Origin of the sequence: Aeromonas sp. S18(2024), from assembly GCF_041402525.1 — a bacterium.
GTDB lineage: Bacteria > Pseudomonadota > Gammaproteobacteria > Enterobacterales > Aeromonadaceae > Aeromonas > Aeromonas enteropelogenes.
The window spans coordinates 1-113,505 of the sequence record NZ_JBGLQV010000012.1 but is presented as its reverse complement, the minus strand read 5'-3'; the positions used below and the strand labels follow the sequence as shown (position 1 = coordinate 113,505).

Annotated in this window: 107 protein-coding genes and 4 tRNA genes; 40 read left to right on the top strand and 71 right to left on the bottom strand. The window is 61.0% G+C overall.

Translation table 11 applies throughout. The features are described 5' to 3' along the window. Positions 1-153 precede the first annotated feature (153 nt). Positions 154-1,245: an AI-2E family transporter YdiK gene (gene ydiK / locus ACB034_RS17865; protein ID WP_371173378.1), complete on the bottom strand. Its 1,092-nt coding sequence runs from the start codon at positions 1,243-1,245 to the stop codon at positions 154-156. Next, positions 1,242-2,639: a phosphatase PAP2 family protein gene (locus ACB034_RS17860; protein ID WP_371173377.1), complete on the bottom strand. Its 1,398-nt coding sequence runs from the start codon at positions 2,637-2,639 to the stop codon at positions 1,242-1,244. The genes ydiK and ACB034_RS17860 overlap by 4 nt, the downstream gene beginning before the upstream one ends. A gap of 192 nt (positions 2,640-2,831) precedes the next feature. Between ACB034_RS17860 and ACB034_RS17855 the strand changes: the two genes are divergently transcribed. From ACB034_RS17855 to ACB034_RS17815, 9 genes are all read left to right on the top strand, one after another. After that, positions 2,832-3,209, top strand: coding sequence for a hypothetical protein (locus ACB034_RS17855; RefSeq protein ID WP_026455849.1), 378 nt, complete (start codon positions 2,832-2,834; stop codon positions 3,207-3,209). A 244-nt stretch (positions 3,210-3,453) separates the two neighbouring features. Further along, positions 3,454-3,852: a ribosome-associated heat shock protein Hsp15 gene (hslR, locus tag ACB034_RS17850; RefSeq protein WP_371173376.1), complete on the top strand. Its 399-nt coding sequence runs from the start codon at positions 3,454-3,456 to the stop codon at positions 3,850-3,852. A gap of 86 nt (positions 3,853-3,938) precedes the next feature. Continuing rightward, on the top strand, positions 3,939-4,823 hold the full coding sequence (gene hslO, locus ACB034_RS17845; protein ID WP_042029062.1) for an Hsp33 family molecular chaperone HslO: 885 nt from the start codon (positions 3,939-3,941) through the stop codon (positions 4,821-4,823). A 148-nt stretch (positions 4,824-4,971) separates the two neighbouring features. Then, positions 4,972-6,597, top strand: coding sequence for a phosphoenolpyruvate carboxykinase (ATP) (pckA, locus tag ACB034_RS17840; protein ID WP_124239487.1), 1,626 nt, complete (start codon positions 4,972-4,974; stop codon positions 6,595-6,597). A 190-nt stretch (positions 6,598-6,787) separates the two neighbouring features. After that, the gene (locus ACB034_RS17835) at positions 6,788-7,453 is read left to right on the top strand and encodes a GntR family transcriptional regulator (protein ID WP_026455845.1); all 666 of its coding nucleotides are present in this window, start codon (positions 6,788-6,790) and stop codon (positions 7,451-7,453) included. Between the two features lie 32 nt (positions 7,454-7,485). Beyond that, on the top strand, positions 7,486-9,288 hold the full coding sequence (locus tag ACB034_RS17830; protein ID WP_371173375.1) for an aminopeptidase P family protein: 1,803 nt from the start codon (positions 7,486-7,488) through the stop codon (positions 9,286-9,288). Positions 9,289-9,376: 88 nt separating this feature from the next. Continuing rightward, positions 9,377-9,781, top strand: a complete 405-nt coding sequence (locus tag ACB034_RS17825; protein WP_042070333.1) for a nitrous oxide-stimulated promoter family protein — start codon at positions 9,377-9,379, stop codon at positions 9,779-9,781. A 101-nt stretch (positions 9,782-9,882) separates the two neighbouring features. Continuing rightward, positions 9,883-10,380 carry a GNAT family N-acetyltransferase gene (locus ACB034_RS17820; protein ID WP_225633485.1) on the top strand — a complete coding sequence of 166 codons (498 nt, stop codon included), beginning with the start codon at positions 9,883-9,885 and terminating at the stop codon, positions 10,378-10,380. Positions 10,381-10,478: 98 nt separating this feature from the next. Further along, positions 10,479-10,946, top strand: a complete 468-nt coding sequence (locus tag ACB034_RS17815; protein WP_026455841.1) for a glycine zipper 2TM domain-containing protein — start codon at positions 10,479-10,481, stop codon at positions 10,944-10,946. Positions 10,947-11,023: 77 nt separating this feature from the next. Here the strand turns inward: ACB034_RS17815 and amt are convergent, their stop codons facing one another. After that, positions 11,024-12,439: an ammonium transporter gene (gene amt, locus ACB034_RS17810; protein ID WP_371173374.1), complete on the bottom strand. Its 1,416-nt coding sequence runs from the start codon at positions 12,437-12,439 to the stop codon at positions 11,024-11,026. Positions 12,440-13,069: 630 nt separating this feature from the next. After that, complete coding sequence (locus ACB034_RS17805; protein ID WP_371173373.1) at positions 13,070-13,402, bottom strand: winged helix-turn-helix transcriptional regulator; 333 nt, start codon at positions 13,400-13,402, stop codon at positions 13,070-13,072. Positions 13,403-13,521: 119 nt separating this feature from the next. Here ACB034_RS17805 and ACB034_RS17800 point away from each other — a divergent pair, with 119 nt between their 5' ends. Together ACB034_RS17800 and ACB034_RS17795 are read left to right on the top strand one after the other, a co-directional pair. Further along, positions 13,522-13,827, top strand: coding sequence for a monooxygenase (locus ACB034_RS17800; protein WP_026455839.1), 306 nt, complete (start codon positions 13,522-13,524; stop codon positions 13,825-13,827). Between the two features lie 138 nt (positions 13,828-13,965). After that, a complete protein-coding gene (locus tag ACB034_RS17795) occupies positions 13,966-14,604 on the top strand; it encodes an exopolysaccharide biosynthesis protein (RefSeq protein ID WP_026455838.1) in 639 nt (212 codons plus the stop codon). A gap of 64 nt (positions 14,605-14,668) precedes the next feature. Here the strand turns inward: ACB034_RS17795 and ACB034_RS17790 are convergent, their stop codons facing one another. Both ACB034_RS17790 and ACB034_RS17785 read right to left on the bottom strand, forming a co-directional pair. Next, the gene (locus tag ACB034_RS17790) at positions 14,669-15,724 is read right to left on the bottom strand and encodes an HAAAP family serine/threonine permease (protein ID WP_342013796.1); all 1,056 of its coding nucleotides are present in this window, start codon (positions 15,722-15,724) and stop codon (positions 14,669-14,671) included. A 670-nt stretch (positions 15,725-16,394) separates the two neighbouring features. After that, positions 16,395-17,282: a diguanylate cyclase gene (locus ACB034_RS17785; protein WP_371173372.1), complete on the bottom strand. Its 888-nt coding sequence runs from the start codon at positions 17,280-17,282 to the stop codon at positions 16,395-16,397. 325 nt (positions 17,283-17,607) lie between these two features. Here ACB034_RS17785 and ACB034_RS17780 point away from each other — a divergent pair, with 325 nt between their 5' ends. Beyond that, the gene (locus tag ACB034_RS17780) at positions 17,608-17,925 is read left to right on the top strand and encodes a hypothetical protein (RefSeq protein ID WP_216993173.1); all 318 of its coding nucleotides are present in this window, start codon (positions 17,608-17,610) and stop codon (positions 17,923-17,925) included. A gap of 229 nt (positions 17,926-18,154) precedes the next feature. On the opposite strand, the gene ACB034_RS17775 is transcribed toward ACB034_RS17780, so the two are convergent. The 7 genes from ACB034_RS17775 to plsY form a co-directional block, all read right to left on the bottom strand. Then, a complete protein-coding gene (locus ACB034_RS17775; protein ID WP_042029055.1) occupies positions 18,155-18,733 on the bottom strand; it encodes a hypothetical protein in 579 nt (192 codons plus the stop codon). A 160-nt stretch (positions 18,734-18,893) separates the two neighbouring features. Further along, a complete protein-coding gene (locus ACB034_RS17770; protein ID WP_026455834.1) occupies positions 18,894-19,931 on the bottom strand; it encodes a sensor domain-containing diguanylate cyclase in 1,038 nt (345 codons plus the stop codon). Positions 19,932-20,326: 395 nt separating this feature from the next. Continuing rightward, a tRNA-Asn gene (locus tag ACB034_RS17765) sits at positions 20,327-20,402 on the bottom strand. 8 nt (positions 20,403-20,410) lie between these two features. After that, positions 20,411-20,486: transfer RNA gene (locus ACB034_RS17760), tRNA-Phe, on the bottom strand. A 3-nt stretch (positions 20,487-20,489) separates the two neighbouring features. Beyond that, a tRNA-Thr gene (locus ACB034_RS17755) sits at positions 20,490-20,565 on the bottom strand. Positions 20,566-20,617: 52 nt separating this feature from the next. Next, a tRNA-Phe gene (locus ACB034_RS17750) sits at positions 20,618-20,693 on the bottom strand. A gap of 47 nt (positions 20,694-20,740) precedes the next feature. After that, positions 20,741-21,403, bottom strand: a complete 663-nt coding sequence (gene plsY / locus ACB034_RS17745) for a glycerol-3-phosphate 1-O-acyltransferase PlsY (protein ID WP_026455833.1) — start codon at positions 21,401-21,403, stop codon at positions 20,741-20,743. A gap of 158 nt (positions 21,404-21,561) precedes the next feature. On the opposite strand from plsY, the gene folB reads away from it, so the two are divergent. The 4 genes from folB (at position 21,562) to ACB034_RS17725 (ending at position 25,179) form a co-directional block, all read left to right on the top strand. Next, complete coding sequence (folB, locus tag ACB034_RS17740; protein ID WP_371144878.1) at positions 21,562-21,933, top strand: dihydroneopterin aldolase; 372 nt, start codon at positions 21,562-21,564, stop codon at positions 21,931-21,933. After that, positions 21,933-22,442, top strand: a complete 510-nt coding sequence (folK, locus tag ACB034_RS17735; RefSeq protein WP_371173371.1) for a 2-amino-4-hydroxy-6-hydroxymethyldihydropteridine diphosphokinase — start codon at positions 21,933-21,935, stop codon at positions 22,440-22,442. Before folB ends, folK begins: the two co-directional genes overlap by 1 nt. A 107-nt stretch (positions 22,443-22,549) precedes the next feature. Then, a complete protein-coding gene (locus ACB034_RS17730) occupies positions 22,550-23,038 on the top strand; it encodes a YbaK/EbsC family protein (RefSeq protein WP_201982874.1) in 489 nt (162 codons plus the stop codon). 305 nt (positions 23,039-23,343) lie between these two features. After that, entirely contained in the window at positions 23,344-25,179 is a 1,836-nt protein-coding gene (locus tag ACB034_RS17725; protein ID WP_201942584.1) for a methyl-accepting chemotaxis protein, read from the top strand. Here ACB034_RS17725 and mdtD read toward each other — a convergent pair. From mdtD to ACB034_RS17710, 3 genes are all read right to left on the bottom strand, one after another. Continuing rightward, the gene (mdtD, locus tag ACB034_RS17720) at positions 25,164-26,558 is read right to left on the bottom strand and encodes a multidrug transporter subunit MdtD (protein ID WP_371173370.1); all 1,395 of its coding nucleotides are present in this window, start codon (positions 26,556-26,558) and stop codon (positions 25,164-25,166) included. The genes ACB034_RS17725 and mdtD overlap by 16 nt on opposite strands. A gap of 61 nt (positions 26,559-26,619) precedes the next feature. Next, a complete protein-coding gene (locus tag ACB034_RS17715) occupies positions 26,620-27,747 on the bottom strand; it encodes a GTP-binding protein (protein WP_371173369.1) in 1,128 nt (375 codons plus the stop codon). 43 nt (positions 27,748-27,790) lie between these two features. Further along, entirely contained in the window at positions 27,791-29,185 is a 1,395-nt protein-coding gene (locus tag ACB034_RS17710) for a D-arabinono-1,4-lactone oxidase (protein WP_371173368.1), read from the bottom strand. Positions 29,186-29,741: 556 nt separating this feature from the next. Between ACB034_RS17710 and ACB034_RS17705 the strand changes: the two genes are divergently transcribed. Next, the gene (locus tag ACB034_RS17705; RefSeq protein WP_124239471.1) at positions 29,742-29,918 is read left to right on the top strand and encodes a hypothetical protein; all 177 of its coding nucleotides are present in this window, start codon (positions 29,742-29,744) and stop codon (positions 29,916-29,918) included. Positions 29,919-30,035: 117 nt separating this feature from the next. Here ACB034_RS17705 and ACB034_RS17700 read toward each other — a convergent pair whose 3' ends face one another. Both ACB034_RS17700 and ACB034_RS17695 read right to left on the bottom strand, forming a co-directional pair. After that, positions 30,036-30,557: a GNAT family N-acetyltransferase gene (locus ACB034_RS17700; RefSeq protein ID WP_342013801.1), complete on the bottom strand. Its 522-nt coding sequence runs from the start codon at positions 30,555-30,557 to the stop codon at positions 30,036-30,038. A 126-nt stretch (positions 30,558-30,683) separates the two neighbouring features. After that, entirely contained in the window at positions 30,684-31,505 is an 822-nt protein-coding gene (locus tag ACB034_RS17695; RefSeq protein ID WP_042070309.1) for an HDOD domain-containing protein, read from the bottom strand. A gap of 169 nt (positions 31,506-31,674) precedes the next feature. Here ACB034_RS17695 and ACB034_RS17690 point away from each other — a divergent pair, with 169 nt between their 5' ends. Beyond that, entirely contained in the window at positions 31,675-31,941 is a 267-nt protein-coding gene (locus ACB034_RS17690) for a hypothetical protein (RefSeq protein WP_061476904.1), read from the top strand. Between the two features lie 81 nt (positions 31,942-32,022). Here ACB034_RS17690 and aphA read toward each other — a convergent pair whose 3' ends face one another. Further along, positions 32,023-32,742: an acid phosphatase AphA gene (gene aphA, locus ACB034_RS17685; protein WP_371173367.1), complete on the bottom strand. Its 720-nt coding sequence runs from the start codon at positions 32,740-32,742 to the stop codon at positions 32,023-32,025. Between the two features lie 103 nt (positions 32,743-32,845). Next, positions 32,846-33,520, bottom strand: a complete 675-nt coding sequence (locus ACB034_RS17680; protein WP_201942603.1) for an adenine nucleotide alpha hydrolase — start codon at positions 33,518-33,520, stop codon at positions 32,846-32,848. 166 nt (positions 33,521-33,686) lie between these two features. Here ACB034_RS17680 and ACB034_RS17675 point away from each other — a divergent pair, with 166 nt between their 5' ends. The 3 genes from ACB034_RS17675 (at position 33,687) to ACB034_RS17665 (ending at position 36,228) form a co-directional block, all read left to right on the top strand. Next, positions 33,687-35,003, top strand: a complete 1,317-nt coding sequence (locus ACB034_RS17675) for an MFS transporter (protein WP_371173366.1) — start codon at positions 33,687-33,689, stop codon at positions 35,001-35,003. A gap of 142 nt (positions 35,004-35,145) precedes the next feature. Continuing rightward, positions 35,146-35,862: a MarC family NAAT transporter gene (locus ACB034_RS17670; protein WP_201942609.1), complete on the top strand. Its 717-nt coding sequence runs from the start codon at positions 35,146-35,148 to the stop codon at positions 35,860-35,862. Between the two features lie 162 nt (positions 35,863-36,024). Next, a complete protein-coding gene (locus ACB034_RS17665) occupies positions 36,025-36,228 on the top strand; it encodes a hypothetical protein (RefSeq protein ID WP_026457710.1) in 204 nt (67 codons plus the stop codon). A gap of 146 nt (positions 36,229-36,374) precedes the next feature. Here ACB034_RS17665 and tldD read toward each other — a convergent pair whose 3' ends face one another. From tldD to ACB034_RS17540, 25 genes are all read right to left on the bottom strand, one after another. Next, complete coding sequence (gene tldD, locus ACB034_RS17660) at positions 36,375-37,823, bottom strand: metalloprotease TldD (RefSeq protein WP_371173365.1); 1,449 nt, start codon at positions 37,821-37,823, stop codon at positions 36,375-36,377. A gap of 346 nt (positions 37,824-38,169) precedes the next feature. Beyond that, a complete protein-coding gene (locus ACB034_RS17655; RefSeq protein WP_201942615.1) occupies positions 38,170-38,991 on the bottom strand; it encodes a carbon-nitrogen hydrolase family protein in 822 nt (273 codons plus the stop codon). 28 nt (positions 38,992-39,019) lie between these two features. Further along, positions 39,020-42,916 carry a YhdP family protein gene (locus ACB034_RS17650; protein WP_371173364.1) on the bottom strand — a complete coding sequence of 1,299 codons (3,897 nt, stop codon included), beginning with the start codon at positions 42,914-42,916 and terminating at the stop codon, positions 39,020-39,022. Further along, positions 42,917-44,386, bottom strand: a complete 1,470-nt coding sequence (gene rng, locus ACB034_RS17645) for a ribonuclease G (protein WP_042029033.1) — start codon at positions 44,384-44,386, stop codon at positions 42,917-42,919. Between the two features lie 93 nt (positions 44,387-44,479). Next, positions 44,480-45,067, bottom strand: coding sequence for a nucleoside triphosphate pyrophosphatase (locus ACB034_RS17640; protein WP_042070296.1), 588 nt, complete (start codon positions 45,065-45,067; stop codon positions 44,480-44,482). A 2-nt stretch (positions 45,068-45,069) separates the two neighbouring features. Beyond that, on the bottom strand, positions 45,070-45,555 hold the full coding sequence (gene mreD, locus ACB034_RS17635; protein WP_026458460.1) for a rod shape-determining protein MreD: 486 nt from the start codon (positions 45,553-45,555) through the stop codon (positions 45,070-45,072). Further along, positions 45,555-46,448 (bottom strand): rod shape-determining protein MreC, encoded by an 894-nt coding sequence (mreC, locus tag ACB034_RS17630; protein WP_061476914.1) that lies wholly within the window; start codon positions 46,446-46,448, stop codon positions 45,555-45,557. The genes mreD and mreC overlap by 1 nt, the downstream gene beginning before the upstream one ends. 42 nt (positions 46,449-46,490) lie before the next feature. Then, complete coding sequence (locus ACB034_RS17625; RefSeq protein ID WP_005340051.1) at positions 46,491-47,531, bottom strand: rod shape-determining protein; 1,041 nt, start codon at positions 47,529-47,531, stop codon at positions 46,491-46,493. Positions 47,532-47,735: 204 nt separating this feature from the next. Next, complete coding sequence (locus tag ACB034_RS17620) at positions 47,736-50,582, bottom strand: DUF6701 domain-containing protein (RefSeq protein WP_371173363.1); 2,847 nt, start codon at positions 50,580-50,582, stop codon at positions 47,736-47,738. Further along, the gene (locus ACB034_RS17615; protein WP_371173362.1) at positions 50,579-51,046 is read right to left on the bottom strand and encodes an MSHA biogenesis protein MshP; all 468 of its coding nucleotides are present in this window, start codon (positions 51,044-51,046) and stop codon (positions 50,579-50,581) included. The genes ACB034_RS17620 and ACB034_RS17615 overlap by 4 nt, the downstream gene beginning before the upstream one ends. Next, complete coding sequence (locus tag ACB034_RS17610) at positions 51,036-51,920, bottom strand: PilW family protein (protein ID WP_371173361.1); 885 nt, start codon at positions 51,918-51,920, stop codon at positions 51,036-51,038. The genes ACB034_RS17615 and ACB034_RS17610 overlap by 11 nt, the downstream gene beginning before the upstream one ends. Further along, positions 51,920-52,480 carry a prepilin-type N-terminal cleavage/methylation domain-containing protein gene (locus tag ACB034_RS17605; RefSeq protein WP_201942623.1) on the bottom strand — a complete coding sequence of 187 codons (561 nt, stop codon included), beginning with the start codon at positions 52,478-52,480 and terminating at the stop codon, positions 51,920-51,922. Before ACB034_RS17605 ends, ACB034_RS17610 begins: the two co-directional genes overlap by 1 nt. Beyond that, a complete protein-coding gene (locus tag ACB034_RS17600; RefSeq protein ID WP_201942625.1) occupies positions 52,467-52,964 on the bottom strand; it encodes a type II secretion system protein in 498 nt (165 codons plus the stop codon). Before ACB034_RS17600 ends, ACB034_RS17605 begins: the two co-directional genes overlap by 14 nt. Before the next feature lie 54 nt (positions 52,965-53,018). Further along, positions 53,019-53,492, bottom strand: coding sequence for a prepilin-type N-terminal cleavage/methylation domain-containing protein (locus ACB034_RS17595; RefSeq protein WP_328706096.1), 474 nt, complete (start codon positions 53,490-53,492; stop codon positions 53,019-53,021). Between the two features lie 14 nt (positions 53,493-53,506). After that, positions 53,507-54,178: an MSHA fimbrial major subunit MshB gene (gene mshB / locus ACB034_RS17590; RefSeq protein WP_225633509.1), complete on the bottom strand. Its 672-nt coding sequence runs from the start codon at positions 54,176-54,178 to the stop codon at positions 53,507-53,509. A 73-nt stretch (positions 54,179-54,251) separates the two neighbouring features. Next, positions 54,252-54,716: a hypothetical protein gene (locus ACB034_RS17585; RefSeq protein ID WP_223379762.1), complete on the bottom strand. Its 465-nt coding sequence runs from the start codon at positions 54,714-54,716 to the stop codon at positions 54,252-54,254. A gap of 145 nt (positions 54,717-54,861) precedes the next feature. After that, the gene (locus tag ACB034_RS17580; protein WP_342013809.1) at positions 54,862-56,082 is read right to left on the bottom strand and encodes a type II secretion system F family protein; all 1,221 of its coding nucleotides are present in this window, start codon (positions 56,080-56,082) and stop codon (positions 54,862-54,864) included. 3 nt (positions 56,083-56,085) lie between these two features. Next, positions 56,086-57,795 (bottom strand): MSHA fimbrial ATPase MshE, encoded by a 1,710-nt coding sequence (gene mshE / locus ACB034_RS17575; RefSeq protein WP_026455896.1) that lies wholly within the window; start codon positions 57,793-57,795, stop codon positions 56,086-56,088. A gap of 33 nt (positions 57,796-57,828) precedes the next feature. After that, a complete protein-coding gene (locus ACB034_RS17570) occupies positions 57,829-58,914 on the bottom strand; it encodes a tetratricopeptide repeat protein (protein ID WP_371173360.1) in 1,086 nt (361 codons plus the stop codon). Beyond that, the gene (locus tag ACB034_RS17565; RefSeq protein WP_225633514.1) at positions 58,911-59,801 is read right to left on the bottom strand and encodes an ExeA family protein; all 891 of its coding nucleotides are present in this window, start codon (positions 59,799-59,801) and stop codon (positions 58,911-58,913) included. The genes ACB034_RS17570 and ACB034_RS17565 overlap by 4 nt, the downstream gene beginning before the upstream one ends. A gap of 92 nt (positions 59,802-59,893) precedes the next feature. Continuing rightward, positions 59,894-61,627, bottom strand: a complete 1,734-nt coding sequence (gene mshL, locus ACB034_RS17560; protein ID WP_338611650.1) for a pilus (MSHA type) biogenesis protein MshL — start codon at positions 61,625-61,627, stop codon at positions 59,894-59,896. Positions 61,628-61,694: 67 nt separating this feature from the next. Beyond that, positions 61,695-62,024 carry an MSHA biogenesis protein MshK gene (locus ACB034_RS17555; RefSeq protein WP_371173359.1) on the bottom strand — a complete coding sequence of 110 codons (330 nt, stop codon included), beginning with the start codon at positions 62,022-62,024 and terminating at the stop codon, positions 61,695-61,697. Then, positions 62,017-62,664, bottom strand: a complete 648-nt coding sequence (gene pilO / locus ACB034_RS17550) for a type 4a pilus biogenesis protein PilO (RefSeq protein ID WP_342013813.1) — start codon at positions 62,662-62,664, stop codon at positions 62,017-62,019. Before pilO ends, ACB034_RS17555 begins: the two co-directional genes overlap by 8 nt. Continuing rightward, positions 62,664-63,257 (bottom strand): PilN domain-containing protein, encoded by a 594-nt coding sequence (locus tag ACB034_RS17545; protein WP_371173358.1) that lies wholly within the window; start codon positions 63,255-63,257, stop codon positions 62,664-62,666. Before ACB034_RS17545 ends, pilO begins: the two co-directional genes overlap by 1 nt. Continuing rightward, on the bottom strand, positions 63,257-64,123 hold the full coding sequence (locus tag ACB034_RS17540; RefSeq protein ID WP_371173357.1) for an MSHA biogenesis protein MshI: 867 nt from the start codon (positions 64,121-64,123) through the stop codon (positions 63,257-63,259). Before ACB034_RS17540 ends, ACB034_RS17545 begins: the two co-directional genes overlap by 1 nt. 86 nt (positions 64,124-64,209) lie before the next feature. Here ACB034_RS17540 and ACB034_RS17535 point away from each other — a divergent pair, with 86 nt between their 5' ends. After that, positions 64,210-65,136 carry a 1-aminocyclopropane-1-carboxylate deaminase/D-cysteine desulfhydrase gene (locus ACB034_RS17535; protein WP_371173356.1) on the top strand — a complete coding sequence of 309 codons (927 nt, stop codon included), beginning with the start codon at positions 64,210-64,212 and terminating at the stop codon, positions 65,134-65,136. 21 nt (positions 65,137-65,157) lie between these two features. Here the strand turns inward: ACB034_RS17535 and ACB034_RS17530 are convergent, their stop codons facing one another. After that, positions 65,158-67,086 (bottom strand): EAL domain-containing protein, encoded by a 1,929-nt coding sequence (locus tag ACB034_RS17530; protein WP_026455887.1) that lies wholly within the window; start codon positions 67,084-67,086, stop codon positions 65,158-65,160. Positions 67,087-67,152: 66 nt separating this feature from the next. Here ACB034_RS17530 and ACB034_RS17525 point away from each other — a divergent pair, with 66 nt between their 5' ends. The 3 genes from ACB034_RS17525 to ACB034_RS17515 all read left to right on the top strand — a co-directional run bounded on the left by ACB034_RS17525 (position 67,153) and on the right by ACB034_RS17515 (position 70,433). Next, a complete protein-coding gene (locus tag ACB034_RS17525; protein WP_156130737.1) occupies positions 67,153-67,323 on the top strand; it encodes a hypothetical protein in 171 nt (56 codons plus the stop codon). A gap of 329 nt (positions 67,324-67,652) precedes the next feature. Next, a complete protein-coding gene (locus tag ACB034_RS17520) occupies positions 67,653-69,140 on the top strand; it encodes an EAL domain-containing protein (RefSeq protein WP_371173392.1) in 1,488 nt (495 codons plus the stop codon). A 195-nt stretch (positions 69,141-69,335) separates the two neighbouring features. Then, entirely contained in the window at positions 69,336-70,433 is a 1,098-nt protein-coding gene (locus tag ACB034_RS17515) for a calcium:proton antiporter (protein ID WP_371173355.1), read from the top strand. A 66-nt stretch (positions 70,434-70,499) separates the two neighbouring features. Here ACB034_RS17515 and hutH read toward each other — a convergent pair whose 3' ends face one another. From hutH to ftsY, 11 genes are all read right to left on the bottom strand, one after another. Then, positions 70,500-72,032: a histidine ammonia-lyase gene (hutH, locus tag ACB034_RS17510; protein WP_371173354.1), complete on the bottom strand. Its 1,533-nt coding sequence runs from the start codon at positions 72,030-72,032 to the stop codon at positions 70,500-70,502. Continuing rightward, entirely contained in the window at positions 72,025-73,743 is a 1,719-nt protein-coding gene (gene hutU, locus ACB034_RS17505) for a urocanate hydratase (protein ID WP_371173353.1), read from the bottom strand. Before hutU ends, hutH begins: the two co-directional genes overlap by 8 nt. A 28-nt stretch (positions 73,744-73,771) precedes the next feature. Next, complete coding sequence (gene hutG / locus ACB034_RS17500) at positions 73,772-74,716, bottom strand: formimidoylglutamase (RefSeq protein ID WP_371173352.1); 945 nt, start codon at positions 74,714-74,716, stop codon at positions 73,772-73,774. Next, complete coding sequence (gene hutI, locus ACB034_RS17495; RefSeq protein ID WP_371144900.1) at positions 74,713-75,936, bottom strand: imidazolonepropionase; 1,224 nt, start codon at positions 75,934-75,936, stop codon at positions 74,713-74,715. The genes hutG and hutI overlap by 4 nt, the downstream gene beginning before the upstream one ends. 156 nt (positions 75,937-76,092) lie before the next feature. Beyond that, positions 76,093-77,415, bottom strand: a complete 1,323-nt coding sequence (locus ACB034_RS17490; RefSeq protein WP_371173351.1) for a YjiH family protein — start codon at positions 77,413-77,415, stop codon at positions 76,093-76,095. 107 nt (positions 77,416-77,522) lie between these two features. Continuing rightward, complete coding sequence (gene hutC, locus ACB034_RS17485; RefSeq protein WP_223379748.1) at positions 77,523-78,227, bottom strand: histidine utilization repressor; 705 nt, start codon at positions 78,225-78,227, stop codon at positions 77,523-77,525. Between the two features lie 10 nt (positions 78,228-78,237). Then, the gene (gene can, locus ACB034_RS17480; RefSeq protein ID WP_026457132.1) at positions 78,238-78,897 is read right to left on the bottom strand and encodes a carbonate dehydratase; all 660 of its coding nucleotides are present in this window, start codon (positions 78,895-78,897) and stop codon (positions 78,238-78,240) included. Between the two features lie 126 nt (positions 78,898-79,023). After that, complete coding sequence (rpoH, locus tag ACB034_RS17475) at positions 79,024-79,878, bottom strand: RNA polymerase sigma factor RpoH (protein WP_371173350.1); 855 nt, start codon at positions 79,876-79,878, stop codon at positions 79,024-79,026. Positions 79,879-80,328: 450 nt separating this feature from the next. Next, a complete protein-coding gene (gene ftsX / locus ACB034_RS17470) occupies positions 80,329-81,282 on the bottom strand; it encodes a permease-like cell division protein FtsX (RefSeq protein ID WP_026457130.1) in 954 nt (317 codons plus the stop codon). A gap of 197 nt (positions 81,283-81,479) precedes the next feature. After that, the gene (ftsE, locus tag ACB034_RS17465; RefSeq protein WP_026457129.1) at positions 81,480-82,148 is read right to left on the bottom strand and encodes a cell division ATP-binding protein FtsE; all 669 of its coding nucleotides are present in this window, start codon (positions 82,146-82,148) and stop codon (positions 81,480-81,482) included. Between the two features lie 51 nt (positions 82,149-82,199). Then, positions 82,200-83,963, bottom strand: coding sequence for a signal recognition particle-docking protein FtsY (ftsY, locus tag ACB034_RS17460; protein WP_371173349.1), 1,764 nt, complete (start codon positions 83,961-83,963; stop codon positions 82,200-82,202). Positions 83,964-84,073: 110 nt separating this feature from the next. Here ftsY and rsmD point away from each other — a divergent pair, with 110 nt between their 5' ends. Continuing rightward, positions 84,074-84,703: a 16S rRNA (guanine(966)-N(2))-methyltransferase RsmD gene (gene rsmD, locus ACB034_RS17455; RefSeq protein ID WP_042028999.1), complete on the top strand. Its 630-nt coding sequence runs from the start codon at positions 84,074-84,076 to the stop codon at positions 84,701-84,703. Next, a complete protein-coding gene (locus ACB034_RS17450; protein WP_042028997.1) occupies positions 84,687-84,998 on the top strand; it encodes a DUF1145 domain-containing protein in 312 nt (103 codons plus the stop codon). The genes rsmD and ACB034_RS17450 overlap by 17 nt, the downstream gene beginning before the upstream one ends. Positions 84,999-85,869: 871 nt before the next feature. On the opposite strand, the gene ACB034_RS17445 is transcribed toward ACB034_RS17450, so the two are convergent. From ACB034_RS17445 to ACB034_RS17425, 5 genes are all read right to left on the bottom strand, one after another. Continuing rightward, positions 85,870-86,856 carry a YafY family protein gene (locus tag ACB034_RS17445; RefSeq protein ID WP_026456656.1) on the bottom strand — a complete coding sequence of 329 codons (987 nt, stop codon included), beginning with the start codon at positions 86,854-86,856 and terminating at the stop codon, positions 85,870-85,872. 292 nt (positions 86,857-87,148) lie between these two features. Next, a complete protein-coding gene (locus ACB034_RS17440; RefSeq protein ID WP_042028995.1) occupies positions 87,149-87,535 on the bottom strand; it encodes a SirB2 family protein in 387 nt (128 codons plus the stop codon). After that, positions 87,532-89,388 (bottom strand): monovalent cation:proton antiporter-2 (CPA2) family protein, encoded by a 1,857-nt coding sequence (locus ACB034_RS17435; RefSeq protein WP_371173348.1) that lies wholly within the window; start codon positions 89,386-89,388, stop codon positions 87,532-87,534. The genes ACB034_RS17440 and ACB034_RS17435 overlap by 4 nt, the downstream gene beginning before the upstream one ends. 70 nt (positions 89,389-89,458) lie before the next feature. Then, on the bottom strand, positions 89,459-90,058 hold the full coding sequence (locus ACB034_RS17430) for an NAD(P)H-dependent oxidoreductase (RefSeq protein WP_371144903.1): 600 nt from the start codon (positions 90,056-90,058) through the stop codon (positions 89,459-89,461). Between the two features lie 102 nt (positions 90,059-90,160). After that, positions 90,161-91,003, bottom strand: coding sequence for a LysR family transcriptional regulator (locus ACB034_RS17425; RefSeq protein WP_042028992.1), 843 nt, complete (start codon positions 91,001-91,003; stop codon positions 90,161-90,163). Between the two features lie 142 nt (positions 91,004-91,145). Here ACB034_RS17425 and ACB034_RS17420 point away from each other — a divergent pair, with 142 nt between their 5' ends. The 6 genes from ACB034_RS17420 (at position 91,146) to ACB034_RS17395 (ending at position 99,186) form a co-directional block, all read left to right on the top strand. After that, complete coding sequence (locus ACB034_RS17420) at positions 91,146-91,868, top strand: SDR family oxidoreductase (protein ID WP_371173347.1); 723 nt, start codon at positions 91,146-91,148, stop codon at positions 91,866-91,868. An 88-nt stretch (positions 91,869-91,956) separates the two neighbouring features. After that, on the top strand, positions 91,957-92,280 hold the full coding sequence (locus ACB034_RS17415; RefSeq protein WP_042028987.1) for a hypothetical protein: 324 nt from the start codon (positions 91,957-91,959) through the stop codon (positions 92,278-92,280). A 48-nt stretch (positions 92,281-92,328) separates the two neighbouring features. Next, a complete protein-coding gene (locus tag ACB034_RS17410; protein ID WP_042028986.1) occupies positions 92,329-92,760 on the top strand; it encodes a DUF411 domain-containing protein in 432 nt (143 codons plus the stop codon). A gap of 235 nt (positions 92,761-92,995) precedes the next feature. Next, positions 92,996-95,137: a S9 family peptidase gene (locus ACB034_RS17405; RefSeq protein WP_342017972.1), complete on the top strand. Its 2,142-nt coding sequence runs from the start codon at positions 92,996-92,998 to the stop codon at positions 95,135-95,137. 415 nt (positions 95,138-95,552) lie between these two features. Further along, complete coding sequence (locus ACB034_RS17400; RefSeq protein ID WP_026457441.1) at positions 95,553-96,524, top strand: TAXI family TRAP transporter solute-binding subunit; 972 nt, start codon at positions 95,553-95,555, stop codon at positions 96,522-96,524. A gap of 103 nt (positions 96,525-96,627) precedes the next feature. Then, positions 96,628-99,186 (top strand): TRAP transporter permease, encoded by a 2,559-nt coding sequence (locus ACB034_RS17395; protein WP_201942666.1) that lies wholly within the window; start codon positions 96,628-96,630, stop codon positions 99,184-99,186. Positions 99,187-99,679: 493 nt separating this feature from the next. Here the strand turns inward: ACB034_RS17395 and ACB034_RS17390 are convergent, their stop codons facing one another. From ACB034_RS17390 to ACB034_RS17375, 4 genes are all read right to left on the bottom strand, one after another. Beyond that, a complete protein-coding gene (locus ACB034_RS17390; protein WP_042028982.1) occupies positions 99,680-100,933 on the bottom strand; it encodes a phosphatidylserine/phosphatidylglycerophosphate/cardiolipin synthase family protein in 1,254 nt (417 codons plus the stop codon). A gap of 228 nt (positions 100,934-101,161) precedes the next feature. After that, positions 101,162-102,580 carry a transglycosylase SLT domain-containing protein gene (locus ACB034_RS17385; RefSeq protein WP_371173346.1) on the bottom strand — a complete coding sequence of 473 codons (1,419 nt, stop codon included), beginning with the start codon at positions 102,578-102,580 and terminating at the stop codon, positions 101,162-101,164. A gap of 123 nt (positions 102,581-102,703) precedes the next feature. Further along, positions 102,704-103,006 carry a YfcZ/YiiS family protein gene (locus ACB034_RS17380; RefSeq protein ID WP_371173345.1) on the bottom strand — a complete coding sequence of 101 codons (303 nt, stop codon included), beginning with the start codon at positions 103,004-103,006 and terminating at the stop codon, positions 102,704-102,706. Positions 103,007-103,020: 14 nt separating this feature from the next. Beyond that, positions 103,021-103,170, bottom strand: coding sequence for a twin-arginine translocase TatA/TatE family subunit (locus tag ACB034_RS17375; protein WP_223379737.1), 150 nt, complete (start codon positions 103,168-103,170; stop codon positions 103,021-103,023). Between the two features lie 273 nt (positions 103,171-103,443). On the opposite strand from ACB034_RS17375, the gene ACB034_RS17370 reads away from it, so the two are divergent. Beyond that, positions 103,444-104,436: a LysR substrate-binding domain-containing protein gene (locus tag ACB034_RS17370; RefSeq protein WP_026455978.1), complete on the top strand. Its 993-nt coding sequence runs from the start codon at positions 103,444-103,446 to the stop codon at positions 104,434-104,436. Here ACB034_RS17370 and ACB034_RS17365 read toward each other — a convergent pair. Further along, positions 104,409-105,008, bottom strand: a complete 600-nt coding sequence (locus ACB034_RS17365) for a YhgN family NAAT transporter (protein WP_026455977.1) — start codon at positions 105,006-105,008, stop codon at positions 104,409-104,411. The two genes, ACB034_RS17370 and ACB034_RS17365, sit on opposite strands and share 28 nt — an antisense overlap. A gap of 98 nt (positions 105,009-105,106) precedes the next feature. Beyond that, complete coding sequence (locus tag ACB034_RS17360; RefSeq protein WP_371173344.1) at positions 105,107-105,352, bottom strand: YecH family metal-binding protein; 246 nt, start codon at positions 105,350-105,352, stop codon at positions 105,107-105,109. 208 nt (positions 105,353-105,560) lie between these two features. Here ACB034_RS17360 and ACB034_RS17355 point away from each other — a divergent pair, with 208 nt between their 5' ends. Next, positions 105,561-106,844: a dicarboxylate/amino acid:cation symporter gene (locus ACB034_RS17355; protein ID WP_371173343.1), complete on the top strand. Its 1,284-nt coding sequence runs from the start codon at positions 105,561-105,563 to the stop codon at positions 106,842-106,844. Between the two features lie 5 nt (positions 106,845-106,849). On the opposite strand, the gene ACB034_RS17350 is transcribed toward ACB034_RS17355, so the two are convergent. Then, positions 106,850-107,164 (bottom strand): DUF2007 domain-containing protein, encoded by a 315-nt coding sequence (locus ACB034_RS17350; RefSeq protein ID WP_201983002.1) that lies wholly within the window; start codon positions 107,162-107,164, stop codon positions 106,850-106,852. Between the two features lie 9 nt (positions 107,165-107,173). Next, entirely contained in the window at positions 107,174-108,076 is a 903-nt protein-coding gene (locus ACB034_RS17345) for a LysR family transcriptional regulator (protein ID WP_342013833.1), read from the bottom strand. A gap of 96 nt (positions 108,077-108,172) precedes the next feature. On the opposite strand from ACB034_RS17345, the gene ACB034_RS17340 reads away from it, so the two are divergent. Both ACB034_RS17340 and ACB034_RS17335 read left to right on the top strand, forming a co-directional pair. After that, on the top strand, positions 108,173-109,225 hold the full coding sequence (locus ACB034_RS17340; RefSeq protein ID WP_371173342.1) for an HlyD family secretion protein: 1,053 nt from the start codon (positions 108,173-108,175) through the stop codon (positions 109,223-109,225). Further along, positions 109,225-110,778, top strand: a complete 1,554-nt coding sequence (locus ACB034_RS17335) for a DHA2 family efflux MFS transporter permease subunit (protein ID WP_371173341.1) — start codon at positions 109,225-109,227, stop codon at positions 110,776-110,778. The genes ACB034_RS17340 and ACB034_RS17335 overlap by 1 nt, the downstream gene beginning before the upstream one ends. Before the next feature lie 51 nt (positions 110,779-110,829). Here the strand turns inward: ACB034_RS17335 and ACB034_RS17330 are convergent, their stop codons facing one another. Continuing rightward, a complete protein-coding gene (locus ACB034_RS17330; protein ID WP_371173340.1) occupies positions 110,830-111,456 on the bottom strand; it encodes a lysoplasmalogenase in 627 nt (208 codons plus the stop codon). Positions 111,457-111,642: 186 nt separating this feature from the next. Here ACB034_RS17330 and ACB034_RS17325 point away from each other — a divergent pair, with 186 nt between their 5' ends. The 3 genes from ACB034_RS17325 (at position 111,643) to ACB034_RS17315 (ending at position 113,088) form a co-directional block, all read left to right on the top strand. After that, positions 111,643-111,783 (top strand): hypothetical protein, encoded by a 141-nt coding sequence (locus ACB034_RS17325; RefSeq protein ID WP_185378105.1) that lies wholly within the window; start codon positions 111,643-111,645, stop codon positions 111,781-111,783. A 299-nt stretch (positions 111,784-112,082) separates the two neighbouring features. Then, on the top strand, positions 112,083-112,703 hold the full coding sequence (fabR, locus tag ACB034_RS17320) for an HTH-type transcriptional repressor FabR (RefSeq protein ID WP_026455969.1): 621 nt from the start codon (positions 112,083-112,085) through the stop codon (positions 112,701-112,703). A gap of 19 nt (positions 112,704-112,722) precedes the next feature. Further along, positions 112,723-113,088: a YijD family membrane protein gene (locus ACB034_RS17315; protein ID WP_042028966.1), complete on the top strand. Its 366-nt coding sequence runs from the start codon at positions 112,723-112,725 to the stop codon at positions 113,086-113,088. Positions 113,089-113,505: the final 417 nt, after the last annotated feature.

Here is a 113,505-nt window from a genome sequence, read left to right as displayed (position 1 = left end):
CTCTGACAGATGCCGTTGACTCACGGAAACACCGGGGCAACGGCATCTCGATCATCCGATTACGCTTCGCTAATCGAACCTGCATGGGACGGTAATAAACAAAATAGCCGCCCATTGGGCGGCTCTATGCATCAGCTATTTATGGCTGAATCGTCACTCAGCCTTGGGCGGTGCAGCGACGGCGGTCGACTCTGGCAGGTGATCTCCTTCCTTTATCCAGGCATCCAGCAGGGTGTAACCCACCGCCAACACCACGGGGCCGATAAAGAGACCGATGATCCCCATGGTCAGCAAGCCGCCGATAACCCCCACCAGAATGAGGATGAGGGGCAGGTCGGCACCGCGCTTGATAAGGAAGGGGCGCAGGAAGTTGTCCATGGTCCCCGCAATCAGCGACCACACCAGCAGGAAGGTGCCCCAGGTGGTATCACCGCTCCAGTAGAGATAGCCGATACAGGCCAACAACACGGGGAAGGGGCCGATCTGGGCGACGATCAGGATGAACATCACCACCACCAGCACCATGGTGTAGGGAATGCCGGCAATCCACAGACCCAGACCTGCCACCGAGGATTGTACGATGGCGGTCACCACCACCCCCATGGCCACGGCGCGGATCGCCTGGGAGGCCAGCACGGTGGCATTGTCGCCGCGCTCCCCCGCCAGACGATGGGCAAAGCGGCGGATGCCGGTCGCAACCATTTCCCCCGAGTGATAGAGCACACCGCAGATCCCCACGGTCAGCAGGAAGTGGACAAACAGCAGGCCCAGATTGCCGGCCTGGGAGGCGAGCCAACGGGCGGTCTGGCCAAAATAGGGGGCCAGCTTGGCAAACAGCACCTGACCACCGCTAGCCAGGATCTGCTGCCAGAAGTCATAGAGTTTGGCGCCTACCAACGGGATCTGCTGCAGCCAGAGCAACTCGGGCGGCGGCGAGTGGCTGATACTGGTACCCAGCTCGATCAGCATGGGCGCCTTCTCCGCCACGTTCGCCAGGGTCATGAACAGCGGGATGACGAACATCAGCAACAATCCCAGCGTCATGGTCAGCGCCGCCAGCGTGCGCTTGCCCCACAGCAGGCGCTGCACCATCAGCATCAGCGGCCAGGTCGCGATGGTGATCATGGTGGCCCACACCAGCGCGGGCAGAAAGGGGCGCAGCACCATGAAACAGGAGATGATGAGGATGCTGATAAACAGCACCCCCAGGGTTATCTTGGCCAGATCCACTTTTTTCATATTCATAGCGTTCCCTTATCGGGGCCCATTCCCCGGGGTAGAGAGTCAGTATTCAGGAGAGACAGTATCCACCAGAGACCGGCGCTCAACCAGAGCCCCAATCCGAAAAAGAGCGACAGCTGGCCGAGCAGGATCCCCAGCGAACTGCTGGTAAGCAGCGGCAGGGCCCACAGGCCGGTTCCCAAAAGCGCGCCACCTGCCAGCGTGACGACACCGGTCAGCACGGGAGGATGGCCACCTCGCGCCAGCGAAGCGGTTCCCCCCAGCCAAAGCCCGAGGGCAACCACGCCAATCCCGGCCAAATGAGTCGACTGGGCCCAACCAGCGCTGACCAAGGCAAACGTGGTCAGCACCAGCCAGCCAGTGGCTCGGGCATCATGGCGCCAGGCGCTTCGCATCGCCAGCACCAGGGCGCCAAGCAGCAGCCCGACGGCCACGTCCGAGATAAAGTGCACACCGAGCCAGACTCGCGCCAACCCTGTGGTGAGAGCCAGCACCAGCGCCAGCAAGGTGGCCCGCCAGCGGTGCGCCGGCCACAACCAGCCGAGCAGCGCCCCCCAGAACACCATGGCCGAGGCGGTGTGGCCGCTCGGCATGCCGAATCCCTGGGCACTGCTGGCCGCAAGCTCCGGCAACAAATGGAAGGGACGTGGCCAGCCGATGCTCTCCTTGCCCACCTGCACCAGCAGGCCGAGCCAGAGCATGGCAAACAGCAGTTGGCGCAACCGTGGCCAGCCCAGCAGAGGCAGCAGCAAAGGTATCAGGGCAAGCTGAAAGCCTCCTGAACCAAACAGGTTGCTGACCGAGAGCCACCATACATCAGGCCCCAGCCACTGCTGCAACCGCACCATCAGGGGGATATCGGCCCGGTGCAGGCTACTTCCCTGCGCCACGAAGTCCGCTTGCCAGCTCACCTCGCTCTCGGGCACCTCGTCCAGCCGCCCCTGCAACCAGTCGAGCTGATCCGGAAAGCGGCGCTCTGCGGCGGGCAGCTTATCGATGGCAATCAGACGGGCGTTGAGGATCTCCCCCCCCAGATTCGGGGCCCGCAGGAGGGAGACAAACCCCGAGCCTTGTTGCGCCACTATCGGCTCCAGGGTGCGGCAGGCGAAGATCTCCGCCCGCTGCCAGCGCCCCAGTGGTTTAATCACCTCGCCCGAGAGTCCGGTCTCTTCATAAAGCTCTCGCAGCGCCGCCCGGGCCGGCGCTTCCCCTTCGTCGATATAACCGCCACTGAGGCTATAGCGGGAAGAGATGCGATCCTGCACCAGCAAGACGTCACTCTGGTGCCGAATCGCGCAAACGGCAGCACTTGGCGCCGTTTGCGGCGGCAATTCGGCCCCCTGAACCGGCAGGCCGGCCCCCAGGGCAATCAACAGTAACAACAGGATTTTCAACATGATCCGTCACTCAGACAAGCTGGGTGACAAGCCTCCCAGAAATCCGTCAAACGGGCAATGCCATCGCACCGGTCGCCCCTTGCCAGCCCGGGCTTGTCCCCACTCCTGCGCCGCCACGATTGCGGTCAGAGGAGTGACTCCCTACTATTGAGGGCTAACCTCAATGTCACACAGCAAATGCTGGAGCCCTTAATGAGACAGTTCGGCTTTTTCCTTGGCATCTCCCTCGGTGTCATCCTGATCCTGTTTGGCAGCATCGTCATCTTCCAGGCCCTGCCCGCCGCCCTCGACGTGCTGGAGATGCCGAGCCGCATCCCCTTCGTGCGCGAGGTCTACACCTGGCTGATGAGCAGCGCCAGCGGCCTGACCGCCAATCTGGAACAGAACTTCCTGGAGGCGTTCCAGACAGTGCTCAAGCTGATCCTGCTGATCGCCTTCATGTGGGTCTGCGTCAAGCTGGTCAACATGGGGGTGCTGATCATCCGCGCCGGGGTGGATCTCATCCGTACCGCCATCGAACACAGCGAAAAAGAGCAGGGCAGCAAGCCAGAGCAACAGGATCGTTTCTGATCCCGGCCCCGCCGCCCCTCGATGCCGCCCCACCAGGCGGCATTTTTATGCCTTCGACACCGTGTTGCGCCAAGCCCTGACGTTTATCCAGTCTGGCAATATTTCTCCTTTTCAATCAGCAGGCTGCCAACATGATGGTGACACGGATGCCCGCCGATGCCGGCTCCCCTGTCGCCCGGTTTCTATCCCGGCCATCGCCTCTGGTATAATCGACCGCCTCTTTTCCCCGTTATGGAGCCCGTTCATGTCCAAACATGCAGAAAGCACCCTCGAGGTTCGTCTCGACAAGTGGTTGTGGGCGGCACGCTTCTACAAGACCCGCTCGCTGGCGCGGGATCAGATTGACGGGGGCAAGGTGCACTACAATGGTCAGCGCAGCAAACCGGGCAAACATGTGGAAGTAGGGGCACTAATCCGCTTCTGGCAGGGCCAGGATGAACGGGAAGTGCGAGTGCTGGCCCTCTGCGAGCAGCGCAAGTCGGCACCGCTGGCCCAGCAACTCTATGAAGAGACGGCTGACAGCCTGAAGAAACGGGCCGAGAACAGCGAGGCCCGCCGTTTCAACAGCCAGTTTGCCCCGAGCCCGGAGCGTCGCCCCGACAAACAGGAGCGGCGCCAGTTGCTCAAGGTCAAGCAATACTGACCCGACCCATTTAACGACGGGCTGGCCACCGCAAGGCAGGAGCCAACCCGACCGATTTACCTCACCGAACAACCCAGGAATACATGATGAGCAACCAAGATCTGCTGTATCGCTATCTGTTTGAAGAGTACGAAGTACGTGGCGAGCTGGTCCAGCTGGATCACACCTATCGCCATGTGGTGGAAGCCCAGAACTACCCGGTGCAGGTACAAAAGCTGCTGGGTGAGCTGCTGGTGGCCACCAGCCTGCTGACCGCCACCCTCAAGTTCGAAGGCTCCATCACGGTGCAGCTGCAGGGGGACGGCCCGGTCCGTCTGGCCGTCATCAACGGCGACAACAACCAGCAGTTGCGTGGCGTGGCCCGCTACGAGGGCGAGCTGCCGAACGACGACAAGCTGCAGAGCCTGATCGGCAACGGCCAGCTGGTCATCACCATCACCCCGGAGCAGGGCGAGCGCTATCAGGGCATCATTGCGCTGGACGCCGACACCCTGGCCGGTTGCCTAGAGCACTACTTCGCCCAGTCCGAACAGCTGGCGACCAAGCTGTGGATCCGCACCGGTTACCATGAAGGAGCTCCGCGCGCGGCCGGCATCATGCTGCAGGAGCTGCCCGCCCAGAGCGAGGATCACAGCAATGACTTCGACCACCTGACCCAGCTCACCAGCACCATCAAGGATGAAGAGCTGTTTGGTCTGGAAGCGGAAGAGATCCTCTACCGCCTCTACCACCAGGACAAGGTACGGGTATTCGATCCGCAGGCGGTCGAGTTCCGATGCACCTGCTCCCGCGAGCGTTGCGAAGGGGCCCTGCTGCAGATCGAGAAGGAAGAGGTGATGGATATGGTGCAAGAGCTCGGCAAGATCGACATGCACTGTGATTACTGCGGCGCCCAGTACCAATTTAATGGGATCGACGTCGAAACCCTGTTCAGCAGGGCTCCCGGCAATGATGCAAACAAGTTACACTAATTAAAGGCGGGCAAAACCCGCCTTTAACTTTAATAACAAAAAAATACCCTATTTTATAAAGTTTGATGGCGATCGCTAAACTCTACCACCTAAGTGATAGGATGGACGCCAGATAGAACCCTACAACCTCTGACCCCAGGAGAATACAATGACAATCGTGGCAGAACCCACCCTGGCCCAACAATTAGGTCTGGACCAGTACGGCATCAAAAACAGCCAGGAAATTGTACGCAACCCCTCTTACGAGCAGCTGTTCGAGGAAGAGACTCGCCCCGACCTGGAAGGATTCGAGCGCGGCGTAGTGACCGAGCTGGGCGCCGTCAACGTCAACACCGGTATCTTCACCGGCCGCTCCCCGAAAGATAAATATATCGTCAAAGACGCAACCACCCAGGATACTGTGTGGTGGTCTGACCAAGGCAAGAACGATAACAAGGCCATCACCCCGGAAGTGTGGTCACATCTGAAATCCCTGGTAACCAAGCAGCTCTCCGGCAAGCGCCTGTTCGTGGTCGACGGCTTCTGCGGCGCCAACCCGGACACCCGCCTGGCCGTACGCATCATCACCGAGGTGGCCTGGCAGGCACACTTCGTGAAGAACATGTTCATCCGCCCGAGCGAAGAAGAGCTCAAGACCTTCAAGCCGGACTTCGTGGTGATGAACGGTGCCAAATGCACCAACCCGAACTGGAAAGAACAGGGCCTCAACTCCGAGAACTTCGTCGCCTTCAACATGACCGAGAAGATGCAACTCATCGGCGGCACCTGGTACGGTGGCGAGATGAAGAAGGGCATGTTCTCCATGATGAACTACTTCCTGCCCCTGCGCGGCATCGCCTCCATGCACTGCTCCGCCAACGTGGGTCAGGACGGCGATGTGGCCATCTTCTTCGGCCTCTCCGGCACCGGCAAGACCACCCTCTCCACCGATCCCAAGCGCCAGCTGATTGGTGACGACGAGCACGGCTGGGACGACCACGGTGTGTTCAACTTCGAAGGGGGCTGCTACGCCAAGACCATCAAGCTCTCCGAAGAGGCCGAGCCGGACATCTACCACGCCATCCGCCGCGATGCGCTGCTGGAGAATGTGACCGTGGCCGCCGACGGCACCATCGACTTCGACGATGGCTCCCGTACCGAGAACACCCGTGTCTCCTACCCCATCTATCACATCGAAAACATCGTCAAGCCGGTCTCCAAGGCGGGTCACGCTACCAAGGTGATCTTCCTGACCGCCGACGCCTTCGGTGTGCTGCCGCCGGTCGCCAAGCTGACCAAGGAGCAGACCAAGTACCACTTCCTGTCAGGCTTCACCGCCAAGCTGGCCGGTACCGAGCGCGGCATCACCGAGCCGACTCCGACCTTCTCCTCCTGCTTTGGCGCGGCCTTCCTCTCCCTGCACCCGACCAAGTACGGCCAGGAGCTGGTGAAGCGGATGGAAGCGGCGGGCGCCGAGGCCTACCTGGTCAACACCGGCTGGAACGGCACCGGCAAGCGCATCTCCATCAAGGACACCCGCGCCATCATCGACGCCATCCTGGATGGCTCCATCGAGAAGGCGCCGACCAAGGTTCTGCCGATCTTCAACCTGGAAGTGCCTACCGAGCTGCACGACGTGAACCCGGCGATCCTCGACCCGCGCGACACTTACGCCGACAAGGCCGAGTGGGATGCCAAGGCTCAGGATCTGGCCCAGCGCTTTATCAAGAACTTCGAGCGCTTCACCGACAACGACGAGGGCAAGCGCCTGGTGGCGGCTGGTCCGCAGCTGTAATAACTCCTCGCGACGAGTGAATCATGCCGGTCAGCCTTGCTGACCGGCATTTTTGTTTTTTACACAGGCTCCGAACGCTGCTGGCATTGGGCTGGACGCCCGTAAACCTTGCCTTGCTCGCCCCAACGGGGTAGATTCAGCCAAACTTTATACAATATACAATTTCGTAACGCGCTATCGTGACCCTGCCATGACCCCACCCTACAAAACCCGAACCCAGATGGTGATGGAAAACCTCCGTGGCCGGATCCTCCGTGGGGAAATTCCCGCCGGCGCCCCCTTGCGCCAGGATGCCATCGCCAAGGAGCTGGCGGTGAGCCGCATCCCGGTGCGGGAAGCCCTGATGCAGCTGGAGGCCCAGGGGCTGGTGAAGTTCGAAGCCCATCGCGGCGCCGTGGTCACCATGCTGGACGCCTCGGCCATCGAGGAACTGTTTTATTTGCGAGCGTTGCTGGAAGCCGATACCCTGTTTCATGCCGTCGACAAGATGACCGAAGCCACCTTCGCGCAAGCGGAGGCGATCCTCGCCCAGTTCGATCACGCCCTGGAGTCAGGCACCCAGATCGAACACTGGGCCGAGTTGAACCACAGCTTCCACGCCACCCTCTATCAGGCTGCCGGCCGCCCCCAGGCACTGGATCTCATCGCCCAGATCAATCTGAGCTGTGACCGTTATGTCCGCTTCGAGCTGCTGTTTGCCAGCGATGGCGTGGACAAGGCGGAGCGTGAACACGCCCAGCTGCTGGAGCTATGCCGCGCCCGGCGCAAGCACGAGGCGGTGGTGCTGCTCAAGCAGCATATCGAGGCCGCAGGCCAGTCGATCAAGCGGATCCTGGACAGCAGCCACAACAACTGAACACTCATATAGCAACCATCTGGCATAACGATATGAATAATTTCGAGTTGATTGAAACCCGCGTCGCCCAAGTCAGGGCCGAGCTGGCCATGCAGGAGCTGGACGCCTTTATCATCCCCCACGATGATGAGCACCTGGGTGAGTACATCCCCGCCTACGCCGAGCGACTGGACTGGATCACGGGTTTCAACGGTTCCGCCGGCGTCGCCATCATCATGGCTCAGCGCGCCGCCCTGTTTGTCGATGGCCGCTATACGGTGCAGGCCCGCATGCAGACCCCTGCCGAGCTGTTCGAGTTTCTTCACCTGAATGACAACCCCCACGTGCAGTGGTTGGCCGAACAGCTGCCGTCCGGCGCCCGGGTCGGTTTCGACGCCCGTCTGCACAGCCTGACCTGGTACAAGCAAGCCAAGGCGCTGCTGGCCGAGCGCGGCATCGAGCTGGTGCGCGTCGAGCAAAACCCCATCGATCTGCACTGGACCGATCGCCCCACGCCGACCAAGAGCCCGGTCATTCTCTACAGCGAGGAGCTGGCTGGCCAGTCCAGCCAGTCCAAGCGTGAGCTGCTGGCGGCGGATCTGCGCAAGCGCGGTCTGGATGCGGTGCTGCTGACCCAGGCCGAGCCCATCAACTGGCTGCTCAACCTGCGTGGCCGCGACATCGAGCGCCTGCCGGTGGTACTGGGCTTTGCGGTGCTGTACGCCAACACCACAGTGGATTTCTTCGTCGATACCGACAAGATCGACTGCTTCGCCTTCAGCCAGCACGTGGGTCAGGACGTCTCCGTCTACCCCATCGACAAGCTGGGTGATGTGCTGGTACGCATCGGTGAGGATCAGCAGAAGGTGCTGGCAGACCCGGACAGCGCCAACGCCTGGACCCAGCTGGTGATGGAAGAGGCGGGCGCCATCCTGGTCGCCGGCCAGGACCCCACCATGCTGCCGAAAGCCTGCAAGAACGAGGTGGAGCTGGCGGGCATGCGCGCCGCCCACCTGCGCGACGGCGTGGCCGTGACCCGCTTCCTCGCCTGGCTGGATCGGCAGATCGCCGCTGGCTCCTTCGAGGGCATGGACGAAGGCACCCTGGCCGACCAGCTGGAAGCCTTCCGCCGCGAGCAGGAACACTATATCGAGCCGAGCTTCGATACCATCTCGGCGCTGGGCCCCAACGCCGCCATGTGCCACTACCACCATGGCAACGGCACGCCGCGCCCCTTCGGTCAGGACAGCCTCTATCTGGTGGACTCCGGCGGTCAGTATCTGGACGGCACCACCGATATCACCCGCACCATCAAGGTGGGCGAGGTGACCGACGAACAGAAAGCCATGTTCACCCGGGTGCTGCAGGGCCACATCGCCCTGGATCAGGCCCGCTTCCCGCGCGGCACCGCCGGCATCCAGCTCGATGTGCTGGCCCGCATGCCGCTGTGGCAGGCCGGCTACAACTATGACCATGGTACCGGTCACGGGGTCGGCCACTTCCTCAGCGTGCACGAAGGTCCGCAGCGTATCTCTCCGAAAGGGAGCATGGTCCCCCTGCAACCGGGCATGGTGCTCTCCAACGAACCGGGTTACTACCGGGAAGATGCCTTTGGCATCCGCTGTGAGAATCTGGTGGTGGTGACCGAGCAGGAGCAGGTCGGCGAGCTGCCGATGCTGGGCTTCGAGCGCCTGACCTATGTGCCGTTCGATATCCGTCTCATCGATCGCAACCTGTTGAGTCCGGACGAGTTCCGCTGGATCAACGAATACCATGCCGAGGTGTTCCGCCGCCTGAGCCCGCTGCTCGACGGGGACGATCTCGCCTGGCTTGAGCAGGCAACCAGCCTCATCTGATGACACAGGGCCCACGGGCCCTGTTTTTTTGCCCCCCCTTTTGACCTGTATCAACACCCTCGGCGGGCGGGTCAGGAAAATGGCGCCCATGAAAAGTCATCATGCCAGCCCAGCCGGGGGCTCACACGCTGCTACTCACAGCGAGACGAGTGACCACCCCAGACTGATGCGCGAGCAAAAGACGGTCAGCGCCATGATCCGCCTCTACTGCCAGCATCATCACCAGGATCCCCATTGCCAACGCTGCCACCAGCTCAGGGATTTTGCCTACCAAAGGCTCAATCGCTGTCGCTATGGCCACGATCACAAACCAACCTGTGCCAACTGCAGCATCCACTGTTACGCCTCCGTGATGCGCAAGCAGATCCTCCAGGTCATGAAATGGAGCGGCCCGCGCATGTTGTGGCATCACCCCTGGCTAACCCTGCGCCACCTGCTCGACCGCTTGCGCAAGGCGCCCAAACTGCCCCACAGTCGCCCGCTGCCGCCCTGAATGCCCCCTTGCATCGGGCAAGGGATGGCCAGTACCCTATGGCTCCTTTGTTGCCGTTGACCTCCCGCTCAACGGCGAACTGCTGTAAACATGGAGTCCTGATGCACCACACCCCGCCCGTTTTGCGCACCGCCACCCATGCCGACATGCACGGGATCTGGCAGATCGATGCCAAGGTCTTTGGCGAGGATCTCTATCCGGCTTTTTTCTTCCGCCAGGCCATGGATCTGTGGCCACAACTGTTGCTGGTGGCTGAGCATGAAGGGCATCTGGTGGGCTATGTGCTGGGGGGATTTGGCCAAGATCGCGCGCAAGGCTGGGTGCTGTCGCTGGCGGTGCTGCCAGAGGCACGCGGATTCGGTCTGGCCGAGCGGATGATGCGCCAGATGGAGGTGAACCAGCGCGCCCTGAACGTCGACGAGCTACGCCTCACCGTCGATCCCGTCAACCCGGCCCAGCGTCTCTACTACCGCCTCGGCTACCAGCTGATGGAGGAAGTCGCAGGCTACTTCGGCCCGGGAGAAGATCGCCTGGTGCTGGCGAAAAAACTCTCTGGTACAGGCTGGATTCAAGGACAAAGCCACCCTCAGGACACATAATTGGTTACATTTTGCCAATTTCATGTGCAACCGGGTTGGAGTAAAGTGCGACTCACCAACCAGATTGTTCAAATTGCGTGCAGTGCAGGAGAACCACCATGTTTAAACGTATGACCATCATTGCCATGCTTGCCGCCACCACCATCACTGGCTGCGCCAATAGCGATGTCTACTCCGGCGACGTCTACACCAAGGATCGCGCCAAACAGGTACAAACCGTCAGCTACGGCACCATCATCTCGACCCGCCCGGTCAAGATCCAGGCCGAAGAAAACGCCCTGCTCGGCACCATAGGTGGCGCCGTGGTCGGCGGCCTGCTGGGCAGCACCATTGGCGGCGGTACTGGCCGTGACCTGGCTGCAGCCGGGGGCGCCATCGCCGGTGCAGCCGCAGGCAAGGCCGCCGGAGACAAGTTCAACCAGGTTGATGGCGTCGAGCTCGAGATCAAGAAAGAGACCGGGGAATCCATCGTGGTGGTCCAGAAAGCCAGCCCGACCTTCGTCCCGGGCGCCCGGGTTCGCATGACCCAGGGCAACGGCACCATCAACGTCGCCGTGGTCAACTAAGCAGCTCGCCCTCTCTCGATAACAATGAAAAACCGCCGGTCTCCCGGCGGTTTTTTTGTGCTCTGGCATAACCAGGATCACATGCTGTAGGCCTTCTCGCCGTGGGTGGTGACATCCAGACCCTCCCGCTCGGCATCGTCCTTCACCCGCAATCCAATCACCATGTCGATCACCTTGTAGGCCACCGCAGCCACGGCGCCGGACCAGAGGATGGTGACCCCTACCCCGATGGCCTGAACCTTCACCTGGACCAGGATGGAGTAACCGTCTGCCACCTGGTTGGAGACATAGTCCCACACCCCGGTACCGCCCAGATCCGGGCTGGCAAAGACACCGGTCAGCAGGGCACCCAGGATGCCGCACACCCCGTGCACCCCGAATACGTCCAGGCTGTCGTCAGCACCCAGCCAGCGCTTGAGACCGTGCACCCCCCACAGGCCGGCTACGCCGCTTATGAGGCCCATCACCAGACCGCCACCGACCCCGACGAAACCGGCCGCCGGAGTGATCACCACCAGACCGGAGACGGCACCGGAAGCGGCGCCCAGCAAGGAAGGACGTCCCTTCATCACCCACTCGGCCAGAGTCCAGGAGAGGGCTGCACCCGCCGGGGCCACCCAGGTGTTCACGAAGGCCAGCGCGGCCGTGCCATTGGCCTCCAGAGCCGACCCCGCGTTGAAACCGAACCAGCCAAACCAGAGCAGGGAGGCCCCGATCATGGTCATGGTGAGGCTGTGGGGAGTCATGGGATCGCGACCGTAACCCAGGCGTTTACCCACCAGATAGGCGCCAACCAGACCGGCCACCGCGGCGTTGATGTGCACCACTGTGCCGCCGGCAAAGTCGAGGGCCCCATGCTGGAACAGATAACCCGCGGTGGCGTTGGCGGCATCAGCCGCGGCGGCGTCCGTGTAGGCATCGGGGCCCGCCCAGTACCACACCATGTGGGCCAGCGGGATATAGGCGAAGGTGAACCAGATCACCGAGAACAGCAGCACGGCGGAGAACTTTATGCGCTCGGCGAAGGCTCCCACGATCAGGCCGCAGGTGATGGCGGCAAATGCCCCCTGGAACACCACGTAGATGAATTCGCTGATGCCGACCCCCTTGCTGAAGGTGGCGGCGATGGAATCAGGTGTGACCCCCGCGAGCAGCACCTTGCTGAAGGAGCCGTAGAAACTGCCTCCTTCGGTGAAGGCCAGCGAATAACCGTATATCACCCACAGCACGCAGATGAGGGCAAACAGAGTGAATACCTGCATCAACACGCTCAGCATGTTCTTGGCGCGAACCAGGCCGCCGTAGAAGAGCGCCAGACCGGGGATCGACATCAGGATCACCAGCGCTGCCGACAGCAGCATCCAGGTATTGTCCCCCTTGTTGATAGTGACAGTGGCCGCAGCCTGCACCTGAGCGACCTCTTCGGCCCAACTTGGGGTAACCAGCAAGGCAGACAGTATTGGCAAACCCGCCATCATCCATTTTTTGACCATAGAGCACTCTCCTTCCCTGTCGTGCCGGTTCATGACCGGCTCCGTTTCCTTGATTGAATCCGTGGCGGCCGCAGCACTGTTCACGGCTTGCCAAAATCACGCCCGTGCCCGGCACGGGGAGGAGTCTGCACAGGAGCGCCATCATGACTGCTGTCACCGATGGCCGCAGACACCACCTGACAGATAAAAAGCATAAAGTGAGCCAAAAATTAAAATTCAATAAAATCAAGTGATTAACTTATAACCAAGCACTTTGCGCACCAAGTTGGCGCACGAGATGCGCCATCCAGCCCTCGACCGCCCCGTGACAGGGCAGGTCATGGCGGGCGCACCAGAACGGCGCAGCCAAACCAGGGACGCCTCTTGGCCGCTGGCGAGCCAATATCGGGAAGATCCGTCATCACCAGGAATAATCTGGCTGCGATATGACAGGAAAACGGGCGTGACCCACGAACAGGACAGATCTGGCTGGATATGAGCGCAGGCATTCGGATACTGGCGCAAGGAAAGAGTGCAGCAAGAGCTCACTGACACCGGGCATAGGGTCAGGCTCATCCCCTGGCGAAGGGCATCCCTCCCCTGATCATCTGCGGATAAGAGACATTAGAGACATGGCTGGCACCAAGCGACCTAAGTCGCATCCTGCTTCTGTGCCAGCAACCCGGCGTTGGCAAGAGCAAAGTCATGCATCTGTTGCAACAGGGGCAGCAGAGCCGTACCCAATTGTGTCAGGGCATACTCCACGCGGGGAGGCACGCTGGGGTAGAGGGTCCGGCTGATGATACCGTCACTCTCCAGCTCCTTGAGCTGGGCGGTGAGCACCTTCTGGCTGACGGCGGGCAAACGGCGACGCAGATCGCCAAAACGCAGGGTCTGGCTTTGCAGATGAAACAGGATGGCCGGTTTCCATTTCCCGTTCAGCAGTCGCAACACCTCGTAGGCAGGACAGAGGGGCTGGTTCAAGGCGTACCTCGCTAATGGTTACTTCAGGGTAACTATGCCACGAAAATGTGCCTTCTTGCAGCCAAAATGCCGGCTTCCTATGATGCGACGAGTCGAATCATTCAAGAGGAGAAGCCGTCATGCCCAGTTTGCTGCAAATCCATTTCACCTTTCCCGCCGAGCAGATGGGGCCGGCACTGACCGAGGCCGCCGTACCGCTGGCCGAGTCCATCACCCGCGAGCCCGGTTTTATCTCCAAGATATGGACGGAGAACCCGCGCACCGGCGAAGCAGGCGGCATCTATCTGTTCGAGGATGAGGCGAGCGCACGGCAATACGTGCAGATGCACGAACAGCGAGTGCTTGCCATGGGCGCCAGCGACGTGCAATACAAGCTGTTCGACGTCAACGAGCCCCTCAGCCGCATCACATTCGGCATCAAGTGATCCGCTCGCCCCGCCGCCCGATCGGGGCGGCGCTTCGCTATCTGCTCCCCCTATTCATCCGCTATTAACCTTGCCCCCGTATTCTGACGCGCAACCGGGTCATGGTGACCCTCAGCACTCATCAGAAGGACATCAGGCATGGTTGCCGCGCAACTCAAAGATCCACAAAGCACGCTCTCGGATACCCTGCGATCCACGGCACACGCCATCGACGAGAGCCACATCAGCCTGCGCCAGATGCTGACCCTGGTGGGAGAACAGGGCATGCTGCTGTTTTGCGTGCTGCTCACCGTGCCCTTTCTGCTGCCGGTCTCCATTCCGGGCGTCAGCACTCCGTTTGGTCTGCTGATCCTGTTTATCGGCATCGGCATCACTCTCAACCGGGTGCCCTGGTTGCCTGCTTTTCTGATGGAACGTCGCTTCGCTGCGGATCAGCTCAAGCCGACCCTGCACAAGGGGGCGGATCTGCTGGCCCGCATCGATCGCTTCATCCGCCCGCGCCTGCTGTTGCTGACGGGCAGCACCACCATCAACCGCTGCAATGGCCTGCTGATCATGCTGGCGGCCCTGCTGCTGATGCTGCCTCTGGGTGCCATCCCCTTCACCAACGCCATGCCGGCCTGGGCCATTTTACTGCTAAGCACCGGCATGCTGCAGCGCGATGGCCTGTTCGTCGCTGGCGGTTATTTGCTGGTCACGGCGACCCTGGTCTGGTTCAGCGCCCTGGCCATCGGTCTGCTGATGGCGGGACAGAACATCTCGACCCTGTTTGGCTGACAGCCAGAAATATGAAAAGGGCGGCCATGGGCCGCCCTTTTTGCTTTGTGCCGGATCCGGTTCGTCAGAACAGATCGTAGATAAGGGCCGAGATGGCAAGCAGCCCCATCACCAGCACAAACAGGGTGCTCGCCCCGCGATAGCGCTTGAGCGCGGGCAAGCGATAGATGGAACAGGCAGGCAGCAGAAACAGGATCACGGCGATGAGCGGCCCGCTGATGCGCTCTATGATGTCGAGCACGTTGGGATTGAGGTAAGTGATGACCCCGGTCACGACGAACAGGATCAGGGAGGAGACCCGGGTAATGGTCGACTCCTTGAGGGAGAGCCCGAGCCCCTGACAGGCGCCACTCACCATGCTCACCGTTCCCTCGCTCACCCCCATGGAGGTGCCGAGGAAGGATTTCGACATGGCCAGGATGGCGATAAGCGGTCCCACATAGGCAATCAACGGGTTGGAGAACTTGTTCGCCAGCGCCGACAGCACGGAAATATTGTCGGTACGGGCCAGCGCCATCTCGGCCTGGCTCAGGCTCATCACGCAGCTCACGACAAAAAACATCACGCTGCCGCAGATCAGCAGGCTGCTGCACTTGATGATGCGTCTGCTGAGCTGGTCCGCATGCTGATGATCCCGCTTCTTCTGGGCGGCGCTGAATGAGGAGATGATGGGAGCATGGCTGAAAGAGAACACCATCACAGGCACGATAAGCCAGAGGGATTTCCAGAAGGCGGGATCATGCCAATCCACCGCCTGGCTCTCGGTAAAATAGGAGAGGCTCCACTGGGGCAGCAGATAGAAGGAGAGGCCAAGCAGAAACGCCACCATGGGCAGGGCCAGCACGCTGATGGCCGATACCACTATATGCTTGCCCGCCAGCAGGATCAGGTGCAGACCCAGCATGACCCCGAGTACCAGCCAGCCACGAGGGAGAGCTGCACTCCCCAGCTGGTTCACCAGGAAGCTCTGGATCGCATTGGTGATGGAGATGCTGTAGACCAGAATGATGGGGTAAAAGGCCATCAGGTAGACCAGCATCAGCAACTGGCCGGCTCTGGCGCCAAAGTGCTCCACCACCACATGGGTGATGTCTCCCTCCCGATGGGAACTGGAGAGCACAAACCGGCTCAGCGCACGGTGAGAATAATAAGAAAGTGGAAACGCCAGTAATAAAATAAACAGCAAGATAACCGGGGAGTTACTGCCTACGGTAATCGGGAGAAATAAAGTGCCGGCCCCCACAGCTGTGGCATATAGCCCCATGGTCCATACCGAATCACTTTTCTCCCATTTCAACTTTGAAACAGTATTACTCTTTTCTGCAATAGCAAGACTCATTGCGATACATACCTTATTGTTCTGTCATCATTATTTTTATTGGCCAGAAATAACTGGCAAGCGATATTCAATAAAATATCGAATACTTCGTACCATAATAAATCCACCGACATTCAATAATGCACGCCGGGGCAATACGAAAATGCCGTTTTACCATCATTGAAATCATCATCAAGGTCAAGGTTAATAATTCATGACCGTTTAAACCGAGATGTTTCAAAAAAAACAATAAAATGTATCATTCCAGTCTTGTCAGGGCTGTGCGACAGCGCCCTGATAACATAATGGTAAAGCCACGGCTTTTTTCTCAACAAGATTAATGAGAACTAGCCGACCTATTAATATTAACATGATGGCGTAAAAAACCTTCAATAAATAAAATGAGCTTAATTCCACCTCAATGAAATAATAGCGAAGGTGGACGATATTATTAATCGCTGATGGCCGGCCATCAGCGCGATGGGCAGTGAGCCACCCGGTTGCGCCCTGCCCGCTTGGCACGATAGAGCCACTCGTCGGCGCGCGCCAATGCCAGATTGATATCCTCACCCGGTCGCACCAGCGTCGTACCCAGACTGACGGTCAGCGTAACAGGGTCGGCGGCCAAGGCTGCCACAGCCGCACGGATCCGCTCCGCAATGCGCAATAACGTCAGTTCGTCCAGTCGCGGCAGCAGCACCAGAAACTCCTCGCCGCCGCTACGAACAAAGAGATCCTCGCTGCGCAACTGGGTCGCCACACACTCGCAGAAGCGTTGCAACGTCCGATCCCCTTCCTGATGGCCGAAACGATCGTTGACCTGCTTGAAGTGGTCGATGTCCAGCATGATGAGGCCATGACCCTCCCCCTGCTGCAACCGGGCCCAGTGATCGAAGAAGAATCGCCGGTTGTAGAGACCGGTGAGCTGATCGGTTTCGCTTTGCAATTTCAGTCGCTGTTGCAGCTCGTGCTGGCAGGTAATATTGCGGGTTACCCAGACGACCGCTCGCTTCCCCTCATACAGAGAGGGCAAGGGGGCAATCTTGCCCTCGAATCGCTGCATCCCTTGCGGCCCGACGGCTGCATCGATCCCCGCCACCTCAGTGGCCGCAAGATCATACTCCACCACCTGGATCTGGCCACTATCCAGCGCCAGCATCACCTGTTCCATCACCCATTGCGCCATCACCGCAGGCAGTACGTCGAACAGTCTCTTTCCCGTCAGGGGGTTGCCGTCCTGATAGGACTGCTCCTCCATCCCGCCCAGATATTCGATGTAGTAGCCATCTTCGCTCAGGATAAAGAGAGGATCCGGCAGTTGGGCCACTACTTCATAGAGTTGCTTGACCGAAAGCTCCATTCCGTCTCCTCCTGCGAGCCTCAGGCAGCGAAAGGCTGGCTGACTGTCAAAATATCGTACCGTGCCGGACCCGGAGCGAACATCAAATTCAATCAGTGATGAATCTTGATGCGCAAATAATGTTCAACCAGGTAATCAACCGCGCTCTTTGTCGGTATTCAGCAACACCAGCATGAGGGGCACTGATTCATTTTGGCATCTGCCATGAGCTGACAGCAGATTGTTTGAGTCTCCAGGTTCCATTAGGCTGATACCCCAGAGCTCCTTCTGGTCCCCGACCAGGGCTCCTCAAGCTTGAACCCACCAACGGAAAAGGAATATCCGGATGAAGAAGACCCTAGTCACCGCCAGGTTCGATGTCGTCAACCCAGAGGGTGAGCAACTTCGCCTGAAGATCGCCATCCACAGGCCCAGACCTGACACCAGATCCGCCAACGGTGACTATCGCTGCAAGGTGAAGCTCGCCGGCCTGCGTGACAAGACCTTTATCCATGGTATTGATGCCCTGCAGGCCATGAGCCTGGCGCTGACATTTGTCGAGAGCGAGCTGCGCGCCTTCTCGGACGCCGGCTGGCAGTTTTATCAACCGGGTTGCCCGGATCAGCCCGTCGATATCTCCGCCTGCTACTTCCCGATGCTCTGAGACAAGGTGGCGTGCTACCGACTGCCATGGCGGCGCTGGTGTGAGGAATTGTTGATGATGGCAAGCGAGCAATCACTATCGGCCTCGCTGGCCATAGCGTATGCGCAGGGGAAAGGGTAAAGGGTAAAGGAACGCGACAACCGGTATCTACTGAAGGGGGGCCATCCCCCCACCGGCCCGCAAGGGTCACCTCTGGCCTGGTGCCGTGGTGACCCCGACAAAGTCCAAACTATCGGCTGGCGAAGCGGCTCGCATTCCAGAGCAGTTCACCACTGCGCAGATCCATCAGGCTCATGGCAAGCCGATAGCGTCCCCCCTGTTGCACCAGATCCCCGTAGAGCATGTAACCCGCCCCGGTCTGGCGCCCCAAGCGGACCAAAGAGGCAGGATTGACTCCTCCTTGCTGATATTCGAGCTGGCTGGTGATGGCTGCGACCTGGCCCGGGTCGACGAAGCGAAACTCGCTTTTGGACTGGATCCGCTTGATCATGGCCGCCGCCATGGGGCGCGTGTCGAGAGATTCCCCCGTTCCATTCTGGGGTGGCGTGAGCAGCAGCACAGGGTTGCCATTGGCCAGCTCCCGCACCTCGGGGGCCTGGACGAAGGCATCCGCCATGGCCACAGCCAGCGCGGTCGGTGCCACCGGTTTTTGTACCGGCGGTTTCACTTCGGGTTGAGTCACGGGAGGCTGGGTGACTGGCTCGCTCGGGGCAGGCGTCTGGGGCTCACTGCCGGGCCAACGATAGGGATTGACGCTACACCCGCCCAGCAGCAGGACACTCAGCAACAACAGGGGACGCATTTTCATCTTGTGGATTCTCTCGACAGTAAAGTAGCGGCGGCATGTTTGGCTCGCCAAAGTTTCCATGCTAGGTAAATTTTCGTGGAAGATCGATGCCCGCAGCATTGCGGGCGACAGGGGCTGCCCCAGCGATCCGTCCGCCTTCGCAGGCCAGTACAGAAGTCAGTTACAACTCGAAGATTACCCTGTTCTTGCCGGCACTCTTGGCTTGATAGAGCGCCATGTCCGCTCTTCGCAGAAGATGTCCGATCTCGACATCCGCAGGGGTGGAGACTGACGCCCCTATGCTGGTCGTGACTTGAATGGTGTATTCGCCATATTCGATAAGCAACTCTTCAATCAAAGCCCTTATTTTTTCAAAAATATCATCGCTGTCATCATGGGAGCCCCCGGCAATAATCAATGCAAACTCTTCCCCGCCAATGCGGGCAAATACATCATGCTCCCGGACGACGGTGCAAACGGCAGCGGCCAACTGCCTGAGCACGAGATCTCCCGCCTCATGCCCATAACGATCATTCAACTCCTTGAAATTGTCGATATCAAGAATCGCCACGGTACAGGGAACCCCCGTCAATAACGAATGGGCGACCCGGCTCTGCCCTTCCGCCATGAATGCCCTGCGGTTGTATATGCCAGTAAGATAATCGGTAGAAGCCAGCACTTTCATTTCATCGACTTGCAGATAGAGCTGGATATTGAGGGCAAGCCAATGGGCCAGACACTGCAAAATGACAGCGTCTCTCGTTGAGTAAAAAAATTTATCCTGATGCGCCACATTCAGGGTGCCGATACAGTTGTCACCTTGCAGCATGGGGGCATCCATGCAACAGCCCATCCCCTTGTGATACAACATCTGGCAGTCCAGTTTGTCAGACATGCTCAAATCATCACAGATGGCCAAACGACCCGATGAAAATACACCACCGACAAATGTATCTTTAATAGGCATAAGAAAATCAAGAGGAATGGCCCGATTACCGGAAATGGAATAAAGCTTCAGGAAATGTTCATTTTCTTTAATTGTAATACTGACTCGTTCTGCTTTAAATAAATGGTGAATCCAGTTTGCCACTACATTCAATACATCTTGCAGTGATTTGGAACGAGATATATCAAGAATAAATGATACTGGCATGGTTATATCACCGCCGGAATTTAATTTATCCAGTTCGGCTGTATCAAGATAACGTTCATTATGCATAACATTCCCCATATATCTCATCAAATAGACTGCATTTAATTGTTCTATCAGCTATAAAATGAACTTCAACTGCATAACAAAACAACCATTCAAATAAATATAGAACAGATAAACCGCATTGTAAATGTCGATTATAAAGTAATTAACTTTATTATTTACTATAGCCAGTCATCTGCAGATTAATAATGAGGAAGCGATATTCTCCGGCCATCCAGGCCCCGGATCCCCATAATGGATCAAGGTGGAACCCTGTTTGCGGATGAGATGGCTTGACGCAACAAACAGTCAACGCCCGGCGACAGATGGTGACGGCCGACGACAGCAACAGGCGAGCCGCTCGTCACCATGACGAAACGGATAAAAAAAAGCCCAGCTTTTCAGCTGGGCTTTTGTGTTGGCTCCTCCTACTGGACTTGAACCAGTGACATACGGATTAACAGTCCGCCGTTCTACCGACTGAACTAAGGAGGAATTGTAAGTGGTGCCCAGAGACGGAATCGAACCGCCGACACGGGGATTTTCAATCCCCTGCTCTACCGACTGAGCTATCTGGGCAAATGGTGCCGGCTACCGGAATCGAACTGGTGACCTACTGATTACAAGTCAGTTGCTCTACCTACTGAGCTAAGCCGGCACACTTCAAACCATTGCGCATGAACAAATTTTTATTTCATGACACCAAAATTTGGTGCCCAGAGACGGAATCGAACCGCCGACACGGGGATTTTCAATCCCCTGCTCTACCGACTGAGCTATCTGGGCGTGGGCGCTATTAAACGGATTTTAGGGCTGGTGGTCAACGGGAAATTTCACTTTTTGTCTCGTTCGTCTCTTTTTTGCTCAACGCGCCCCATTTCCTCCACTTCCCCCTCACTGGCCCTGCGCTTGCGCCCCCACACCCTGGGTTCTTCCCCCTTGAGCAAACGGGCAATGTTCTCGTGATGGCGGATCAAGATGAGGCAGGAGAGCAGCGAAACCGGCAAGGTATATTCGGGTTTGAGCAGGTAGGTAAAGAGCGGCGTCAACAGTACGGTAATGATGGAAGCCAAAGAGGAGTAGCCACTCACCAGCAGTACCAGCAGCCAGGTACCTATCACGGCGCCTCCCATGCCATAACCGATGGGCAGCATGGTGCCCAGCGCCGTCGCTACCCCCTTGCCTCCCCGGAAATGGAAGAAGAGGGGATACATGTGGCCCAGGCAGGCCGCCACGCCGATAAAGCCGAGATAGACGGGTTTGATTTGCAAAAACCAGGCGAGATAGACGGGGGCCATTCCCTTGATCACATCGAGCAACAAGACCACCAGAGCCGCCATCCGGCCACCGAGGCGCAGCACATTGGTCGCCCCCGGATTGTGGGATCCGTGATCCCGCGGGTCAGGCAGACCGGTGAAGCGGGAGACCAGCACAGCACTGGATAGTGAACCACCCAGGTAGGCCAGAATAATCATCAAAATCGTCAGGGCCGTCATCTTGGTCGTTTTTACCACGATATGAATGGGGTATGATGCGGGCCACATACGCTGGCTTGGACCCTTTGCCCAACCAGACAGCCTCGGCAAGCATGTCGCCCGGCCAGCATCCCTGCGCTGTCATCACAGCCCATCAAGAGTAAAGAAGAAGTACAGTCATGGACAAGGTGTTTATTCGCGGACTCGAGGTTTTGACCACCATAGGTGTATATGAGTGGGAGAAGGGCATTCGCCAGAAACTCCGGTTTGACCTTGAGATGGGGTTCGACAACCGCCCCGCCGCCGCAACCGACGATATCAAGCTGGCACTGGATTATGCCGACCTCTCCAACCGGATCTGTGAACATGTCAGCGGCAAGGTAGTCGAACTGGTCGAAACTATGGCTGAGCAGGTCGCCACCCTGGTGCTTGCCGATGAGCGGGTACTGTGGGTCAAAGTGACTCTCACCAAGCCCGGTGCCGTACCCAATGCCGAAGGCGTCGGCGTCGAGATCCTGCGCCATCGCACACCGGTAGCGAGCGCCAACTGATGACCACCCTCTATATCAGCCTGGGCTCGAACATAGAGCGGGAGCGCCATATCCGCGCCGGTCTTGATGCCCTGTACGGCGAGTTTGGCGAGCTGCTGGTGTCACGGGTATTCGAGAGCGAGGCGGTGGGCTTCAATGGTCGCCCCTTCTACAACCTGGTGGTGGCGGCGCAGACCGATCTTCCACTGGCGACCGTCTGCCAGCGCCTGCGCGCCATGGAGTTTGCCCACGGCCGCGAACCGGATGCCAAGAAGTTCGCACCCCGCACCCTGGATCTCGACCTGCTGCTCTATGGCGATCTGGTTTGTGACACACCGATCACCTTGCCCCGCGGCGAGATCCTCACCAACGCCTTCGTGTTGTGGCCACTGGCCGAGCTGGCACCGGCCCTGCGTCATCCGCTCGATGGCCGCACCATGAACGAACTGTGGCACGCCTATGACAAGGCCTCCCAGCGGCTCTGCCCCATTCCCTTTCACTGGGAAGCACCGGCATTGCAGCACAGCTGATCGACAAGGGCACCTCGGTGTCCTTGTCGCTTATGACAGATTAGAAAGCATGATTGGCCCTTGCCCTGTACTGCTAGCAGGATAATTCCCATGAAAAGGAGGAGTAGATGCCACTCGATACCATCCATCACTTCAATTGCCAGCTGCTCGCCGATCTGCCCCATCAGCGTTATCAACACGAGCCCATCCTCGATTACGCCACCGACGAGCAGGTCAAGGCACGCCTTGGCTGGCAGGCGGAGTTCAGCAAGACCCTGTTTCTCAAGTTCAAGGATGGCCGTTTCGCCCTGTTGCTGACCCACAGGGACGGGCGGCTCGACAACAAGGCCGTCAAGGCCACCCTGGGAGCCAAACCCTCCATCTGCACGGCCGAGGAGATGCAGGCGCAGATCGGCTGCCTGCCGGGAGCCGTCTGCCCCTTTCTGCCGCGCGCCGACATCCCGCTGCTGATAGATCCGCTGCTGCTCGCCCATCACGCCTTTACCTGGACCCCGGGTCACCCGGAACAAACCTTTCTGCTGGAAACCGCCCACCTGCCCCGGGTGCTGGCACAGCTGCCCTGTGAGGTCAGCTATCTGCCCGTGGCAACGACCTGAATCCGTCCCACTCCTATGGGCCCAAGAGCCGTGTCACCGCTCCGGGATGCGGCCTTATGCCACGTTCACGACAACCATCACCATGAGGACTGTCTCCCCTCTGCCATGAGGAAGTACTTCCTCACTTTGTGGGCGGCTAGCCACCAACAAAACAACTGCCTGATCCCGAACGAGATTGTCTGGCCTCCTCACAAGTTGTCGAGTGGTAGACAAAGCGGCAACTTATTGACAATAAACATAATATTAAAGTTTTTGCTCGACTGAACGATAATGACGAGTACTTCCCCTGTTGCTGTGAGGCAGTAATGAGCGTCAAACAGAAGTTACTTTGGTCCGCCTTCCTCATCACCCTGATCCAGCTGCTGCTGGTCGGAGGCCTATCCTACTTCTCGGAGCGAAACGAGCAGCTTGCCATGGCACAGCGACTGACCCAGCAGCTTGACTCCGAACGCACCCAGCTGGCGCTCGACGAGAAGCTATACCTGCTGCGCAAGGATCCCTCCCTGATCACCGAGTTCGCCGCCCAGAGCCAGCGGATCCGGGAGACCATCCAGCAGCTCCAAGGCTACCTGCCTGCGGAGATGGACGCACACCTGACCGTGCTCGGTGGTGCACTCGATGACTACCAGGCTGAATTCAAACGACTGCAGAGCGAGCAGGAACGGATCGGCCTCACGCCGGAGGCAGGCCTCTACGGCAAACTCAGGGCCGCCACCCATGCGCTTGAGTCGGCCCTCAAGGAGCGCGACGATCCCCGCCTTGAAGTCATCTTGTTGCAGCTGCGCCGCAACGAGAAGGACTTCATGCTGCGCCGGGATGCACGCTACCTGGATCAGCTGGAAGCCAACGCAACGCCGCTGGCCGAGGCGCTGGCCGCCAATCCGGAACAGGCCGAGCTGCTCCAGCGCTACCGCCAGTACTTCAAGGAGCTGGTTAGCGCTGAACAGCAACTGGGTCTGACCGGCAAGGATGGCCTGCGCGCAAGCCTGATCCAGAAAGAGCAGCAGATGGCCTCGGCAAGCGCCACCCTGCTCAAGGAGCTGACCACCTACGTCAATGCCCAGCATGATCGCCAGACCTGGATGATGATCATGTTGTGTGCCGTTGGCATCATCACCGCCCTGCTGCTCAACCTTGCCATCGGTCGCAGCATCATGAGCGGCCTCGACAAGCTGGCCGACGTGATGCGTCGGGTCACCAGCAACAACGATCTCACCCTGCGTGCCAGATTGACCGGCAAGGACGAACTGGCCGCCATGGGCCGTGACTTCGATACCATGCTGGATCACTTTCACGCCCTTATCGAACGGGTTAAAGGCTCGGTCGGGCACCTGGAGTCCCAGACCCGGCTGCTGAGCCAACAGGCAGAGCTGACACAGCAGGCCTTGTCAAAACAGCTTGAGGAGAGCGATCTGGTGGCCAGCGCCGCCACCGAGATGGAATCCACCATCGCCAATATTGCAGACAACACTGAAACCGCTGCCGCCAGCGCTCGCGACACCCACAGCGCCGCCGAACAGGGCCGTGACAGCGTGCAGCAGACCGGCCAGACCATACGCCAGCTCTCGGAGCGGCTGGATGAAACCGGCCATGAGGGCGAAGCCCTGTCGCAGGAGAGCCAGACCATCAGCAGCGTGCTGGACGTGATCCGGGCCATCGCCGAACAGACCAACCTGCTGGCCCTCAACGCCGCCATTGAGGCGGCCCGGGCCGGGGATCAGGGGCGAGGTTTCGCCGTTGTGGCCGACGAGGTTCGCAGCCTGGCGATGCGCACCCAGCAGAGCACCACGGAGATCGCCACCATCATAGGCAGCCTGCAGTCACGCACCGCCAGCATGGTGGCGCAGATTGGTGAGTGTCGCGACAATGGCGAGCAAAGCGTCTCGGCGGCCCAGCTGGCCGGAGAGCAACTCAATCTCATCACGGAGCGGATGGAGGCAGTGCTCGACATGAATACCCAGATCGCCACCGCCGTGGAGGAGCAGAGCTCGGTCGCCGCCGAGATCAACCGCAACGCCGTGATGATCCGCGATATCGCCAACCAGGTGCGTGGCCAGGCCGAAGAGTCCCTGTCCGCTACCCTGCAGGTGGAGCAACAGGCCAGCGAGCTGGCCAGCGCCATCGATCAATTCCGGGTCTGAGCCCTCTCCAGCTGGGCAAAGATGAGCGCCGCCAGCATGGAGAGCAGGCCGACGCAGAGATAGGTGAGGTGAAACCCCGCCAGCCACTGCCCGCCGGCGGCGTCAGCCCCGGCGGAGAAAAGCCCAAGCAGGCTGGCGGCGATGGCGACCCCCAAGCTCATGGAGAGCTGCATCACCACCGACAGCAAACCATTGCCGCTGCTGGCATAGGTCGGGCCGAGATCCTGCAGGGTCAGGGTATTCATGGCGGAAAACTGCAAGGAGTTGAGCGCGCCAAAGAGGGCCAGCCAGCCCAGCAGCACTTCGTAAGGCAGCTGGTTGTCGATGAAGTAGAAGCTGGCGATCATGGCTCCCAGCGTCAGGGTGTTGCCGATCAGGATCCGGCGATAACCGATGCGCGGAATGAGCTTGTTCACCAGCGTCTTGGTCAGCATGGCCCCCAGCACGGTGGGAATCATGGTCATCCCCGCCTTGCTCGGCGAGAATCCCAGTCCCAGTTGCAAAAACAGTGGCGTGAGAAACGGCATGGCGCCGCTGCCGAGGCGAGCAAACAGGTTGCCCCAGATGCCGATGGCGAAGGTGTTGGTCTTGAACAGCGCCAAGCTGAACAGCGGTTCCTGCGCATTGGCCGCGTAGAGCCAGTAGCTCGCCATGGCCGCCAACCCGAAGATGAGGGCAAACAGCGCCCAGCCGGTGGAGATGCTGTGCTCCCCCAATCCCTGCAAACCTACCGACACCAGCACCATGCCGATGCTGAACATCACGAACCCCTGCCAGTCGAATTTCGCCGTCTCCTGGCGCAGATCGGGCATGAAGTGCCAACTGGCAATAAAACCGAGTACCCCCACCGGCAGGTTGATGAGAAACACCCAGTGCCAGCTCGCCACCTCTACCAGCCAGCCCCCGAGCGCCGGCCCCATCAAGGGGCCAAGCAGCCCCGGAATGGTGACGAACGACATCACCCGCAGCAGTTCGTGCTTGCTGTAGACCCGCAGCACCGCCAGCCTGCCCACCGGCATCAGCAGGGCCCCGCCTATCCCCTGCAACACCCTGGCGGCCACCAGCACAGGTAGGGTATTGGCGGCGGCGCAAGCCAAAGATCCCAGGGTAAACAACAAGATGGCCGCCAGATAGATGCGACGGGTGCCGAACCTGTCCGCCAGCCAGCCGGAGGCGGGGATGAGCAGCGCCACCGTCAGCATGTAGGCGATGACCACGGACTGCATCTGCAGCGGGCTCTCCCCCAGCGCCTCGGCCATGCTGGGCAGGGCAGTGTTGAGAATGGTGCCATCCAGCGTCTGCATGAAGAAACCGACCGCCGTCAGCAGAGGCAGCCACTTGCGCTGGGCCGGGGTAACCATGTGTGTGCTATCGGGCATGAGCAGCCACCTCCTCTTCAGACAAAAAAAGACCCGCACAAAAGCGGGTCACATCAGACTATCAGGCATCCGGCTGGCCGAGCATGGCTCTGAGCTGCTCTTCCAGACTGGGTTCGGGCGCCTTGAGGGTGTCCAGAAACAACCGCTCTATCCCCGCCTTGTCTTGGCTCTTCACGATGAACACCAGCCGCGACTGGGCCTTGCCCTCCGGCCAGTCCCCCAGTGCCTGCAGCGGATAGAGCTGACCGTGCACGCCGTGGATCACCACCGGCTGGCTCTCCCCTTCCAGCTGCAAGATCCCCTTGAGCCTTAGCAGGGCATCGCCGTACTGCGCCTGCACCGCGTCGATGGCCGCCAGCAGGCGGGAGGGCTTGAGCGGCTCGCCGATACGCAGGGAAAAACTCTCTATGTTGCCATGCTCGAAATGGGTCGCCGCAGCCGTCCCCACCTTGGCGGCGAATGGTTTCATCTTGGGTTGCATCGGCGAGGCCAGCCCCTGTTTGGGGGACTCGGTGCGCAGCCAGGCCAGCAGCTGGCGCACGTCGCGCCCGGCCGCCTCGTTGTAGGCGCCCAATTTTTCCAGCACAACCGGTGACAGCTCGCCGTTGATCACCCGCTCGATGGGGGCCGCCGGATTGAGGGCCGCCAGTTGGGCTTCGACCCGTGCCAGAGTCCCTTCATCCACCAGGTCGCCCTTGCTCACCACCAGCAGATCCGCCAGCGCCACCTGCTTCACCGCTTCATACTGTTGGATAAGCTGCTGCTCGATATGACCTGCATCGACGACTGTGACGGTACCGTCGAAGCGATAGCGCTGGGCGATAAAGCCCTCTTCCCGCAGGGTAAACAGCACGGGGGCCGGGTCCGCCAGCCCTGTGGTCTCGATGATGAGCCGCTTGAAGGGTTTAATCTTGCGCTGGATGGCCTTCATAAAAAGCCCCTGCAGCGCTTCTACCAGGGAGCCCTGCACCGAGCAGCAGATACAGCCGGAATCGAGCAGTACCACCTGTTCGTCCACCTGCTGTACCAGATGATGATCCAGCCCCACCGAGCCGAATTCGTTGATCAGCACGGCACTCTCGCCGAGCTCGGGCTGCTTCACCCAATGGTTGAGCAGCGTGGTCTTGCCGCTGCCGAGAAAGCCGGTCAGCAGGGTCACAGGGATGCGGGTATCTTGCATATCGGTCATGTCAAATCCTTAAAACCTGGCGTGATGAGAGGGCTAACCACCCTCACTTGTTGGCAAACAGATCCGCAAGCCAGCGGTTTTCGAAGCGGCCATGGGGGTCGAGCTCGCCCTTGAGGGCCAGGAAGTCGTGCCAGCGCGGCAGCAAGGCCGGGAAGTCGTAGAGATCCATCGCCAGGTGCTTGCCAAAATGCGGAATGCCACCGAGGGGCACCAGCAGTTGTTGCAACTCGCGCATCTGCTCCATGGAACCGTTGACGAAGGTGCCGTCCCCCGCCAGATAGACAAGGAAACCGATCCAGCAGACCGACTGGCCATAGGCGGCGCTGAGCCAGGCCTCGGAGGGGCCGGTGCAGCGCAGGATAAAGGGGTAGTGCAGCACGCCGGGATTGGCCTCCTGCCACGCCTGCAATATCTCCAGCGCCTCCTGCATGCGATGCAGCGGCACCGCCACCTCGCAGTTGATCTGGGGGGCCGGGATCCCCTTGCAGAGGATCTGGTAGACGTTGCCCACCAGATCCGAGGCGTCCTTGAAGCGGCGTACCGTCTCGAAGTGCTCCCCCGCCAGCGCCTCGTCCTTGGTGTCCTTCGCCATCTTCTGCAGGGTCGCGTCTATGGTGGCGTTCATGCGGCCGTCGATGTCCCCCTCCAGTTGCAACGGCTCGCTGCCGGCGGCGCGGTAGCGGGCCACCTCCTCGTCGCTGGCGGGATCCACCAGCCAGATGTGGCTCTCCCCGGTCCAGGCGAACCACCAGCTCTTCACGAAGGCGTGCTCGCGGTTGAGGCGCTCGTTGTGTTCCAGCAGGAAGGGGTAGTCGGTGGTGAACTTGGTGCAGCGCATGATGCGGTTTGGCACGGTGCGCAGGGTGACGTCGAGCAGGATGCCGAGCATCCCCATCCCCATCACGAAGGCGCCGAAGCGCGGGTCGGTGCGATCCACCCGGATGATCTCCCCATCGGCCAGCATCACGGTCAGCGCCTCCACCGCGTCGCACAGGGCGGACTGGTGCAGCCCCTGACCATGGGTACCGGTGCTGAGCGCCCCGCCCAGGGTCTGGATGCCGATGACGCCGGGGGAGGCCGGCAGCATCCGCTCCATGGCAATCAGTTCGGCGTAGACGCTATCGAGCGGTGTGCCCGCCTGATAGGTCACCGTATCGGCGGTCTGTGCCAGCTGGCCGCGCAAGTGGTGCAGGTCCACCAGCAGCGCCTGATTGCCCTCGGCATAGACACTGTGGATGGGTTCGAAGGAGAGGCCGGAGCCGATGAGCCGCAGCTTGCGCTCCGGGAATTCGCGCAGCAGCGCCTGCAGCTCGTCGCGATGTTTCGGGCGCCACACCTGCTCCAGTGCCCCGAGCGGATTGGTTCTGGACCAGTTGAACAGCACCTCCCGATTGTCGATCGCCTTGATGCTGTGAAATGCCTGGAACTGAACCGTCATACCGCGCCTCATCTCTATCTGACGTCAAAATGAGCGACGATTCTACCGAAAAGTCCGCGCCAAGGCATGAAAAACAAGCCCTTGCGATCAGGAGGGGAAATGCGTCGTGGCGGCCATTCAAGCACCTTTCGTCATTCGATGAGGAGGAAGTGCGGGCACTTATTTACGCCACAACAAAATAATTGTTTGCTTTTTATTCATTTCACGGCCAGAATGCGCGCCGGCTAGTTAATCAGCCCTGTTTATGTTTACCCTGCAATGCTTCACCTCACGATGAATCCTGTCAGTACCCGCATAACCTTCTTCTGATTTACTCGCCTCGAGAACCGTCAGGCTGTCCGCCTGCGTTGCCCGGCTCTCACGGCGCAGACCCGATCTGCCCACCCATGTGAACCATGCATCCGCATATTCCTTGGCATATTCCTTGAAAGTGCAGACGCCCGTGAGACGGGCTGGGTATTCCTGCGCGCCTGTCAGCCATCCGGGCTGACCGCGCCCATTGACCTGTCATTTGCCAACACAAGGAGCAAACATTTAATTTATATAGAGAAATACCATGATGAAAGCAGTAAAAACACACAAGCCCCTGCGTCGCAGCAAACCCATCAACCTGCCTGTGCAAGAGCACGATGACGATGGGTTTCTGATCCAGTTCAGCACCCGCTTCAGCGGCGGTTTCGCCATCTCCTGTGATGGCATCGCTGGCGAGTTCTCCATCGAAGACCTCCACTGATCCTGCCTGCCACACGGCAGCGCCCGATGCAGACAGGCCGCAACTCACGGCGGCCTCTTTGCGACAGCCATCTCCCTTACAACCGAATAATCAGCCTCTCCGATCAGAGAACCGCTCTCAGATCTGGCACGGCTCGACGTCCGCCGCCTCCAGCAGCAGGCACTCGTCGGCATCTTCTGCGAGCTTCACCAGACGGCTGCGCACCAGCCCCAGCTTGGTCAGCAGACCAATGGAACGCTCGTTGCCCGGGGTGACGATAGCGATGACCCGCTCGATCCCGAGCCGCTCACGACCATCCTGCAAGGCGGCATGTGCGGCTTCGATGGCATAGCCCTGCCCGCGATAAGCAGGCAAAAAGGCATAGCCGATATCCTCGCAGGGCAGGCTGTCGCGTCTGATCAGGCCGCACATGCCGAGCCTGGCGCCATCTTCCTGGCGTTCCACCAGATAGAGGCCGTGACCGTGACGGGCATAGCTGACTGCGGGCCCCTGCTGGATATACTCCTGCGCCTGCTCCAGGGTACGAACTCCCCGGTCGCCGATGAAGCGGTAAAAATCGGCATCGTTGAGCAGCTCGAGGATAAAGGGGGCATCGGCGAGATTCATTTCACGCAGGGTCAGACGGGGTGTGAAGATCATGACAACGGCTCTCAAAACAAGGAGATAGAGAGCAAAGAGTGCTCCCCTCATCCCGTACTGGCAAGCCCGCGTGGCTGTCGGCATGAAAAAGGGGCCGTTTTCGGCCCCCTTTGCAACCCCGTAGCGTCAGGCTGCCAGCAATCCGGCGTAGCCATTGCCCTGCTCGCGCAGTGCGGTGAATTCGGCCGCGCAGTCAGCCCAGGGCAACCCCAGCTTGTCGGCCACCTTGTCAGGCCACTCTGGGGGCGCCGCCTCCCCCACATCCGACTGGGCCGCCAGCACGATGGCCAGGTGAATAAGTCCTGCCTCGGTAGAAAACTCCTTGGCCAGCATGGGGTTGTAGTGGTACTCCACCGCGCTGCAGATGGTGTCGGGAAACTTCCACAACTTGGCCATGGCCGCTCCCACCTGGGCATAGTTGAAACCGACCACCAGCTCCTCAGCCTTGGCCCGCCCCTTGTGCAGTTCCAGATCCTTGATGTGCAGCACAGTATTTTCCGGCAGTCCCACATGCATGATGAGGCGCCCGAGATCGTGCAGCAGGGCGCAGGTGAAAACCTCCTCTCCTTTCATCCCTTTTCGCACCGCCAGACGGCGCGCCAATTCGGCCACGTTGAAGACGCAACCCCAGAAGTGCCTGAGGTCGAGGCCGGGCACCGCCTTGACCGACTCGGTCAGGCCGCAGGCCAGTACCATGTTGCGCACCATGGCCAACCCAAGCCGGACCGTGGCTTCGTTGACAGTGGCAACCTGGCGACTGCCGCCGAATTTTGCTGAGTTGGCCAGGCGCAGCAACTTGGCCGAAATGACCGGATCCTTGGCAATCTGCTTGCTGATCTTGCTCAGATCCGGCTCCCTCTCGTTGAAGGTCTGGATCAGTTCGCGCATCACTTCGGGGATCTGGGGCAGGTTGTGTGGCTGTGCCAGCAGGGCATCTATCGTAGGCATAGGCTTATCCATCCATCTGGTATGTGTGCAAACCTGTTTGCGGGGCAAACGCCTACTAATTATGAGTAACAAGCCAGCGCTATAACGGATTCTTTATTTGCCCATGACTCAAGGTGTTAGCAAGCATTCGGGCTATACTGGCCGCCACATTCACTGTTGCGGATATCCCATGAACGACGACTCTCAGGAATTTTTCGACGAAGCCGCCCTGCTGGAGATGGTGGACAACCAGCTCGCCGACGGCCAGCCGCCCCAGGTGAAGGCGACCCTGATGCGGCTGGTGATGACGGGCACCCCGCGAGAAGAGGCGTTGCAATACATCGCCTGCGCCCTCGGCGCCGAGCTGATGGCGATGGAAGCCGAACAGGGCCCCTTCAACCTGACCCGTTACGGCGAGTTTCTCGACAGCCTGCCCGAGATGCCCTGGGCCGACTGAACCACGTCTCCGTACGACGAGCAAACAGAAGGGCGGGTGCCGATGGCCCCGCCCTTCTTTCATGAATCAGCTTTTGACCGATCAATACTGGGAGTTGATGATCACCTCTTCCCCCAGCGCCCCCGCCAGCGGCAGTGGCCGGTAAGTGGAGTTGGCTGCCCGCAGCAGGCGGATGCCGCGAATACCCGCCGCCTGCGCCGCCTTGATGTCCCCGTCGGCATCGCCGTAGAAGACCTTCATTTTTTTATCCTTGAGCCACTGCACCTTGGTGTTCTGCCCAGGCTGGTCACCGGCAAAGATCACCGGATTGAGCCGATCGGCCGGGATCCCCATGGTCTGCTGCAGGGTTTGGGTCACCGTCTCGGTGCGGGTAGCCGAGCGCCCGGTGACGAAGTAGATGCTGTCGCCCCGCTTGAGGTGCATGGCGATCAGCGCCTTGCCCACCTGTTTTGGCACACTGAACGCATCCCAGCCATTGTTCATCTTCTCCCAGAAGGCGGGGTTTTTGAGATAACTCTCGTCTTTCGGGGAGAACTCCTGCTTGCCGCGATAGAAGCCGGGACTCGAGAAGAGCAGGGTGTCATCGATGTCAAAGCCCACCGCCATCGGCGGCAGACCATCCAGACTGGCGGCAATCTGGGCCAGTGACACCCAGTGAACGAGCGCCTGCTCGGCCAGCGAGGCGGTGGTCACGCCGGCAGGGGCCGGTTGGGGTGTGGCGGTAACGTCGGCAACGGCCGGGAGAGAAAGGACGGCTGCCAGCAGGGAGGCGAGCAGCACGGGACGGGAAACAGATTTCATCGCACGTCTTCTTCTTCAAACAAAAGAGGGGGCTCATGGTGCCCCCATCCCCTTGTCCAAACTGTGAGTTACCCTACAAAAGGGAGCGTTTGACGCCCAACAATCAATCGGTGACTGGCAACAGGTCGGTGAAGATGAAACCGTCCCGCTCCACGGTTTCCCCCACCCGGATTGCCAGCGGGCGCCGGAACATGGGCCCGTCGTAGGCCAGGGTGTGAAACTCGCCGTTTTCGCCGCATGGGTCCACTCCCTCGGGCAAGGCGGCGAGCAGGGCCGGATCGAAATCATGGCCACCCAGACCGGCATCCAGCTTCTTCGGATCCAGCGCACTGATCCTCGCCTTCATGCCTGCCGCCATCATCTCCCGCGCCAGCTCGGGCGTCTTGCTGCCCCACAGCGGAAACAGCGGCTCTATGCCGGTTCCCGCCAGCTGCCGCTCGCGATAGGCCCGCACATCCTCGAGGAAGAGATCGCCAAACGCCATGTGACGGATCCCCTGCGCCAGCACATCGGCGATGAAGCCTTCCATGATGCGGGCATAATCCTCGTTGCTGCAGGGCCAGGGCAGATCGATGCAGATGATGGGCAGCCCCACGCACTCGGCCTGCTGCAACAGCAGTTGCTTGCGCACACCGTGCATCGCCACCCGCTCAAAGGCCTGATTGAGGGTGGTGAACAGCCCCACCACCTCGATGGCCGGATCCTGGCGCAGGCGATGCAGCGCCAAGGCGCAATCCTTGCCGCTGCTCCAGGAGAGCAATACCCGTTTCTTTTCCATGATTCTTCCCCCTGACGGGCGTCAATATGCCCCAAAAAGATGCAAGACAGTGTTGCGAATTGCGCGATTTACATACCGGGATGCAAAAGCATACCCTCGAAGAGGAGCGTGTCCCCGGCAAGGATGGGGAACAATAACTAAAAAAAGCGATGGGAAACATAAGGATATGACGACAGCCACACAACACTACGATCACAGTCGCCCCCTCAACCGACAGGATTACAAGACCCTGAGCCTGGCGGCGCTGGGCGGCGCGCTGGAATTTTACGACTTCATCATCTTCGTCTTCTTCGCCGTGGTCATCGGCGAGCTCTTCTTCCCGGCCGATATCCCCGAATGGTTGCGCCAGTTCCAGACCTTCGGCATCTTCGCCGCCGGCTATCTGGCCCGCCCGCTGGGGGGCATCGTCATGGCCCACTTCGGCGATCTCATCGGCCGCAAGCGCATGTTCACCCTGAGCATCATCATGATGGCGCTGCCGACCCTGTTGATCGGCCTGCTGCCCACCTATGCCGCCCTCGGCATCGCCGCCCCGCTGCTGCTGCTGCTGTTGCGGATCCTGCAAGGGGCCGCCATCGGTGGTGAAGTGCCAGGGGCCTGGGTATTCGTGGCTGAACACGTGCCCGCCCGCAGAATTGGCCTAGCCTGTGGCACCCTGACCGCCGGGCTGACAGTCGGCATTCTGCTCGGCTCCCTGGTCGCCACCGCCATCAACCGCAGCATGAGCCCGAGCGATGTGAGCGAGTGGGGCTGGCGCCTGGCCTTCGTCCTCGGCGGGGTATTCGGCATCGTCGCCATGTACCTGCGCCGCTGGCTGCACGAGACCCCGGTCTTTGCCGAGATGCAGGCCAACAAGTCCCTGGCCGAGGAGCTGCCGCTCAAGACGGTGCTGCGCGAGCACAAGGGCAGCGTCGTCGTCTCCATGCTGCTGACCTGGCTGCTCTCCGCCGGGATCGTGGTGGTGATCCTGATGACCCCCACCTACCTGCAGAAGGTGTATGGCATCACCCCCGCCGAGGCGCTGACCGCCAACTCCCTGGCTATTGTCGCGCTCACCCTGGGCTGCATCGCCTATGGTCGCCTCATCGACAGCCTCGGCAGCGGTCTGACCTTCATGCTGGGCTCCCTGCTGCTGGCGGGTTCCACTTATGCCTTCTACCACGGTCTGTTGGCGGGCATGGCCCAGCTGGTGCCCCTCTACATGCTGGCGGGATTTGCAGTCGGGATCGTCGGCGCCGTCCCCTATGTAATGGTCAACGCCTTCCCGGCTGTGGTGCGCTTCTCCGGCCTCTCCTTCTCCTACAACGTGGCCTACGCCATCTTCGGCGGCCTGACCCCCATGCTGGTCACCCTGTGGATGAAGAGCGACGTGCTGGCCCCCTCCCACTATGTGATGAGCCTGTCGGCCCTCGGCTTTGTCATCGGCCTCTGGCTCTGGGTCCAGCAGCGCAACCAGCGCCAGACGCTGCCCCAGGCGGCCTGATACCACTCTCAGTTCAGCCCCGACCCAGGTCGGGGCTTTTTATACGGCCTGGGTTCAGTTTGCAGGGCATAATATAACCATCCTTTCGAAATCGGCCTGGTGCCGGCTTCATCCATCTACCCCTGTTCATCCGAGGCAATACATGTACTTTCAGGTCGTTCTGCTCGCCTTGCTGGCGTTGCTGCCCATGGTCAATCCACCCACCACGGCCACCCTGTTGCTGGGGCTGAGCAAGGGAATGTCGCGAGAACATGTCCGCCGCCAGATCAATCTGGCCGCCATCTACCTGTTCTGCACCCTCTGCATCACCTTCTTCATCGGCTCTTCCATCCTGGATCTGTTCGGGATCTCCATCCCGGGTCTGCGGCTGGCGGGAGGTCTCATCATCGGTTTCATCGGTTTTCGTATGCTGTTCCCGGCACCGAGCCAGGCCGACGGGGTGGATATCAACCAGAGCATCGCCTTCGTGCCGCTCACCATGCCCAGCATGTGCGGGCCGGGAACCATGGCGCTGGTGATCAGCGGCGCCGCCCAGATCGCGGAACTGCCCGATGACTACAACCGCATGACCATCTATGCCGCCATGGTCACCGCCTTCGCCCTGATGAGCCTGCTCAGCTGGGGCGTGCTGAAGCTGGCGGATCCGGTCTGCAAGATCCTGGGCGCCACCGGCATCGACGCCATGACCCGGATCATGGGTTTTCTGCTGGTGTGCATGGGTATGCAATTTTGTATCAATGGAATCAAGGAGGTAGCACAAGATCCGGTATTCCATGAAGCGCCGACTACCCAGGCGATCACGGCTCCCGCACCTGCTCCCGTCAATCTCGAGCAACTGCCGGGTGCCCGCCAGCACTGAGTGAAAGCGTTATCAAAACAGGCTGACGATCTGCATTGATCTTGTCCCTGATCATGTTATTGACACACAAATGAGTTAGTCTGTTTTTCATACAGACTCTATTCAGAAGGACGCTGGTAGGTTTGTTGGTGAATACCCATTCAATTTCAGGAGAGTATGCTGATGGACAAGATGCTGACCGAAATAGGGAGCCATAGCCTGTTTCACGAGTACCTGAATGTGGTTGGGATCACTAGCCCTTCCCTTGCCAAGATCGAGCAGCGCTGGGAGTACAAGGATCAGGAGCACCTGGTCGCCAAGATCCAGATCGACAAGCAGGGCAATGCCCGCTACTTCATCGACGCCCGCGCCATCTCGGTCAATTGATACCAATGATTGGATCCGCCCCGGCCAGCTGACCGGGGCTTTTTGTTTGCCCGCCGCCAACCCGCCAGCAAAAACCCCGGCACAAGGCCGGGGGTTTGAGTTTGCGCTCACCGCATCGATTGACGCTGTGAGCAGGCCAAGCCGACTTACGACGTGCCGCCCACGGTGAGCTGATCCAGCTTGAGGGTTGGCTGACCCACTCCGACCGGCACGCTCTGCCCCTCCTTGCCACAGACACCCACCCCGCGATCGATCGCCAGATCGCTGCCCACCATGGAGACCTGGCTCATGGCCTCGGGGCCATTGCCGATCAGGGTCGCCCCCTTGATGGGGGAAGTGATCTTGCCGTCCTCGATGAGGTAGGCCTCGGAGGCGGAGAAGACGAACTTGCCGGAAGTGATGTCCACCTGACCGCCGCCGAAGTTGGGGGCATAGATCCCCTTCTTCACCGAGGCGATGATCTCCGCCGGATCGTACTGACCCGCCAGCATGTAGGTGTTGGTCATGCGCGGCATCGGCAGGGCTGCGTAGGATTCGCGGCGGCCGTTGCCGGTGAGCGGCACCCCCATCAGGCGGGCATTCTGCTTGTCCTGCAGATAGCCCTTGAGAATGCCGTTTTCAATCAGCACGTTGTAACCGCCCGGCGTCCCCTCGTCGTCGATGGAGACGGAGCCGCGCCGACCCGGCAGGGTGCCATCATCGACTATGGTGCAGTGTTTGGAGGCCACCTGCTCGCCGATGCGCCCGGCGAAGGCGGACGAGCCCTTGCGGTTGAAGTCCCCCTCCAGACCGTGGCCCACCGCCTCGTGCAGCAGCACGCCGGGCCAGCCTGCACCGAGCACCACCGGCATGGTGCCGGCCGGCGCATCGATGGCCTCCAGATTCACCAACGCCTGGCGCACCGCTTCACGCACATAGCCAAAAGCCCGGCTCTCCAGCCCGTCCAGTTCGAGGAAATAGTCGTAGCCGAAGCGGCCACCGCCACCGGCACTGCCGCGTTCGCGACGCTCGCCCTTTTCGGCGATGACGGTCACCGAGAGGCGCACCAGCGGGCGCACGTCGGCGGCCAGGGTGCCGTCGGTGGCGGCCACCAGCACCTCTTCATAGACGCCACTGATAGAGGCCATCACCTGATTGATGGCGGGATCCAGGCTTCTGGCGAACTTGTCCATCTGCTCCAGCAGGGCGATCTTCTGCTGCTTGTCGAGGGTCTGCAGCGGATCCAGCGCCGGGTAGAGCAGGTTTGCCGAGGTTCTGGCCCACGCCTTCACCTTGCCCTGCGCACCGGCAGCCGCGATGCCACGAGCAGCGGTCACCGACTGCTGCAGCGCCAGCAGGCTCAGCTCGTCGGAGTAGGCGAAGCCGGTCTTCTCGCCGCAGACGGCGCGCACCCCGACCCCCTGATCGATGTTGTAGCTGCCATCTTTTACGATGCCATCTTCCAGCATCCAGGACTCATGCCAGCTGCGCTGGAAATAGAGGTCGCCGAACTCTACCTGATGGCTCATCAGGCTGCCGAGCAGCTGTTGCAGGCGTCCTTCGTCGAGATCGTTCGGGGCCAACAGGGAGGCACTAACCTGGCTCAATAGACTCAAATCTTTCTCTCCACTCTCGATGCGAGATGTCGTAACAGTTAATTCGTGCGAATCGACCAGAGGGTCGATTGGCGAAGCGTAATCGGACGCCAAAGACACCATGGGGTTCGCGAGCGTCCGCTCCCCCCGCCACAGGGCGGATCGAACCTGCGCATGTTCACAGCCACCAGGCGTGTTGCAGCACCGACAAACGGCTGCGTTTCAATTCTTCACCACACCATCAGAGCAAACGGGCGTGTTACAGCACTGGCAAACGGCTGCGTTTCAGTTCTTCACCACACCATCAGAGCAAACGGGCGTGTTACAGCACCGGCAAACCGCTGCGTTTCAGTTCTTTACCACAGCATCAGAGCAAACGGGCGTGCTCCATTACGGGCATGGTGCGTTTCAATTCATCGACAAGCCCGCCATCCATCTGCGCCAGCACGGTGGCGCGCCCCGCGCTCTGGCAGGCCAGCACCCGACCCCAGGGGTCGATCACCATGCTGTGACCCCAGGTCTGGCGTCCCGTCTCATGGGTGCCCCCCTGGTTGGCGGCCACCACATAACACTGGTTTTCGATGGCACGAGCCCGCAGCAGCGGCTCCCAGTGCGCCTCACCGGTCACCGCGGTGAAGGCAGCGGGCACCAGCAGCACCCGGGCACCGGCACGGGCCAGCTGGCGATAGAGCTCGGGAAAGCGCAAATCATAACAGATGGAGAGGCCGAGGGGACCAAAGGGGGAGTCCACCGTAACGGCAGCATCCCCCGGGCTGAACGTCTCCGACTCCCGATAACGCCCCTGATTGTCGGCCACATCCACGTCGAACAGGTGGATCTTGTGGTAATGCCCCTTGAGCACGCCAGCCGGATCAAACACCAGCGAGCTGGTGTGGATGTGATCCGATCCCGGGATCCTGGTCGGCATGGCCCCGGCTACCAGCCAGATGCCGTGTTCGCGGGCCCACGCGGCAAGCTGTTGCTGGATCGGCGCTGCTCCGCTCAGATCGGAGCCGATCGTCTCAGCCCCGTCCAGATAGCCCTGGCGCTCGCCAAACAGGGCAAAATTCTCAGGCAACAGCACCAGCAGCGGCCGTTCGGCCGGCAATGCCGCCAGCTCGGCGGCAATCTGCGCCCGGTTATCCTGCCAGTGACGGCCAGACACCAGCTGTATTGCGGCTAACCACATGACTCACTCCTTGAGATTGGGGGCACCATCAACGCTGGTCCGGCCCGCTGTGTTTGGGGGTCAGCAGGAAGGGGCTGACCTCGTTGGCAGGCAGGGTGGGCACGACCTCTTCCACCGCCTCTTTCTGCTGCTGGTTGAGCTTGATCCTGGCCCTGTCACGCCCCGCCTCGACCAGTTTGGGAGCATCGAGTGGACCGGAGATCCAGAAATCGATGCGGGTCACCACATCCACCACGGGCTCCAGCAATTTGGAGAGAGCCAGCACATAGAGGCCAGTCACCGGGGTGAGGGAGAAAGCCGCCACCACCGGCAGGGTTCCTCCCAGATTGGGGGAGAAGCTCAGCTCGTAGTCGAGCCGCCAGCGCACCAGATCGGCCACCCCTTCCCCGCGCAGGTTGCCTGCGGCGCCCTTCATGTAGAAATCGTCGTTGCTCACCTGCCCCTGCTTGATGTTGACCGAGGCAGACATGGATTCGAAGTAGAAGCCCTTGTCGAACACATCGCGAAAATCGAGGCGCAGCTTGCGGATCAGGGAGTCCAGGCTCAGCAATGAGAGCAGCCGTGCTCCCTTGTCGCTGACCTCCCGCAGTGTGCCCCCCTCCAGCTGGTAGTTGGCGCTGCCCGCCAGGGTGGGCAGGCTCAGACGATAGGGAGCATCCTGCCAGTTCACATCGAACGATAGTGAGCCCGGCGCGTCGCTGATGGGGGAGGTATAGCCAAGGCGCTTGACCAGCAGCTCGCTGTTGTTGCTGGTCAGCTTGCCATGGGCCCGGGTCTGCATCCGCCCGCCATCGTTGCGCCAGTCGACGCTGCCGGTCAGCTGGCTGCCCGCCAGTCGCATCTCCAGTCCCTTGAGGCTCAACTTGTTGGCCCCCGGGATCAGCTCCCCCTTGACCTCGCCCAGCGGCAACTCGCCGAAACGGCAATCCACGCAGCTGAAGGTGAGCCAGGGGATGGAGTCCATGATGGCCTTGTCCTGCTTCGCATCGGGCTCGGGGCGCAGATCCGAACTCTTGCCTGACCAATAGATGCGGGCAAACTTGGCATCGACCGGCTGATTGGGGACAACCGGCAGGCGGATCACCCCCATCACGTCGGGGCTGTCGATCATCACCTCGGTGGCCTGCTTGACCGGCCCCACAGTGAAACGAGTCGCCTTGAGAGTGGCGCTGCCGATATTGGCGCGGGCCAGCTGGCCATCCACCCACCAATCCTGCGGCAAGAAGGAGGGACCGACCACGGCGTTACCGCCCTTGCCCTGGGCCGGCAGCCACTGCTTGAGGCGGGCCAGCCAGCCTCCCACATCGGCCTCCTGCTGGTTGATGGCCAGCAACATGGGCACATCCCGCAATATCCTGGCACCGGGCTGCCCCACATCGACCCGCACCCGGCTGAGATGAGGTTCCCCCTCGCCGTACACCAGCCGGGTCTGCATATCCACATCGGCTCCCAGCACGGCGCGAATGTCGGCACTGCCGTCGCGGCCCCGCGCGGTCACCTTGAGCGGCAACCGCTCCGGAGCTGCCTTGGTCAGCGGTTTGGGCAGCTCCAGCCCCATCCCCTGCAGGTTGGAGTCGAGCGCCAGATGGAAGCTGAATGGCTTGTCATCGGGCAGGGCCAGATCGAGCTTGCCGCTCCAGTTGCTGCGGCCGGCGAGGATGCCGTACGAGGCGATGGCCGTGGGTTGGCGACGGCTGTCCCACTCCCCCTTGAAGCCGAGGTCGACCTGATAGCGATCCGGGTGCTGACGGCCCTGATAGTTGAGGGTCAGCGGCTGGTTCCACAGGGTCGCCTTGAGATTGCTGAAACGGGTCTGTTCGTTGTCATACTCAAGCTTGCCCTGCACCTGCTCCAGCGGCAGATCCAGGCTGGCAACCCGTACCTTGTTGTTGTTGAAGGTGGCATCGCCGCTCGCCTTCACCTCGCTCTCGCCATCGAGGGGGATATCCAGCTTGACTGTCCCCTTCAAGGGGCCGCGCACCTCGACCTCCCGCAGCGCCTGCCCCACGGTCCCCCCCAGCGGGGAGTCCTGCAGGTAGTCGCTGATGGCCTTGCCCTCGCCCGCCACCCTGGCATCCACATAGAGATGGGCCCCCGGATAGAGATCCGGGATCCAGGCATGGACCGAGTCGGAGCTGGCCTTGCCGAGGCGGGTGGAACGGCTGCGCATGTCCAGGCTGGCGTTCTGGAACAGGAGATCTATCTGCAGGTCGGTGAGCGGTTGCCAACCGGGAAAGAACTCGTAGGTGGCCTTCTCCAGCGGCACCGCCACCTGGAAGATCCCCTCGCCCTTGCTGTAGGGGAAATCCCGGAACTCGCCGTACCAGAGCAGGTCAGCCCCCTTCGCCTTGCCCCCCTTGATGGCACCGCTCAGGTAGTCCACCAGCTCCTTGTCCATCGCCTGCAGCGGGAAGTAGCGATCGGCGTTGCCCGCATTCTTGACGTCGATGCGACCGGTCAGGGCGAGGAAGGGGTGTTCGAACAGATCGAGCCGAAAACGGCTGGCGAGGCGCAGATCCGGGTTGTCCAGTGCTATGTCCTGGCCATAGAGCACCCAGCCCTGCGATTCGCGCCACCAGTCGAGGCGGGCCGAGAAGCTGTCGATGGGGATCACTTCCTTGAAGTGACGGGCCGGATCCAGCTTGTCCTTGCCCAGCGCCAGCCTGGCGCTGCCGCCGCTCGGGGTGAGCCAGAATTCGCCGTTGAGGTCCTGCACCCCGGGCACATCCTGCCAGGCATTGACCTTGATGTGCGAGAAGTTTCCGCTCAGCGACAGCCCCTGCCAGTCGGCCTTTGCCTGCAGAACGAGATCCTGGATCTTGCCGCTCGGGCTGGTGCGCTTGAGGGTCTCGGCCAGCTCGGGATAGAGGCCTGAGACCAGCTGGCTCAGGTTGGTAACCTGATCGAGATCGATCTGCGGCACATAGCCGCGGATCCGCGAACTGACCCGCTCGAGCTGCAACCGGCTGCGCAGCCAGGGCTTGTCATCGAGCTTGAAGGTCACGTTGTGGCTGGCCAGTTGCCAATCCTCGCCATCCCGGCGCAGCTGGATCTTGCCGCCGTCGAGGGCGAGGCGATGCAGTTTGCGCTTCTTGGGATCTTTCCAGATCAGGTAGTTGTTGCCAAAGGCCAGCAGGCTATCCCCCAGCTGACCATCGGCAAACTCGCTCCAGAGCTGGAAGTCGAGCTGGCCCGCAATCTTGGGCTCACCGGCATGGATCCGCGCCAGCAGGGGGGTGATGTCGAGCTGGCTGGCCCCCAGATAGAGCCGCCCCTTGAGGGTATCGAGCCGGGTACTCGACGCATCCACATCCAGGATAAGATCGAGGGTGCTCTCGCCTACCCCGTTGATGAGATAGGCCTTGCCGACCCCCTGATGACGCTTGCCCCGGTTCTGCCAGCGCAGCTGGGCGATATCCAGCGCACGCAGCTCGCCGAGAGCGGTGGTGACGTTGAGGCGGGTATTGAGCACATCGAAGGTGGAGAGCTGGGTCAGCAGGAAGCGCAACAGCGCCCGCTGCTGGGGATCGTGGCTGGATGGGGTCTTATCGGCCGGCTGGCTGAAATCGAGGGTGATCTCCCCATCCCCCAGAATCAACTCGCCAAAGACCGGCTTGAGTTCGTTGAGGGAGCGCCAGAAGTCGAGATGGGCCCAGACCTTGCCCAGTTTGACGGCAAAACGCCCCGAGTCCGGGGCGATGGAGAGTTGCTGCAGTTCGAGGGCAGGGCCGGCACGGGTCCAATCCAGCCCTACCTCTCCCACACTTACCTTCAGCTGGCTGTCGGCCAGCAGGGTATCGAGCAGTGCCTGACGGTGCTGATTGAGCAAAGGACCCCCAACCCGTACCAGCGTGACCATCATGGCCAGCAGTACGAACAGGATCCCCAGGGCCAGCCAGCCCCGACTCAGCCAGCGATAGACCAATTACATCATCACCACGTCAAACTGCTCCTGACCACAGAGAGGTTCGCTCACCACCCGAACCTGCTTGCCGATGAAGACTTCCAGCTCCGCCAGGCTGTGGGACTCTTCGCCGTGAAGATAGTCGGCTACCGCCGGGGCAGCATAGACGGTGAACTGATCCGCATCGTAGGCGCGGTTGACCCGGATGATCTCCCGCAGGATCTCGAAACAGACCGACTCCACCGTCTTGACCCGACCGCGCCCCTTGCACTCTGGGCACTCGGAGCAGAGTACGTGCTCCAAGCTCTCGCGGGTACGTTTGCGGGTCATCTCCACCAGGCCGAGCTGGGAGAAGCCATTGACGTTGGTCTTGGCTCTGTCCTTGGCCAGCGCCTGCTCCAGGCTGTGCAGCACCCGGCGACGGTGATCTTCCGACTGCATGTCGATGAAGTCGATGATGATGATGCCGCCGAGATTGCGCAGCCGCAGGTGACGGGCGATGGCCGCCGTCGCCTCGACGTTGGTGTTGAAGATGGTCTCTTCCAAGTTGCGATGGCCGACGAAGGCACCGGTGTTGATGTCCACCGTGGTCATCGCCTCGGTCTGGTCGATGATGAGATAGCCGCCGGATTTGAGCTCCACCTTGCGCTCCAGAGCGCGCTGGATCTCGTTCTCCACGTCGTAGAGATCGAAGATGGGAGACTCGCCGGGGTAGTATTCCAGCTTGCCGGCCAGCTCCGGCACATACTCCTCGGTGAAACGCTTGAGCTGCTCGAAGCTCTGGCGCGAATCGACCCGGATCTTGTCGAGCTCGGTGCCGACGAAGTCGCGCACCACCCGAAAGGCGAGGCTGGGATCCTCATAGAGGATCTTGCAGGGGGGATACTTCTGCTTGCGCTCGAGGATCTTGCGCCACAGGCGTTTCAGGAAGGCGGCATCCTGCTCCAGCTCCTGCTCCCCCACCCCTTCGGCGGCGGTACGGATGATGTAACCACCCAGCTCGTCCACATAGCCAGCCACGGTGCGCTTGAGGCGCTCCCGTTCCGCTTCGGACTCGATGCGCTGGGAAACCCCCACGTGAGCGCTGCCCGGCATGAACACCAGGTAGCGGGAAGGCAATGTGATATCGGTGGTGAGACGCGCCCCCTTGGTGCCCAGCGGGTCTTTGACCACCTGCACCATGATGTCCTGCCCCTGGCGCACCAGTTCGGCGATGTTGCCGACCTGAAACTGCTCCTTCTCCTTCACCGCCACGCACTCGGTGTGCGGGACTATATCAGAGGCGTGCAGGAAGGCCGCCTTGTCCATGCCGATATCGACGAAGGCCGCCTGCATGCCGGGCAGCACCCGGCTGATCTTGCCTTTATAGATATTGCCGACGATGCCGCGCTTGGCCTGACGCTCGACGTGCACTTCCTGCAGCTGGCCGTTTTCGACCAGGGCGACCCGGGTTTCGGAGGGGGTAACGTTAACCAGTAGTTCTACCGACATAAGTAACCTTGCCTGTTCCAGTTTTGAATTCTATGAAGCCAATCCGGCACAACTCGCGCAAGGAAGACGCAGCAGAGCCCAGCTGACGGGAAATTATTTGAGCTGTTCCAGATGATGTTTGATCAGCAGATCCGTCTCCAGTAGGGGCAGACCGACCACGGCGCTGTAGCTCCCCTCCATGCGGCTGACGAACTTGCCCGCAATACCCTGAATGCCGTAAGCCCCGGCCTTGTCACAGGGCTCGCCGGTTTGCCAATAGGCCTCGATCTCGGCCTCATCCAGCTTGCGGAAGGCCACGTTGGTGGTGACCAGTCGCACGTCGCAGCGCTCCGGAGTGGCCAGCGCCACCGCTGTCATCACCTGATGCACCTTGCCGGAGAGCGCCTCCAGCATGTCTTTGGCATCCAGCAGATCGGACGGTTTCTCCAGCACTCGGTCGCCCAGCACCACTATGGTGTCGGCCCCCAGCACCGGCAACGCCGTCGGCGCACACGCCAGCCCGGCCATCGCCTTGTCACGGGCGAGGCGGCAGACGTAATCCTGCGCCTTTTCCCCCTCCTCACGCTGTTCCGGCACGTCCAGCCTGAGTACCTCAAAGCGGTAGCCCAGCTGGGTCAGCAGTTCATGACGGCGGGGCGAGCCCGAGGCGAGATAGAGTTGCGGTTCGTTGTTCTTGTTCATATTTACCTGATATTGAAGCGGCGCCGCACCTTGCGCAGCACCAGAAACACCCAGGGCCATATTAGCATCGTCGTCAACGTCGACCAAAAATAGGCGAAGTTGAGGCTGGCCCGGCTGAACAGGTGTTCTGCCCAGAATACCGTCACCTTGCCCACCAGTGACAGGCCGCCGATGATCAGCGCCTGTTGCCACAGAGAGAAGTTACGGATCTTCTGGAACTGGAAGGCCGCCAGATAGGTGGTGATGGCCATCGCCATGGCCCGCACCCCGAGCGTGCTGCCCAGCAGCACGTCCAGCAGCAGGCCGGCCACCCAGGCGGTGCCGACGTTGGTTCGGTGCGGCAGCGCCAGCGCCCAGTAGATCAGCACCATGGCTAACCAGTCGGGGCGGAAAGGATCAAATTCGAAAGGAAGCGGCAGGATCGACAGGCTCAAGGCCAGCAGGATGGAAATCCAGATCCAGACCCTGCCGCTGGCGGGTTGTAACATCAGCGGGTGGCTCCTGCGGCGGACGCTGCCGGTGCGGCCCGTTCGCCTTCCTCATCATCTCGTACGTCAGGTTTCTTGTCAGTCCACAGCAACAGCAGGTAGCGCAGGCGATCCAGCTCCACCAGCGGCTTGGCCTCGACCTGGGCGAAGGGCTTGCCCTCCACATAGTCGGAGCGGGTTACTGTGGCCACCGGGTAGCCTTCCGGGAAGCGTCCGCCAAGGCCGGAGGTGACCAGCAGATCGCCGACCTGCACGTCGGTATTGCGCGGCAGGTTGCGCAGCTCCAGCTTGTCCAGCTCACCACTGCCGGAGGCGATGGCGCGCAGATCGTTGCGCAGCACCCGCACCGGAATGCCGTGGCTGGAGTCGGTGATGAGCAGCACCCGGCTGGTTGTGGAGCCCACGTGCAGCACCTGGCCGATGACCCCCTGATCGTTGATCACCGCCTGGCCGTTGTAGACGCCATCCAGCGCCCCCTTGTTGATCAGCACCTGGTGGCTGAAGGGATCGGAATCCACCGACAGCAGCTCGGCCACCATCTTGCGGGAATCCTTGTGCACCGGGGAACCGAGCAGCTCGCGCAGGCGCTGGTTCTCATGTTCCAGATGATCCATCTTCAGCAGGCGCGAGCGCAGGGTGAACAGCTGCTGCTCCTGTTGCTTGGTCTGCTCGATGAGATCGGCCCGGGTCTGCACCTGGGTCGACATGGTGTCGAGCAGGGTACCGGGGGCATTGGCCATGTATTGCAACGGACTGACGAGTGAACTCAGGTAGACGCGGACATGGGTAAACACACCGAAGCGGGAGTCCGCGACGATGGCTGCGATGGAGATGATGACGGCGAGAAACAACCGTAACTGAAGCGAAGGGCCTCTACCAAAAATGGGTTTCATGGGTCGTCAAAAAAGAGCCGGCACGCTGGCCGGCTTTGGGTCTTATTCGTAGTGGAACAGATCGCCACCGTGCATATCGATCAGCTCCAGCGCCTTGCCGCCACCACGGGCCACACAGGTGAGGGGATCTTCGGCGACGACCACTGGGATGCCGGTCTCTTCCATCAGCAGACGGTCGATGTCTTTAAGCAGGGCACCACCACCGGTCAGCACCATGCCGCGCTCGGAGATGTCGGAGGCCAGCTCGGGCGGAGACTGCTCCAGCGCCACCATGACGGCCGCGACGATGCCGGAGAGCGGCTCTTGCAGCGCTTCCAGGATCTCGTTGGAGTTCAGGGTGAAGCTGCGCGGTACCCCTTCGGCCAGGTTGCGGCCACGGACTTCGATCTCGCGCACCTCTTCACCCGGATAGGCGGAGCCGATCTCGTGCTTGATACGCTCGGCGGTGGCTTCACCGATCAGGCTGCCGTAGTTGCGACGGACATAGCTGATGATGGCTTCGTCGAACTTGTCGCCACCGATGCGCACGGACTGGGAGTAGACCACACCGTTCAGGGAGATGATGGCCACTTCGGTGGTACCACCACCGATATCCACCACCATGGAACCGGTCGCTTCGGAGACCGGCAGGCCGGCACCGATGGCGGCAGCCATGGGTTCGTCGATCAGGTAAACCTCACGGGCGCCGGCGCCCAGTGCGGATTCCTTGATGGCGCGACGTTCCACCTGGGTGGAGCCGCACGGTACACACACCAGCACGCGCGGGCTGGGGCGGAAATAGTTGTTGTCGTGAACCTGCTTGATGAAGTGTTGCAACATCTTCTCGGTCACGTAGAAATCGGCGATCACACCGTCTTTCATCGGGCGAATCGCGGAAATATTGCCCGGGGTACGGCCCAGCATCTGCTTGGCGGCATGGCCAACGGCAGCGACCGATTTGGCGTTCCCGCGCTCTTGGCGAATGGCGACAACTGAGGGTTCGTTAAGGACGATCCCTTGATCTTTTACATAGATCAGGGTGTTGGCAGTTCCCAGGTCGATCGACAGATCGTTGGAAAAAACGCCTCTGAGCTTTTTGAACATGGCTACGGGAAATCCTAAGAATTGGGAGGTGCAGAAAATCGGCTAACTTTACCAATGCCCACCCCAATGGGCAAGCGCTCAAACTGTCGCCAATCAATCACGCACGACAAAAATGCGAGTCGTCACTCACTGTCCCGGGCTTATAAACGCTCATAAACCGAAAATCAGGGGAAAGGTACTCACCTGTTCCCCTGTCGGATTCTGTCAGTTCAAAACTTCGCGTCGATAAATAATCCGGTCATTGCCCCGCGCCGAGCCAAAAATGCCCTCCCCCTGCAGGGAATCGGGATCCTTCAGCCACAGAGGTGCCGAAGGCTGTTTGTCCAGCTCGATCCGGTAGGGAATGCGCACCGCTATCCCGGGTGAGGCGAAGTGGAACAGGAGCTCGCCATCGTTGGCGATGGCAGACACGCCACCGGGGGCCGAGCGCCCCAGCCCCAACCTGATCTTGCGGTTATCCCCCAGATCGAGATCCCGACTGGCTTCATCAAAGCTCTGGCCCGCGCCAGAGAAGCTGAATCCCCCATTGGCCAGCGAGAGCACGGTACATTGATCCTGCGTGTTCAACTGCCAGTTACCGAATTCGTAATATTGCAGTTGCTGGACAATGGCGAGCGGCGCCGAGGCAAGCCCCGCCTCCGAACCCGCACTCACGCGACCAAAATAGGCGGTCATGGCGGCAGTATCGATCAACCTGGCATTGCACTGGCCGCTGCTGCACGCGCCCTGCACCGCCTCGTTGAAATCAGGATCGGCAATCAGGGTATGGTCACCATCGTGATCGTGCATATAGAGGCCGAATAACAAGGAGCGGTAGGGCCCATCCGGCTGGGTATCGGAGAGGCGCACAAACTCGCTCACATCATCCAGCCGGGCCAACCCGTTTTCCCAGGAAAGGGATGGCAAGCTGCGCAGCCGGGTTGAAAGGGAGTGACCATCCCTGTCATTGGCCGTGGTCAGATAAGCACTGCCCTTGGCAAAGGCATCCTTGTAGTTTTGAGTCTGCCCCCCGGCCCGATTGCGCGCCATGATCTCCAGCTGGACACCAAAAGGCTGACCCATATAGCTGAACTGGCCACAGGCCGGGATGATATCCCCGCGAACCAGATTAAAATCCCAGGGCACAAAGCGCCCAATGGGACTGCTCCAGCGCAAAGGCACCTCCAGTTGTGGTGACTCGGTCTGATAACCGGGATAGGGGATAAAATTGCTGACCCCCGCTTTGAGCACCCCCACCTCATCCCATTGCGCAGCGGTAAGACTCATACCGTTAGCGACAGATAGAGATGTCGGTGACGGTGTGCCACTGCCCCCTGAGCTCGGAGCCAAGGTCGCCCACTGCAAAGGCAAGTTTGTCGCCCCGAAGCCGGCCGTGGTCACGCCCTGTCGATTGATCGCCTGAGCCAGTAGTGTGTAGGTTTCCCCCGCCTTGCGATATACGCCACAATTCCCCATATAGCTGGCATCATCCGAACCACTACAGGCCGGTTGATCCTGACCGCGCAAGAGAATGGCACTTGGCAACACGGCCACCGTATCGCTGCCGGTCAGGGTCAGGGTACCGGTGGTATCGCTCTTCTGAAAAGTGGCATCCAGCCGCAACACGCCGGCATCCGGATACTTCAGCGCCAGCTGGCCCACCCCGTTGCCATCGAACAGCACGCTTACGCTGCCAGTTGGCGTCAACGCACTGTCATTGATCGACGGGACTGAACTGCTGGTCGGCTCGGACACCAGCTTGGCGTGGCCAAACTGAAGGGTCTGGTTACCCGTCAGCAGGGGGACGCAGACCCGGGTTGCTCCGGCATCGTTGGAACGGATAGCCCGGATCGTCGTGCTGGCCGTGTCACCGGCATAAAAGGTAGAAAAATCAAAGCGCAGGGCCGCATCGGTAAAACTCATGGAACAACTGTTATCAAGCACTCCGTCCCGATAGCAGCGCAATGGTGCGCTCGGGGCGCTGCTCGTCAGTCCTAGGGTGACATTCCCGCTGGTCAGGCGGGAGAGAGTCAGCGCCGCCAGGCCAGACGCTCCAATAGTCACCGGATTACTGCTCCAGCCACTGGCTGGAGACAGGGTCACCTGGGCTCCGTTGACGTAACGCTGGCTGCAATTATTGTTCTGGCAGGCCAACAGCTGGATTGATGCCCCTTCGCAGGTCAATGACTGCGAAGGGTAGTAAAGCTCGTAATGATCCAGGCTGTCGCCAACATAGTCCTTCTTGTTGATCTGCGATTGCCCTTCCATAAACAGGTAGCGGCTGGTCACACGACCGTTGATCAAGGAATTGTTGTTCATGGCAAGCTTGTTGTCGGAGTAGACATAGCCGTTGATCTGGCTGTTGCCTGTCATGGTCAGATCGCCATAAGCAACCAACAGCAGGCTGCGTTTGCCATCCATATTCATCAAGCCACTGCTGATGACGGCATTCTTGTTGATAAAGAGCCGCGCATCCCCCTGCAGGATGAGTTCTCCCCCGTCAGTGATGGAGAGCCGATCAACCCAGTAATCCCCCTGAGTCAGGACCAAGCGGGCACCGTTACCAAGCTCCAGAGTGTTGAAGCGATACTCCGAGTAGCGGGCGCTGACCGAGGCCGTGCAGCGAGCATAGAGCTGCACGGTACCATACTGATTGCCGTTGCTGCCCAGCGATAGCGTGTCACCATTGCTGCAACTCCAGACGCTGCCGGCAGCACCACTGCTCCCCAGAAAATAGTTGTAACCATCGACTTTCAAGCCACGAATATCGTAGTTGGTATCGGAGCAATAGCGGTTTCCCCCCAAGGCCGTATCACAGCCGGTGGCGGGGCGCTCATAAGTGGAGTTGATGCCGCAAAATTTCAGATCCCTACCCAGGGTGCCATTGATCCGGCTGCTGTTGTATTGCTTGAACTGGGGAGAGTTGATCTGATGGCAGAGGTTGCTGTTGTCACCATGATGCCCCTGAACCACATCGGGAAAATAGGTGCCGATATCCACCGCATCGAAAGCGACCGCCCCCCCTGAGGCCAACATCGCCAGGCAGGCCAGCGCCATCCCTTTTATTGTCATGGGGATACTCCATCAAAAACTTCGATAACCAAGGTGCGACTGACGGCAAAATCCGGGTTGGCACTGGCCAGATCATCCTGGCCGCAGGTCCCCGTGCTGAGCAGACGGTAGCCGTTTACTGTCTCTCCCTGATAGGTGATGGGTAGTTGCACACACTCGACTCGAACCTGACAGCTGGCCAGGCCCTGATCACTGCCAAAGGTCGGGGGCACATTGACCAGATCGCAGAGGTTGGCCGGGGCGGCTGGGAGCTTGGGGAACAGTTGAGACAAGGCCATCTCCAGCCCGCTCTGGGCCGCCAGCAAGGCACGCACGCTGCGCACCTCCACGGTATTTTTCTCGCTGCTGTCCGTCAGCATGCGACCGAGCGCCGCCGCCAGCAGGGCCATCACCACGATGACGAACAGGGCGATCATCAGGGCGCTGCCCCTTGCGCGGGTCGGCCTTCTCACGTCAGGGCACATTGCTCACCCCTATCTTGTGGTTGAAGGTAACCGACTCCCCCTTGCGCTCGAATACGAACCGGATACCAACCTCCCCCGAAGCATTGAAGGCGGCAGGCTCCCGATAGAAAGTACCGCTACGGATCCACTCCGCCATCAGACTCGGTGAAGAGAGCGCCTCGTCAATCGGCCCGCTGCTGCGAAGCAACCGCCCCCCTTCCACGCAATAACGCACCTGCTGGCGCGCGAAGTAGACCCGGTTGGCAGGGGAGAGGCCATCCAGCAGCTCGGAAGCGACATAATGAACCGCTTGTACGCCGGTCACTGGCGCTAGCACGTCTCTCACCTCGGCCACGCAGTTGCCATAGATGCAACCCTGTTTTAGGGAGTCGACATCGCCGCGGGGGATGGGAAACACGACCAGCAGATCACGGTTTGCCGCCACGGCACCGCCATCATCCTGCAACGGATTGGCCGCCGAGGCCGGGGTCTGCATCAAGAGTTCCAGGGTACCGGCACTGCCGGAGACGGCACGGTTCAAGGTGAGATAACGACTGGTGGCACTGATGGGCCAAAAACGCAGGCAGGAGCCGCTATCCACCCAGTCGCCTGTCGCCGTTTCAATGCGCACCGAGCCGGGCACGGCATCGCGCACCTCGCGATTGAGTCGTTCCATGGCAAAGCGGGCATCGCTCATCAGCTGCTCGCGACTGCTGGCATCGCCGTAGATCTGGCTGCCGATACCGATAAACTGGCTGCTGAAGGTCGCCATGATGCCAAGCAGCAGGATCACCATCACCAGCTCAACCAGGGTAAACCCGCGCACGGACTGCCGGGGGGCGCCAAGTCTGCACGACCCGGTTGCGGAGTGTCTCGTGAATATCGGGTTGCCCATCAGTAGTTCCCCCGATAGAGGGAGAAGTCGAGTACGCTGCGATCGGGCAGCCGTACTTGCAGCTCGATACGCTTGCCCACCGAGCAGGGTTCGCTACAGCTTTTAAAGCTGCCATCGCTGAAATCGACGCCGCTCACCGCGATCTTTACCTGATAGTTGGGGTACTCGTCGCCACTGACGCCCGCCGAGGTCTGGGTGAAGCGATTGGCATCGACCCAGTTGCCTGCCGTATCGAAGTCATCCACATCGTTGTAGGCGTAGGGCGCCGGCTCACCGTCCGGGCCATAGCTGGTCGAGCAGGCCGGGATGGTGACACCGGTGACCGTCTCGCCACAGCGGTAGCGGCCACCGTTGTGATCCGACTGCTCATCGAAGGACTTTTGCAGGATCTCGCCGGCAAGGCGCTGGGCCAGTTGGGCGGCGCGCACCTGCTGCACCGGATCCACCGCCCTGGGGGCCTGGTTGATAAGCAACCCGAGTATGCCGGTCAGCGCCACCGCCAGCAGCACTATGCCGACGATCAGCTCAATCAGGGTAAAGCCGCGCTCAGGGGATCTCATGGATATACCCCTCGGATTCAATCTGGATACGACCGGCTTCCCGCCCATCACTGACCTGCACTATGCACCCATTGCTGCAAACCCCCAGCGGGCGCCCCATCCGATCGAAGCGCAACACAAAACTGCTGTTGTTATTCAAGGAGATCGTCATGCCGGCTGAGGGGATGACAGGGCGGCCTCGCGTACGCAAATTGTCGCTCCAGCCAGCAATGGAGCCGGGCGCAGGGCAAGTAGTGCCGGCCATGGACTGGGTGATATGGGCGAATCGGGAAGCGTCGACCACCAGCTGGGTACAACGGTTGGCGGGTTCATGCATATTGACTGTCTGTACCAGCCGCAGCCGGGTCAGCAGTTCATCGCGCAGGCTTTGGGTTTCAACGCCGCCTTTGCCCAGCCATTTGGGCACGGCAAAGGCGGCCAGAATCCCGAGCAGCAGGATCACCACGACCAGTTCAATCAGGGTAAAGCCCTTGGTTGCAGCCATGGGTCTTCTCATCAGGTAAAAGAGAAAGCGAGGCCGAAGCCTCGCCTTGTCACATCACTGTACCGCAGCACATTGGCTGCTGGCATTGATTTTACCAAGTGCCGATGTCGCCGGAGCATTGGAAGCCGCTTGTGTATAGAGCACGCAATCAGCCTTCTCCTTAGCATCGGCTGGCGCAAAGCTGAAAGTATTGGCTGCACTGGAGACAGCTTTCCAGGAGCTGTCGATGGTCACTGCTTTGGCAATGCCATCGTCAGAGGCTTTGGGATAGCCATAGACCACGGCGATCGCGGTACCATCAGCGCTGGACACGGAACCAGTGGCAGCAGCCTCAATGCCTTCCAGAGCGGATTTGCTGTATACCAGTTGGGAAGAGCTCTGCACGGCAGCCAGTACGCCACTGGCTGCGGCCGTTTTGGCATCATCCTGCAGATTCAGGAACTTGGGTGCAGCAGTCACCGCCAGAATGCCCAGAATGATGATCACGATGACCAGCTCGATCAGGGTAAAACCCGCCTGTTTTTTCATTTCATTTTCCTCTGTTAATTGATGTTGGTGGTCACCTGGCCGGAGGCCGGACGGTAACTGAAACTCATAAAGGCATCCGTGCTGCCCTGCGGATCCTGATACTTGCCATCGCTGCCCTTGCTCAGGCTGTTGACCAGATAGTAACGGCAGACCGAATCCAGACCGTTATTGGTCACGCTGACATAATATTTCAGGTCATTGCCACTACTGCGCACTTCACTGAAACTTGCCGTCGCCTTGGGCGGGTTTTGCAACAACCCCTCCCAAATTTTGAGGCAGCGCTGGGCGCTCAGGTTGGCCGGATCCACATCTATGCCACCCTCGGCGGACGTATCCATGGGATAGCCTGGCGAGAGCTCGCCATTGCTGATCTGGGTCTCGGTCGGCGTGGTCAGGTAGAAGCGGGAACCGTCATAGAGCACGGTATTGAGCCCGTCCTGCTTGGCACGCCCCTCGGCCTCCCACTGGGCCCGCACCAGCGACACGCCGGTGGCAAAGCCGCCAGAAACCCCTTCCACGCTCGCCTTCTTGGCCTCGTCGGTCACGTCGAGAAAGCGTGGCAACGCCGTCACCGCCAGGATCCCCAGGATCACGATGACGATCACCAGTTCGATCAGGGAGAAGCCGGCAGCCAGCTTCACTATCCCTCTGTTCGGGATTGTTGATGCCCTTGATTTCATTGCCATACTCCCTCCGAAATGGGCGTTATTATTTCATGTGAGTTCAAAAAAATCATGTAGTTGACCCATTTATCAGGCCTCATTCAGAGCGCTTCGTCACACGCCCGTCAGAAAATTGATACATCAGCCAATAACCGTCCCAACCAATTTCGCATCCGCTGCCATCCGGACGGGCCAGAAACTGCAGAGGCGGCATGCCGCTCTCCGCCTCCCCGACCAGTGTCAACCAAAGCTGACGGCAGTTGCCGGAGGGAGATTGCGGCGGCATCACCGCAAGCGGCCAGCCCCGCTCATCGAACTGCCACGCGAGATCACCGGCATGGAGCAGTGACGGTCGCCGCGTGTCGAGCCAGAGACCGTGCAAGCGCTGTACCCGCTCGGCAAACTGCTCCCCGAGCAGGGTGAGGGTGACTCGCTGCGCCTCCTCCCGGTTGCCCTGATAGCTCTGCACCAGGGTAGCGACGATGATCATCAGCAGGATCAGGGTGATCCCCAGCCGATAGCCGCTCAACCAGCGTTCATCCTGTTGTGACTGCCTGCTCATCTTGTCCCGTACTCCCCGGCCATCCATTGCCGCGACGACTCCATCACCACTTGCAATACATATCCCATCCTATGGCTGTGAAGATGCGTCTATTTACCGCGAACGGCGCCCATCATGTCCCACCATATGACCGTAAAGATGCGGCCTATTGACCTCGAACGGCCCGCATCATGTCCCACATGGGCGTAAAGATACCGAGCGCCAGGATCAGTACCATGACCGCCACTATCCCGATCAGGATGGGCTCGATGCGGGCGGTGAGGCTCTTGAGGTCGTAATCCACCTCCCGCTCGTAATACTCGGCTGCCTCGTGCAGCAGATCGTCCACCTGACCTGTCTCCTCCCCCACGGCGATCATCTGCATCACCAGCGGGGTGAACAGGCCGCTGCCACCGGCGGTGCGCAGCAGGCTTTCGCCCCGCTCAATGCCGGCCCGCATATCACGGATCCGGCCCGCCATGTAAGCGTTGTCCACCGCGTCGGCCACCAGGGTCAGCGCCGTGTTCAGCGGCACCCCGGCCTTGAGCATCATGGAAAAGCTGCGGGCGAAACGGGCCAGCAGGGAGCGCTCTATGATGGTGCCGACGATGGGCAGTTTCAGCTGCCATCTGTGCCAGGTCAGCTTGCCCTGCTCACTGGCGGTCCAGCGTCGCCAGCCGAATACCATGGCACCGAGGATGGCGAGCAGCAGCCACCAGTAGTGAACGAAGAAGTGAGAGGTGGCGAGCAGGATCCGGGTCGCCAGAGGCAGCTCCACCCCGAACTTGGCGAACATGCCGGCAAACACCGGGATCACCATGACATTGAGGATCACCATGGCAATACCGATGGCGATCAGCACGAAGCTGGGGTAGCGCATGGCGGTCTTGATCCGCTTGCGGGTCTCCAGCTCCAGCTCGAAATAGGTGGCGAGCTGCAGGAAGGCCTCTTCCAGCTGACCCGTGTTCTCCCCCACATGGATGATGGCGACGAACAGGCTGCTGAATACCTTGGGATGGGCCTGCATCGAGCTCGACAGCGGCCGGCCGTTGCCCAGATCCTCCCCCAGCGCGTGCAGCGCCCGCTTGAGGGGCTTGCTGTGGGTGCTCTCCTCCAGCCCGGCGATGGCGCGCAGGATCGGGATCCCCGCCCGGGTCAGGGCATACATCTGGCGGCTGAAGATCACCAGCTCCTCAAGCCGCACGCCCCCCTCCAACAACAGTGACCAGTCGATGGACGCCGATTTGGCCTTGCTGGCTTTCAGCTCGGTGGGCATCACTCCACGGCGCATCAGCTGCTCGGCTGCCGCCATCTCGTTGGCGGCCTCCACCACGCCGCTGGTGGCATTGCCCTGGCTGTCGCGTCCCTTGTAGGCAAAGTTGGCCATCGCTTACCCCAGATCCTCGGCCAGCCTCAACACCTCATCTACCGAGGTGATTCCCTTGCGGGCATAATCGAGCGCGGTCAGCGCCAGCGGCCGATAGTGTTCGTGTTCGCGGGCAGCTTTGGCGAATCCTTCCGCATCGTTGCGGCGCAGGGCATCCATCATGGGCTGATCCAGCTCCAGCAGCTCGTAGACCCCAATCCGGCCGGAATAGCCGGTGAAGTTGCAGCTCTGGCAGCCACGCCCCTTGTGATAGCGGTGCTGGCCGGGCGCTTCGCCGGAGAGCACGGTAAGCCAGGTGGCCTGCCCCTCGTCCGGCGCCTTCTCCTCGACGCAGTGTTCGCACACCCGCCGCACCAGGCGCTGGGCCACCACGGCCCGCAGCGCGCTCGCAACCAGATAGCCGGGAGCCCCCATGTCGATGAGGCGCAAGGCACTGGTAACCGCATCGTTGGTGTGCAACGTGGTCAGCACCAGGTGACCCGTGATGGCGCCGCGCAGACCTATCTCCACCGTCTCGTTGTCCCGCATCTCCCCCACCAGCAGGATGTCCGGATCCTGACGCAGGGTGGAGCGCAACACATGGGAGAAGGTGAGCCCTATCTTGGGATTGACCTGCACCTGACTGATCCTCGGCAGGCGATACTCCACCGGGTCTTCCACCGTGATGATCTTCTGGCTCGCCTGATTGAGTTCGGAGAGGGCGCCGTAGAGGGTGGTGGTCTTGCCGCTCCCGGTCGGGCCCGTCACCAGGATCATGCCATGGGGACGTTTGAGCTGGCGGCGAAAGCGGGTCAGGATCTCCGGCGGCATGCCGGTCTCGGTCAGCGACAGGATGCCGGAGGATTGATCCAGCAGACGCATCACCACCGACTCGCCGTATTGCACCGGCATGGTGGAAATCCGCACGTCCACGTCACGCCCGCGAACCTTCATGTTGAAGCGGCCATCCTGGGGCAGCCGCTTCTCGGAGATGTCGAGCCCCGCCACCAGCTTGAGGCGCAGCACCAGCGCCTGGGCGATGCGCACCTCGTTAAGGATGTTCTCGTGGAGGATGCCGTCGATCCGCTGGCGGATGCGCAGCACCTTCTCGTCCGGCTCGATATGGATATCCGATGCCCCCACCTGCACCGCGTCCTCAAACAGGGAACGCAGCAGCTTGGCTACCGTCGCCTCCCCCTCATCTGCCGCCCCCAGGTTGCTGGCCCCCAGCTCGAAGCCGGTGTCCTGGTACTCCTCCTGCAACTGCTCGGCGAAACTCTCGATCTCGCGGGTACGGCGATAGAGGCGGTCGAAATACTCCAGCAGCTGACCTTCCCGCGCCACCGCCAGCACCATCTCGCGGGGGCTGAGCAGGGCGGCGATGGCATCCATGGCGCTCAGATCCGCCGGATCCGACATGGCCACCGTCACCCTGTCATCCCTGAGGTTGACCGCCAGCGCCCGATAGCGGCGAGCCTGTACCTCGGGCAGCAGGGCCACCGCCGCCGCGTCTATGGTGAGGTTGTTGAGATCGAAGAAGGGCACATCCAGCTGGCGGGCGAGAAACTGCAGCAACTGCACCTCGCTGATGAAGCCAAGATCGATCAGGGTGGTGCCCAGCTTGCGGCCGGTCTGACGCTGCTGCTGCAGGGCGAGCTGCAACTGATCATCCGAGATGATCTGCTCCTGAACCAGCAGGTCGCCGAGGCGCATTTTCAGTCTGGGTTGTGCCATTGAAACTCCGAAGTTGATTGACCCTGTCGCCCGTCAGGGGGCGAGCTGGGCGACGCGCTGTTCCAGCCAGCTGGTGGAAGCCTCACCCAGATTGCCATGGAGCAGGGCGTTGCGATAGGCGTCCAGCGCCCGCTGGCTGTGGCCCTGGCCATCCTCGGCCACGCCCAGCCCGAGCCACCAACGGCCCTGATCCGGCTGCTGGCGCAGCAGCTTCACATAGAGATCTGCCGCCTCGGCGTTGCGTCCCAGCTCCTGGGTCAGCCCGGCCCAGGTGGCGTAATAATCGAGATTGGCGGCCAGCTCCGGCTGATAACCGGCGAGCCAGCCAAGCGCCTGTTGCCGTTGACCCTCGCTGATGGCAAGGCGGGCCAGCAGGAGCCGAAAATCCGCCTGCTGGGGCTCAAGCCTGAGCCCCTCCTCCAGCAACTGGCGTGCTTCGGCCAGCCGACCCTCGCCATAGAGGAGACCCGCCAGCTGCTCCCGCGCCCCCTGGTTGTGGGGATCGTGTTCCAGCACCTGATAGTAATTGTCCTGGGCATCCCTCAGGTTACCCTTGGCCATGGCGACAGTCGCCTTGCGCTCGGCCAGCACCGCCAGCTCCTGCGGGGAGAGCTCGACGGTTTCGATCTTCAGCACGCCCGGTTTGCGCGGTGGCTCGATGAGCGCCTGCTGTTCCGCGGCCAGCTCGGCATGCAGATCCGGCTGCAGCTCCTCATCGCTCGGCATGGGTTCATCGCCTTCCCCGGCCTCATCAGCCTCATCAAACGCGGGCCCGGACAAGGTATACGGCTCTTCATCCCCCTTCTCATCGGCGGCTGAGCGGGGCTGCGGCAGCGTCGCCGCCACCTCGGCGGAGTCAGGCTCGGCGGGCATTTGCGGCAGTGCCACCCGGGCCACCACATCCGCCGCCACGGGTTCACTGACCACACTCATAGCCCGGGTCTGCTGCCAGTAGATCCAGGTGCGCCAACCGAGGATCCCGAGGGCCAGGCCACAGAGCAGGGTCAATAGCAGCATCCACCAGCCCTGTTTGCGGGCCGGTGCGACATAGACGGCCGCTCCCGCGGATCCTTGCTGGCGCTGTTCCAGATCCTTGAGCATCTGGTTGATCACGCTCATTGCCAGACTCCATAAGCCAGGGCGCACCCTAGCAGCAGTAACAGGGGCCACCAGCGACCCGGGGCGCCCTTGCGCGCATCATCGGTATCGCGGATGGCGAGGTGCACCAGACGCGGCGCTATCTGCCGCGCCCCCTGACCATAGGCCAGCATCAGGCACTTCTGCGCCAGTACGTTGATAAGTCGGGGGACACCGCGCGAAGCGCGCCACAGGAGCGTCAGGGCGCGGTGACTGAACAGCGGCGCGCCGCGATAACCGGAAACTTGCAACCTGTGTTCCAGATAGGCGCGGGTCTCATCCCGGCTCAGGGGCCGCAGGCAGTAAGAGAAACCGATCCGCTGGCGCAGCTGGCGCAGATGGGGCTTGCCGAGCCGGCTATCCAGCTCGGGCTGGCCAAACAGCACTATCTGTAGCAGCTTGCTCGATTCGGTCTCGAGGTTGCCAAACAACCGGATCGCCTCCAGGGTCTCGTCCGGCAGGGCCTGGGCCTCGTCGATCAGAACCACCACCCGGCTCCCCTGTTGATGCAGGGCGATGAGGTGGCGGTGGATGCGATCCGTGATGTCCAGCTCGCTGCCATCGTGCACCGACAGCCCCAGCTCCAGCGCCAGGGCGATGCGCAGCTCGGCCGGAGAGAGGTGCGGGTTGGGCAACCAGGCGATACGCACCGGATGCGCCTCCGAGCCTAGCTCCCCCAGCAACTTGCGGCACAGCAGTGTCTTGCCGGTGCCCACCTCGCCGGTCACCTTGATAAAGCCCTCCCCCTGCGACAGCGCCCAGTTGAGCACCTGCAGCGCCTCCTCGTGCGGGGGCAGGCCGTAGTAAAAACCGGTATTGGGGGTGAGGCCGAACGGCGCCTCCTGCAGCCCGAAATATTCCAGGTACATGCCGTCAGCTCCCGCGCCCGGGCCGGGCGGCCTGCAACAGACCACCCGCCAGCACCAGACCATGGGACAGAGCCGGATCCGCGCTCATGCCATCAACCCTTGGGGGGATACCATTTGTCGAGCAGGTCGGCGGAGCGCTGCAGTTCGTTCTGCCAGGTCTCCTTCTCCACCACGGTTGGCTTGAGCAGGATCACCAGCTCCACCTTCTTGGTGCTTTCGCGGCGGTTGGTGAAGGCCTCGCCAACCCAGGGAATATCGCCGAGCAGGGGCACCTTGCTGACGATCTCCTGCTTGTCGGTCTTCATCAGGCCGCCGATGACGATGATGTCGCCGTTGTTGGCCTGCACCACGGTATCCGACTCCCGAATGGAGCTTCTGGCCAGCGGCAGCTCCAGCTTGCCACCCGTGGTCCCCATGTCGATCACCTTGTTCTGCTCCTCGGTGTCGATGACGGAGGGGTGGATGTGCAACAGCACCTTGCCCTCTTCGTCGATCTGAGGCGTCACGTCCAGCGCGATACCAGAAAAGAAGGGGGTCAGCTCCACGTTCGGGGTCTTGTCAGAGACGCCGGAGGAGTTGGTGGTGATGGTGGTCGAGGCGTTGGTGACGAAATACTCATCCGTCCCCACCTTGATCACCGCCTTCTGGTTGTTGGTCGCCGTCACCCGCGGGCTCGAGAGGGTATTCACATCCCCCTGGGTCTTGAGCAGGTTGACCGCCACGTTGAAGTTGCCATCCGTGATGGTGAAACCGGCGCCGCCGCCAATCGCCTTGAAGATGGGGTTCGCCGCACCAACCAGGCTGCTTCCCAGCGAACCCGCACCATTCAGCAGGTTGTACGCAGGATCGCTGCCCGGTGCCGTCAGGATAGGCTGGGCCACCGTCGGAATGCCCTTGTTGCCACCCCAGCTGGCGGTCAGACCGCTCCAGTCCACTCCCTGTTCATAACCCTCGCTGAGGGCCACCTCCAGGATCCGCGCCTCCAGCACCACCTGGCGCTTGAGGTGGCTCTCGGACTGGTTGAGGAACTCGCGCACCGCCTTGAGCTCCTTCGGATAGGCACGAATGGTCACCAGACCCGCCTGCGGGCTGGTGATGACGGCGCGGCCGTCACCGGTGCCGATCAGCATCTCCAGAGAGGTACGCAGATCGGTCCAGTAGTCGCTGTTGGTGTCGGTCTCGATGCGGGTGCCGTTGCTGTTGTCCGAGTTGCCATTGCTGCCGGACGAGTTGCTGGTGCTGGTATTGTTGCTGTTGGCGCTGTCGAAACTGTTGTTATTGCTGTTGTTATTGTCGTTGGAGGTGACCCCGCCGGTACTGACCGAGGTGCGGGAGAGGCCGCGCCGGGACATCATCAGATAGTTGACCGGAATGGTCTCGGTGCGCAGGCCGGCCGGGTAGATGTGAAACACGTTGCCCTTGCGCTGCACGTCGAAGCCGTACATGTCACCCACCACCGCCAGCACCTCCTGCAGGGTGACGTCCTTGAGCTCAACGGAGACCAGCCCGGAGACTCCGGGGTGCACCGCCACGCTGTAGCGGGATCCCTTGAACAGGGAGCCGAAAAACTCGACTGCCTCCACGTCATGGGCGGCGATGCGCAGCCGTTTTTCCGGCATGGGAACGGGCGTTTGCGGCCGGTTCAGTTGCAGCAATTCGCTTTGCACCGATTCGGGCAGGGTGGTCAGGGGGGCGGCCTGCTTCTGCTGTTCGCTCATGGCCTGCTTGAGGGCGTCCTTGGCCTGGGTGGGCTCAGGGTGTCGATACGTGGTACAGCCAGCAGCCATCATGGCCACGGCGATCAGACAGAGACGGTGTGTTTTCATGTAATCAATGCACCCTGACTTGCAATTAAATGCGATAAACCCGGCGCCCCAGTGGGGTCGCCAGGATTCAAACCCGAACCTTGCTGGCAAACAGTGTCAGCGCGTGGCGTTTTCCCGCCTTCTCGAGCACGACACCATCGGCCTGGATGGCCACCAGCGTATATCCTTCGATCTGCTGTCCTATCCGGTAACTCTTGCCGTTGAGCACCGCCAGCGAGGGACCGTTGCCCAGCACTATGCTCTGCAATTTCGGCAACCCGGCACTCCCCTGACCACTGGCCGCGGAGCCACCGGCCATCTCCGCCAGCGGTGCCGTGGGATCCTGCAACACTTCGGTCGGCTGCGCCATGATCTGGGCTCCGAACAGGCAGCAACACAATGGGAACCATTTAGCCACGAATGAACTCCTTGCTGGTGCTCAGGGTGTAGATCTCCATCTCCACCAAGGCCCCCGGGTAATCTTTCACCTGGTAGTCGAACCGCTTCCAGTAAAAGTGGCGCGGCAGGGCCTCGAGTGCCTTGAGATACTGATACACGTCGAAATAGCCCCCTTCCAGCTGCAGCCGGATGCCGTGCTTGTAGAGATTGATCTTCTGTTCGCCAGCCATCAATGGGGTCGGCTCCAGGGAACTAAGGGCCAGCATGTGCAGGTTGGCAGAGCGGGAGAGCAGCGCCTCCAGCACCTGCGGCATCTCGCGGGCCGGGATCAGATCCACGGTCTGGGCCTTGAGCCGCTCGTCGAGCCGGGCCAGTTCATCCTCGGTGCGCGCCAGCTGTTCCCGAACGCTCTGATCGGGATCCCGCTTGAGGCGAGCCTGCTTGCCGAGATTCTCCAGATCCATGATCTCGCGATCCCGTTCGGCGGCGTTCAGCGCCATGCGGTCTTGCTGCAGTCGGGTCGCGGCGCCATCGAGCCAGCCATAGAAGCCAACCGCCCCCAACACCACCAGCCCGGTCAGCAGGATCAGCACCCGTTCACGCTGGCTCAGGGCGGCAATGCGCTGGCTCCAGTCCTGCCACTGTTCTTTCAGGGTCATCAGGGTTTCTCCCGCGCTATGCCGCTGAGCTGGAAGGTCAGGCGACCCTCCTTGTCACGGCTCAGGGTCAGTTCACCAAACTCCTGGCCCGCCAGACTGGGAGTCTGCTTGAAGCGATTGACCCAGGCGGGCACATCCTGGCTGCGCCCGGCAAAACCGGAGAGATTGAACCGCCCTTCGTTGATTTCGATGCGTTGCAGCGAGAGGTTGCTGCTGCGGATCCGCGACAGATCCGCCATCACGCTGGCATACCCCAGGGATTTTTGCAGGCTCAGGCTGCCCAGCTGGCGCACCAGCCCCTGCTTGGCAGTCAACTCCTCTTGCAGACCGGTGAGCCGCTGTTGCAAGCGGGGATCGGCCTGATGGCGGGCCAGCTCGGCATCAAGCCTCTGAGCCTCGCTACGTTTGTGCGCCAGCTCGGTATTGACCAGTGCCAACGCCCGACTGACCTGTTGTTGCTGCCAGCCATAGCCGGCAGCCATCAGCAGGATCAGCAGAAAGCCGGCGCCCCAGGCCAGCGCCATCTGGTTGAGGCTGGCCCACTGGCGTTTGGGGCGAAACTCGGCGCCGTAGAGGTTGATCTGGCGTTTCATCACGCATCCTCCCCGATGGCGGCGGCATAGGCAGACAGATACTCGACCCCCGCCAGCACCGCCTTGTTGGCCATGGCGGAGACGGCCATGCCGAAGGTCTGTTCCATGTGGCGCACCAGGGTACCGATGAAGGAGGAGGCGATGGCCAGCTGCATCTGGCCCAGCTCCGGCAGCTTGAGCTGACCGGTCAGATAGTCGAGGGAGCGCTGGATCTCCAGCGCCAGGGTATCGAGCAGCAGGGCATCCGGCTCCTCCTGTTCTCCGGTCAGCGCCCCAAAGCCGCGCAGCTGGCGGGAGAAGCAGAGTCCGCCCTGATGGAACACCAGCAGTTGCAGATCCTGCCCCCTGGGTTGCCACAGCAGCATGCGCACCGCCCTGTCGGCCTCGTAGAGGGAGGTGAGCGCCAGCTCGTCGCTGACAATGGCATCCAGAGTGGCGACGCCGTTGATGGCCTCCGCCACTTGCTGTACCCGGCTCTTGGGCAGGCAGATCACATTGATCCGCGGCTGACCGGCAGGGGGCGTGGGCAGGTCGACATAATCCATGGCGAGCTGTAGCACGGGTTCGCTGACATAATCCTTGATGGCCCAGGGCAGGGCGCCGGCCATCTCGGCCTCTGGCACGGCGGGCTTGTCGATCTGGATCTGCTGATAAAGGCTGGCGGCCAGGGCGACACGCACCTTAGACTTGGCGAGGCCATGACGGCTGAACAGTTCATTGACGGCCTGGCCCCACTCGTGCGGTCCGTTGATGGTCCGGGTGGCAAAGACGGGGGGATTGGCGACGGCAGCCAGCATGATCCTGTCATTGGCCAGCAGGAGCCCCACCTGGCGACTTGGCGTTGACCGTTTGAACAGTTGTTTCATGTAAGCCGCCCCGTCATTAATTGGCAAAAAGCATGAAATCTTAACATAAACAGAGAATTAGCCTCCAGCAAAAGACGGACTCACCCTTGCAAGACAGCCTTACACCTCTGGCAACTGAGGGGGACAGCCCCCTGCCATCGCCACTGCATCCCATCCGGCATCCCCTGCTCGCCCATTACGGGGTGGAACTCTGGTGCAAGCGGGACGATCTGATCCACCCGACCATCTCGGGCAACAAGTGGCGCAAGCTGAAATATCACCTGCAGCATGCCAGCGAACAGGGCAAGCAGCACCTGCTTTCCTTTGGCGGCGCCTACTCCAACCACATCCATGCCCTGGCGGCGGCGGGCCACCACTACGGGCTGCGCACCACCGGCATCATCCGGGGCGAACCGGAGGCCATCGGCAACCCCACCCTGACGGATGCCAGCCGCTGGGGCATGGCCCTGCGCTTTGTCGACCGGCAAACCTACCGCAGGCGGCATGACCCCGAGTGGCTGGCCCGGTTTGCGGCCGCAGACACCCTGATTGTGCCGGAGGGAGGCAGCAGCCCCCTCGCCATCCCGGGGGTTGCCGAGCTGGTCGACGAAGTCCCCTTCTCGCCGGATCTCTGGGTGCTGCCCTGTGCCAGCGGCGGCACCCTGGCCGGCCTCATCGCGGGCAAGCGGGATCCGGAACAGATCCTTGCCATCGCCGTGCTCAAGGGGGGCAGCTTCATCGCCGACGAGGTGTGCCGGCTCTACCCGGCCGCGGCCACGATTCCCGGCTGGCGGATCGCGCTGGATCACCATGACGGCGGCTACGCCAGATTCAGCCCGGCGCTCTGGCAATGGGTGCAGGCCTTCAGCGCCGAGACCGGCCTGCCGCTCGAGCCCATCTACAGCGGCAAGGCGATGTGGGGACTGTTTCGCGAGTTGGCAGCGGGCCGCATCCCGGCCGGCAGCCGGATCGTCTTCATCCACACCGGCGGCCTGCAGGGGCTGGCGGGGCTCAAGGAACAGGGGCGTATCTGACGGCAGCTTGCGCCGCCCGGCTCAGACGCCGACCGGTTCTATCAGCAGCCGCTCCGGCGCGGCAAACCAGGGTCCCTGACCGGCGTGCACCCCGAGGTGGCGCAGCATCTTCCACTCCTCTTCGCTCTCCACCCCCACCGCCAACACCCGGGTCGGAGTGTTGGCGCAGCCCCCCACCAGACTGCGTACCGCCATCTGGTTGACTTGGCGGGTGTGGATCTCCCGCACCAGGCTGGGATGCAGCTTGAGGAAGTTGATCTCGAACTCCTTGATGTACTGGGTGCTCACCACATCCTGGCCGGCGTGGTCGATGGCCAGGCGGCAGCCAAGCATGCGCAGGGAGCGCAGTGGCCGCTTGAGCGCCTCGTAATGACGGGTGACCTGGGCTTCCGACAGCTGCAGCACCAGCCGTTCGTTGGTGCTGCGCGGCAGCTGGAACAGGGCGAAGAAGAGCCAACGCTGGAATTCGCGATGAAGCAGGCTCTGGGCGCTCAGGGTCAGGCTGATGGGGCAGCTGTGCTCGGCGCGCTGGCGCAGCAGCTGCAGGGTCTGCTCCGCCACCAGCCGATCCAGTTGCAGCAGCATCCCCACCTTCTCCGCCATCGGCATGAAGACTCCGGCTGGCAGGGCGCGCCCCTGCTCATCGTGGAGATAGGTGAGCAGCTCCTGCTGCAATACCACCTGGCCGCGATCCTGCTGGATCGCCTGGGTGTAGAAGTCGATGCCATGTTCCTCGAGGCGGCGACCAATCAGGGTGCGCCAACGCACCGAGCCCTTGCTGCTCTGCTCCTCCTCCAGTTGCTTCTCGTAGAGGAACCAGCCGTTGTGACCCTGCAGGCGGGCGCTCTTGAGGGCCAGCTCGGCCTCCTCCTGCACCTTGAGCAGGCTGTCCTGGGAGTGGTAACAGACGGCGCCGAGATAGACGGCGGTCTCGGGGTTGACCTCGTCCGGCCAATGCAGGCGCTGCAAGCTCTTGAGCAGCTGGCTGGCGCTGTCCACCATCTCGCTCTCGGACATGTTGGGCAGCAGTACGGCAAACACCTGGCCGGCGTAACGCGCCTGCAGGGCGCCGCTGTGCTTGCGCACGAAGGCGCCTATGGTCGCGCTCGCCTGAGCCAGCAGGTCGGGGCCAAGCTGCTCGTATTGCTCGGCCTCCAGCTCCTCCAGACAGGCGAGATCGATAAGCAGCACGCCGCCGCTCATCACGCTCGCCTCCATGATGGCGCTCTCCAGCCGGTTGTCGAAAAACAGGCGATTGCCGATGCCGGTCATCTTGTCGACAAAGGCGTTGCTGCGAATGAAGTTGTCGAAACGGCTGCGCTCCTTGCGGGCATCGGCCAGCTCGGCCAGCAGATGATCGAGGGCCTGACTGGCGGCCACCGGCCACTCCTCGGACGGGTCATGGCTGAGCTTGGAGAGCTTGTCATCCAGGATCAGCTGGGCACGAATCCCCAGCAACTCGGCCCCCCGCAACTGCTGACGCAACCAGCGGATGGAGTACCAGAGACCGAACACCACGATGAAGATGCCAAACGAGATGCCCGACATTGCCTCGATGGAGTACTCCACCTCCTTGAAGGGGCGTTCGAGCCGGAAATTGGCCTGCATGCCGGCCTGGTGAGGAAGCGAATGGCTGTAGGAGAGCAGCAGCTGTTCATCGACCGGGCGTTGCACATCGCGGAACCAGTAGACCCGCTGATCGTTCTGGCGCACTTCCAGCTCGACCACATGGGCGGCCCGCAGCAGGGTGGGCAGCCAGTTGCTCATCGCATCCACGTTCTGGCTGACATCCAGCTGCTCGTCGATCACCTCGACCAGGGCGTCGACCTTCTTCTGTTGCAGCTCCATGCCCAGTTCACGAAAGCTGAAGACCCCGCCGATGAGCACGGTCGCCATGGCGGCGATCACGCACAGGGTGATGAATGAGACAAGCTGTGTAGTCAGTTTCATGTGCTTTTCCGTATGCCCGGACCATCCTTGTGGCCTCATGGTAGCAGTGGGGATCACGCCGCAGCTATGGATGAAGATCCCGCTTCTGCAATTTACGCCGCAGGGAGCATAACCAAGGTGCCGGAAGAATACCAAAGATGGTGGGCTGCAGGCCCGGAGAAAGGAGAAGTGACAGAGAGAAAAATGGTCCCTGAAAAGGGACCAAAAGGAACACTCATATCAAAATATCAAAACTAACACTCTGTGCTACTGACAAAAAACAGATACAGGAGTATTGAACACACGGTGAGTCAAACCGCAGGGCTACTTTAATGCGTTTCGGATAAGCCAGGCAATTGTCACTTATGACAGGTCATCGATTAAATCAAACTCAATCAAGTCCTAAAAATCGTTTTCTTACAGTGAGTTACAAACGGCAACCTCAAATCTGATACATCAGTCTCAAGTTGATTCTGCTAATGCGCTAAGATGACGCAACCCATTTGCGTCTCGTCCAATCTGGCAGGTAACCCGTGTTACGCATTTCTCCCCTCTGGATCAGCTTGCTGCTGTTTGCCACCCCCCTCATGATCAGCCAACCCCTCAGCCCCTGGTTCAGCGATCTCGTAGCACGCCACCTGCTCGAGCAAAAAGCCGGGGAGATCAGGGAGGCGATAAGGGCACGCCACCAGGTTCTGGATACTGCGCTCAGCGCCCAGTTGCAGCAATTCCACTTCGATTGCGGCAAGCAAGACATGGCCCTGCTGCGGGATCCCCGCTTTTACAGCACTCACCTGCGCCTGCAGGGACTGGAGCTGGCGTCCGGTGTCAGCTGCTCCAGCCTGGGGCCTGGCCTCTCCCTCATCAGCGAGGCAAAGCGCAGCGGCAAGCTGCCAGGCAAAGCGGGCCTGACCGTCACTGCGGCCTATGACGACACGGAACAGGAGCTGATCGCCTATTACCATGTCAAAGACAACATCGTTTACTGGGTGCTGGATAACAGCTGGAGCCACGATCTGCTGCAACACCCCTGCCCCAACTGTTTCTACCTCGAGTTCAGCCAGCGAGACCCCGCAGCACCACCCATGATCCTCCCCCGCGGCGACAAGTCCATCAAGGCGGAAGCGGACAACCGCAGCCTGAGCTTCCAGGAAACGGGCGCTCTCACCAAGCAGACCGTCTGGGCTGGAAAAACCCTCGCCCACTACGCCCTGCTCCAGACCCGGCAATATGCCCTCTGGCTCGGCTGCGCACTGGGCCTCCTGTTCAACGCCACCTACTGGTTGCTGCGCAGCTACCGCCACTCTCTGAAGGGGATGCTGCAAAACGGTGTGACACGGCGGGAGTTCATCCCCTTCTACCAACCCATAGTGGACAGTCGCAGCCAGCAGGTGGTCGGCTTCGAGGCGCTGCTGCGCTGGCAACACAGGGGAGAGTTGCTGCCACCGGGTACCTTCATCGACTATGCGGAGGCCCAGGGGCTGATCCTGCCGATGACCGAACAACTGCTGGAGCAGGTGCTCCGCGATCTGCCACAGCTGGCCGAGGGGCAGTGGGTCAGCGTCAACCTGGTGGCGGCCCATATCGAACGCCCCCTGCTGCGCAACCTGCTGCTACAGCACGATACCCCCTTTCCCGACCGCCTGCTCTTCGAGCTGACCGAACGCAAACCCATCACCAATATCCAGGCGGCGACCCACGAGATCACCGCGCTGCAACAGATGGGTTATCGCTTCAAGCTGGACGACTTCGGTACCGGCTACGGCGGCTTTGCCTATCTGCAGCGGCTGGGGATCCGCCAGATCAAGATCGACAAGATGTTCGTCGATACCATAGGCACCCACGATCTCAAGCGCAGCGTGCTGGATGCCATCATCGCCTCGGGCCGGGAGTCCGGCATGGAGATGATTGCGGAAGGGGTGGAAACCCAGCTTCAGGCCGATTACCTGAGCCAGAGAGGCGTCTATCTGCTGCAGGGATATCTGTTCGCCAAACCCATTCCCCTGTCGGCCCTGCTGCGCTGGCAGGAGGAGTGGCTGCTTGATCATCCCCAGGAAGGGGAACATGCAGCCTGACCCTTCTTCGTCGGCTCGTGGCACCCGCACCGCGAGCCACTCTTCCCTCTTCACGCCACACAGTTACATTTCGCAACAAAATGATCCCGCTCCAGTGACGGACAGCCTTTATCATACCGGGCCAACTCACGCGCAACCGGCCATTGCGCGCCTGTTTCCCCGGTCATACGACCCCCCGCAAGAGGACCCTTGCTCATGAAGTCATTTATCCGGCAAGAGATTGCCCTGCCCGCCGGCCTGCTGACCCTGCTCTTTTTCAAGACGGCAGGCAGCGACCTGCTGACAGAGACAACACCGCTCGGGCTCTATCTGCCGGTGTCACTGGGGCTGCTGGCCGTCGTCACCTGGGCCATCTTCTCCGTGGTGCGCCACTCCGATGCCCTCGCCATCAAGCTTGGCGAGCCCTTCGGTACCCTGATCCTGACTCTGTCTGTCATCTCGCTGGAAGTGGTGATGATCTCCTCGGTGATGCTGACCGGTGAACCCAACCCCACCATGGCCCGTGACACCATGTTTGCGGTGGTGATGCTGGTGACCAACGGTCTGGTGGGTTTCACCCTGCTGTTTGGCGGCTGGCGCTACCACACCCAGAACTTCAATCTCGACGGGATCAAATCCTATCTGGTGGCCATCATACCGCTGGCCATGCTCTGCCTGGTGCTGCCCAACTTCACCGAGGGAGGCAACGCCGGCAGCCTGTCACGCGCCATGTCCTGGATGCTGATTATCGTCTCCGTGCTGCTCTACGGGGTCTTTCTGCTGATCCAGACCCGCAGCCACAGCCACTTCTTCGTCGATGGCGACCACGCGGATCACGAGGAGCACCATGGCCCGCTGAAGAGCAACGTCTACCATACCCTGCTGCTGCTGGCCTACCTGGTGGTGGTGATCCTGCTGGCCAAGACGCTGGCCATCCCCATCAACCACGGGGTACAGGTGATGGAAGCCCCGGCGGCATTGGGCGGCTTCATCGTCGCCTGTATCGTGCTGGCCCCCGAGGCGGTGGGCGCCATCAAGGCGGCCTTCAACAACCAGCTGCAACGGGCCATGAACCTCTATTTCGGTTCCGTGCTGGCCACCATCGCCCTCACGGTGCCGGCCGTGCTCTTTATCGGCTCCCTGATGGGACAGGAGGTGCGCCTGGGGCTCGCCCCTGCCGATATGGTGCTACTGGTCACCACCCTGATGGTGTGCAAGGTCACCTTCAGCAGCGGCCGCACCCACGCCCTGCACGGGGCGACCCACCAGGTGCTGTTCGTGGTCTATCTGTTTCTGATGTTCGAGCACGGCTGACACCGTGCCACGGATATGAAAAAGACCGCCCGATGGGCGGTCTTTTGTTATGAGCGGAGTGACGGCTTAGAGGCTGGGCAGCATGCCGGCCGGCAGCAGATCGTTGTAGCTGGTGGTGCCAAGCAGGCTCGCCGCCGCCTCGATGTCCGGGGCGAAGTACCTGTCCTTGTCGTAGAAGGGAACGTGGGCGCGCAGGCGTCCCTTGGCCGCTTCCACCCCTTCACTGGCGCGCAGCGGGGCACGGAAATCCAGCCCCTGGGCGGCAGCCAGCAGCTCGACCGCCAGGATGCCGCGGGTGTTCTCGGCCATGTCTGCCAGCCGGCGGCCGGCGAAGGTGGCCATGGAGACGTGGTCTTCCTGGTTGGCGGAGGTGGGCAAGCTGTCCACCGAGGCCGGGTGAGCCAGGGTCTTGTTCTCGGAGGCCAGCGCCGCCGAGGTGACCTGGGCGATCATGAAGCCCGAGTTCACGCCGCCGTTGTTGACCAGGAAGGGAGGCAGGCCCGACATGCGCGAGTCGATGAGCAGGGCCATGCGTCGCTCGGACAGGGAGCCGATCTCGGCGATGGCCAGCGCCAGGTTGTCGGCGGCGAAGGCCACGGGTTCTGCGTGGAAGTTGCCGCCGGAGATGATCTCCTCGTCATCGGCAAACACCAGCGGGTTGTCGGAGACCGAGTTGGCTTCGCACACCAATACCTCGGCAGCCTGGCGGATCTGGGTCAGGCAGGCGCCCATCACCTGAGGCTGGCAGCGCAGGGAGTAGGGATCCTGCACCTTCTCGCAGTTGTGGTGGGACATGCCGATCTCGCTGAGATCCCCGAGCAGGTGGCGGTAGCAGGTGGCCGCGTCGATCTGGCCTCGCTGGCCGCGCACCGCGTGGATGCGGGCATCGAACGGACGGCGGCTGCCCAGCGCCGCCTCGACGCTCATGGCGCCGATGACGGTGGCGCCGGCGAACAGATCCTCGGCGTGGAACAGCCCCTCCAGGGCAAAGGCGGTGCTCGCCTGGGTGCCGTTGAGCAGGGCCAGCCCCTCTTTCGGCGCCAGGGCGATGGGTTCGAGCCCGGCGATGCGCAGAGCCTCGGACGCCGCGATCTCGCGCCCGTCGTGGCGAGCCTTGCCCTCACCGATCAACAGGCAGCTCATATGGGCCAGGGGCGCCAGGTCGCCGGAGGCACCCACGGAGCCCTTCTTCGGCACCAGGGGATAGACGCCTGCGTTGACCAGCTTCATCAGGGCCTCCAGCACCAGGGGGCGGATGCCGGAGAAGCCACGGGACAGGGAGTTGAGTTTGAGCACCATCATCAGGCGCACGGTGGCGTCGGACATGTACTCGCCGATGCCGGCGGCGTGGGAGAGCACGATGGAGCGCTGCAGCTCGTCGAGCTGATCCACCGGGATCCGGGTGTTGGCCAGAAGACCGAAGCCGGTGTTGATGCCGTACACCACGCGGCCCTGTTCGATCACCCGGGAGACTGTGTCGGCGGAGGCCTGGATCGCCGGCAGGGCGGCCGAGTTCAGGGAGAGGTGGACCGGCTCACGGCTAACGCGGCGCAGGGTGGCGAGATCCAGCTCGCCCGGGGTAATGGTCAGTTCAAACATCTTGGTTCACCTTCTTGACGCCGTCGGCGCCGTCGATCATCGGCAGATCCAGCCCCTGCTCGCGGGCACATTCGATGGCAATCTCGTAACCGGCGTCGGCGTGACGCATCACCCCGGTGCCCGGGTCGTTGCGCAGCACCCGGCCGACGCGGCGAGCCGCATCGTCGCTACCGTCACAGACGATCACCACACCGGAGTGCTGGGAGAAGCCCATGCCGACCCCGCCACCGTGGTGCAGCGACACCCAGGTCGCGCCACCCGCTGTGTTGAGCAGGGCGTTGAGCAGCGGCCAGTCGGAGACGGCGTCGGAGCCGTCCATCATGGACTCGGTCTCGCGGTTCGGGCTCGCCACCGAGCCGGAGTCCAGGTGGTCGCGGCCGATGACGACGGGGGCTTTCAGTTCGCCGTTCTTCACCATCTCGTTGAAGGCCAGGCCCAGGCGTACCCGATCCTTGACCCCGACCCAGCAGATCCGCGCCGGCAGGCCCTGGAAGGCGATGCGTTCGCGGGCCATGTCGAGCCAGTTGTGCAGGTGGGGATCGTCCGGGATCAGCTCCTTCACCTTCTGATCGGTCTTGTAGATGTCTTCCGGATCGCCGGAGAGCGCCACCCAGCGGAACGGGCCAATGCCCTCGCAGAATAGCGGGCGGATATAGGCCGGGACGAAACCGGGGAAATCGAAGGCATTCTTGACCCCCTCTTCCAGCGCCATCTGGCGGATGTTATTCCCATAATCGAGCGTGGCAGCACCGCGGGCCTGCAGGGTCAGCATGGCCTCCACCTGGCGAGCCATGGAACGGCGGGCGGCCACGTTGACCTCTTGCGGCGCGCTCTTCTGCAGGTCGCGCCACTGGGCCACGCTCCAGCCCTGGGGCAGGTAGCCGTGGATCGGGTCGTGGGCTGAGGTCTGGTCGGTCACCACGTCCGGCGTGATGCCGCGGGCCACCAACTCGGCGAAGACGTCGGCGGCATTGCCGAGCAGGCCGACGGAGACGGCAGTGCCGATCTGTTTGGCTTCCTCGACCATGGCCAGCGCCTCATCCAGGCTATGGGCCTTCTTGTCGACGTAGCGGGTCTTGAGGCGAAAATCGATGCGGGTCTCGTCGCACTCCACGGCGATCATCGAGAAGCCGGCCATGGTGGCGGCCAGCGGCTGGGCGCCGCCCATGCCACCGAGCCCGCCGGTGAGGATCCAGCGCCCTTTGGGTTCGCCGTTGAAGTGCTGGTTCGCCACGGCGAAGAAGGTCTCGTAGGTGCCCTGCACGATCCCCTGAGTACCGATGTAGATCCAGGAGCCGGCGGTCATCTGGCCGTACATCATCAGGCCCTTCTTATCGAGCTCGTTGAAGTGCTCCCAGTTGGCCCAGTGCGGCACCAGGTTGGAGTTGGCAATCAGCACCCGCGGGGCGTCCTTGTGGGTCTGGAACACCCCCGCCGGCTTGCCCGACTGCACCAGCAGGGTCTGGTCGTCCTCGAGGCGAGTCAGCACCTCGACGATCTTGTCGTAGCAGGCCCAGTTGCGAGCGGCGCGGCCGATGCCACCGTACACCACCAGAGACTGGGGATGCTCCGCCACGTCAGGATCCAGGTTGTTCATCAACATGCGTAGAGGCGCTTCGGTGAGCCAGCTCTTGGCGGTCAGCTGTGTGCCATGGGGGGCTCGGATGATCCGGTTGGGATCATGACGAGGATCCTGGTGTTGCAGGGACATAGACACTCCTTGTGTATGGATTCGGTCACTACTTGGTTAACTGGTGGACCAGACGAGCCGCCACGCGGGCGCTACGGCTGTCGAGATCCAGGTTCGGGTTGTACTCGGCCAGATCGGCGAGCCTGAGCTTGCCGCTGGCCCGGATATGGGCGATGAGCGGTTCAATGACCGCCAACTCCACGCCGCGGGCGGCCGGCGCACTGACGCCGGGCATGACGGCAGCGGGCAGCACGTCGAGATCGATGGTGAGATAGAGGTGATCGCAGCGGGCGATGAAGGCATCCAACCCCGCCAGCAGGACAGGCAGCTCGCTCTGGGTCATCGCCTCATCCAGCACGTGCCACACCCCCAACGTTTGCGCTCTGGCAAAAAGCGCCTGAGTATTGGCGGTCTCGGCCACCCCGAGGCAGGCGTAGGTAAAGGGCGAGCCTTGCGCCGCGCACTGCTCGGCGATCTGGAAGAAGGGAGTGCCGGAGCTCGCCTGCTCCTGTTTCATGCGCAGGTCGAAGTGGGCGTCGAAGTTGATGATGCCCACCCTGCCACGGCCGCCCAGATGACGGTTGAGGCCGCTCCAGCTGCCAAACGCCACCTCGTGACCGCCCCCCAGTACCAGCGGGAACTGGCCCTGCCCCAGCGCAGCGGCGACCCGCTCGGCCAGCCGCTCGTGGGCAACGTCGAGATCCCCGTCCTCACAGCGCACGTCGCCGCCGTCGTAGACGGGCTGACTCAGGTGCCAGGCGGTGTTGGCGAGCAGCTTGCGAATGGCCAGCGGCGCGCCGGCGGCGCCGACCCGCCCCTTGTTGCGGCGCACCCCCTCGTCACAGGCAAAGCCGAGCAACACCACGCCGGGCGCCTCGTCCTGCGCCTGCCAGGGCTGCGCTTCTTGCCAAGGCAGAACTTTGTCGTGCCAGCGCAGGGCCAGGGCGCCGTCTTCCGGGTCCTGACGACCCTGCCATACCTGCATCTCGCTCATGCCAGACCTCCCAGGGTTTCCTGTCCTTTCACTACCCGCGCCACCAGCTGGTCGACGCCGACCTGATAGGCCAGCTCGGCCGGGTGGGCGCACGACCAGACCAGGAAGTCGGCCTCCATGCCTACCTTGAGCTGACCCAGCCCTGCTTCGCCAAGCGCCGTGGCGCCGTGACGGGTGACGCCACACAGCGCCTCCTCCGGGGTGAGACGAAACAGGGTGCAGGCCATGTTCATGGCCAGACGCAGGGAGACCAGCGGCGAGGTGCCGGGGTTGATGTCGGAGGCGACCGCGATGGGCACGCCGGCCTCGCGCAGCGCCTGCACCGGCGGCAAGGTGGTGTCGCGCAGGAAGTAGAAGGCGCCGGGCAGCAGCACCGCCACCGTGCCGCTCTCGGCCAGGGCGGCGATGCCGGCGGCATCCAGGTGTTCCAGGTGATCCACCGAGAGGGCGCGGTAGCGGGCGGCGAGCGCGCTGCCGCCCAGGTTGGAGAGCTGCTCCATGTGCCCCTTGACCGGCAGGCCGTGGGCACGGGCGGCGGCGAAGACTCGCTCGCACTGGGCCAGGTTGAAGGCGATCCCCTCGCAGAAGACGTCGACCGCGTCGGCCAGCCCCTCGGCGGCAGCGATCGGGATCAGCTGGTCGCAGATGAGATCGACCCAGCCATCCGCGTCGAACTCGGGCGGCACGGCGTGGGCCGCCAGCAGGGTGGTCCGTACCCGCACCGGCAGAGCGCGGCCAAGGCGACGCGCGACCCGCAGCATCTTGAGCTCGTCTTCCAGGGTCAGGCCATACCCGGACTTGATCTCGACCGTGGTGACCCCTTCGCGCAGCAGGCTCTTGAGCCGGGCGGCCGCCAGCATGAACAGCTCCTCCTCGCTGGCCGCTCGGGTGGCACGCACCGTGCTGAGGATGCCGCCACCCTGGCGGGCGATCTCGCTGTAGGGGACCCCCTGCAGCCGCTGCTCGAACTCGGCGGCGCGGCTGCCGGCATAGATGAGGTGGGTGTGGCAGTCGATAAGACCCGGGGTCGCCAGGCGGCCCTTCATATCCTGCCAGCTCTCGGGGAAGGGCCCGGTCAGCTCGCTCATGGGGATCAGGGCGTGGATCCGGCCCGCTTTCACGCCGAGGGCATGGGAGGCCAGGAGGCCATAGCCATCGCTCATGGTAGCGGGGATGAGGTTGATCCAGACCCGATCGCAGGCCAGCAGTTCCTTGTTCATGCCAGACTCCAAATGTATATACAAATATGTATAGTCGATCGTGGGTGAAAAGGGAAGATCCTTCATCACATTTCTGTAACAGGCTTAACACAAGGGCCGAAAAGAAAAAAGCCCGCACAATGCGGGCAAAACGAGCGCGCTATTTTGTATATACAATCAACCTATCCAGCCCAGAGCAAGGCCAAGGCGACCAGCCAGCGCGGCCAACAGGATGCCGAGCAGGGTGCGCTGCAACCAAATGACCAGCAGCTGCCCCACTCCGATGGGGATGCGGGTGGCCAGGATGCAGGGGATGGAGGCGGAGAAGAACAATACAGTGCTCACCGACACCACGGCGGCCACGTAGCGGGTCAGCAGATCCGCCTCCTTGAGCAGGATGGCTGGCAGGAACATCTCGGCCAGGCCGGCGGCGAGGGCCCGCGCCGTCTCCAGAGGCTCCCCCAGCTGCAGCAGCCAGGTCAGCGGCCAGAGCAGCCAGCCGATGACGTCGAACAGGGGGGTGTACTTGGCGAGCAGCAGGCCAAGCAGCCCCACCGAGAGGATGGTGGGCACCACGGCCGCCGCCATCCGGATGCCGTCGCGCAGGTTGTCGAGCAGCTGGCGGCCGATGGGGTCGGCACCGCGGGTCTGGGCCAGCCCGGTGGCCAGCGCCATCTGCCAGCGATTGACGCCATCCGGCAGGGGCACCTCGGCCTCCCCCGCGTCATCCAGCCGGCTGATGGGCGGCACCCGGGCCAGGATGGCGGTGATGAGGAAGGTGATGACCAGGGTCGACCAGAAGTAGAAGTTCCAGTGTTCCATCAGGCCGAGCGTCTTGGCCACGATGATCATGAAGGCGGCCGAGACGGTGGAGAAACCGGTGGCGATGATGGCCGCCTCGCGCACCGAGTACTTGCCGGCGGCAAACACCCGATCCGTGATGAGCAGGCCCACCGAGTAGCTGCCGACAAAGGAGGCCACCGCGTCAATGGCCGAGTGGCCCGGGGTGCGCCACAGGGGGCGCATCACCGGCTGCATCAGCACTCCGATGAACTCGAGCAGGCCGAAACCGAGCAGGAAGGTGAGCAACATGGCGCCGAGCGGCACTATGAGGCCAACCGACAGGGCCAGCTTGTCAAACAGGAAGGGCAGACGATCCGGCGTCATCAGCCAGGCGGGCCCCGTGCCTGTCACGTAGAGCAGCGCCAGCGCGAGGCCGAGCAGCTTGAACAGGGTCAGCAGCCGGTCGATGAGGCGGCCACGCCAGCGGCCGTCAAAAAAGGGGCGAGCGGCGCCATAGGCGATCAACGCCAGGATCAGACCAACGGCCAGGGGTCGCTGCCCCATCAGGGCGCCGGCCAGGTGATCCACCAGTATAGTGCTGCGCCCCGCCAGCTCGAACGGCACGAAGAAGGCGCCGATGCCAAGCACGCTGGTGAGCAACAGCTTGAGACCGGCGCCGCCACGCGCGGTCGAGTCGAGAGTGTATTCCGGTTCCATGATTTCCTCCCTGAGTGAACGGGCGTCCTCCGGACGCTAAAATGTATATACATTTATAGCGCCCGATGGCAGGAAGGAAATGAAAAGTTACCTTTGTGTTACAACTTCTATTCGATCCGTGTCTTGGATCTCAGTTTGTAGCGGGATCCCGGCGACAGCAGGCGAGCGTAGGAGACCAGCACGCCGTCCGACCAGGTGCGCCGGTGCAGCAGCAGGCAGGGAGTATCGACCCGCACCTGCAACAGAGCGGCCTCGCCGGCGCTCGGCTGCACCGCCTCGACTACGTGCTCCATCTCGGAGAGGGGGCAGACCTGCATCAGGTAATGGTTGGGGGTCAGGGTGGTGAAGTCCTGCTCCCCGTAGCCCGGCAGGCGTTCGGCGTCGACGAACCGCTCCTCGAGCTGCAGCGGCTCGTCGTCGGCCTGATGGACGATCAGGCTGTGGAAGATGGGGGCGCCGACCCGAAGGCCAAGCTGCACCGCCACCTTCTCGTCCGCCTTCTGCCGCTCCAGCCGGATCACCCGGCTGCCGTGGCGGGCACCGCGCTCGGTGATCTCGTCCGCGATGTTGCGGATCTCGAGCAGTGGCGACTCGGTGCGCCTGTCCGCCACAAAGCTGCCGGATCCCGCGGTGCGCACCAGCCACCCCTCGGCCGTCAGCTCGCGCAGGGCCTTGTTGACCGTCATCCGGCTGACGCCGAACTGATCGCACAGGACTGCCTCGGTCGGGATCTTGTCTCCCGCCTGATAATGGCGTTCGCGGATCCCGTCCAGGATGTGTTGCTTTATCTGCAGGTAGAGGGCTGGAGCCAAGGTCGGATCCTCAGCGGCGGCGATGCGGCGGACGCATGTCCGGCCAGGCGCGGTAGACGTCCGGGATCTGCTCGGGACCGCTGATGCAGAGATCGAGATCGTGCAGCAAACCGTCCTTGATGCCGTAGATCCAGCCATGTACCGCCAGCTCCTGACCCTTGCGCCAGGCGTTCTGGATGATGGTGGTATGGCAGACGTTGGCCACCTGCTCGGCCACGTTCAGCTCGCACAGATAGTCGAAGCGCTCATGCTCGTCGTCGATGGCATCGAGCTGTTCGCTGTATTTGAAGTAGACGTCCTTGATGTTGCGCAGCCAGTTGTCGATGAGGCCCAGCTCCTGGTTCTGCATCGCCGCCTTGACGCCACCACAGCCGTAGTGGCCGCAGACGATGATGTGCTTCACCTTGAGCACCTCGACCGCATATTGCAGCACGGACAGACAGTTGAAGTCGGTGTGCACCACCAGGTTGGCGACGTTGCGATGGACGAACACATCCCCCGGCAACAGTCCCATCAGCTGGTTCGCCGGCACCCGGCTGTCGGAGCAGCCGATCCAGAGGTATTCCGGCGCCTGCTGGGCGGAGAGGGTGGCGAAGAAATCGGGATCTTCGGCCTTGATCCGCTCGGCCCACTCGCGGTTATTGGTAAACAGATCGTTCAACAGTTTCACTTCTGCTCTCCATTATTTGGCAGTGGCGGCAACATAACACACCCATGGGTAACCTGGGCAAGCCTCAACAGATCCGGCCTGATACAAAAACAGGGCCATCAGGCCCTGTTTTCAATGACGGAGGCATCAGGCCTCCATGGCATCCTTCAATTTCTTGAGGGCGTTCTTCTCGAGCTGACGCACGCGCTCGGCGGAGACGCCGTAGGTATCGGCCAGCTCCTGCAGCGTGGTTTTGCTCTCGTCGTCCAGCCAGCGGGCGCGGATGATGTGCTGGCTGCGCTCGTCCAGAGTGGCGAGGGCGGAACTCAGGCGACGGGTCGCGTGATCGTCCCAGTTGTCGTTCTCGATGGTGGCGGCCAGATCGGAGGATTTGTCCTCCAGATAGTGGACGGGGGCGAAGCCACCCTCATCGTCATCATCGCCGACCAGATCGAATGCCTGATCATAGTTGCTCATGCGCGCTTCCATCTCGGTCACGTCGCTGGCGGAGACGCCAAGATCGGCGGCCACGGCCTGAACCTCTTCGTGGTTCAGCCAGCCCAGACGCTTCTTGGACTTGCGCAGGTTGAAGAAGAGCTTGCGCTGGGCCTTGGTGGTAGCCACCTTGACCATGCGCCAGTTGCGCAGAACATACTCGTGAATTTCGGCCTTGATCCAGTGCACGGCGAAGGAGACCAGGCGCACACCCACGCTAGGGTCGAAGCGCTTGACCGCCTTCATCAGACCGATATTGCCTTCCTGAACCAGGTCAGCCTGGGGCAGGCCGTAACCGGCATAACTCTTGGCCACGTGAACGACAAAACGCAGGTGCGACATGACCAGCTGACGAGCAGCCTCGAGATCGCCATCCTGCTGCAAACGCTCAGCCAGCTCACGCTCTTCCTCTGCGCTCAGCACCGGAATCGAGTTAACTGCCTGGATATAGCCTTCCAGACTACCTTGCGGAATCAAAGCCATAGTGCGCTGCAATGAAGTTCCCATCTGTTACCTCTTACTTTTCAATCAAATCAGTCTAACACCCTGAGAGGGTCTGTCTACTGACCGGACGTCATTCTGCGGCTTGCATCATACATCAAACCCAGTTTCAGACTGGGTTATCTTAGGCCGGCAGGATGAATCATGAATGAACAGTCAAAAAAAGGGGGTCACAATCAAGGACCCCCGAAAAGTAGCATGCTAAGTCCATTGTTGCGGAGCTCGCAACCTTCACATGCTTGCCAAGTCAGACGAGCAAGGCATAGGGGCCATACCCGTATAAATGCTTCAGCTTGATAGACCGTTTATAGTGCAGAAGGTTCACTGGATCCCGCGAAGATCCCGGGGATCATTATTACCCAGAATACTCTGACAATGCGGTCCGAGCCAGAAAAGGCCACTTTTTTACTTGATCCAGTTCGCAAAATCCAGTGATTTACTTTGATGATAAATTAATCAGGACGGTTCTATGTCGCGAATGTGGCGATGAACCGAGAACCAGGAGGCGATCAGCCCCAGCAAGGCCCCGAGCAGTATGAGGTTGAAACCGTCAAACGCCCCCATTCCCACCAGCCGGAAGTTGCTGTTGTAAAGCCCCGCCAGCTCCTTCACCACCCCTTCGCTCCAGATCACCATCACCTCGGTCAGCCACCAGGCCAGCATGCCGCCAATGACGCCGAACCAGATGCCGGTATAAAGGAAGGGACGATGAATAAAGGAGTCGGTCGCCCCCACCAGCTTGAGCACCTCGATCTCGGATCGCTGGTTGAGGATATTGAGGCGCAGGGTGTTGCCGACGATCAGCAGCACGGCGGAGAGCAGCAGCACGGCGATGCCGGTGATGGTGTGGCGCAGCAGGTTCATGATCCCCTGCAGCCGGGTCAGCCACTGCAGATCCAGCTTGCCCTGCTCCACCCCGTTTTCGTTGTTGAGCTTGCCGAGTAGCTCGGCGGCCCCTTCCGGATTCTGCCAGCGGGGATCCGGGATCACACTCAGCACCGGCGGCAGCGGATTGCTGTCGAGGTAATCAAGCGCATCGCCGAAACCGGAGATCTCGCGAAACTCCCTGAGTGCATCATCCCGGCTCAGATAGGTCACCGAGTCCACCTCGGGATAGAGCAGGATCCGCTGCTGCAGATCAAGGATGCTCTGCTCCGGCAGGTCCTTGCGCAAATAGAGGGAGATCTGGGAGCTGTTCTGCCAGCTTCCCTCTACGATCTCGGCGTTTTTCAGCAGCACGTGGAAGCAGGAAGGCAGCGCCAGGCTGACCCCCAGCACTGCCAGCGTCATCAGGGAGGCGAGCGGATTGCGCCACAGCTCCCCCAGGCTGGCGAAAGCCTGGCGCACATGATCCACGCCATACATCATCAGGCGGCGCAGTGGCGGCTGTTTATGACGAACGATAGCCATCAGCGCTCTCCCCCATGTCGAATATCGGCGATGTGATCCATCCACATGACCATCATCAGGCGGCGCAGCGGTGGCTGTTTATGACGAACGATAGCCATCAGCACTCTCCCCCATGTCGAATATCGGCGATGTGGTCCATCCACATGACCATCATCAGGCGGCGCAGTGGCGGCTGTTTATGACGAACGATGGCCATATCAGAGCTCCTCCCCTTGCGAATACATGCGACCCGCCTTGAGGGTCAGGGTGCGGTAGCGCATGCGGGCGATGAGGCCGAGATCGTGAGTGGCAATCAGCACCGACACCCCGAAGCGGTTGAACTCCTCGAACAACCGCATGATGTCCATGGAGAGCTGGGGATCCAGGTTGCCAGTCGGCTCGTCCGCCAGCAGCAGCGGCGGCTTGTTGACGATGGCGCGGGCGATCCCCACCCGCTGCTGCTCACCACCGGACAGCATGCGCGGCTGATAACGCTCCTTGCCGAGCAGCCCCACCTTGTCGAGGGCTGCAGCGACCCGCTTGTTGATATCGGCGTGGCTGTAGCCATCGATCACCAGCGGCAGGGCCACGTTGTCGAACACGGTTCTGTCCATCAGCAGGCGATGATCCTGGAAGATCATGCCGATCTGGCGGCGAACATAGGGGATCTGGCTGCGCTGGATATGGCTGACGTCATCGCCATGAAAGAAAACGCGACCATCGGTCGGTCGCTCCATCACACTGATCAGTTTCAGGAGAGTGCTCTTGCCCGCTCCCGAGTGCCCGGTCAGGAAAGCCATCTCCCCCTTGCGCAGGTGAAAGCTGACCTTCTGCAGCGCCTGATGACCGCCGCTGTATACCTTGCTGACCTTGTCAAAACGAATCATAACGGTTCCCTGACATTGACAAGCCCCGACCTGGGCCGGGGCATGCTGCGGTTACTCATCGCGACTGAAGAGCGCCTCGATAAAATCGTTGGCCACGAAGGGACGCAGGTCGTCAATCCCTTCGCCGACCCCGATATAGCGGATCGGGATCTGGAATTTGTCCGCCACCGCGAAGATGACGCCCCCCTTGGCGGTGCCGTCGAGCTTGGTGAGGGTGATACCGGTCAGGCCCACCGCCTCGCTGAACAGCTTGGCCTGGCTCAGGGCATTCTGGCCGGTGCCTGCGTCCAGGGTCAGCATGATCTCGTGAGGGGCCTCCTCGTCGAGCTTCTTCATCACCCGCACCACCTTCTTGAGCTCTTCCATCAGGTTGCTCTTGTTTTGCAGGCGACCGGCAGTATCGGCGATCAACACGTCAGCACCACGGGAACGCGCGGCCTCGATGGCATCAAAGATGACGGAGGCGGAATCGGCACCGGTGTGCTGGGCGATCACCGGGATATTGTTGCGCTGACCCCACACCTGCAGCTGCTCGACGGCAGCGGCCCGGAAGGTATCACCGGCGGCCAGCATGACGCTCTTGCCCTCGGCCTGGAACTGCTTGGCCAGTTTGCCGATGGTAGTGGTCTTGCCCACCCCATTCACACCAACCATCAGGATGACGTAGGGCTTCTTGCCGGTATCGATCACCAGCGGCTGCTCGACCTTGGCCAGCATGGCGCCCATGTCCTGCTTGAGCAGACCGTAGAGCGCCTCGGCATCCTTCAACTGCTTGCGATCCGCATGCTGCACCAGCCCTTCGATAATACGGGTCGTGGTATCCACGCCAAGATCGGCGGTCAGCAGCTGGGTCTCCAGCTCTTCAAACAGATCATCATCGATCTTCTTGCCACGGAACAGGCTGAAGAAGCCGGAACCAATGTTTTCCTTGGTGCGCACCAGGCTGCGCTTGAGACGGGCAAAGAAGCCCTCGCGCTGCGGTTTTTCCTGGGTGTCATCCTCTACGGCTGCGGCCAGTGGCAAGGCTGCCAGCGCGGCGGCTTCAGCCTCGGCGACAATACGAGCCTCTTCCGCTGCCTGCGCTTCGGCGGCGATACGGGCCTCTTCTGCGGCTTTCGCTTCGGCGGCAATGCGGGCTTCTTCCTCTGCCTTCGCTTCGGCGGCGATACGGGCTTCTTCCGCGGCCTGTGCCTCCGCGGCGATGCGGGCCTCTTCCGCAGCCTGCGCTTCGGCGGCGATGCGCGCCTCTTCCGCAGCCTTTGCCTCGGCGGCGATACGGGCCTCTTCCGCGGCTTTCGCTTCGGCGGCGATGCGGGCTTCTTCCGCAGCCTGCGCTTCGGCAGCGATACGGGCTTCTTCCGCGGCCTGCGCTTCGGCGGCGATGCGGGCCTCTTCCGCGGCCTTCGCTTCAGCGGCGATACGCGCCTCTTCGGCAGTCTTCGCTTCGGCTGCGATACGGGCTTCTTCTGCGGCCTTCGCCTCGGCGGCGATGCGGGCCTCTTCGGCTGCCCGGGCTTCATCTGTCATCAGTGATTCATTGACGATCACCGGTTCCAGATCGGAGGCGCACTCCTCCACCACCAACGGCCCTTTGGCATCGGGTTCGGCGGGTTGGCAGCATTCATCATGCTCGGCAGAGGAAGGCTCGCTGGTGGGCACCTCGGGAGAGAGTGCCGGCACTGTGTCGGCGGCTGGGGTAGCAGGAACCTCAGGTTCAGCGGTAACAGGGGTGGCTTGCGGTGTCTGTGGTTGGACAGCCTCAGCCTCTTCTTTCTTGCGGCCGAAACCCAGCCAGGAAAACAAACCTTTTGCCATCTAAAAAATACTCACATCGTTGGCTGACTGCTAAGATAGCCGTCCCGGGAGGGCCGGCATAAAAATGAACTGCCTTATACTACCACTTTATTTTCTGACGATGAAACGCGATGCCCAGAGTGAAATCCAGCCGTAGCAACCCCAATAAACGCCCAGCCCAGCAAGGAAAATCGGGCTTTGTAAGAATCATCAGCGGCCAGTGGCGCGGCCGTAAATTGCCGGTCAGGGATGTAGAAGGGCTCAGGCCTACCACGGATCGCGTCAAGGAGACCATCTTCAACTGGCTGGCCCCCCACATCCGCGGTACCCGCTGCCTCGATCTGTTCGCCGGCAGCGGTGGTCTGGGTCTGGAAGCGCTGTCGCGCTACGCCGAACAGGTCACTCTGATCGAGATGGACAGAGGCGCCGCCGAGCAGATCAGACAGAACCTGACCACCCTCGGCAGCAGCCAGGGCCAGGTGATCCAGGCCGATGCGGTGAACTGGCTGCAAGGCCCGGCTACCCCGTTCGATCTGGTGTTCCTCGATCCCCCCTTTCGCCGCGAACTGCTGCCCCAGGTGTGCGATCTGCTGGAGCAGCGAGGCTGGCTGGCTCCGGATGCCCTCATCTATCTGGAGCGGGAGAAGGAGATGGCAGATCTTCCACTGCCTGCCAGCTGGCAATTACTCAAGGACAAGCAGGCCGGTCAGGTCTGCTATCAACTCTATGTGCGGGAGGTAAACGATGAAGCGGATATTTAATCTGTTGGCGATGGGGCTCATTCTGTTCTTCTGGTTCGGCGTACTGATGAGCCTGATCCTGCCCCTGCCAGGCAAACTGAACGGCTTTTTGCCGGTCTGTGGCGTGATAGTCGCCCTGCTGCACTGGGTGCAAGCCAGCATGATCAAGGCAGCCTGCAAACGCTACTTTGAGGTGACCCGGGGTGAGTTCATCGGTGTGCTCATCTTCGGCGTCTTTGGCATGGTAGACATTCGCCAGCGCCTGCAAGGGATCGTTGAAGCAGCCCAACGCGCAAACAATCCGGACAAGCAATAAAAGAAAAGGGGACGGCGGTGGCCGTCCCCTAGAGTCATGTCGTCCTGTCCCTAGAACTGCAATGCTCCCTGCAATCCCTGACGTTATCCTAATCCCTTGGAATATCCCCTTTCCAATCCATTGGCGTGTCCAGCAGCCTTCCTGGCTTGGCAATTCATCCTGAACCGCTTCACTGTCTCCATCCTGGAGGTGTCCATTACCACGTCCTGTGGGGGTCCTTGCGTCTTCCTGACCGATAACCATCCGGGTTATCTCGCTTCGTCCTGAAGCGTCCTTCTCGCATCCCGCGAGGTCCTGTTCATCCTGAAGAACGATATCCGGTTCGTTCTGCTCTCGTCCCGAGAGTGTCCTGCCGCATCCCGCGGTGTTCCCTGTTCATCCATGACGATAATCATCCTGACTATCGTGCTCATCCTGAGGTGTCCTTGCCCACATCCTGTGGACTATTCCATCTTTATTCGCTGCTCTGCATCCTGCCGAACCAGCTTCGTCCTTGTGAGACCCATACTAAGGCAATGGACTCTCCGAGCAAGGGCCATCCGTGGAGAAATATCCGCTGCCATATAGATGACAAAAAACAACCTTAAAAACTATTCCTTTAAAAACAAGCAATTATTTAGTTTCACTAGAAAGGTCACCTTTTCTGGCATGGCTTCGCGTACGGCTTAAAGCGTTAGCGTCGCACACACCCTATGGCAGATCTCTTACATGGTTTCCCCGCCCCGAAACGGCCCGCGAAAACGGTTCAATCCAGCGAATAAAGCTTAAAAATTTGTTGAATAAATATGCTCAAAAAAGAGACAAAAAAAGAGTCGAGACCAGGCTCGACTCTTTGTGATGCAATCCGTTTGCTGTTATCAGCCTTGTACCATCAACTCACCCGGTTGGACGGGTTGAGGTAGGCCTTGCGCAAGGATTCCGGCGCCAGCACTTCCAGCTCGCCACCAATGTTGTTCAGCCAGCTGCGAAACTCGGGGGTATCCTGCACCTCGGTCTCGACCACCACGCTGCGCTTGTCATAACGCGTCATGCGGGGGTTGTTGCCGGGGATCTGGTTGTCCACCAGCGACTGGCTGTTGGCATCGATGCGGCCGACAAAGCGGATCGGACCGCTCACATCCTGATAGCCCTGATCGCGGATCAGCTTCTGGATATTGAAATCCTTCGGCTGGGTCGCGCTGAAATTGGTCAGCTCCACGCTCTTGATGTGATCGAACGGGATGCCATACACCTTGGGATCCAGCTCGGACAGAGTGCAGAGCAGAACCGGTCCTTCCGGCTGGTTAAGGATCCCGAGCGGATTGATGCGGTCATAGCAGAGCCACACGGTTCGCTCTTTGATCACCCGCTGGATCTCGGCGCTGAACTTGCGGCCACGCCACAGGGCGTCGCGGATCAGGGTGCTGCGGCGGATCTCCGGGTTGCCGGCAAACGGACGCGGCGATTGATGCACGCTCTCGAGCCAGCGCTCGGCCAGTTCGCTCTGGCTGTCGCGGATCACCTGGCTGGCCTTGTCGACCAGCGGGTTCAGTTCGGTCAGCACGCTCGCCGGCAACAGTTGGCTTGCCTGATCACTCCAGGTTTTCAGAGCCACCGCCAGGGAGAGCGGCATGATATTGGCAAAATCGTTAAGCCCGTGGCGCTCGAAGCACCAGCCATGGGGCTTGCTGCGCTCGTCCGAGGTGAGATCGAACAGTCCCATGCCGGACATCTCTTCCAGGTCCCGTTGCACGGTACGCAGACTGACATGAATGCCTTCCTCTTCCAGTTTTACCTGGAGTTGGCTGGCGGTCAGCTTGTAAGGGCGGTGCGGGATGCAACGCGCCAAGGTCAGTTGTCGTAACAGCTTCTTACTCATGGTGCATGCCTTCACTGGGTTAGTGTTGACTGAATGCTAGTCGTGACCTGCGACAGTCTATGACGCAAGTTTTGCCGAGACAACTGTCTCCATTTTCATACAGTTAGACTTATCGGCATGATTTATAAGAAAAAAACAAACTAATGAGGTGGCAATTGAGGCTTTTTTGATAATAAAAAAGATAAATTTGACATGTCACGAACAAGGTCGCGGGAAGGATAAAAGAGAGAAATTATCGATTTTTAAAGCAGATTACATGGAGAGGAGGCCTTCCTCCCCTCCATTTCTCCGATCAAAACAGCCAGGACCAGGGGGACTTGGTGATGGCGGCACCGACCATATAACCAAACACCGCCAGGGCGGCGACACCGGCCACCAGCTTCTGGCCCTGCGCCGGCCGCTTGAGCGCCATGACACCGAGCCCGATGTAGACCACCAGCGCCACCAGCTTGGCCATCAGCCAGGGTTGCTGACCCGGGCTCATCTGCAGAGCAACCGCCAACAGCACCCCGAACAGCAGCAGAAAGGTGTCGTTGATATGGGGCAGCACCTTGAGCCACTTCTGTTGCAGCCGCGCACTGCCCGCCAGGGCCAGGCCCCAGCGGTAGAGGAACAGCAGCAGGCTGACCAGCGCCAGCGTCATGTGCAGGTGTTTGAGCATGGGGTAATAGGCAATCATCTTGCTTCCTTGTCGTCGTTGGGTAGCCCGCTGTTCCAGTTGTGGGCATGGATGCGCTCCTGCCCCTCCTCGTCGTCTTGCAACAGATCGGAGAGGATCTCCCGGTATTGCAGGCTCTTGTTGATATAGGTGTGTTCGTCGTCGAGATAGTTGACCTGTTCGCGCAGCAACCAGTTGTCATGCTGCTTGAAGGTCTGCCCCGCCCGCCAGGCCTGGTTGGCCCGAAAGCCGAGCTGGGTCAGGGCTTCCACCCCCAGATCCACCGCAGATCCCAGAGTCTCCCGATAGACGCTGTCGACCCCGTGACGCAGGATCTCGTGGGCATGGGGACGATCCTGGGCACGAGCGAGGATCTTGAGGTGCGGGAAGTGTTTCCTGGCCATCTCGATCACCGCCAGCGAGGTGGCGGTATCGTTGATGGAGAGCACCAGCAGCTTCGCCTTGTGGGCGCCGGCGGCATGGAGCAAATCGATCCGGCTGGCGTCGCCATAGAAGACCTGATAGCCATATTTTCGCAGCATCTCGATCTGGCTGGCATCCTGCTCGAGGATGGTGGTGCCTATGCCGTGGCCGTGCAGCAGGCGCCCCACTATCTGGCCGAAGCGGCCGAAGCCCGCGATGATCACCGGGTGCTCCACCAGCTCGGGCTGCTCGTGTTGCGGCACATCCCCCTGATTGCGATAGTCGAACCAGGGCTGGATCACCCGATCGTTGAGGATCAACAGCAGCGGAGTCAGTGCCATGGAGAGCGCCACCACCAGGGTCAGCAATGAGATGGTGTCACCGGGCAGTACCCTGTTCTGGGCCGCGAACGAAAACAACACGAAGGCAAATTCCCCGCCCTGGGCCAGTGCCAGCGCGAAGGTCCAGCGCTGACCCGGCGAGATGCGGATGGCGAAACCAAGGGCCATCAGCACCAGCCATTTGAGCACCATCAGCCCGATCACCAGGGTCGGGATCAGGAAGGGGTGTTCGGCAAACAGACCGAAGTCGATCCCCGCTCCCACCGACATGAAGAAGAGGCCAAGCAGCAAGCCTTTGAAGGGCTCAATATCCGCCTCCAGCTCGTGGCGATATTCGCTGTCCGCCAATACTACGCCGGCGAGGAAGGAGCCCAGCGCAGGCGATAGGCCCACAGACTCCATCAGCACGGCGATGGCGATCACCAGCAACAGGGCCGCGGCGACGAAGATCTCCCGCATATGGGACTGGGCGATGGCGCGAAATACCGGCCGCATCAGGTAGTGGCCACCCAGCACTATGCCGGAGATAGCGGCCACCACCAGCAAGCCATGCTGCCAGCCAGCCAGCTCGGTGCCACCATTACTGACCACAGGCGCGATGGCCAGCAGCGGCAAAATCGCCAGGATGGGAATGACAGCGATATCCTGGAACAGCAATACGGCAAAAGCGGAGCGGCCGCTCTCGCTCTGCATCAGTTTGCGCTCCTGCAGGCTCTGCAGCACGATGGCGGTGGAAGAGAGCGCCAGAATGAGACCAATAGCCAGCCCCTGCTGCAGCGGCAGACCGATGAGACAAGCCACGCCGGTCAGGGCGCTGGTGGTGAGCAGCACCTGCAGGCCACCGGTACCGAGGATCGGCCCCTTCAGCTGCCACAAGAGGGCCGGGCGCAGCTCCAGCCCGACCAGAAACAACATCAGCACTACGCCGAACTCGGCGAAGTGCATCACGTCTTTTTGCTCACCCACCAACCCCAGCAGGAAGGGGCCTATGATGATCCCCGCCAGCAGGTAGCCGAGCACGGACCCCAACCCCCAGCGCTTGGCCAGCGGCACGGCGATCACCGCCGCCGAGAGATAGATGAAGGCATCAAACAGCAAACCATGTCCCATCAGCGGATCCTCCACGCGATGGCAGATCCCTGGGAGGGAATACCGGGGCAACGACCGGATCGAATTCGTGTCATGAGTGCTCCTCCAGCAGATCCCGCAGATAGGGCCGCCCGGCCAGCTGCTCCGGGGTCAGCTGCTCATCGCGCAGGGCGCACAAGAGCTGACGATAATCCTGGCCGCAGCGGCGCAACGCCTCCGGATCCCGGATCTTGTGAAAAGAGTGGAGTACGAAGGGGGGCAGCCAGTGCATGCCGCACAGGGTGGCGGTCTGCTGGAAGGGCAGCAGGAAATCGAGCAGCGGACGGCTGTTGTAGCCCTCGCTGCAGTAGGATTCGGGGGCACCACCCGTGGTGATGGCGCTGAGCCACTGCTTGCCCTTGAGGGCGTGAGCCTCGGGGCCATAGGCGTAGCCATACTCCAGCACCAGATCCATCCACTCCTTCATGATGGCCGGGCAGGAGTACCAGTAGAAGGGGTGCTGGAAGACGATGATGTCGTGCTCCGACAGCAGTGCCTGCTCCCGTTTCACATTGATGAACATGTCGGGATAGTGGTGATAGAGGTCGTGCAGGGTCACGCCTTCCAGACCGTCGATGGCCTGCAGCAACTGCTTGTTGGCCCTGGAACTCTGCAGGGCCGGATGTGAAAAAATGACCAGAATGCGTTTCATGACAAGCCCACCGGGACAGAAGCCTTATTGCGCATGGCGCGATCGATAACAAAGGGCGCGACGACAAGGTGCATCCTGAAGATGCATGGGAAAGCGACCTTATCAGGAAGCGCCATACCCTGCCAACTCGGGGATCAGTTCACGCATCGCCGGGTTCAGGGTCTGGTGGGCAGGATAACAGAGCCCGATCCGGCGAAACATCCGCGGCCCGTTGACCGGCAGGGTCTGCAATCCGGGTTCATCCTCCACCAGGCCATCGGGCAGAAAACTGATCCCCACTCCCGCCAGCACCAACGCCATCACCAGCCCCTTGCTCTCGGCCTTGGCCACCAGGTTGAGGGTGAGCCGGTCACAGGCCAGCAGGCCTATGGTCTGCTGATGGGCCTCGCAGGGGGGGCACTCAATAAAATCATGGTGTTGCAGCTCTGCCAGCTCGATGCGCGGACGGCTGGCCAGCGGGTGGCCGGTGGGTACGCACAGTACATAATCCTCTTCCCAGAGCGGCAAGAAGATCTCGTCTTCCCGGCGCAGGGCATCCAGGGTCAGGCGACAATCGGCGGGACTATCCTGGTCGGAGAGGGTGAGATCCAGCTCCGGCAAGACCCCCTGCACCCGCTGCAGCAGAGCCGCCACCCGACGTCGGCTCAGATCCGGCATGATGGCAATATTGAGTCTCGCCCGCGTCGCTTTCTGGCGAAACAGCTCGGGCAGGCGGCGCGCCTCCTCCACCAGCTTGACCGCGTGGGGATAGAGATAGTGGGCCGGCTCCTTCGCCTCCACCCCCTTCTTGCCTCGGATAAAGAGGCTGTCACCAAGCACCTCTTCCAGCTGGCGCAACCCCGCCGAGAGGGAGGGCTGGCTGACGTGGCAACGCTCCGCCGCCGCCGTGATGTTCTTCTCTTCATAGATGGCGATGAAGAAACGCAGCAATCTCAGATCCAGCATAAGCCCAACCATAGTTTTTTCAGATGATAACCAGCGGAAAACAATATTTATCACTGATGGATGCGGAGACTATAGTGACTCCACTGCGTGCTGGCCAGCCGTCTGTTTGCCCAAACCGACCATCGAATCAGAAGGAAACATCATGTCCAAGTCCCTCGTCGTGATCACCGGTGCCTCCGCCGGGATCGGTGCCGCCATCGCCCGCGCCTTCTCCGCTGCCGGCCACCCGCTACTGCTGCTGGCCCGCCGGGTCGAGCCCATGCAGGCCCTGGGCTTGCCCGATACGCTCTGCATCGGGGTCGACGTCACCGATACAAACGCCATGAAGGCGGCCATACAGCAGGCCGAGGCGCAATTCGGCCCGGTGGGCTGCCTGGTCAACAATGCCGGCGTCATGTTGCTGGGTCAGGCCGACGTGCAGGATCCCGACGAATGGCAGCAGATGCTCAACATCAACGTAATGGGCGTGCTGAACGGCATCCATGGGGTGCTGGCCGGGATGAAGGCACGCCGCAGCGGCACCATCATCAACATCAGCTCCATCGCCGGTCGCAAGACCTTCCCGAACCATGCCGCCTACTGCGCCACCAAGTTCGCGGTTCACGCCCTGACCGAAAACATCCGGGAAGAGGTGGCCGATCTGGGGGTGCGGATGGTGACTATCGCCCCGGGAGCGGTGGAGACCGAGCTGCTCAGCCACACCACGGACGAGAGCATCAAGGCCGGTTACCACGACTGGAAAGAGCAGATGGGTGGCGTGATCGCGCCCGAGGTGATCGCCGAGGCGGTGCTCTATGCCTGGAACCAGCCAGCCAACGTCTGCGTACGTGAAATCGTGCTGGCGGCAACTCGTCAGCAACCTTAATCCAGCCTGACCGGAACGGCGGGGAGGGCTTGACCCTCCCCCCTGGCACAGGGTTACCATAACGCCCCAATTTCGTCAGAGTCGTTCCATGGTTCTCACTCGTCGCCAACTCGCTCATGCCCGTCGCTGGCTCCCCCTGTGGAGTCTGGTGCTGGTATTGATGTCGTTTGGCAGCCGGGCCGCGACCGACCTCTGTACCCTGAGCAGCCACTGCAGCCAGAGCGAGCGTACCCTGGAGAAAGCCATGCCGTGCGGCAGCTTTACCTCGGCGCTCTCCATGACGGTGCTCGGCAATGACAGCCTGACGGTGGCCATGCTGGAACCCGATACCCCGGATTTCCTCCCCCCTTCCCTGTTCATGCCGGACGCTCCGGCAGAACGGCTGGAGCGCCCTCCCCGCACCCGGACTTGAGTCAAAACCCCTGTTTTTGGGCATGTTTTATTCAATCTGAGGTGAGTTATGTACAAATCCCTGCTGCTGGCCCTGCTGGCCGGCACCGTCAGCTTTTCCGCTCTCGCGGCCGAGAAGATGACCGTCTACAAATCCAAATATTGCGGCTGCTGCCAGGCCTGGAACAAGCACATGGAAGAGAATGGCTTCGAACTCGAGGTCATCGAAACCGAGCAGCTTGAACCGGTCAAGCAGAAATACGGCATCGCCCCGCAACTGGCCTCCTGCCACACCGGGGTGGTCAACGGCTATGTGATCGAGGGACACGTGCCTGCCGCCGATGTGAAGAAGCTGCTCAAAGAGAAGCCGGCGATCCGCGGCCTGACCATTCCGGGTATGCCACAGAGCGCACCCGGCATGGACATTCCGGGCCAACCCTACCAGGTGCTGAGCATCAGCAACGAGGGCACGACCAGGGTCTGGTCGAGCTATCCCGGCTGACGAATACTGGCCATGAACCGGCACTCCCCCATCATGTGAGGCACACCTGAGCGGACCCTTGTCGCTCATGGCCAGAGAAGAGGCCGCTATCGCGAGATAGCGGCCTTTTTTGATGGTTTTTCCTGCGATAACAAGGGACTGCTTGCAACCACCGGCGACAAGGGGCAGATTGTTGGCCAGTTCAAGGAGCCGATACGCCGGTTCGCCAACCCTGTTAACGCGCAAAGGATGCGACATGTTCCCCTTTTCTCGAGGGATACTGCTGCTAGCCTGTCTGACAGCCGTTCCCTGTTCCTATGCCAACCAAGAGTCTGCCATGCCGAGAAGCGAAATCCCTGTCCAACCCCCCGTTGCCGCCAAACACCCGCATACGCTGAAGAAACACGGGGATACCCGGGTCGATAACTACTACTGGCTGCGCGATGACGATCGTCAGGATCCCGAGGTGCTGGCCTACCTCAAGGCCGAAAATGCCTACACCGAGGCCATGCTCAAGCCGACCAAGGCGCTGCGTGAAACCCTCTACAAGGAGATGGTGGCCCGCATTCCCCAGCAAGACGAGTCCGTCCCCTACGTGAAGAACGGCTACCGCTACCAGACCCGTTACGAGCCGGGCAAGGAGTACGGCATCTATTCGCGCACCAAGCAGGGAGAGCAGGAGTCCAAGCTGCTGCTCGACAGCAACCAGCGGGCCGAAGGACACGAATTTTACGCCCTTGGGGCGCTGGAAGTGAGCCGCAACAACCGCTGGCTGGCGGTGGCGGAGGATTACCTCTCCCGTCGCCAGTACCGGATCCAGTTCCTCGATCTGGAGAGCGGCAAGTGGGCCGCGGATACCCTGGAGAACACCTCGGGCAACCTGGTGTGGGCCAACGACAGCAAAACGGTGTTCTACGTGCGCAAGCACCCCAAGACCCTGCTGCCCTATCAGGTCTATCGCCACACCCTGGGCACGGATCCGGCCAAGGATCAGCTGGTCTATGAGGAGAAGGACGACACCTTCTACGTCAGCCTCTACGCCACTACCTCGGAAGACTTCATCGTCATCAATCTCTCCAGCACCACCACCGGCGAGGCGCGCCTCATCGACGCCAACGCGCCGGAGCAGGCCCCCCGTCTGTTCCTGCCGCGCAAAGTAGATCACGAATATACCCTGGATCACTACCGTGGCCGCTTCTATGTGCGCTCCAACAAGGACGGCAAGAACTTCGGCCTGTACGAGACCAAAGAGAGCCCGGTCGATCGCTGGAAGCCGGTGATCGCCCCCAATCCCGACGTGCTGCTGGAGAGCTACGCCCTGTTCCGGGACTGGCTGGTGGTGGAAGAGCGCAACCAGGGGCTGACCCGGCTGCGCCAGATCAACTGGCAGAACGGCGAGCAGAAAGAGATCGCCTTCGACGACCCGGCCTACGTCACCTGGCTCGCCTACAACCCGGAGCCGGAGACCAGCGCCCTGCGCTATGGCTACTCCTCCATGACCACGCCCTCATCCACCTATGAGCTCGACATGGCCAGCGGCAAGCGCACCCTGCTCAAGCAGCAGCCGGTGGCGGGCTTCAAGGCGGAGCAGTACGCCAGCGAGCGACTCTGGGTGACCGCCCGGGACGGCGTAGCCGTGCCGGTCTCGCTGGTCTATCGCAAGGACATGTTCAAGAAAAACGGCCACAACCCGCTGCTGGTCTATGGCTACGGCTCCTATGGCGCCAGCATGGATCCCGACTTCAGCAGCTCCCGCCTGAGCCTGCTGGATCGGGGCTTCGTCTACGCCATCGCCCACATCCGTGGCGGTGAGGAGCTGGGCCGCCACTGGTACGAAGATGGCAAGCTGTTGAAAAAACAGAATACCTTCAACGACTTCATCGACGTCACCGAGTCACTGGTGGCACAGGGTTATGGCGCCAAAGATCAGGTCTATGCCATGGGAGGCAGCGCCGGCGGCCTGCTGATGGGGGCCGTCATCAATCAGGCGCCCCAGCTCTATCGGGGCGTGGTGGCCCAGGTGCCGTTCGTCGACGTGGTCACCACCATGCTGGACGAGTCCATCCCCCTCACCACTGGCGAGTACGACGAGTGGGGCAACCCGAACCAGAAGCGCTACTACGACTACATGAAGTCCTACAGCCCCTACGATCAGGTCAAGGCCCAGGCCTACCCCAATCTGCTGGTCACCACCGGGCTGCATGACTCCCAGGTGCAATATTGGGAGCCTGCCAAGTGGGTTGCCAAGCTGCGGGAGCTGAAGACGGATGATAACAAGTTGTTGCTGAATACCGACATGGATGCCGGCCACGGCGGCAAGTCCGGCCGCTTCAAGGCCTATGAGGATATCGCCCTGGAGTACGCCTTTATTCTGGATCTGGCCAACCCGGCCCCCTGAGTCCATTGCACGGTAGCCCTTGCCACGCAAGGGCTACAAAAGAATCCAGACTCTCTTTTTCTCTCTTCCATTTCGCGTCGACTCCCCTTAATCTGCAACAGGGAAATGAATGATCGCGGTCATGTTTCTCGAGATTTAACTCCGTTAGTTTGCCATTTAGTTTGATTTATGTTGGCAAAATGTGCTTAATCGGAGTGCTTACAACTTTTTATCCGGCCTGCTATTGGCCAAACACCCCCGGTGGCAGGACGCCACAACAGTCACCGCAGGACGCGATGACCGCAGGCAAGGGCACCCAGGATCCCGCCCTTGTCATGCAGCACACATGAAACAATGGCAAACCCGGCGCAGAACGGGCTTACCATCAATTTACCCGCGGATCGGGTAAACCAAATCCAAGAAAAAGGGAGAAAAAATGAAAGGATTATCCTTGGCGTGCGCACTGTCGGCTGCTCTGGTCGGCGTATCATTTGGTGGTCCGGTACAGGCGCAGGAGCGCTTCGTGACCATCGGCACCGGCGGTCAAACCGGCGTCTATTATGTGGCAGGTCAGTCTATCTGCCGCTTCCTCAATCGTGGTTCCACCGAGCATGAGATCAAGTGCAACGCCCCGGCCAGCGGCGGCGGTGTCGCCAACGTCAACGGTATTCGCAGCGGCGAATTCAACTTCGGCATCATGCAGTCCGACCACCAGTACAAGGCGATGAAAGGGCTGCCCCCGTTCCAGGCCGAAGGTGCCATGGACGACATCCGTGCCGTCTTCTCCCTGCAGAGCGAAGTGTTCACCATCCTGGCCCGCAAGGATGCCAAGATCGCCGGCTTCGACGATCTGAAAGGCAAGCGCGTCAACATCGGCAACCCGGGCTCCGGCCAGCGTGACACCATGGAAGAGATCATGGCGGTCAAGGGCTGGAAGAAGAGCGACTTCGGTCTGGTCTCCGAGCTGAAACCGGCCGAGCAGGCTTCCGCACTGGGTGACAACAACATCGACGCCATGAGCTACTTCGTCGGTCACCCGAACGGTGCCATCCAGGAAGCCTCCACCACCACGGATGCGGTACTGGTACCGGTCACCGGCGCTGACATCGACAAGCTGCTGGCCGAGAAGAGCTACTACACCAAGGCCGAGATCCCGGGTGGCCTCTACAAGGGCAGCGACAAGCCGACCCCGTCCATCGGTGGCAAGGCTGTACTCTCCACCAGCGCCAAAACCGATCCGGAAGTGGTCTACCAGCTGGTCAAATCCGTGTTTGACAACCTGGACCGTTTCAAGCGCCTGCACCCGGCCTTCGCCGACCTGAAGGAAGCCGACATGATCAAGGTGGGGCTCTCCGCTCCGCTGCATGAAGGCGCTGCTCGCTACTACAAAGAGCGCGGCTGGCTCTGATTGAAGGCCCCAGGGCCTTTGTCACTCCTTCGACACCCGTTGGCTGCGCGGTTTGCGGCGGCGGGTGTCGTTTTTGTTGTACTCGATGGCACAAGTTGACCCTATGCAAGACAAACAACTCTCTACCGAGGAACTGATCGCCCAGGATGTAGGCGCCCGCCTGCCGCTGGGAGCCATGGGCTGGCTCATTACCGCCCTGGCACTGGCCTGGTCCCTGTTCCAGCTCTGGATCGCCTCGCCGCTCCCCTTCATTTTCGGGGTTGGCGTACTCAATGACACCGAAACGCGCGCCATTCATCTCACCTTCGCCTTGTTGCTGGCCTATCTGGTGTTTCCCGCGTTTCGCTCCTCCCCGCGGGATCGAGTCCCCCTCAGCGATATCGCGCTGGGGCTGATCGCCGCCGGTGCCGCATCCTATCTGTTCGTGATGTACGAGGCGCTGGCCCAGCGTCCCGGCAACCTGACCACTTCGGATCTGGTCACCGCCTGTATCGGCATTCCCCTGCTGCTGGAAGCGGCACGCCGCGCCCTCGGCCCGGCTCTGGCGGTGATTGCCATCGTCTTCCTGGTCTATAGCCTGGCCGGCCCCTGGATGCCGGGGCTGCTGGCACACCGCGGGGTCAGCTTTACCGCGCTGGCCAATCACCAGTGGATCACTACCGAAGGAGTGTTCGGCATCGCCCTCGGGGTCTCCACCAGCTTCGTGTTCCTGTTCGTGCTGTTCGGTGCCCTGCTCGAGCGGGCCGGTGCCGGTCACTACTTCATCCAGCTCGCCTTCAGCCTGCTCGGCCACCTGCGTGGCGGCCCGGCCAAGGCGGCGGTGGTCGCCTCCGGCCTCACCGGCCTCATCTCCGGATCCTCCATCGCCAACGTGGTCACCACGGGCACCTTCACCATCCCCATGATGAAGAAGGTGGGTTTCAGCTCCGAGAAAGCCGGGGCGGTGGAAGTGGCCTCCTCGGTCAACGGCCAGATCATGCCGCCCGTGATGGGGGCTGCGGCCTTCCTGATGGTGGAGTACGTCGGCATTCCCTACGTGGATATCATCAAGCACGCCTTCCTGCCGGCGGCCATCTCCTACATCGCCCTGCTCTACATTGTCCATCTGGAAGCGCTCAAGCTCGGCATGCAACCCATCGGTGGCCATCAGCCCAAGCCCTGGCTGCGTCGCCTGACCGGCTTTGCCTTCGGCGCCGCCCTCATCAGCGGCCTCTCCATGGCGGTCTACTACGGTCTGGGCTGGCTCAAGCCCGCCCTGGGTGATTACGCCCTGCCGGGGATCTCCCTGCTGCTGGCCGCCACCTATGTGGGCCTGCTGAAGATCGCCGCCAGCAATGAACCGCTGGCAGCCGAAGATCCCGACAAGCCGCTCACCGAGCTGCCCGACACCCGCACCGTGCTGCTCTCCGGCCTGCACTTTCTGCTGCCGGTGGTGGTACTGGTATGGTGTCTGATGATCGAGCGCCTCTCCCCCGGCCTGTCCGCCTTCTGGGGCACCGTCATGCTGGTCATCATCCTGTTGACCCAGCGTCCGCTGCTCAACTGGCTGCGCACCGACGGCAAACATGACTACGGCACCGTGCGCGACGGAGTGATCGACCTGCGCGAAGGCCTGGTGGCCGGTGCCCGCAACATGATCGGCATCGGTATCGCCACTGCCACTGCCGGCATCATAGTCGGCGCCGTCTCCCAGACCGGGGTTGGCCTGGTGCTGGCCGATCTGGTGGAGATGCTCTCCATGGGCAATCTGCTGCTGATGTTGCTGCTGACCGCCCTGCTGAGCCTGATCCTCGGCATGGGGCTGCCCACCACCGCCAACTACATAGTGGTATCCAGCCTGCTGGCGCCCGTGGTGGTCACTCTGGGTCAGCAGAACGGCCTCATTGTGCCGCTCATCGCCGTGCACCTGTTCGTGTTCTATTTCGGCATCATGGCGGACGTGACTCCGCCGGTGGGGCTGGCTTCGTTCGCCGCGGCCGCCGTCTCCAAGGGTGATCCCATCAAAACCGGTATCACGGCGTTCTACTACAGCCTGCGTACCGCTGCACTGCCGTTCCTGTTCATCTTCAACACGGATCTGCTGCTGATCGACGTGGACTTTGCCCACGGGGTGATGATCTTCATCGTGGCCACCATCGCCATGCTGATCTTCGCCGCCGCGACCCAGGGCTACTTCCTGGTGAAGAGCCGCTGGTACGAGAGCGTGTTGTTGCTGCTGGTCGCCTTTACCCTGTTCCGCCCCGGCTTCTGGATGGACATGGTGCACGATCCCTATCGCGAGACGCCGCCCGCCCAGCTGGCCCAGACTATGGGTGAACTGGAGGTGGAGAGCACCCTGCGGCTGCGGGTTCAGGGGGAAGATGCGGTAGGCAAACCCCGCAAGTTCACCCTGCTGGTTGCAGTGCCCGATGGCGCCAACGGTGAAGAGCGTCTGGCCAATCTGGGCCTGAGCCTCTATGAACAGGATGGCAAGACCCTGATCGACAACGTGGCCTTCGGCAGCCCTGCCGCCGGCATGGGGCTGGAGTTCGATCAGGAGATCCTCGCCGTCAAGGCCCCGACTGATCGCTGGCGCAAGGAGCTGATGTGGATCCCCGGCTTCCTGCTGTTCGGGGTCATCGTCTGGCTGCAACGCCGACGCCTGGCACCACAGCCTGCTTGATCCCAGACAGGGCCGCGTGATGCGGCCCTGTTTTTTGTCCGGCATAGGCATGACGGCAAAGGCGGCTCAAAAGGAAAAACGGCCCCAAAAAAAAGTGGGGTGACATTTCCATGTCACCCCCTCGCAAATAGCATGTTCCATATTGGAGTCCGGCCACGCCGGATGCCTTGCCCCACTTCCCCAGAGTCCGCTACCCATCCGAAGTCAGTGTCGATTGCAGCGATGCAGTCGACCGGTCACCCTTTGTTGCCTTCATCCACACGGCAGACGGGCCGCCGTGTTTGTCCTTGCAAGTGAAATATTACGCAGACAAATAAAATAAAAAAACGTTTTTATGCCCTGAAGTTCCCGTGTTGATACAAAAAACCGCCTTCACATTAACAATAATTCATTTAAAAACAGCAAGATAAGGAAATGAATAGCTATTCACCCGCACGGAGGATAAGCAAAGGCGTACAAGGCTTTGCGAGATCTCGCACAAAAAACACCCGCCTCACAGCCAGCGCTTCAGGGGCAACCAGTCACTGAGTCGGGCCACCAGTCGCCGGGGCCAGCCATCGATTTTGCGGGGTGCGCTACTGGCCTGCTCCTGCCAGTGCATCAGCCACGACCTCAGCTGCTCGCACAAGGTCGGGCAACGCAGGTGCAGCATCAGCTCGGTGTTGAGAAACAGCGAGCGGGGATCGAGGTTAAGGCTGCCAAACAGGGCCCGCTCCCGCCCCAGCAGGATCAGCTTGGCATGCAGGCTGTGGCTGTCATCGCCAAACTCGTGCACCTGGATCCCCTGACGCAACAGCCAGCCGCGATAGCGTCGGTAGGCGCCATAGACCAGAGGCACATCCGTGCTGGCCAGGGAGTTGGTGAGGATATCGATGGTCACGCCCCGCTGACGCAACTGCAACAGGCGGCGGCGAAAGCCACGGGTCAGGATGAGGTAAGGGGTCACCAACGACAATGAGTGCGGATTGTCTGCCAGTCGCTGCCACAACTGGCGGGCCGTGGCGGGTCGCGAGATCAATCCCTTTCCGGGCCGGTCGAACCACACCTCCGCCACACCGTCGTGCCACTGCAGCGCCAGGGGTTCATCGACAAACAGGTTGGCCGGCAATGAATAGACGGCGGCAATGGCCGGATCCGTCATGGTGAGCAGGAAGTCATTGACCACCCGTGCCTCGGCGGGCAGCGGGGAGCGTCGCAACAGGTGGCGAATGGGATGGCTCCAGCGGCTGTGCCAGAACTGGGCAAATCCCTGTGCCATCTCCTGACACAAAGCTCCCCGGCAGGCGAGATCCAGATCAACGAAGGGGGGCTGATCGTCGAGATGGAAGTAGCGATCACCGATGTTGCGACCGCCGATCAGCGCCAGCCTGCCATCCACCAGCAGCAGCTTGTTGTGCATGCGGTGATTGATGCGGCGAAAGCTGAATAGCCCCTCCAGCAGCAGCGCCAGGGGTCGCCAGCCCCGCAACCAGAAGGGGTTGAACAGGCGCACCTCGATCCCCGGCTCGTGGGCCACCATCTCCAGAAAGCGGTTGTCGCCGGCATAGAGATCATCCACCAGCAGCTCGACTCTGACCCCGCGCCTGGCGGCATGGAGCAGTTCGCTGAGCAGCAACTTGCCGCTGCTGTCCTCTTCCCAGCTGTAGTACTGGGCCTGGATCCGCTCGCGGGCAGTGCGGATCCACTGGCAGCGCACCTTGAGTGCCAGCAGGGGATCCGCGATCAGGGCGAAGGATCCCGGGATCATGCTGTCATCCTGTTGTCATCGGGGAGTGTCATAACGCTGGCAAGCCTCTCTGAATAGCAAGCAAGGAGCTGCTGATGGAACTGCACGATACCCCGATGGTGCGCTATCTCGACCAGTCAGGCCAGCCAGATGTCGTCCCGACCACCGACCCCGTGCACTGGTTTTTGCAGCACAGAGATGGCGGCTGGCAACTTCCGGTGACCCTGCCGGCCCAATCCGGCCAGGAATTCAGGGCTGCACCGCCTCGATTGCAGCAGCCTTGCCTTCAATCTGGAGCAGGCTGAAACGGTAGGCGACATAGTACTTGTAGATGGTCCCCACATAGTTGATCGGCCCCTGCCCCACCTCGTTGGCCACCAGCTGATCCACGTTGCCAAACCAGACATCGGGATCCAGCCCCAGTGAGCGGGCCTTGTTGCGCAATGCCTGCACCCGGTTGGGCCCTGCATTGTAAGCAGCCAGGGCAAACAGGTGACGATTGAGCCGATCCAGACCGGGATCGTTGAAATAGGTGTCGAGGATCAACCGCATATAACGGCAGGCGGCCTCCACGTTGCCCTCCAGACTCGCCAGCCTGGCCCCCTTGATCCCCACTTCCCGCCCGGTGGCAGGCAGCAGCTGCATGATACCAACCGCCCCTTTTGGGGAGCGCACGTTGGGATTGAGACCAGACTCCTTGTATCCCAGCGCTGCCAGCATCAACCAGTCGATGTCATATTTTTCCGCATATTTTTCAAGCACCTTACGGATCTTTGCCAGTCGCCCCAAGGGATCCGGTGCCAATATGTTGCTCATCCGCTCGCTGTGGGCCAGCAAGCGCCGCAGGGTCAGATCGCTGAACAGGCTGTGCTGGCTGACGCTGGCCAGATAACCGTTGACCGCCTTGAGCAGCTCGGGGCTGTTTTTGCGCAGCGCCCAGGCACTGGTGCCATTGCTGCGCAGGGGCACCAGCTTGTGCGCCTTGAGGCCATCGATCATCCCGAGCCAGATCCGCCCCTTGTAGCTGTCAGTCACCGTGAGGGGGATAATCCCGGCCGCCACCATCTCCAGCAGATCGCCATCCTGCAGATATTCGGGCACCGTCTCTATGTAGACGGGGGGCAGTCCCAGTTCGCGAAACAGCCAGTTGAGCTGGCGCAGGCTTTCGTAATAGCTGGAGCTGGCCCGCACCCAGACCCGCCGGCCGGAGAGCTGGGTGATGCGGTTGAAGGAGGGCAGGCTATTTTGGCTCACCACCCACTCCTCGATGGAAGAGATGAGCGGCCTGGAGAAGCTGACCTGCTCCTTTCGGGTCGGGGTGACCGTCATGGTGGCCGCCACCAGATCGCCACGCCCCTCCGTCAGATAATCCAGCAGCTTGTCCTGCCTGACCGGGATGTAAACCACCTTGAGCTTGACCTTCTCCTTGGCGAGATAAGTCTTGTTCAACCAGCGTTCGAACCCTTGCAGCTGGTTGACCAGGATGCCGTATTGGGCCCCCTTGTCGAGGAAGTAGAAGCCGCGCTCATAGACCACCAGGGCCCTGAGTTCACGCTTTTGCAGGATACTGTCGAGGTCCCCGGGTTGGGGAAGACGCTGCGGCTTGAGATCGGCCGCCAGCAGAGGAAGACACCAGAGAGCCAGCAGGCCCCAGATCCATTGCCGCATGTGTTCGCCTTTTGTTGGCCACTCGCGCCGGTCAATACCGACGGTGGAATAGACTAACTATAGAACTCGACCCACGGCAGAAGGGTCAACGCGGCAGGCGTACCTGCCGCATCATTACAGTGCTCAGATGGCGCGAGCCCGCATCTCGAAAATCAGTTTTTCGGCGGTGCAGGTGAACTGCAGGCGGGCTTTCAGGATCACACCATCGGCGCCCTGGGTCAGCTCGCTGCTCACCCTGGCCTCGTCGGTGACCTGCTTGGCCAGCGCTTCATAGGCAGCCAGTTTGGCGCGGGCAGCGCCCTCTTCAGCGGCCTCGATCACCAGATCCATCACGTCATCACCTTCGCCGATAATGGTGCCAATCTCGGCAAAGCAACCACAGCTGTCGCAGGTTTCGTTCAATTCAACTTTATCGTCTACAGACATACTTCCACTCCTACTCATTTCGGATGATTTGCATCGTCACGCAAGGCTTTACGAAAATCCCTGATGGCGGTACCCAGATCCTCGCCGGCGCTGGCCAGGCGTTTGCTGCCAAACACCAGCAAGAGGATCAACAAATGCCAGATATGAATTCCACCGAGTCCCATAGGGAAACCTCTCATCCAGAGATATCCGCTGGTTGTATCAAATTAACGCGCAAGGATTGTTGGGTAAAATCAAGACGGGTGCAAGTTGGCAAATAAATCGCCCAAAAAATATGGCGGCCCGGGGCCGCCATATTGCTTGTGCTACTTTGTCCCCTCAACCGCTACATCCTGTACCAGCGGCCCTGACGGGCCCGAGACCTCTAGAGGATAAGATCGCCAAGATATGAATACTAATGGTATAAATTCATCCTTGTATTGAACAGGATTCATATCATGCTACTGGAACAACTGGCCCGCATTGACCTCAATCTGCTCATCATCCTGCAGGTGCTGCTGGAAGAGCGCAACGGCAGCAAGGCGGCCCGTCGCCTTCACCTGAGCCAGTCTGCCGTCAGCAAGGCCCTGGGACGGCTACGCGAAACTTTCGACGACCCGCTCTTCATCCGTTCCGCCTACGGGCTGGAACCCACCGCCCGTGCCCAGACACTGCAACAGCAGCTGCAACCCATACTGCTGTCGCTGGACAACCTGATCCAGCCCCCCGCGTTCGACCCCGCCAGTTCGGAGCGGGAGTTCGTCATCGCCAGCATGGACAGCGCCTTCACTCTATTCGCCCCGCTCTATCTGAGCGAACTGAAGCGCCAGGCGCCGCGGATCCGCCTGCGCTATGAAGAGTGGACCGAGAACAGCCTGACCGAGATGAGCCAGGGGCAGGTGGATATCGCCTTCACGGTGCGGGAGAACTGCATCAACTCGGATTACCGGCTCGATACCCTGCCAAGCAGCATCTGCCAGCGGCTGCTGGCCATCGACGGGCTGACCTGCCTGGTGCAAAAGCATCACCCCGCCTTGCGGGAATCCGGCTGGGATCTGGACCACTATCTGCGCTACCCCCATGTACAGACCTACTGCGAGGGACGGGATCGCTGGATGCTGGACTACAAGCTGGCGGAACAGGATCTCTACCGGCGGATCGAGGCAACCGTCCCCTCGTTCGAGGCAGCGTTGCGGATGGGGATGCACTCCGACATGATAGTGACGCTCTCAAGTCTCTATGCCCGCCATGCGACCCAGGTCTATCCCCTGATGCAGCTCCCCCTGCCCATCGAGCTGGACAGCATCTCCCACCTGCTGATCTGGCATCAGCGCCATGACGAGGATCCGGGCCATCGCTGGTTGCGCGAGACCCTGCTGACCCAGATCATGAGCCAGCTTGAGCCTCACGCCCATACTGACGATCAGGACTGGGCCGTCACCTGCAAGTAGTGATGCACGCCATCGAGCAGCATCTGCACCGAGATCATCACCAGCAGCATGCCCATCAGCCGCTCCACCGCAGTGAGTCCACGCTCACCCAGCAGCTTGTTGAACACCTCGTAGAACATCAGGATCACTGCGCTGGCTCCCCAGGCCATGAAGAGGGCCAGCGACCAGTCGACCATCCGGGTCGGCTCTTGGTTGGCGAGCAGCAGCAGGGAGGCGAGGATGGAGGGGCCGGCGATCATCGGGATCGCCATCGGCACCAGGAAGGGTTCTTCACCCGCAGCAAGCCCGGTCACACCGCCCTCTCCCGGGAAGATCATCTTGATGGCGATGAGGAAGAGGATGATACCGCCGGCAATGCTCACCGCCTCCTGACGCAGGTTGAGGAAGCTCAGGATCTGCTGGCCGACGAACAGGAACAGCATCATGATCGCCAGGGAGAAGAGCAGCTCGCGGATCATCACCTTGCGTCGCCGCTTGGGATCGATGTGACGCAGAATGGAGAGGAAGACCGGCAGGTTGCCCAGCGGGTCCATGATCAGAAACAGCATGACTGCGGCAGAGAAGGTATCCATACAACGCCCTGGCTACGCCTTGAATAGCAAAAAGAGAAGGGGCGAAATATAGCAAAATGGGAGGTATTCAGCGAGCGCCATGATGCGCTCGCAGAGGGTCAACCGTGGTTGCAGATCTTGTCGGCGTGGGTCTGGAAACCGTCGGCGGACTCGATGAACTTGCCGCGGGCAGCCAGGAAGTCGATCAGGGCCTCGGCATCCATCTCGCTGGCGCTGCAGGTATGAAAACGCGCCTGTTCGCCAAAACGCTCGGCCATCGCCTGCTTGAGGCTGGCACGGGTAAACTGTCCGCCCTGCTCCAGCATCATCTCCATCACTTCGTGACCGTGTATCGATTGCGACATTTTGCACCTCATTAATGAACATATTTAATGCTCATTAAATCCTGTCAGGGCGCCGGGGATCTTGATGTAGACCAATAAATCACGCATTACCCGGTCAAGAGACTGGTCGTGGCGACTCCTTTGTCGATAATGTGGCAACCCGCATCGGGGATCGCTACACTGGCGCCCCTTTTGCCATTGCAGACAAATTAATAAGGATATTGGCGTCATGCTGTTCCATGGAGAGGCTTTCAAGCCCTGGCAGATCTGGACCCGCCGCCCACTCTGGCTCAAGACCCTGATCGGCATGCTGTTGGGGGTCACCCTCGGCGTTGGCTTCAAGGAGCTGGCCCTGCTGCTCAAGCCCATCGGCGTGCTGTTCGTCAACACCATCCAGATGCTGATGGTGCCCCTCATCTTCTGCTCTGTCATCGCCGGCCTCACCGCCCTGCTCAAGGGCAAAAAACTGGATGCCATCAGCAGCAAGGCTATCGGCCTCTATCTGGGCTCCACTGCCATCGCCATCTGCATCGGCCTGATGATGGGCTGGCTGCTGGAGCCCGGCATGGGTGCCGACATGGGCCCTTATGAACGGGTCGGGATGGTGCAGCAACCGACCCTGGGCACAGTGCTCAGCCAGCTGGTCCCCAGCAATCCCATCCAGGCCATGGTTGATGGCAAGATCCTGCAGGTGCTTGTCTTCGCCCTGGCCCTCGCAGTGGCACTCAACGCCAGCGGCCGCCGCGGTCGTCCCGCCATCCGCTTCTTTACTTCGTTGTCGGAGGGGATGTTCAAGCTGACCCAGATGGTGATGGCATTGGCGCCCTACGGCGTCTGTGCCCTGATGGCCTGGATGATCGGCAAATATGGCATCGACCTGCTGTTGCCGCTGTTCAAGGTGATCGGAGCCGTCTACCTCGGCTGCCTGCTGCATGTACTGGGAGTTTACAGCGCCCTGCTGCTCCTGCTGGCGCGCCTCAATCCGCTGCACTACTTCAAGAGCATCGTCGATGCCCAGGCCGTGGCCTTCACCAGCAGCTCCAGCTCAAGCACCCTGCCCATCAGCCTGGCCTGTGCCGAGAAACGGCTGGGAGTCTCTTCCGCCATCACCGCCAAAGTGCTGCCCATCGGTGCCACCATCAACATGGATGGTACGGCTCTCTATCAGGGCGTCACCGCCCTGTTCGTGGCCCAGGCCTTTGGTGTCGATCTGCATGTGGTGGATTACCTGACCATCATCAGCATCGCGACCCTGGCCAGCATCGGCACCGCCGGCACCCCGGGCACCGGTCTGATGCTGCTGACCCTGACCCTGACTGCCGTCGGCCTGCCGCTGGAGGGAGTGGCGCTCATCGCAGGGATCGACAGGATCCTCGACATGGCGCGCACCGCCGTCAACGTCTCGGGAGATATACTGGTTTCAGTGCTGATTGCGCGCAGCGAGAACGAACTGGATATGGCGACCTATCATGACGAACACGCAGGGGAAGATATCGACTTCCCCCTGCGCTAGCCCGTTCAACCCTCATGGGGATCGTGATGACAACGCCAGCAGACATCGAAGTTGGCGCCGTTTTCCTCCCCGCATTGGCCACAGAGCCAGCCGTTGCCCTGACGTTGCTGGTAACGTTCGATGACTCTGCCGGCCTTGCTGCGATCCTCGGCTCGCACCATCAGGGTGACCTGAAGCAGATCGACTGGCAGCTCGCCCAATGCGCCTGACAGCCCCTCGCCACTGAGGCGCACCATGACCCCCTCCACTTCCAGCGCCCCCTTGAGCGCGTGGGCTTCAAGAGAGTGGGAGGCGCGATAGAGGTTGATCCAGTTTTCCATAGGTCCCCCTTACAGCAGCTTGTCGATGCCGAACTCGACACCGTTCTCCACCATGAAATCGATAAACGCCCGCAACTTGCGCGGCATCAGGCGCCGCTCCGGAAACAACAGATAGATGGGTACTCTCGGCTGTTGCCACTCAGGCAGCAGGGAGACCAGTTCACCGCGTTCCAGCTCCTCCAGACAGAGCATAGCGGGTAACGAAGCGACCCCCAGTCCCGCCTTTGCGGCCTCCCTGGCGCAGGTAATATTATTAACCCGAAAACGGGATGGGGGGTCAACCAGAACCTCTCTGCCATCCTGTTCAAAACACCAGTGGGACGCCAGAAAACCGCTGCTGACCGCCACCCGCTCATGGCGGAGCAAGTCCTCCGGCCGGGCGATCGCCGGACTGCGAGCCAGATAGTCCGGACTGGCACAGAGCAGCCGCTCGGTACTCCAGAGCCGACGCGCCGCCAGGTTGGAATTGCTCATGTCCCCCACCCGCACCACGGCGTCGAGTCCCTCACTGATGGGGTCCAGGATCCGGTTGGTCAGCTCCAGCTCCACCTGCATGGCGGGATAGCGCTGCAGAAATTTGGCGACCATGCGACCGACTACCAGTTGCCCGGTCTCGATAGGCACGGCCAGCTTGAGGGTGCCGGTCACCTCCTGCTGGCGGGCGCTCAGCATCAGCTCGGCCTCCGTCAGGGCATCCACCGCCTTGCTGCAGCGCTGGTAATACTGCTCTCCTTCTTCCGTCAGCGTGAGCTGACGGGTGGAGCGATAGAGCAGGCGCACACCGAGTCGACGTTCCAGCTCGGCAATGCGTCGGCTTACCATCGCCTTGGTCATCCCCAGCTCCTGGGCAGCGGCGGTAAAAGATCCCTTGTCGACGATACGAACCAGGATTAATGCGGCATTGAGATCCATTGTTTCACCAATGAGACAGTTATTCTCATAACCTGATACTAATCGAAACAGTTGGCCGGTGTTAGCCTGCGTCTCTTAAGTTCAGGAATCCCCCCGATGAGTCAACACAAGAAAATTCCCCTGCTGGCCGCCATGGTGCTGGCCCTGCTTGGCCTGCTGTTTGCCGGTTACTGGTATCTTCATGGCCGCTATTTCGAAAGCACCGACAACGCCTATTTGCAAAGTGAAGTGACCGGGATCAGCTCCAAGTTGTCCGGTTACATCAGCGAGGTGCTGGTGACCGACAACCAGTCGGTCAAGGCGGGTCAGCTGATCGCCCGCCTCGATGATCGCGAGTTCCAGAGCCAGGTAGCAGAGGCACAGGCTGATCTTCACCTTATCCAGGCCACTATCGAGAACCTGGCCGCGACCCGTGTCCAGCAGTTGAGCCTGATCCAGCAGGCCGAAGCCAGGGTCGCCTCCGCCGAAGCCGAGCAACTGCGTGCCCGGCAGCAGGTACAACGAATAGGCCAGCTCAACCAGCGCCACTACAGCTCGCAAGATAGTCTGGACGAAGTGCGCGCCAGCCTGCAGGTCACGCAGGCACAGATGCAGGAAGCCAAGGCAGCCCTGCAGGCCGCTCGTGAACGGCTGCTGGTGCTGGATGCCGAAGCCAAGCAGAACCAGGCCAAGCTGGCATTGAGCTCCGCCCAGCTTGAACAGGCCAGGCTGGGACTCGGCTACACCGAGCTGCGGGCACCGGCCGATGGCATCATCGGCAAACGCAGCCTGCGGGAAGGGCTCTACGTCCAGTCCGGCATGCAGGTGGCCAGCCTGGTGCCGCTGCAGCAGGTGTGGGTCGAAGCCAACTTCAAGGAGACCCAGCTCGCTCACATGCAACCCGGACAAAAAGTGGAAGTGATCCTGGATGCCTATCCGGATCAGCCAATCGAGGGGATCATCGACAGCCTGGCCCCCGCTACCGGCGCCAAGTTCGCCCTGCTGCCGCCGGAAAACGCCACCGGCAACTTCACCAAAATCGTGCAGCGGGTGCCGGTCAAGATCCGCATTCCCGAACCGGGCCCCCTGACAGGCAAGCTGCGCCCGGGCCTCTCCACCGAGGTCATAGTGGATACCCGTACTCCCGAGCCTCTGGTTGCGGCCAACTGATGGAACCCATTCCACGCCGCAACTGGATCGCGGTCATGGGGGGCCTTATCGGTGCCTTCATGGCCATCCTCGACATCCAGATCACCAATGCCTCTTTGAAAGACATTCAGGGGGCCCTGTCGGCGACCCTGAGCGAGAGCTCCTGGATCTCCACCTCCTATCTGGTGGCGGAGATGATCGCCATCCCGCTGAGCGGCTGGTTGAGCCGGGGGCTGAGCGTGCGGCGCTACCTGCTGTGGACCACTGGGGCCTTCATCATCGCCTCCGTGCTCTGCTCGTTCAGCTGGAACCTCACCAGCATGATCATCTTCCGTGCGCTGCAGGGCTTCACCGGAGGGGCGCTGATCCCCATGGCCTTCTCGCTCATCGTGACTCTGCTGCCCCTGCAGAAGAGAGCCACCGGCATGGCGCTGTTCGGCCTGTGCGCCACCTTCGCCCCCGCCATCGGCCCGACCCTGGGTGGCTGGCTGACGGAACAGATGTCCTGGCACTACATCTTCTACCTCAACGTGCCGCCCGGACTGCTGGTGCTGGCCATGCTGGCTCACGGACTGGACAAGCAGCCGGTGGACTGGGGGGTGATCAAGCGAGTGGATCTCGTCGGCATCGTCACCATGGCGGTGGGGCTGGGTCTGCTGGAAGTGGTGCTGGAAGAGGGCAACAGGGAGGACTGGTTCGGTTCCAGCTTCATCGTGCGACTCACCGTCATCTCTGTGGTCGCGCTGGTGTTCTTCGTCATCAGTCAACTACTCAGACGCCATCCACTGGTCAACCTGCGGCTGCTGCACAACCCGCGTTTCGCCCTGGCCTGCTTTGCCTATCTGGTGCTTGGCATGGCACTGATGGGCTCCATCTATGTGCTGCCGCTCTACATGACCCAGATCCACAACTACAACGCGCTGGAGATAGGGGAAGTGTTGATGTGGATGGGCCTGCCACAACTGCTGGTGCTGCCGCTGGTGCCCAGGCTGACCCACAAGATAGACCCGCGCTATCTGGTGAGCTTTGGCTTTCTGGTGTTCGCCGTCAGTTGTTTTATGAACGTCAACATGAGCGCCGACTATGCCGGCCCCCAGCTAATCCAGTCGCTCATCGTACGGGCGCTGGGCCAGCCCTTCATCATGGTGCCGCTCTCGCTGGTGGCGACCGCCAGCCTGACCCATGATGAAATCCCCTCCTCTTCTACCCTGCTCAACGTATTGCGCAACCTGGGGGGCGCCTTCGGCATCGCTATCATAGCGACCATGATCGACAACGATACCCGAACCCATGTCAGCCAGATCAGCAGCACCCTGGCCGCCAGTAGCATAGAGGGACAGAACTATCTGCTGCAGCTGACCCAGAGCATGATGGCACAAGGTTCTGGCCCGGAGCTGGCCAGGCAACAAGCCCAGACCATGCTGTCGAATACCATCAGCCGCGAGGCAGCCATCATGGCCTACAACCAGGTGTTCTATGTGATGGGCATCTTCCTGTTGATCGCCAGCGCTCTGATGTTGCTGCTCAAGCAGCCAGCCCCTAGGGCAGCTGATGCCAAACCGATAGAAGCGTGATGTACTAATCAGAAACGGGCCCAAGGGCCCGTTTTGTGTTAGCGGTAATACTCAGCCCGCCAACGACCCGGCTATCAGGAATTGCGCCGCAAAATAGCTGCTCATGATCCAGGCCCGAGCCTGGGGAAAGGGGCGACGAAAGCGATCGAGTGCCAGCATAGTATCTGAGAAGAGGAACATCAGTGCCCCCACCAGAGCTGCGGCACTGCCTGCGGTCAGAGAAGCATGCCAGGCACCGGCTGCCACCCAGGCCATGCAGATGATCACCAACATGTAGCAGAAGACAGGGATCCGCATCTCCCCCAGCTTGCTCCACAAGACGCCAAATACCATGCCGGCGACCAGCAACAGCAAAAGCCCATCCACCAGATTGAGCAACAAGGGACCCTGGGCAAAACCGACGATGTAACAGAGATGCGCGACAATAAATGCCGCCAACCCGGCGATAAAACGGTCTGCCGGCAGCATCAGCAACACGTCACCCGCCAGCGAGAGACAGAGCCCAAGCAGGATCCAGGCGTGGGATCCATCGTGATCATAACCCTGGTAACCGAATGCCAGCGCGATGATAAACAGCATGGTCAGCGGCTTGCTGAGATAAAACTGGCGATAATCAGCACCATAGGCGGCGCGGATATGCCACCAACCGGATGCGATGATCAAGAAACTCAATAACATGCCCTGCCCCTTACCTGATGCTCGCTGCCATACGAAAACCATTCTATCTCATTGAGTAGATTAACAAATAGTCGTCCGCTGTGGCAGGGGGTTATCAAACGAGCGGACTAAGCCTAAAGTCTAATTGCAGCCCCGAGTCACTCAGGGCATAAGAGACGGGTTCGGAGGATCACCATGGAAGAAGCTATGAAAAACTATCTGCCTGCGATCGATATCATGATGTGCCATTTGGGGATCAGTTTTGAGCAGGCTTGTGAGCAACTTGGCCTCAGCCAGCTGGAACAACAGACCCTGAGCGCACTGCAAGAGCAGGATCTGCCGGAATAATCCACCTTCAGGCAAGATAAACGGCACATATCACGTAAAGAGAAAGCCGCCGAACTGGTGGCTTTCTCTTTTACTGATTGCCTCTTGCAACCAAGCCCTTTCAGAACGGGCATATCAGGCTCAAGGGCAAGTTTCGCCAGAAAATGCCGCACCGAATCCCTCATCGCGGCGACCATGACTCATACTCCCCGACGCCAATAAGAGGATACGCTCGCTGGCAAAAAAATAGGATACAAACCTGATCCTGAGACGCCTTCGGGTTATCATCTGGCCTCGACAAGCTGAAGGTGACAGATTTCGTGGGTATTCGCGCTCAACAAAAAGAAAAAACCCGGCGTACATTGATCGATGCTGCATTCAGCCAACTGTGCGCCAACCGTAGTTTCTCCAATCTCAGCCTGCGGGAGGTCGCCCGAGAGGCCGGCATAGCCCCGACCTCTTTTTATCGCCACTTCCGCGATATGGAGGAGCTGGGATTGACCCTGGTAGACGAAGGAGGCCTGACCCTGCGTCAACTGATGCGCCAGGCCCGTCAGCGAATTGCCGGTGGCGGCAGCGTCATCAGCACCTCGGTACAGACCTTTATGGAGTTCGTCGAAAACAACCCCAACATTTTCCGGCTGCTGTTGCGGGAACGTTCCGGCACCTCGGCCGCTTTCCGCCAAGCCGTGGCCCGCGAGATCCAGCACTTCATTGCCGAGCTGACCGACTACCTTGAGGCCACCACCCAGGCCCCGCGAGAAGATGCCTATATTCAGGCCGAAGCCATGGTCACCATCGTATTCAGCGCCGGGGCAGATGCCCTCGACATGACCAGCGAGGAGTGCCGTGCGCTCTCCGAGCGCACGATTCGCCAACTGCGAATGATTGCCATGGGTGCCGAGGTTCAAAACCAGAAACGCCATGCCCCTCACTCATAACCATTGGATGGAGAACGATATGCATGAACAGTTAATGATCCCGAAAAAGCCTCTCATACTGGCACTGCTAACTGGCATCTGCGGAGATGCATCGCTGGCTGTGCTGACCAACTCGCAAGTTCCCTTCTCCCTCTATCCTCTCATCGCTTTTGTGCTGGCAGCCTATCAACTGTTTTTGCACTATCGACAGGAGCCCATGGTGGGCAATACCCCGATATGCACCCTGCTTTGCTTCTTTATCGGTGTATTTGGTCATTCCGCCCTGCTCAAGGTGCAATACCCGGATATGGGCAGTAATTTCTTTTCTCTGATCATGATGTTGCTGCTATTGGCCGCCCTTTCCATCAAGCTGGGCCTGAGCTTTGGCAAGAAAGAGAAAGCCTGAAAGAACCGAATATCTGTATTAACCAGTACAAAATGAAGATAAAAAGCCTTCCATCGGGAAGGCTTTTTTACGGCTGCAGAGGAATAGGGAAAAGTCGATGCTTCCCTGAGGCCAGGGTTTGAGAAGCCAGCGGCAAGCAACTCTCTGACTGGACGGACACCGTCCGGCTCAAGCATAAGAGACTGAAAGCCGGGAGGGTGTTGCCAGTGGCAAATCGCAGTCCTGCAGTTTTCTCTTCTTTCCTTATTCCCGTTCGCAAATACCAGAAAGCAAAAAAGCCTTCCCTATCTGGCAGGCCTTAAAAACAAAAAAAGCCCAGTCTGTCGACTGGGCTTCTTGTTAGTGGCGGAGCGGACGGGACTCGAACCCGCGACCCCCGGCGTGACAGGCCGGTATTCTAACCGACTGAACTACCGC

What these genes read in the sequence shown, in the direction of transcription:
- ACB034_RS17330 (WP_371173340.1), bottom strand. Translation starts at nt 111,456, where the DNA reads ATGTTATTGAGTTTCTTGATCATCGCATCCGGTTGGTGGCATATCCGC.
- pilO (WP_342013813.1), bottom strand. Translation starts at nt 62,664, where the DNA reads ATGACCCTGAAAGAACAGTGGCAGGACTGGAGCCAGCGCATTGCCGCC.
- ACB034_RS17445 (WP_026456656.1), bottom strand. Translation starts at nt 86,856, where the DNA reads ATGAGTAAGAAGCTGTTACGACAACTGACCTTGGCGCGTTGCATCCCG.
- hslR (WP_371173376.1), top strand. Translation starts at nt 3,454, where the DNA reads ATGTCCAAACATGCAGAAAGCACCCTCGAGGTTCGTCTCGACAAGTGG.
- ACB034_RS17715 (WP_371173369.1), bottom strand. Translation starts at nt 27,747, where the DNA reads ATGACCGATATGCAAGATACCCGCATCCCTGTGACCCTGCTGACCGGC.
- ACB034_RS17860 (WP_371173377.1), bottom strand. Translation starts at nt 2,639, where the DNA reads ATGTTGAAAATCCTGTTGTTACTGTTGATTGCCCTGGGGGCCGGCCTG.
- ACB034_RS17690 (WP_061476904.1), top strand. Translation starts at nt 31,675, where the DNA reads ATGAACGACGACTCTCAGGAATTTTTCGACGAAGCCGCCCTGCTGGAG.
- ACB034_RS17440 (WP_042028995.1), bottom strand. Translation starts at nt 87,535, where the DNA reads ATGATTGCCTATTACCCCATGCTCAAACACCTGCACATGACGCTGGCG.
- ACB034_RS17315 (WP_042028966.1), top strand. Translation starts at nt 112,723, where the DNA reads ATGCATGAACAGTTAATGATCCCGAAAAAGCCTCTCATACTGGCACTG.
- ACB034_RS17350 (WP_201983002.1), bottom strand. Translation starts at nt 107,164, where the DNA reads ATGGAAAACTGGATCAACCTCTATCGCGCCTCCCACTCTCTTGAAGCC.
- ACB034_RS17585 (WP_223379762.1), bottom strand. Translation starts at nt 54,716, where the DNA reads ATGAGCAGGCAGTCACAACAGGATGAACGCTGGTTGAGCGGCTATCGG.
- ACB034_RS17600 (WP_201942625.1), bottom strand. Translation starts at nt 52,964, where the DNA reads ATGGCTGCAACCAAGGGCTTTACCCTGATTGAACTGGTCGTGGTGATC.
- ACB034_RS17695 (WP_042070309.1), bottom strand. Translation starts at nt 31,505, where the DNA reads ATGCCTACGATAGATGCCCTGCTGGCACAGCCACACAACCTGCCCCAG.
- mshL (WP_338611650.1), bottom strand. Translation starts at nt 61,627, where the DNA reads ATGAAAACACACCGTCTCTGTCTGATCGCCGTGGCCATGATGGCTGCT.
- ACB034_RS17530 (WP_026455887.1), bottom strand. Translation starts at nt 67,086, where the DNA reads ATGAAACTGACTACACAGCTTGTCTCATTCATCACCCTGTGCGTGATC.
- ACB034_RS17730 (WP_201982874.1), top strand. Translation starts at nt 22,550, where the DNA reads ATGCCACTCGATACCATCCATCACTTCAATTGCCAGCTGCTCGCCGAT.
- ACB034_RS17490 (WP_371173351.1), bottom strand. Translation starts at nt 77,415, where the DNA reads ATGGAACCGGAATACACTCTCGACTCGACCGCGCGTGGCGGCGCCGGT.
- ACB034_RS17335 (WP_371173341.1), top strand. Translation starts at nt 109,225, where the DNA reads ATGGAACCCATTCCACGCCGCAACTGGATCGCGGTCATGGGGGGCCTT.
- ACB034_RS17435 (WP_371173348.1), bottom strand. Translation starts at nt 89,388, where the DNA reads ATGGGACATGGTTTGCTGTTTGATGCCTTCATCTATCTCTCGGCGGCG.
- plsY (WP_026455833.1), bottom strand. Translation starts at nt 21,403, where the DNA reads ATGACGGCCCTGACGATTTTGATGATTATTCTGGCCTACCTGGGTGGT.
- ACB034_RS17825 (WP_042070333.1), top strand. Translation starts at nt 9,377, where the DNA reads ATGAAAAGTCATCATGCCAGCCCAGCCGGGGGCTCACACGCTGCTACT.
- ACB034_RS17540 (WP_371173357.1), bottom strand. Translation starts at nt 64,123, where the DNA reads ATGAAACAACTGTTCAAACGGTCAACGCCAAGTCGCCAGGTGGGGCTC.
- rng (WP_042029033.1), bottom strand. Translation starts at nt 44,386, where the DNA reads ATGTCGGTAGAACTACTGGTTAACGTTACCCCCTCCGAAACCCGGGTC.
- ACB034_RS17700 (WP_342013801.1), bottom strand. Translation starts at nt 30,557, where the DNA reads ATGATCTTCACACCCCGTCTGACCCTGCGTGAAATGAATCTCGCCGAT.
- mshE (WP_026455896.1), bottom strand. Translation starts at nt 57,795, where the DNA reads ATGGCACAACCCAGACTGAAAATGCGCCTCGGCGACCTGCTGGTTCAG.
- ACB034_RS17770 (WP_026455834.1), bottom strand. Translation starts at nt 19,931, where the DNA reads ATGCATAATGAACGTTATCTTGATACAGCCGAACTGGATAAATTAAAT.
- ACB034_RS17395 (WP_201942666.1), top strand. Translation starts at nt 96,628, where the DNA reads ATGCAAGACAAACAACTCTCTACCGAGGAACTGATCGCCCAGGATGTA.
- ACB034_RS17815 (WP_026455841.1), top strand. Translation starts at nt 10,479, where the DNA reads ATGTTTAAACGTATGACCATCATTGCCATGCTTGCCGCCACCACCATC.
- ACB034_RS17775 (WP_042029055.1), bottom strand. Translation starts at nt 18,733, where the DNA reads ATGAAAATGCGTCCCCTGTTGTTGCTGAGTGTCCTGCTGCTGGGCGGG.
- hutH (WP_371173354.1), bottom strand. Translation starts at nt 72,032, where the DNA reads ATGTTTGAACTGACCATTACCCCGGGCGAGCTGGATCTCGCCACCCTG.
- ACB034_RS17415 (WP_042028987.1), top strand. Translation starts at nt 91,957, where the DNA reads ATGGTTCTCACTCGTCGCCAACTCGCTCATGCCCGTCGCTGGCTCCCC.
- ACB034_RS17680 (WP_201942603.1), bottom strand. Translation starts at nt 33,520, where the DNA reads ATGGAAAAGAAACGGGTATTGCTCTCCTGGAGCAGCGGCAAGGATTGC.
- ACB034_RS17405 (WP_342017972.1), top strand. Translation starts at nt 92,996, where the DNA reads ATGTTCCCCTTTTCTCGAGGGATACTGCTGCTAGCCTGTCTGACAGCC.
- hslO (WP_042029062.1), top strand. Translation starts at nt 3,939, where the DNA reads ATGAGCAACCAAGATCTGCTGTATCGCTATCTGTTTGAAGAGTACGAA.
- ftsX (WP_026457130.1), bottom strand. Translation starts at nt 81,282, where the DNA reads ATGGCTATCGTTCGTCATAAACAGCCGCCACTGCGCCGCCTGATGATG.
- ACB034_RS17345 (WP_342013833.1), bottom strand. Translation starts at nt 108,076, where the DNA reads ATGGATCTCAATGCCGCATTAATCCTGGTTCGTATCGTCGACAAGGGA.
- ftsE (WP_026457129.1), bottom strand. Translation starts at nt 82,148, where the DNA reads ATGATTCGTTTTGACAAGGTCAGCAAGGTATACAGCGGCGGTCATCAG.
- ACB034_RS17400 (WP_026457441.1), top strand. Translation starts at nt 95,553, where the DNA reads ATGAAAGGATTATCCTTGGCGTGCGCACTGTCGGCTGCTCTGGTCGGC.
- ACB034_RS17410 (WP_042028986.1), top strand. Translation starts at nt 92,329, where the DNA reads ATGTACAAATCCCTGCTGCTGGCCCTGCTGGCCGGCACCGTCAGCTTT.
- ACB034_RS17525 (WP_156130737.1), top strand. Translation starts at nt 67,153, where the DNA reads ATGGATGAAGATCCCGCTTCTGCAATTTACGCCGCAGGGAGCATAACC.
- mreC (WP_061476914.1), bottom strand. Translation starts at nt 46,448, where the DNA reads ATGAAACCCATTTTTGGTAGAGGCCCTTCGCTTCAGTTACGGTTGTTT.
- mreD (WP_026458460.1), bottom strand. Translation starts at nt 45,555, where the DNA reads ATGTTACAACCCGCCAGCGGCAGGGTCTGGATCTGGATTTCCATCCTG.
- ACB034_RS17675 (WP_371173366.1), top strand. Translation starts at nt 33,687, where the DNA reads ATGACGACAGCCACACAACACTACGATCACAGTCGCCCCCTCAACCGA.
- ACB034_RS17545 (WP_371173358.1), bottom strand. Translation starts at nt 63,257, where the DNA reads ATGAAACGCCAGATCAACCTCTACGGCGCCGAGTTTCGCCCCAAACGC.
- ACB034_RS17655 (WP_201942615.1), bottom strand. Translation starts at nt 38,991, where the DNA reads ATGTGGTTAGCCGCAATACAGCTGGTGTCTGGCCGTCACTGGCAGGAT.
- amt (WP_371173374.1), bottom strand. Translation starts at nt 12,439, where the DNA reads ATGGTCAAAAAATGGATGATGGCGGGTTTGCCAATACTGTCTGCCTTG.
- ACB034_RS17325 (WP_185378105.1), top strand. Translation starts at nt 111,643, where the DNA reads ATGAAAAACTATCTGCCTGCGATCGATATCATGATGTGCCATTTGGGG.
- hutU (WP_371173353.1), bottom strand. Translation starts at nt 73,743, where the DNA reads ATGTCCCTGCAACACCAGGATCCTCGTCATGATCCCAACCGGATCATC.
- ydiK (WP_371173378.1), bottom strand. Translation starts at nt 1,245, where the DNA reads ATGAATATGAAAAAAGTGGATCTGGCCAAGATAACCCTGGGGGTGCTG.
- mshB (WP_225633509.1), bottom strand. Translation starts at nt 54,178, where the DNA reads ATGGCAATGAAATCAAGGGCATCAACAATCCCGAACAGAGGGATAGTG.
- ACB034_RS17390 (WP_042028982.1), bottom strand. Translation starts at nt 100,933, where the DNA reads ATGATCCCGGGATCCTTCGCCCTGATCGCGGATCCCCTGCTGGCACTC.
- ACB034_RS17625 (WP_005340051.1), bottom strand. Translation starts at nt 47,531, where the DNA reads ATGTTCAAAAAGCTCAGAGGCGTTTTTTCCAACGATCTGTCGATCGAC.
- ACB034_RS17370 (WP_026455978.1), top strand. Translation starts at nt 103,444, where the DNA reads ATGCTACTGGAACAACTGGCCCGCATTGACCTCAATCTGCTCATCATC.
- hutG (WP_371173352.1), bottom strand. Translation starts at nt 74,716, where the DNA reads ATGAGCGAGATGCAGGTATGGCAGGGTCGTCAGGACCCGGAAGACGGC.
- ACB034_RS17355 (WP_371173343.1), top strand. Translation starts at nt 105,561, where the DNA reads ATGCTGTTCCATGGAGAGGCTTTCAAGCCCTGGCAGATCTGGACCCGC.
- ACB034_RS17835 (WP_026455845.1), top strand. Translation starts at nt 6,788, where the DNA reads ATGACCCCACCCTACAAAACCCGAACCCAGATGGTGATGGAAAACCTC.
- folB (WP_371144878.1), top strand. Translation starts at nt 21,562, where the DNA reads ATGGACAAGGTGTTTATTCGCGGACTCGAGGTTTTGACCACCATAGGT.
- ACB034_RS17605 (WP_201942623.1), bottom strand. Translation starts at nt 52,480, where the DNA reads ATGAGATCCCCTGAGCGCGGCTTTACCCTGATTGAGCTGATCGTCGGC.
- folK (WP_371173371.1), top strand. Translation starts at nt 21,933, where the DNA reads ATGACCACCCTCTATATCAGCCTGGGCTCGAACATAGAGCGGGAGCGC.
- ACB034_RS17610 (WP_371173361.1), bottom strand. Translation starts at nt 51,920, where the DNA reads ATGGGCAACCCGATATTCACGAGACACTCCGCAACCGGGTCGTGCAGA.
- ACB034_RS17450 (WP_042028997.1), top strand. Translation starts at nt 84,687, where the DNA reads ATGAAGCGGATATTTAATCTGTTGGCGATGGGGCTCATTCTGTTCTTC.
- pckA (WP_124239487.1), top strand. Translation starts at nt 4,972, where the DNA reads ATGACAATCGTGGCAGAACCCACCCTGGCCCAACAATTAGGTCTGGAC.
- ACB034_RS17425 (WP_042028992.1), bottom strand. Translation starts at nt 91,003, where the DNA reads ATGCTGGATCTGAGATTGCTGCGTTTCTTCATCGCCATCTATGAAGAG.
- ACB034_RS17705 (WP_124239471.1), top strand. Translation starts at nt 29,742, where the DNA reads ATGATGAAAGCAGTAAAAACACACAAGCCCCTGCGTCGCAGCAAACCC.
- ACB034_RS17620 (WP_371173363.1), bottom strand. Translation starts at nt 50,582, where the DNA reads ATGACAATAAAAGGGATGGCGCTGGCCTGCCTGGCGATGTTGGCCTCA.
- ACB034_RS17580 (WP_342013809.1), bottom strand. Translation starts at nt 56,082, where the DNA reads ATGGCCAACTTTGCCTACAAGGGACGCGACAGCCAGGGCAATGCCACC.
- ACB034_RS17795 (WP_026455838.1), top strand. Translation starts at nt 13,966, where the DNA reads ATGGTTGCCGCGCAACTCAAAGATCCACAAAGCACGCTCTCGGATACC.
- ACB034_RS17565 (WP_225633514.1), bottom strand. Translation starts at nt 59,801, where the DNA reads ATGTACCTGGAATATTTCGGGCTGCAGGAGGCGCCGTTCGGCCTCACC.
- ACB034_RS17365 (WP_026455977.1), bottom strand. Translation starts at nt 105,008, where the DNA reads ATGGATACCTTCTCTGCCGCAGTCATGCTGTTTCTGATCATGGACCCG.
- ACB034_RS17615 (WP_371173362.1), bottom strand. Translation starts at nt 51,046, where the DNA reads ATGTGCCCTGACGTGAGAAGGCCGACCCGCGCAAGGGGCAGCGCCCTG.
- ACB034_RS17710 (WP_371173368.1), bottom strand. Translation starts at nt 29,185, where the DNA reads ATGACGGTTCAGTTCCAGGCATTTCACAGCATCAAGGCGATCGACAAT.
- rsmD (WP_042028999.1), top strand. Translation starts at nt 84,074, where the DNA reads ATGCCCAGAGTGAAATCCAGCCGTAGCAACCCCAATAAACGCCCAGCC.
- ACB034_RS17595 (WP_328706096.1), bottom strand. Translation starts at nt 53,492, where the DNA reads ATGAAAAAACAGGCGGGTTTTACCCTGATCGAGCTGGTCATCGTGATC.
- ACB034_RS17420 (WP_371173347.1), top strand. Translation starts at nt 91,146, where the DNA reads ATGTCCAAGTCCCTCGTCGTGATCACCGGTGCCTCCGCCGGGATCGGT.
- ACB034_RS17515 (WP_371173355.1), top strand. Translation starts at nt 69,336, where the DNA reads ATGAAGTCATTTATCCGGCAAGAGATTGCCCTGCCCGCCGGCCTGCTG.
- ACB034_RS17820 (WP_225633485.1), top strand. Translation starts at nt 9,883, where the DNA reads ATGCACCACACCCCGCCCGTTTTGCGCACCGCCACCCATGCCGACATG.
- ACB034_RS17800 (WP_026455839.1), top strand. Translation starts at nt 13,522, where the DNA reads ATGCCCAGTTTGCTGCAAATCCATTTCACCTTTCCCGCCGAGCAGATG.
- ACB034_RS17380 (WP_371173345.1), bottom strand. Translation starts at nt 103,006, where the DNA reads ATGTCTGTAGACGATAAAGTTGAATTGAACGAAACCTGCGACAGCTGT.
- ACB034_RS17340 (WP_371173342.1), top strand. Translation starts at nt 108,173, where the DNA reads ATGAGTCAACACAAGAAAATTCCCCTGCTGGCCGCCATGGTGCTGGCC.
- ACB034_RS17375 (WP_223379737.1), bottom strand. Translation starts at nt 103,170, where the DNA reads ATGGGACTCGGTGGAATTCATATCTGGCATTTGTTGATCCTCTTGCTG.
- ACB034_RS17785 (WP_371173372.1), bottom strand. Translation starts at nt 17,282, where the DNA reads ATGGAGCTTTCGGTCAAGCAACTCTATGAAGTAGTGGCCCAACTGCCG.
- ACB034_RS17830 (WP_371173375.1), top strand. Translation starts at nt 7,486, where the DNA reads ATGAATAATTTCGAGTTGATTGAAACCCGCGTCGCCCAAGTCAGGGCC.
- ftsY (WP_371173349.1), bottom strand. Translation starts at nt 83,963, where the DNA reads ATGGCAAAAGGTTTGTTTTCCTGGCTGGGTTTCGGCCGCAAGAAAGAA.
- ACB034_RS17385 (WP_371173346.1), bottom strand. Translation starts at nt 102,580, where the DNA reads ATGCGGCAATGGATCTGGGGCCTGCTGGCTCTCTGGTGTCTTCCTCTG.
- ACB034_RS17430 (WP_371144903.1), bottom strand. Translation starts at nt 90,058, where the DNA reads ATGAAACGCATTCTGGTCATTTTTTCACATCCGGCCCTGCAGAGTTCC.
- ACB034_RS17640 (WP_042070296.1), bottom strand. Translation starts at nt 45,067, where the DNA reads ATGAACAAGAACAACGAACCGCAACTCTATCTCGCCTCGGGCTCGCCC.
- ACB034_RS17360 (WP_371173344.1), bottom strand. Translation starts at nt 105,352, where the DNA reads ATGTCGCAATCGATACACGGTCACGAAGTGATGGAGATGATGCTGGAG.
- ACB034_RS17725 (WP_201942584.1), top strand. Translation starts at nt 23,344, where the DNA reads ATGAGCGTCAAACAGAAGTTACTTTGGTCCGCCTTCCTCATCACCCTG.
- rpoH (WP_371173350.1), bottom strand. Translation starts at nt 79,878, where the DNA reads ATGGGAACTTCATTGCAGCGCACTATGGCTTTGATTCCGCAAGGTAGT.
- ACB034_RS17570 (WP_371173360.1), bottom strand. Translation starts at nt 58,914, where the DNA reads ATGAGCGTGATCAACCAGATGCTCAAGGATCTGGAACAGCGCCAGCAA.
- aphA (WP_371173367.1), bottom strand. Translation starts at nt 32,742, where the DNA reads ATGAAATCTGTTTCCCGTCCCGTGCTGCTCGCCTCCCTGCTGGCAGCC.
- ACB034_RS17520 (WP_371173392.1), top strand. Translation starts at nt 67,653, where the DNA reads ATGATCAGCCAACCCCTCAGCCCCTGGTTCAGCGATCTCGTAGCACGC.
- ACB034_RS17670 (WP_201942609.1), top strand. Translation starts at nt 35,146, where the DNA reads ATGTACTTTCAGGTCGTTCTGCTCGCCTTGCTGGCGTTGCTGCCCATG.
- ACB034_RS17855 (WP_026455849.1), top strand. Translation starts at nt 2,832, where the DNA reads ATGAGACAGTTCGGCTTTTTCCTTGGCATCTCCCTCGGTGTCATCCTG.
- ACB034_RS17780 (WP_216993173.1), top strand. Translation starts at nt 17,608, where the DNA reads ATGAAGAAGACCCTAGTCACCGCCAGGTTCGATGTCGTCAACCCAGAG.
- ACB034_RS17665 (WP_026457710.1), top strand. Translation starts at nt 36,025, where the DNA reads ATGGACAAGATGCTGACCGAAATAGGGAGCCATAGCCTGTTTCACGAG.
- mdtD (WP_371173370.1), bottom strand. Translation starts at nt 26,558, where the DNA reads ATGCCCGATAGCACACACATGGTTACCCCGGCCCAGCGCAAGTGGCTG.
- hutI (WP_371144900.1), bottom strand. Translation starts at nt 75,936, where the DNA reads ATGAACAAGGAACTGCTGGCCTGCGATCGGGTCTGGATCAACCTCATC.